General features: G+C 65.5%; 106 protein-coding genes, 9 tRNA genes and 3 riboswitches (1 of these 118 cut by a window edge). Of the genes, 47 read left to right on the forward strand and 68 right to left on the reverse strand.

From position 1 onward, the window contains the following. The 5 genes from pdhA to L0976_RS18620 form a co-directional block, all read right to left on the reverse strand. Nucleotides 1–377, reverse strand: the beginning of a protein-coding gene (pdhA, locus tag L0976_RS18600) for a pyruvate dehydrogenase (acetyl-transferring) E1 component subunit alpha (RefSeq protein ID WP_203318823.1). 670 nt of this gene lie to the left of the window's left edge; 377 of the gene's 1,047 nt are visible here — the first part of the coding sequence; the start codon lies at nt 375–377; its stop codon lies off the left edge, out of view. Between the two features lie 148 nt (nt 378–525). Further along, on the reverse strand, nt 526–834 hold the full coding sequence (locus L0976_RS18605) for a septum formation initiator family protein (protein ID WP_119256283.1): 309 nt from the start codon (nt 832–834) through the stop codon (nt 526–528). Nucleotides 835–1,014: 180 nt separating this feature from the next. Further along, a complete protein-coding gene (eno, locus tag L0976_RS18610; RefSeq protein ID WP_234188763.1) occupies nt 1,015–2,289 on the reverse strand; it encodes a phosphopyruvate hydratase in 1,275 nt (424 codons plus the stop codon). A gap of 129 nt (nt 2,290–2,418) precedes the next feature. Next, nucleotides 2,419–3,258 carry a 3-deoxy-8-phosphooctulonate synthase gene (gene kdsA / locus L0976_RS18615; RefSeq protein ID WP_234188764.1) on the reverse strand — a complete coding sequence of 280 codons (840 nt, stop codon included), beginning with the start codon at nt 3,256–3,258 and terminating at the stop codon, nt 2,419–2,421. A gap of 1 nt (nt 3,259) precedes the next feature. Beyond that, a complete protein-coding gene (locus L0976_RS18620; protein WP_234188765.1) occupies nt 3,260–4,153 on the reverse strand; it encodes a VOC family protein in 894 nt (297 codons plus the stop codon). A 144-nt stretch (nt 4,154–4,297) separates the two neighbouring features. On the opposite strand from L0976_RS18620, the gene L0976_RS18625 reads away from it, so the two are divergent. The 3 genes from L0976_RS18625 to L0976_RS18635 all read left to right on the forward strand — a co-directional run bounded on the left by L0976_RS18625 (nt 4,298) and on the right by L0976_RS18635 (nt 7,784). Continuing rightward, on the forward strand, nt 4,298–5,539 hold the full coding sequence (locus L0976_RS18625; protein ID WP_234188873.1) for an FAD-binding oxidoreductase: 1,242 nt from the start codon (nt 4,298–4,300) through the stop codon (nt 5,537–5,539). Nucleotides 5,540–5,639: 100 nt separating this feature from the next. Beyond that, nucleotides 5,640–6,380, forward strand: coding sequence for a metallophosphoesterase (locus L0976_RS18630; protein ID WP_234188874.1), 741 nt, complete (start codon nt 5,640–5,642; stop codon nt 6,378–6,380). Next, nucleotides 6,381–7,784, forward strand: a complete 1,404-nt coding sequence (locus L0976_RS18635) for a bifunctional serine/threonine-protein kinase/universal stress protein (RefSeq protein ID WP_234188766.1) — start codon at nt 6,381–6,383, stop codon at nt 7,782–7,784. A gap of 6 nt (nt 7,785–7,790) precedes the next feature. On the opposite strand, the gene L0976_RS18640 is transcribed toward L0976_RS18635, so the two are convergent. Further along, nucleotides 7,791–8,750, reverse strand: a complete 960-nt coding sequence (locus tag L0976_RS18640; protein ID WP_234188767.1) for a GlxA family transcriptional regulator — start codon at nt 8,748–8,750, stop codon at nt 7,791–7,793. A gap of 100 nt (nt 8,751–8,850) precedes the next feature. On the opposite strand from L0976_RS18640, the gene L0976_RS18645 reads away from it, so the two are divergent. Together L0976_RS18645 and L0976_RS18650 are read left to right on the forward strand one after the other, a co-directional pair. Continuing rightward, the gene (locus L0976_RS18645; RefSeq protein ID WP_234188768.1) at nt 8,851–9,396 is read left to right on the forward strand and encodes a cysteine hydrolase family protein; all 546 of its coding nucleotides are present in this window, start codon (nt 8,851–8,853) and stop codon (nt 9,394–9,396) included. A gap of 193 nt (nt 9,397–9,589) precedes the next feature. After that, entirely contained in the window at nt 9,590–10,735 is a 1,146-nt protein-coding gene (locus L0976_RS18650; protein WP_370643737.1) for a ceramide glucosyltransferase, read from the forward strand. Nucleotides 10,736–11,035: 300 nt separating this feature from the next. On the opposite strand, the gene L0976_RS18655 is transcribed toward L0976_RS18650, so the two are convergent. The 5 genes from L0976_RS18655 to L0976_RS18675 all read right to left on the reverse strand — a co-directional run bounded on the left by L0976_RS18655 (nt 11,036) and on the right by L0976_RS18675 (nt 12,807). Further along, nucleotides 11,036–11,112 (reverse strand) — tRNA-Arg (locus L0976_RS18655). Between the two features lie 9 nt (nt 11,113–11,121). Further along, a complete protein-coding gene (locus L0976_RS18660) occupies nt 11,122–11,427 on the reverse strand; it encodes an ETC complex I subunit (protein WP_234188772.1) in 306 nt (101 codons plus the stop codon). Nucleotides 11,428–11,557: 130 nt separating this feature from the next. Continuing rightward, nucleotides 11,558–11,634: transfer RNA gene (locus L0976_RS18665), tRNA-Pro, on the reverse strand. 94 nt (nt 11,635–11,728) lie between these two features. Next, nucleotides 11,729–12,229, reverse strand: coding sequence for a DUF192 domain-containing protein (locus L0976_RS18670; protein WP_234188773.1), 501 nt, complete (start codon nt 12,227–12,229; stop codon nt 11,729–11,731). Further along, nucleotides 12,229–12,807, reverse strand: a complete 579-nt coding sequence (locus tag L0976_RS18675; protein WP_234188774.1) for a cold-shock protein — start codon at nt 12,805–12,807, stop codon at nt 12,229–12,231. Before L0976_RS18675 ends, L0976_RS18670 begins: the two co-directional genes overlap by 1 nt. Nucleotides 12,808–13,001: 194 nt before the next feature. Here L0976_RS18675 and L0976_RS18680 point away from each other — a divergent pair, with 194 nt between their 5' ends. From L0976_RS18680 to L0976_RS18700, 5 genes are all read left to right on the forward strand, one after another. Further along, nucleotides 13,002–13,442 carry a VOC family protein gene (locus tag L0976_RS18680; protein WP_234188775.1) on the forward strand — a complete coding sequence of 147 codons (441 nt, stop codon included), beginning with the start codon at nt 13,002–13,004 and terminating at the stop codon, nt 13,440–13,442. A 340-nt stretch (nt 13,443–13,782) separates the two neighbouring features. After that, nucleotides 13,783–15,054, forward strand: coding sequence for a YcbK family protein (locus tag L0976_RS18685; protein ID WP_234188776.1), 1,272 nt, complete (start codon nt 13,783–13,785; stop codon nt 15,052–15,054). A gap of 140 nt (nt 15,055–15,194) precedes the next feature. Further along, a tRNA-Glu gene (locus L0976_RS18690) sits at nt 15,195–15,269 on the forward strand. Nucleotides 15,270–15,401: 132 nt separating this feature from the next. Further along, nucleotides 15,402–15,476: transfer RNA gene (locus L0976_RS18695), tRNA-Glu, on the forward strand. Nucleotides 15,477–15,616: 140 nt separating this feature from the next. Further along, nucleotides 15,617–15,691 (forward strand) — tRNA-Glu (locus tag L0976_RS18700). 105 nt (nt 15,692–15,796) lie between these two features. On the opposite strand, the gene L0976_RS18705 is transcribed toward L0976_RS18700, so the two are convergent. From L0976_RS18705 to L0976_RS18770, 14 genes are all read right to left on the reverse strand, one after another. Then, a complete protein-coding gene (locus L0976_RS18705) occupies nt 15,797–17,401 on the reverse strand; it encodes a copper resistance protein CopC (RefSeq protein ID WP_234188777.1) in 1,605 nt (534 codons plus the stop codon). A 57-nt stretch (nt 17,402–17,458) separates the two neighbouring features. Then, entirely contained in the window at nt 17,459–17,989 is a 531-nt protein-coding gene (locus tag L0976_RS18710) for a YcnI family protein (RefSeq protein ID WP_234188778.1), read from the reverse strand. A 242-nt stretch (nt 17,990–18,231) separates the two neighbouring features. Then, nucleotides 18,232–18,591 (reverse strand): hypothetical protein, encoded by a 360-nt coding sequence (locus tag L0976_RS18715; protein ID WP_234188779.1) that lies wholly within the window; start codon nt 18,589–18,591, stop codon nt 18,232–18,234. Nucleotides 18,592–18,686: 95 nt separating this feature from the next. Beyond that, nucleotides 18,687–19,295, reverse strand: a complete 609-nt coding sequence (locus L0976_RS18720) for a hypothetical protein (RefSeq protein ID WP_234188780.1) — start codon at nt 19,293–19,295, stop codon at nt 18,687–18,689. A gap of 58 nt (nt 19,296–19,353) precedes the next feature. Next, a complete protein-coding gene (locus L0976_RS18725; protein WP_203318806.1) occupies nt 19,354–20,106 on the reverse strand; it encodes a CbtA family protein in 753 nt (250 codons plus the stop codon). Nucleotides 20,107–20,115: 9 nt separating this feature from the next. Further along, nucleotides 20,116–20,325, reverse strand: coding sequence for a CbtB-domain containing protein (locus tag L0976_RS18730; protein WP_203318805.1), 210 nt, complete (start codon nt 20,323–20,325; stop codon nt 20,116–20,118). 51 nt (nt 20,326–20,376) lie between these two features. Continuing rightward, nucleotides 20,377–20,439, reverse strand: a riboswitch (cobalamin riboswitch). Between the two features lie 91 nt (nt 20,440–20,530). Continuing rightward, nucleotides 20,531–21,613: a hypothetical protein gene (locus L0976_RS18735; RefSeq protein WP_234188781.1), complete on the reverse strand. Its 1,083-nt coding sequence runs from the start codon at nt 21,611–21,613 to the stop codon at nt 20,531–20,533. 159 nt (nt 21,614–21,772) lie between these two features. After that, nucleotides 21,773–21,972, reverse strand: a riboswitch (cobalamin riboswitch). Nucleotides 21,973–22,047: 75 nt separating this feature from the next. Continuing rightward, entirely contained in the window at nt 22,048–22,860 is an 813-nt protein-coding gene (locus L0976_RS18740) for an acyl-CoA thioesterase (RefSeq protein ID WP_233290746.1), read from the reverse strand. Beyond that, nucleotides 22,857–25,190: a 5-methyltetrahydropteroyltriglutamate--homocysteine S-methyltransferase gene (gene metE / locus L0976_RS18745; RefSeq protein ID WP_234188782.1), complete on the reverse strand. Its 2,334-nt coding sequence runs from the start codon at nt 25,188–25,190 to the stop codon at nt 22,857–22,859. Before metE ends, L0976_RS18740 begins: the two co-directional genes overlap by 4 nt. A 99-nt stretch (nt 25,191–25,289) precedes the next feature. Further along, nucleotides 25,290–25,505: riboswitch (cobalamin riboswitch) on the reverse strand. A gap of 80 nt (nt 25,506–25,585) precedes the next feature. Then, nucleotides 25,586–26,815 (reverse strand): aromatic ring-hydroxylating dioxygenase subunit alpha, encoded by a 1,230-nt coding sequence (locus L0976_RS18750; protein WP_370643716.1) that lies wholly within the window; start codon nt 26,813–26,815, stop codon nt 25,586–25,588. Nucleotides 26,816–27,121: 306 nt separating this feature from the next. Beyond that, a complete protein-coding gene (gene recJ / locus L0976_RS18755) occupies nt 27,122–28,930 on the reverse strand; it encodes a single-stranded-DNA-specific exonuclease RecJ (RefSeq protein WP_234188784.1) in 1,809 nt (602 codons plus the stop codon). A gap of 187 nt (nt 28,931–29,117) precedes the next feature. Then, nucleotides 29,118–30,440, reverse strand: coding sequence for a homoserine dehydrogenase (locus tag L0976_RS18760; RefSeq protein WP_203318800.1), 1,323 nt, complete (start codon nt 30,438–30,440; stop codon nt 29,118–29,120). A gap of 57 nt (nt 30,441–30,497) precedes the next feature. Continuing rightward, the gene (locus tag L0976_RS18765; protein WP_203318799.1) at nt 30,498–31,715 is read right to left on the reverse strand and encodes an LL-diaminopimelate aminotransferase; all 1,218 of its coding nucleotides are present in this window, start codon (nt 31,713–31,715) and stop codon (nt 30,498–30,500) included. A 174-nt stretch (nt 31,716–31,889) separates the two neighbouring features. Beyond that, the gene (locus tag L0976_RS18770; RefSeq protein ID WP_203318798.1) at nt 31,890–32,228 is read right to left on the reverse strand and encodes an SHOCT domain-containing protein; all 339 of its coding nucleotides are present in this window, start codon (nt 32,226–32,228) and stop codon (nt 31,890–31,892) included. 125 nt (nt 32,229–32,353) lie between these two features. On the opposite strand from L0976_RS18770, the gene L0976_RS18775 reads away from it, so the two are divergent. The 5 genes from L0976_RS18775 (at nt 32,354) to sthA (ending at nt 38,183) form a co-directional block, all read left to right on the forward strand. Beyond that, nucleotides 32,354–34,210, forward strand: coding sequence for an alpha/beta hydrolase (locus L0976_RS18775; protein WP_234188785.1), 1,857 nt, complete (start codon nt 32,354–32,356; stop codon nt 34,208–34,210). A 6-nt stretch (nt 34,211–34,216) separates the two neighbouring features. After that, nucleotides 34,217–34,936: a DNA/RNA nuclease SfsA gene (sfsA, locus tag L0976_RS18780; RefSeq protein ID WP_234188787.1), complete on the forward strand. Its 720-nt coding sequence runs from the start codon at nt 34,217–34,219 to the stop codon at nt 34,934–34,936. Nucleotides 34,937–34,967: 31 nt separating this feature from the next. After that, nucleotides 34,968–35,795: a type I methionyl aminopeptidase gene (map, locus tag L0976_RS18785; RefSeq protein ID WP_203318795.1), complete on the forward strand. Its 828-nt coding sequence runs from the start codon at nt 34,968–34,970 to the stop codon at nt 35,793–35,795. Between the two features lie 7 nt (nt 35,796–35,802). Next, a complete protein-coding gene (gene radC / locus L0976_RS18790; protein ID WP_234188788.1) occupies nt 35,803–36,642 on the forward strand; it encodes a DNA repair protein RadC in 840 nt (279 codons plus the stop codon). Between the two features lie 134 nt (nt 36,643–36,776). After that, complete coding sequence (sthA, locus tag L0976_RS18795; RefSeq protein WP_203318793.1) at nt 36,777–38,183, forward strand: Si-specific NAD(P)(+) transhydrogenase; 1,407 nt, start codon at nt 36,777–36,779, stop codon at nt 38,181–38,183. An 84-nt stretch (nt 38,184–38,267) separates the two neighbouring features. Here the strand turns inward: sthA and tig are convergent, their stop codons facing one another. From tig to L0976_RS18815, 4 genes are all read right to left on the reverse strand, one after another. Beyond that, nucleotides 38,268–39,743, reverse strand: coding sequence for a trigger factor (tig, locus tag L0976_RS18800; protein WP_234188790.1), 1,476 nt, complete (start codon nt 39,741–39,743; stop codon nt 38,268–38,270). A 178-nt stretch (nt 39,744–39,921) separates the two neighbouring features. Then, nucleotides 39,922–40,006 (reverse strand) — tRNA-Leu (locus tag L0976_RS18805). A gap of 125 nt (nt 40,007–40,131) precedes the next feature. After that, nucleotides 40,132–40,722 carry a GDYXXLXY domain-containing protein gene (locus L0976_RS18810; protein ID WP_234188791.1) on the reverse strand — a complete coding sequence of 197 codons (591 nt, stop codon included), beginning with the start codon at nt 40,720–40,722 and terminating at the stop codon, nt 40,132–40,134. A 3-nt stretch (nt 40,723–40,725) separates the two neighbouring features. Next, nucleotides 40,726–41,829 carry a DUF2157 domain-containing protein gene (locus L0976_RS18815; RefSeq protein ID WP_234188793.1) on the reverse strand — a complete coding sequence of 368 codons (1,104 nt, stop codon included), beginning with the start codon at nt 41,827–41,829 and terminating at the stop codon, nt 40,726–40,728. A 186-nt stretch (nt 41,830–42,015) separates the two neighbouring features. On the opposite strand from L0976_RS18815, the gene L0976_RS18820 reads away from it, so the two are divergent. The 4 genes from L0976_RS18820 to trmFO all read left to right on the forward strand — a co-directional run bounded on the left by L0976_RS18820 (nt 42,016) and on the right by trmFO (nt 45,126). Further along, nucleotides 42,016–42,180, forward strand: coding sequence for a hypothetical protein (locus tag L0976_RS18820; protein ID WP_234188794.1), 165 nt, complete (start codon nt 42,016–42,018; stop codon nt 42,178–42,180). A gap of 745 nt (nt 42,181–42,925) precedes the next feature. Next, complete coding sequence (locus L0976_RS18825; protein WP_203318789.1) at nt 42,926–43,069, forward strand: DUF1127 domain-containing protein; 144 nt, start codon at nt 42,926–42,928, stop codon at nt 43,067–43,069. Between the two features lie 346 nt (nt 43,070–43,415). Next, on the forward strand, nt 43,416–43,559 hold the full coding sequence (locus tag L0976_RS18830) for a DUF1127 domain-containing protein (protein WP_119258352.1): 144 nt from the start codon (nt 43,416–43,418) through the stop codon (nt 43,557–43,559). A gap of 157 nt (nt 43,560–43,716) precedes the next feature. Next, entirely contained in the window at nt 43,717–45,126 is a 1,410-nt protein-coding gene (trmFO, locus tag L0976_RS18835) for a methylenetetrahydrofolate--tRNA-(uracil(54)-C(5))-methyltransferase (FADH(2)-oxidizing) TrmFO (RefSeq protein WP_234188795.1), read from the forward strand. A gap of 3 nt (nt 45,127–45,129) precedes the next feature. Here trmFO and L0976_RS18840 read toward each other — a convergent pair whose 3' ends face one another. The 5 genes from L0976_RS18840 to yajC form a co-directional block, all read right to left on the reverse strand. Then, nucleotides 45,130–45,582: a hypothetical protein gene (locus L0976_RS18840; RefSeq protein ID WP_234188796.1), complete on the reverse strand. Its 453-nt coding sequence runs from the start codon at nt 45,580–45,582 to the stop codon at nt 45,130–45,132. A gap of 78 nt (nt 45,583–45,660) precedes the next feature. Next, entirely contained in the window at nt 45,661–46,515 is an 855-nt protein-coding gene (locus L0976_RS18845; protein WP_234188797.1) for a phytoene/squalene synthase family protein, read from the reverse strand. Between the two features lie 21 nt (nt 46,516–46,536). Further along, nucleotides 46,537–46,923, reverse strand: coding sequence for an Mth938-like domain-containing protein (locus tag L0976_RS18850; RefSeq protein WP_234188798.1), 387 nt, complete (start codon nt 46,921–46,923; stop codon nt 46,537–46,539). Then, the gene (gene secD, locus L0976_RS18855) at nt 46,916–49,393 is read right to left on the reverse strand and encodes a protein translocase subunit SecD (RefSeq protein ID WP_234188799.1); all 2,478 of its coding nucleotides are present in this window, start codon (nt 49,391–49,393) and stop codon (nt 46,916–46,918) included. The genes L0976_RS18850 and secD overlap by 8 nt, the downstream gene beginning before the upstream one ends. A 121-nt stretch (nt 49,394–49,514) precedes the next feature. Continuing rightward, on the reverse strand, nt 49,515–49,853 hold the full coding sequence (yajC, locus tag L0976_RS18860) for a preprotein translocase subunit YajC (protein WP_203318784.1): 339 nt from the start codon (nt 49,851–49,853) through the stop codon (nt 49,515–49,517). A gap of 182 nt (nt 49,854–50,035) precedes the next feature. Between yajC and L0976_RS18865 the strand changes: the two genes are divergently transcribed. Then, nucleotides 50,036–50,905 carry an ATP-binding protein gene (locus L0976_RS18865; protein ID WP_234188800.1) on the forward strand — a complete coding sequence of 290 codons (870 nt, stop codon included), beginning with the start codon at nt 50,036–50,038 and terminating at the stop codon, nt 50,903–50,905. Between the two features lie 48 nt (nt 50,906–50,953). Here L0976_RS18865 and L0976_RS18870 read toward each other — a convergent pair whose 3' ends face one another. From L0976_RS18870 to L0976_RS18935, 14 genes are all read right to left on the reverse strand, one after another. Continuing rightward, complete coding sequence (locus L0976_RS18870) at nt 50,954–52,507, reverse strand: peptidoglycan DD-metalloendopeptidase family protein (protein WP_234188802.1); 1,554 nt, start codon at nt 52,505–52,507, stop codon at nt 50,954–50,956. Nucleotides 52,508–52,656: 149 nt separating this feature from the next. Continuing rightward, nucleotides 52,657–53,283: a biotin biosynthesis protein BioC gene (locus tag L0976_RS18875; protein ID WP_234188804.1), complete on the reverse strand. Its 627-nt coding sequence runs from the start codon at nt 53,281–53,283 to the stop codon at nt 52,657–52,659. Nucleotides 53,284–53,544: 261 nt separating this feature from the next. Beyond that, complete coding sequence (locus tag L0976_RS18880; protein WP_203318780.1) at nt 53,545–54,201, reverse strand: protein-L-isoaspartate(D-aspartate) O-methyltransferase; 657 nt, start codon at nt 54,199–54,201, stop codon at nt 53,545–53,547. Next, entirely contained in the window at nt 54,198–54,968 is a 771-nt protein-coding gene (gene surE / locus L0976_RS18885) for a 5'/3'-nucleotidase SurE (protein ID WP_234188805.1), read from the reverse strand. Before surE ends, L0976_RS18880 begins: the two co-directional genes overlap by 4 nt. A gap of 14 nt (nt 54,969–54,982) precedes the next feature. Continuing rightward, nucleotides 54,983–56,266, reverse strand: coding sequence for a serine--tRNA ligase (gene serS / locus L0976_RS18890; protein WP_203318778.1), 1,284 nt, complete (start codon nt 56,264–56,266; stop codon nt 54,983–54,985). A 77-nt stretch (nt 56,267–56,343) separates the two neighbouring features. Beyond that, nucleotides 56,344–57,174, reverse strand: coding sequence for a twin-arginine translocase subunit TatC (tatC, locus tag L0976_RS18895; RefSeq protein ID WP_203318777.1), 831 nt, complete (start codon nt 57,172–57,174; stop codon nt 56,344–56,346). After that, nucleotides 57,171–57,770, reverse strand: coding sequence for a Sec-independent protein translocase protein TatB (gene tatB / locus L0976_RS18900; protein ID WP_234188807.1), 600 nt, complete (start codon nt 57,768–57,770; stop codon nt 57,171–57,173). The genes tatC and tatB overlap by 4 nt, the downstream gene beginning before the upstream one ends. A gap of 50 nt (nt 57,771–57,820) precedes the next feature. Continuing rightward, a complete protein-coding gene (locus L0976_RS18905) occupies nt 57,821–58,018 on the reverse strand; it encodes a twin-arginine translocase TatA/TatE family subunit (RefSeq protein ID WP_234188809.1) in 198 nt (65 codons plus the stop codon). A gap of 310 nt (nt 58,019–58,328) precedes the next feature. Next, entirely contained in the window at nt 58,329–59,063 is a 735-nt protein-coding gene (gene scpB, locus L0976_RS18910) for an SMC-Scp complex subunit ScpB (RefSeq protein ID WP_370643718.1), read from the reverse strand. Next, entirely contained in the window at nt 59,038–59,856 is an 819-nt protein-coding gene (locus L0976_RS18915; RefSeq protein ID WP_234188812.1) for a ScpA family protein, read from the reverse strand. Before L0976_RS18915 ends, scpB begins: the two co-directional genes overlap by 26 nt. 83 nt (nt 59,857–59,939) lie before the next feature. After that, complete coding sequence (nagZ, locus tag L0976_RS18920; protein ID WP_234188814.1) at nt 59,940–60,959, reverse strand: beta-N-acetylhexosaminidase; 1,020 nt, start codon at nt 60,957–60,959, stop codon at nt 59,940–59,942. Nucleotides 60,960–61,058: 99 nt separating this feature from the next. Next, nucleotides 61,059–64,232: an SPOR domain-containing protein gene (locus L0976_RS18925; RefSeq protein ID WP_234188816.1), complete on the reverse strand. Its 3,174-nt coding sequence runs from the start codon at nt 64,230–64,232 to the stop codon at nt 61,059–61,061. A gap of 63 nt (nt 64,233–64,295) precedes the next feature. After that, nucleotides 64,296–66,056 carry an arginine--tRNA ligase gene (argS, locus tag L0976_RS18930; protein WP_234188818.1) on the reverse strand — a complete coding sequence of 587 codons (1,761 nt, stop codon included), beginning with the start codon at nt 66,054–66,056 and terminating at the stop codon, nt 64,296–64,298. Nucleotides 66,057–66,123: 67 nt separating this feature from the next. Continuing rightward, nucleotides 66,124–67,344: a deoxyguanosinetriphosphate triphosphohydrolase gene (locus L0976_RS18935; RefSeq protein ID WP_234188819.1), complete on the reverse strand. Its 1,221-nt coding sequence runs from the start codon at nt 67,342–67,344 to the stop codon at nt 66,124–66,126. 218 nt (nt 67,345–67,562) lie between these two features. On the opposite strand from L0976_RS18935, the gene erpA reads away from it, so the two are divergent. Both erpA and xth read left to right on the forward strand, forming a co-directional pair. Then, nucleotides 67,563–67,895 (forward strand): iron-sulfur cluster insertion protein ErpA, encoded by a 333-nt coding sequence (gene erpA, locus L0976_RS18940; protein WP_234188820.1) that lies wholly within the window; start codon nt 67,563–67,565, stop codon nt 67,893–67,895. Between the two features lie 27 nt (nt 67,896–67,922). After that, the gene (gene xth / locus L0976_RS18945; RefSeq protein WP_234188877.1) at nt 67,923–68,714 is read left to right on the forward strand and encodes an exodeoxyribonuclease III; all 792 of its coding nucleotides are present in this window, start codon (nt 67,923–67,925) and stop codon (nt 68,712–68,714) included. 34 nt (nt 68,715–68,748) lie between these two features. On the opposite strand, the gene exoR is transcribed toward xth, so the two are convergent. The 5 genes from exoR to L0976_RS18970 all read right to left on the reverse strand — a co-directional run bounded on the left by exoR (nt 68,749) and on the right by L0976_RS18970 (nt 76,045). Continuing rightward, complete coding sequence (gene exoR / locus L0976_RS18950) at nt 68,749–69,552, reverse strand: exopolysaccharide production regulator ExoR (protein WP_203319719.1); 804 nt, start codon at nt 69,550–69,552, stop codon at nt 68,749–68,751. A gap of 364 nt (nt 69,553–69,916) precedes the next feature. Beyond that, nucleotides 69,917–71,077 (reverse strand): OmpP1/FadL family transporter, encoded by a 1,161-nt coding sequence (locus tag L0976_RS18955; protein WP_234188821.1) that lies wholly within the window; start codon nt 71,075–71,077, stop codon nt 69,917–69,919. 344 nt (nt 71,078–71,421) lie between these two features. After that, on the reverse strand, nt 71,422–74,262 hold the full coding sequence (locus L0976_RS18960) for a valine--tRNA ligase (RefSeq protein WP_234188822.1): 2,841 nt from the start codon (nt 74,260–74,262) through the stop codon (nt 71,422–71,424). A 137-nt stretch (nt 74,263–74,399) separates the two neighbouring features. Beyond that, nucleotides 74,400–75,161, reverse strand: a complete 762-nt coding sequence (locus L0976_RS18965; protein WP_234188823.1) for a PopZ family protein — start codon at nt 75,159–75,161, stop codon at nt 74,400–74,402. A 233-nt stretch (nt 75,162–75,394) separates the two neighbouring features. Then, nucleotides 75,395–76,045 carry a protein-L-isoaspartate O-methyltransferase gene (locus L0976_RS18970; RefSeq protein WP_234188879.1) on the reverse strand — a complete coding sequence of 217 codons (651 nt, stop codon included), beginning with the start codon at nt 76,043–76,045 and terminating at the stop codon, nt 75,395–75,397. A 292-nt stretch (nt 76,046–76,337) separates the two neighbouring features. On the opposite strand from L0976_RS18970, the gene exbB reads away from it, so the two are divergent. The 3 genes from exbB to L0976_RS18985 all read left to right on the forward strand — a co-directional run bounded on the left by exbB (nt 76,338) and on the right by L0976_RS18985 (nt 78,051). Next, nucleotides 76,338–77,411, forward strand: coding sequence for a tonB-system energizer ExbB (gene exbB / locus L0976_RS18975; protein WP_234188825.1), 1,074 nt, complete (start codon nt 76,338–76,340; stop codon nt 77,409–77,411). Nucleotides 77,412–77,415: 4 nt separating this feature from the next. Beyond that, nucleotides 77,416–77,844, forward strand: a complete 429-nt coding sequence (gene exbD / locus L0976_RS18980) for a TonB system transport protein ExbD (RefSeq protein WP_234188827.1) — start codon at nt 77,416–77,418, stop codon at nt 77,842–77,844. A gap of 133 nt (nt 77,845–77,977) precedes the next feature. Next, nucleotides 77,978–78,051: transfer RNA gene (locus L0976_RS18985), tRNA-Cys, on the forward strand. A gap of 38 nt (nt 78,052–78,089) precedes the next feature. Here L0976_RS18985 and L0976_RS18990 read toward each other — a convergent pair. Then, entirely contained in the window at nt 78,090–78,347 is a 258-nt protein-coding gene (locus tag L0976_RS18990) for a hypothetical protein (protein WP_203318763.1), read from the reverse strand. Between the two features lie 353 nt (nt 78,348–78,700). Here L0976_RS18990 and L0976_RS18995 point away from each other — a divergent pair, with 353 nt between their 5' ends. Continuing rightward, the gene (locus L0976_RS18995) at nt 78,701–79,027 is read left to right on the forward strand and encodes an RcnB family protein (protein ID WP_203318762.1); all 327 of its coding nucleotides are present in this window, start codon (nt 78,701–78,703) and stop codon (nt 79,025–79,027) included. Between the two features lie 52 nt (nt 79,028–79,079). Here L0976_RS18995 and L0976_RS19000 read toward each other — a convergent pair whose 3' ends face one another. Together L0976_RS19000 and L0976_RS19005 are read right to left on the reverse strand one after the other, a co-directional pair. After that, nucleotides 79,080–79,556: a DUF2938 domain-containing protein gene (locus L0976_RS19000; RefSeq protein ID WP_234188829.1), complete on the reverse strand. Its 477-nt coding sequence runs from the start codon at nt 79,554–79,556 to the stop codon at nt 79,080–79,082. Between the two features lie 64 nt (nt 79,557–79,620). After that, the gene (locus L0976_RS19005) at nt 79,621–79,905 is read right to left on the reverse strand and encodes a hypothetical protein (RefSeq protein ID WP_203318760.1); all 285 of its coding nucleotides are present in this window, start codon (nt 79,903–79,905) and stop codon (nt 79,621–79,623) included. Between the two features lie 164 nt (nt 79,906–80,069). Here L0976_RS19005 and L0976_RS19010 point away from each other — a divergent pair. Continuing rightward, nucleotides 80,070–80,144 (forward strand) — tRNA-Asn (locus L0976_RS19010). 115 nt (nt 80,145–80,259) lie between these two features. Here the strand turns inward: L0976_RS19010 and L0976_RS19015 are convergent. Together L0976_RS19015 and L0976_RS19020 are read right to left on the reverse strand one after the other, a co-directional pair. Then, nucleotides 80,260–80,451 carry a hypothetical protein gene (locus L0976_RS19015; protein WP_234188831.1) on the reverse strand — a complete coding sequence of 64 codons (192 nt, stop codon included), beginning with the start codon at nt 80,449–80,451 and terminating at the stop codon, nt 80,260–80,262. Nucleotides 80,452–80,518: 67 nt separating this feature from the next. Beyond that, complete coding sequence (locus L0976_RS19020) at nt 80,519–80,728, reverse strand: hypothetical protein (RefSeq protein ID WP_234188833.1); 210 nt, start codon at nt 80,726–80,728, stop codon at nt 80,519–80,521. 266 nt (nt 80,729–80,994) lie between these two features. Here L0976_RS19020 and L0976_RS19025 point away from each other — a divergent pair, with 266 nt between their 5' ends. The 6 genes from L0976_RS19025 to L0976_RS19050 all read left to right on the forward strand — a co-directional run bounded on the left by L0976_RS19025 (nt 80,995) and on the right by L0976_RS19050 (nt 85,508). After that, nucleotides 80,995–82,035, forward strand: a complete 1,041-nt coding sequence (locus L0976_RS19025; protein WP_234188834.1) for a cysteine synthase A — start codon at nt 80,995–80,997, stop codon at nt 82,033–82,035. A 5-nt stretch (nt 82,036–82,040) separates the two neighbouring features. Next, complete coding sequence (locus L0976_RS19030; protein ID WP_234188836.1) at nt 82,041–82,784, forward strand: alanyl-tRNA editing protein; 744 nt, start codon at nt 82,041–82,043, stop codon at nt 82,782–82,784. A 13-nt stretch (nt 82,785–82,797) separates the two neighbouring features. Continuing rightward, nucleotides 82,798–83,652: a 3-mercaptopyruvate sulfurtransferase gene (gene sseA / locus L0976_RS19035; protein WP_234188838.1), complete on the forward strand. Its 855-nt coding sequence runs from the start codon at nt 82,798–82,800 to the stop codon at nt 83,650–83,652. Between the two features lie 3 nt (nt 83,653–83,655). Next, on the forward strand, nt 83,656–84,246 hold the full coding sequence (locus L0976_RS19040) for a GNAT family N-acetyltransferase (RefSeq protein ID WP_203318754.1): 591 nt from the start codon (nt 83,656–83,658) through the stop codon (nt 84,244–84,246). Nucleotides 84,247–84,361: 115 nt separating this feature from the next. Then, nucleotides 84,362–84,922 carry an OmpA family protein gene (locus L0976_RS19045; RefSeq protein WP_234188840.1) on the forward strand — a complete coding sequence of 187 codons (561 nt, stop codon included), beginning with the start codon at nt 84,362–84,364 and terminating at the stop codon, nt 84,920–84,922. Nucleotides 84,923–85,040: 118 nt separating this feature from the next. Continuing rightward, complete coding sequence (locus tag L0976_RS19050; RefSeq protein ID WP_234188842.1) at nt 85,041–85,508, forward strand: DUF1203 domain-containing protein; 468 nt, start codon at nt 85,041–85,043, stop codon at nt 85,506–85,508. A 167-nt stretch (nt 85,509–85,675) separates the two neighbouring features. On the opposite strand, the gene ald is transcribed toward L0976_RS19050, so the two are convergent. Then, entirely contained in the window at nt 85,676–86,794 is a 1,119-nt protein-coding gene (ald, locus tag L0976_RS19055) for an alanine dehydrogenase (protein WP_234188844.1), read from the reverse strand. 162 nt (nt 86,795–86,956) lie between these two features. Between ald and L0976_RS19060 the strand changes: the two genes are divergently transcribed. Next, entirely contained in the window at nt 86,957–87,418 is a 462-nt protein-coding gene (locus L0976_RS19060; RefSeq protein WP_234188846.1) for an Lrp/AsnC family transcriptional regulator, read from the forward strand. Nucleotides 87,419–87,448: 30 nt separating this feature from the next. Here L0976_RS19060 and L0976_RS19065 read toward each other — a convergent pair whose 3' ends face one another. From L0976_RS19065 to ilvA, 5 genes are all read right to left on the reverse strand, one after another. Then, the gene (locus tag L0976_RS19065; RefSeq protein ID WP_234188848.1) at nt 87,449–88,426 is read right to left on the reverse strand and encodes a CorA family divalent cation transporter; all 978 of its coding nucleotides are present in this window, start codon (nt 88,424–88,426) and stop codon (nt 87,449–87,451) included. Between the two features lie 45 nt (nt 88,427–88,471). Then, on the reverse strand, nt 88,472–89,380 hold the full coding sequence (ppk2, locus tag L0976_RS19070; protein WP_203318748.1) for a polyphosphate kinase 2: 909 nt from the start codon (nt 89,378–89,380) through the stop codon (nt 88,472–88,474). A 155-nt stretch (nt 89,381–89,535) separates the two neighbouring features. Beyond that, nucleotides 89,536–90,783: a diguanylate cyclase gene (locus L0976_RS19075; RefSeq protein WP_234188850.1), complete on the reverse strand. Its 1,248-nt coding sequence runs from the start codon at nt 90,781–90,783 to the stop codon at nt 89,536–89,538. 151 nt (nt 90,784–90,934) lie between these two features. Continuing rightward, nucleotides 90,935–91,249, reverse strand: a complete 315-nt coding sequence (locus tag L0976_RS19080) for an HlyU family transcriptional regulator (protein WP_234188852.1) — start codon at nt 91,247–91,249, stop codon at nt 90,935–90,937. A gap of 63 nt (nt 91,250–91,312) precedes the next feature. Beyond that, on the reverse strand, nt 91,313–92,560 hold the full coding sequence (ilvA, locus tag L0976_RS19085; RefSeq protein WP_234188853.1) for a threonine ammonia-lyase: 1,248 nt from the start codon (nt 92,558–92,560) through the stop codon (nt 91,313–91,315). Between the two features lie 194 nt (nt 92,561–92,754). Between ilvA and L0976_RS19090 the strand changes: the two genes are divergently transcribed. The 5 genes from L0976_RS19090 to L0976_RS19110 all read left to right on the forward strand — a co-directional run bounded on the left by L0976_RS19090 (nt 92,755) and on the right by L0976_RS19110 (nt 96,819). Then, a complete protein-coding gene (locus L0976_RS19090; protein WP_203318744.1) occupies nt 92,755–94,209 on the forward strand; it encodes a TrkH family potassium uptake protein in 1,455 nt (484 codons plus the stop codon). A 96-nt stretch (nt 94,210–94,305) separates the two neighbouring features. Beyond that, nucleotides 94,306–94,863 (forward strand): hypothetical protein, encoded by a 558-nt coding sequence (locus L0976_RS19095; RefSeq protein ID WP_234188855.1) that lies wholly within the window; start codon nt 94,306–94,308, stop codon nt 94,861–94,863. A 122-nt stretch (nt 94,864–94,985) separates the two neighbouring features. Continuing rightward, nucleotides 94,986–95,630, forward strand: a complete 645-nt coding sequence (locus tag L0976_RS19100; RefSeq protein ID WP_203318742.1) for a DUF47 domain-containing protein — start codon at nt 94,986–94,988, stop codon at nt 95,628–95,630. Continuing rightward, entirely contained in the window at nt 95,630–96,637 is a 1,008-nt protein-coding gene (locus tag L0976_RS19105) for an inorganic phosphate transporter (protein ID WP_234188857.1), read from the forward strand. Before L0976_RS19100 ends, L0976_RS19105 begins: the two co-directional genes overlap by 1 nt. 97 nt (nt 96,638–96,734) lie before the next feature. Continuing rightward, nucleotides 96,735–96,819: transfer RNA gene (locus L0976_RS19110), tRNA-Leu, on the forward strand. An 83-nt stretch (nt 96,820–96,902) separates the two neighbouring features. On the opposite strand, the gene wrbA is transcribed toward L0976_RS19110, so the two are convergent. Then, the gene (wrbA, locus tag L0976_RS19115) at nt 96,903–97,502 is read right to left on the reverse strand and encodes an NAD(P)H:quinone oxidoreductase type IV (protein WP_234188858.1); all 600 of its coding nucleotides are present in this window, start codon (nt 97,500–97,502) and stop codon (nt 96,903–96,905) included. 168 nt (nt 97,503–97,670) lie between these two features. Here wrbA and L0976_RS19120 point away from each other — a divergent pair, with 168 nt between their 5' ends. The 4 genes from L0976_RS19120 to L0976_RS19135 all read left to right on the forward strand — a co-directional run bounded on the left by L0976_RS19120 (nt 97,671) and on the right by L0976_RS19135 (nt 104,569). Continuing rightward, nucleotides 97,671–98,426, forward strand: a complete 756-nt coding sequence (locus L0976_RS19120; protein WP_234188859.1) for a competence/damage-inducible protein A — start codon at nt 97,671–97,673, stop codon at nt 98,424–98,426. A gap of 64 nt (nt 98,427–98,490) precedes the next feature. After that, nucleotides 98,491–99,333: a universal stress protein gene (locus L0976_RS19125; protein WP_203318727.1), complete on the forward strand. Its 843-nt coding sequence runs from the start codon at nt 98,491–98,493 to the stop codon at nt 99,331–99,333. A gap of 112 nt (nt 99,334–99,445) precedes the next feature. Continuing rightward, the gene (gene gpt / locus L0976_RS19130) at nt 99,446–99,943 is read left to right on the forward strand and encodes a xanthine phosphoribosyltransferase (RefSeq protein ID WP_203318726.1); all 498 of its coding nucleotides are present in this window, start codon (nt 99,446–99,448) and stop codon (nt 99,941–99,943) included. An 807-nt stretch (nt 99,944–100,750) separates the two neighbouring features. Then, nucleotides 100,751–104,569 (forward strand): vitamin B12-dependent ribonucleotide reductase, encoded by a 3,819-nt coding sequence (locus tag L0976_RS19135; protein ID WP_234188860.1) that lies wholly within the window; start codon nt 100,751–100,753, stop codon nt 104,567–104,569. 59 nt (nt 104,570–104,628) lie between these two features. Here the strand turns inward: L0976_RS19135 and L0976_RS19140 are convergent, their stop codons facing one another. Further along, nucleotides 104,629–105,087, reverse strand: a complete 459-nt coding sequence (locus L0976_RS19140; RefSeq protein WP_234188861.1) for a hypothetical protein — start codon at nt 105,085–105,087, stop codon at nt 104,629–104,631. Nucleotides 105,088–105,379: 292 nt separating this feature from the next. Here L0976_RS19140 and L0976_RS19145 point away from each other — a divergent pair, with 292 nt between their 5' ends. The 4 genes from L0976_RS19145 (at nt 105,380) to L0976_RS19160 (ending at nt 108,016) form a co-directional block, all read left to right on the forward strand. Then, nucleotides 105,380–106,372 (forward strand): endonuclease/exonuclease/phosphatase family protein, encoded by a 993-nt coding sequence (locus L0976_RS19145; RefSeq protein WP_234188862.1) that lies wholly within the window; start codon nt 105,380–105,382, stop codon nt 106,370–106,372. Between the two features lie 59 nt (nt 106,373–106,431). Then, nucleotides 106,432–106,602 carry a hypothetical protein gene (locus L0976_RS19150; protein ID WP_203318723.1) on the forward strand — a complete coding sequence of 57 codons (171 nt, stop codon included), beginning with the start codon at nt 106,432–106,434 and terminating at the stop codon, nt 106,600–106,602. Between the two features lie 9 nt (nt 106,603–106,611). Then, nucleotides 106,612–107,247: an alpha/beta family hydrolase gene (locus L0976_RS19155; protein ID WP_234188863.1), complete on the forward strand. Its 636-nt coding sequence runs from the start codon at nt 106,612–106,614 to the stop codon at nt 107,245–107,247. Nucleotides 107,248–107,701: 454 nt separating this feature from the next. Then, a complete protein-coding gene (locus L0976_RS19160; RefSeq protein WP_234188864.1) occupies nt 107,702–108,016 on the forward strand; it encodes a DUF1883 domain-containing protein in 315 nt (104 codons plus the stop codon). Nucleotides 108,017–108,148: 132 nt separating this feature from the next. Here the strand turns inward: L0976_RS19160 and L0976_RS19165 are convergent, their stop codons facing one another. Then, a complete protein-coding gene (locus L0976_RS19165) occupies nt 108,149–109,465 on the reverse strand; it encodes a replication-associated recombination protein A (RefSeq protein WP_234188866.1) in 1,317 nt (438 codons plus the stop codon). Then, nucleotides 109,462–110,826 (reverse strand): DegQ family serine endoprotease, encoded by a 1,365-nt coding sequence (locus L0976_RS19170; protein WP_233290794.1) that lies wholly within the window; start codon nt 110,824–110,826, stop codon nt 109,462–109,464. The genes L0976_RS19165 and L0976_RS19170 overlap by 4 nt, the downstream gene beginning before the upstream one ends. Nucleotides 110,827–111,037: the final 211 nt, after the last annotated feature.

A 111,037-nucleotide genomic window follows, 5' to 3' on the forward strand; every position in this document is an offset into this window, starting at 1 on the left:
CCGCCCTTGCCCTTGGAAAGGCCGCCGCGGCGTCCGGTCAGTTCCGCCATCACGCCCCGGGCGCTCATGCCGCAGGCCAGCATGTGGCCGTGGTCACGGTAGCCGGTGATGACCTGGTCGCCGTCCTTCAGCGCCATCTGCATGCCGACGACGACGGCTTCCTGGCCGATATAGAGGTGACAGAAGCCGCCGATGAAGCCCATGCCATAGAGCTGGCCGGCCTTTTCCTCGAAACGCCGGATCAGCAGCATCTCGCGATAGGCCTTCAGGTCGTCTTCCTTGGAGAAGTCGGCGATGGTGCCGCCGTTGAAATCTTTCTTTGCAGGCTTTGCCGCAGTCTTGCGGCTGGACGTGGACGCGGTCTTACGCGGAGCCATTCGTTCCTCCCTATGTTTGCCTTTGACGGAAACCATAGGGGAGAAATTCCGCCTCAGCAATGCCATAAATGCATGGCTTATATTCTCGACAATCCATTGAATAATAACAAGGATTTACGATTAACCTGATTTCGGTTAATCGACAATCTCAGTGGAAAATCACGATTTCGTCGGCGCGCGACATATTGAGATACGAGCGCGCCTTTTCATCCAGCATGTCGCGTTCCAGCGAGCCGTCGCTCATCAGGGCGACCTCTTTTTCCAGGATCTGGCGCTGCCGCACGAGCACGTCGAGCCGCGCCTGGCGCTCCACCCTTTGCCGCTCGAACTCCTCCATTCCCCTGAGGCCGAGATCGCCATGGACGGAATGGTAACCGAAATAGGAAAGGAATGCGACCGTAATCACCGGCAGTGTCAGCCGGCCGAACTTCCGCTTCTTGTGATGTTTGGTCCACATGCAAGTGCCCTGATACGCAATACGGATTTCACACTAGCACCAAGGGGTTAACCGATCATTGACCATGACGGGCCGAAGCCGGCGATCGAGGCTGGAAGCCGGTGGTCCTGCCCGGCCGAAAAAAACAAAACCCGCGTCCTGCGACGCGGGTTTCGTCATTTCGGAGAAACTGTTTTTCGATCAGCCGCGCAGGATGCCGCGGCCGGCGTAGCGGGCCTGTGTGCCAAGCTGCTCTTCGATGCGGATGAGCTGGTTGTACTTGGCGGTACGGTCGGAGCGGGCGAGCGAGCCGGTCTTGATCTGGCCGCAGTTGGTGGCGACGGCGAGATCCGCGATGGTGGAGTCTTCCGTTTCGCCAGAGCGGTGCGACATGACGGCGGTGTAGCTCGCCTTGTGTGCGGTCTCGACGGCGTCGAGCGTCTCGGAGAGCGAGCCGATCTGGTTGACCTTGACGAGGATCGAGTTGGCGACCCCCATCTTGATGCCATCGCGCAGGCGCGCGGAATTGGTGACGAAGAGGTCGTCGCCGACGAGTTGAACCTTCTTGCCGATCTTGTCGGTCAGCGCCTTCCAGCCATCCCAGTCGTCTTCCGCCATGCCGTCCTCGACCGAGAAGATCGGGTACCTGGCGGTGAGTTCCGCAAGGTAGTCGGCCATGGCGCCCGGCTCCAGCGTGCGGCCCTCGCCTTCGAGCACGTACTTGCCGTCCTTGAAGAATTCCGTCGAGGCGCAGTCGAGCGCGATGAACATGTCCTCGCCCGGACGGTAGCCGGCCTTCTCGATGGACTTCATGATGAAGTCGAGGGCGGCGGGCGCCGAAGCCAGACCCGGCGCGAAGCCGCCTTCGTCGCCGACATTGGTATTGTGGCCGTCGGCAGCGAGCTGCTTCTTCAGCGTGTGGAAGACTTCCGAGCCCATGCGCACGGCGTCGCGCACGGTTTCCGCGCCGACCGGCACGATCATGAATTCCTGGAAGTCGATCGGGTTGTCGGCATGCGCGCCGCCATTGATGATGTTCATCATCGGCACCGGCAGGACGCGGGCGTTCGGGCCGCCGACATAGCGGTGGAGCGGCAGGTTGGCGGCTTCCGCGGCGGCCTTGGCGACGGCGAGCGAGACGCCGAGGATGGCGTTGGCGCCGAGGCGCGCCTTGTTCGGCGTGCCGTCGAGCTCGATCATCGTCTGGTCGATCTGGATCTGGTCTTCGGCATCGAGGCCGCCGATGGCTTCGAAGATCTCGCCGTTGACGGCGGCGACGGCGTTCTCGACGCCCTTGCCGAGGTAGCGCTTGCCGCCGTCGCGCAGTTCGACGGCTTCATGCGCACCGGTTGAGGCGCCGGAGGGAACGGCCGCGCGGCCGAAGCTGCCATCTTCGAGGTGCACGTCCACTTCGACGGTGGGGTTGCCGCGGCTGTCGAGAATCTCGCGGCCGATGATATCGATGATAGCAGTCATGGAAATCGTCCTGGTTCGGGGTTTATTAATCGATTAAAATCCACTTTTAATCGACCATGCGGAAATTACAATGGCGTGAGGGCGCCAGAAAAAACGGATGGCACGTCTTCGTGTCATCCGTTTGAAGTCTCAGCCCTTGGCGATGGCGTCAAAGGCGAGCAGCTTTTCGAGAAGCCGCGGCATGTCCTTGAGATGCACCATGTTCGGCCCGTCAGAGGGCGCATGGTCCGGGTCCTCGTGCGTCTCGATGAAGAGGCCGGCAACGCCGACGGCAACCGCCGCCCGGGCCAGCGTCTCGACGAATTCACGCTGCCCGCCGGACGAACCGCCCTGCCCGCCCGGCTGCTGCACCGAATGGGTGGCATCGAACACGACGGGCGCGCCGAGCGCGGCCATGATCGGCAGCGCGCGCATATCCGAGACGAGCGTGTTGTAGCCGAAGGAGGCGCCGCGCTCGCACAGCAGCACGTTCGGATTGCCGCTCTCGGTGAACTTCGCCAGCACATTCTTCATGTCCCAGGGCGCGAGGAACTGGCCCTTCTTGACGTTGATCGTGCGCCCGGTATTGGCGGCGGCGACGAGAAGGTCCGTCTGGCGCGACAGGAAGGCCGGGATCTGCAGGATGTCGACCGTCCCGGCGACGAGGGCGCATTGCTCTTCCGTGTGGATGTCGGTCAGAACCGGGAAGCCGAAATCCTTCTTGAGGTCGGCGAAGATCTCCATCGCCTTGTCAAGCCCGATGCCGCGCTTGCCGGAAAGCGAGGTGCGGTTCGCCTTGTCGAAGGACGACTTGTAGACGAGACCGATGTCGAGCTTTTCGCAGAGCTCGGCGAGCGTGCCGGCGATCATGTAGGCATGGTCGCGGCTTTCCATCTGGCAGGGGCCGGCGATCAGCGAGAAGCGCTCCGTCTGCGCGAAGGTGACCTTCCTGGCGCCTTCGCCGACGATGACGGTGGAATTGGTTTTCATCTCATTCTCCAAAGACGAAGAGGACACCCTGCCCCGGCGCCGGCGGCACCAGAAGGCGGTTGTCCCGCTCGCGGAAGGCGACGCCGCGCTGCTCCAGCAGGCGGCGACAATCGGACAGGCTGGAAACCCTGAAGACGACCGCCTGCCCCTTGAGGCCGCGATCCGTGCCGGCGACCGGCGCAATGCCGTAGAAGCCTTCGAGGCCGGCATCGTTCAGCACGGTGATGCGGCCGCGCGGCGTCTCGACCGACATGCCGAAGGACATGGCCTCGATCTCGCGCTCGTCGGCGGCTTCCTGCACGAGATACTGGAAGTCCGTCGGGTTCTGTTCGGACAGCACGACCTCGGCGAGCGCCACGACGCCGTTGTCATGCGCCTCCAGCGCCTTGCGGTCCGAGGGCAGCGGCAGGATGCGCTGCGAGGCGAAGAAGAAGAAATCGGGGCTGCGCAGGTCGGCGGCGAAGGCAAGGCGGAAGCTGCCGGTCGCCGTCGAGCCGTCAGGCAGCAGCATGTCGCGGGAAAACTCCAGGATCTCGCCGCCGGAAATCCCCGCGGCACGGTAGCGCCGGTCGTCTTCCCAGGCATCGCTCGCCGCCATGGCGATGCCAGAAAAGCCTTCCAGCCCCCGGCGGAAACGGAAAGCCTGGTCGCGCGCGACGAAGACGTTGCCCGTCCGCGCGGCTTCCTCGCATTCCTCGCGGTTGGCGATGCCGAGCGGCTCCAGGTAGCTGCCGTCGGAGAGGAAGACGCAACAGTTTTCCGTGCCGAACGGATGGCGCGCATCCTTGGCGACGGTGAAGCCGAGCTGCGTCAGGCGCTCGCGGGCTATGGCCAGCTCGGACACCGGCAGCACCAGATGGTCGATCGGGCGGGGCGTTCTCGAACGCACGGTCATGGCAAAATCCGGTCGTGTTTCAGGCGCCCCGTGCTTTGCATGCTTTCGGCCCGCAATGCAAGCATCGGCACCACGCGCGGCGGCCGTGCGGAACTTTTCCGCATGTCCGCCATTAGAGACGACCTTCCCGCACGGAGCAGTCCCATTCCGACATCCCGAGAGATCACCCGCCAGCGCGACCTGCACGAATCCCGGCCACTGTGGGCCGACTCGCCGCGCATTTCGCTGCGCACGCGGCGCAGCCCCCAGCGGCAGGACTACGATTGCATCATCGTCGGCGCCGGCATTTCGGGCGCCCTCGCGGCCCATGCGCTCGCCGACGGCAAGCGTTCCGTGCTCGTCGTGGACCGCCGGGAGCCCGTTCATGGCAGCACGCTCGCCAGCACGGCGATGATCCAGCACGAGATCGACGTTCCCCTGCACAGGCTCGCCGGCATGATCGGCGTGGATAAGGCGCAGCGCGCCTGGCAGCGTTCCGCCCGCGCCGTCGAGCAATTGACGCGCATCGTCGCGGATGCAGGCCTTTCCTGCGGCTTCGAGCGCAAGAAGACCCTCTTCCTTGCCGGCGACGCCTATGGCCGGCGGGCCTTGCAGGCCGAATTGGAGGCGCGCCAGGCGGCGGGCATCGAAGCGGAACTCGTCGATGCCGCACAGCTCGCCGAGCGCTTTTCCATCGACCGCACCGGCGCCCTTCTCAGCGACATCTCGGCCTCCGCCAACCCGGCGCAGATGGCCGCCGGCATCCTGCGGGCGGCGGCGGCGCGCGGCGTCGAGATCGTCAGCCCCCTGGAGATCACCGACATGCGGGCGACGACCGACTGCGTGTTCCTCGCCACGGCCGAGGGCAACATCGTCTCCGCCAGGCATGTCGTGTTCTGCTCCGGCTACGAGTTCCTCGAAGCGGTCGCCGACCGGGATCACGCCATCGTCTCCACCTGGGCGCTCTCGACGCCGCCCGACACGGCGCTGCCGGACTGGCTGAAGGACTGCATCGTCTGGGAGGGCGCCGATCCCTATCTCTACCTTCGCCGCTCCCGCGACGGCCGGCTGATCGCGGGCGGGGAAGACGAGGAGAGCGAGAACGCCTATGCCTCGCCGCAGAAGCTTCGGCGGAAGGCGAAGACCATCCATCGCAAGGTCGAGGCCCTGCTCGGCCTTTCCCTGCCTGAGCCGGATCATGTCTGGGCCGCCCCCTTCGGCACCACCCGCACCGGCCTGCCGCTCATCGGCCGCGTTCCCGGCCTGCCGAACGTCTTCGCCGTGATGGGTTTCGGCGGCAACGGCATCACCTTCAGCCAGATCGCAGCCGAGATCGTCGCGGCCGATATTGCAGGCCATGGCGATGCGGATGCCGATCTTTTCGCCTTCCGCGCCCGCGATTCCTGACGAAACGCCAGTCCGCGCGGGCGATATTCCCCTTCCGTCGAATGGTTGCGGCCGGCAAGGCGCGTTATGGTGGGTGCAGACCCTGAAAGACCGGACCGCCATGCTGCTTGCCATCCTCTCCGACATCCACGCCAACCGCGAGGCCTTCGAGGCCGTGCTGGCGGCGGCGGACGCGGCCGGGGCGGAGCGCTTCGTGCTGCTGGGCGACATCGTCGGCTATGGGGCGGATCCGGAATGGTGCGCCGAGCGGGCGATGCAGCTTGCCGCAGGCGGTGCCGTCGTGCTGCGCGGCAACCATGACGAGGCGGTCGGCACTCCCTCCGTCTCGATGAACGCGACGGCAACCGTCGCGCTCGAGTGGACGCGCCGCCAGCTCGGCAGCGCCACCCGCGCCTTCCTTGCCGATCTACCCCTCGAGGTGCGCGAGGGCGACTGCCTCTTCGTCCATGCCGATGCCAGCGCGCCCGCCGACTGGAACTACGTGCTCGACGCCAGCGATGCCGGCCGGCACCTTGCCGCCTGCGAGGCGCGCGTCAGCTTCTGCGGCCATGTACACAAGCCGGCGCTCTACTGCACCGCGCCGGGCGGCAAGGTCACGCATTTCCGCCCCGTCGCCGCGACGCCGGTGCCGCTCCTGCCGCAGCGCCGCTGGCTCGCCGTCATCGGCGCGGTCGGCCAGCCGCGCGACGGCAATCCGGCCGCCGCCTTCGCGCTCTACGATACCGAGAGCGCCGACCTCAGCTTCATGCGCGCCGCCTACGACGTCGACAAGGCCGCCGACAAGATCCGCGCGGCGGGCCTGCCGGCCTCGCTCGCCGACCGCCTGTTCCGGGGACGCTAGATGGTCAAGGCAAGGCTGAAACCCGGCGATGTGATCGACGGTTTCGTCATCGAGGACATCGCCCACAATGGCGGCATGGCGCGCATCTGGACGGTCAGCCGGCCCGACATCGACTTCCCGATCCTGATGAAGGTGCCGGTCATCGGCGAGGGCGACGACCCGGCGGCGATCGTCGGCTTCGAGATGGAGCAGATGATCCTGCCGCGCCTTTCCGGCCCGCATGTGCCCCGCTTCGTCGCCGACGGCGATTTCGCAACGCTCCCCTATATCGTCATGGAGCGACTGCCCGGCACCTCGCTCTATCCGCTGCTCGAACGCCTGCCATTGCCGCCCGAAGAGGTGGCCGCCATCGGCGCCAAGGTGGCGGTGGCGCTCGATTCGCTGCATCGCCAGCATGTCGTCCATCTCGACCTCAAGCCCTCCAACGTCATGTTCCGCGAGACCGGCGAGGCCGTGCTGATCGACTATGGCCTCGCCCGCCACGTCCACCTGCCCGACCTGATGGACGAGCAGTTCCGCCTGCCCTACGGCACCGCGCCCTACATGGCGCCCGAGCAGGTGCTCGGTGCGCGCAGCGATTTCCGCAGCGATCTCTTCGCGCTCGGCGTCATGCTCTATTTCTTCTCGACCGGCGAACGCCCTTTCGGCGATCCGCAGCGCCTGAACGGCCTGAAACGCCGGCTCTGGCGCGACCCGCTGCCGCCGCGCGCGCGCAATGCCGCCATTCCGCCCGCCCTCCAGGAAATCATCCTGCGCTGCCTGGAGGTGAACCCCGCCTGGCGCTATCCGAGCGCCGCGCAGCTCGCCCTCGACCTTCAGGACCTCTCGTCCGTCAAGCTGACGGCGCGGGCGGAGAAGATGAAACGCGATCCGCTCGGCATGGTGCTGCGCCGCCGGTTCAATCCCGTGCCCATCGAGACCGTGAAGCCGCAGGCCGCGGAAGCACAGCTTGCCGGCGCGCCGATCGTCGCCGTGGCGATCGACCTTGCCGGCGGCGCGCCGGACCTTGCCGAGGCAATCCACAAGACCGTCGCCCGCATCGTCGAGAACACGCCCGACGCCCGCATCGCCTGCATCAACGTCCTGAAGATCAACCGCATCGCCATCGACACCTCGCTGGACGAGGAAGGCCGCAACAAGCATGTGCTGCGGCTCGTGGAACTGCGCAACTGGTCGACAGGCCTGCCCGCGCCCGGCGGCGGCATCACCTTCCATGTGCTGGAGGCGGTCTCGCCCGCCGACGCGATCCTCGAATATGCCCGCGAGAACCATGTCGACCATATCGTCATGGGCGCGCGCGCCGAATCGGCCATGCGTTCCATGCTCGGCAGCGTTTCCGGCGAGATCGCCGCGCACGCCCCCTGCACGGTGACGGTCGTGCGCAACCGCACCCGACCGGACTAGATCGCCTCAGGACCGGAAGCGCTTGCGGTATTCCCCAGGCGTCAGCCCGACGATGCGCGCAAAGACCCTCCGGAAGGCGCCGGGGTCGTTGTAGCCGACGTCCACGGCCACGAGATCGACGGAACGCGTGCTGAACTGCAGCATTTCCTGCGCCTTCGCCACCCGCAGCCGCTGGCAATAATCCGTCGTCGTCAGCCCCGTCGCCTTGCGGAAACGCCGAAGGAACGTGCGCGCCTCCAGCCCCGCCTGCGCGGCCAGCATATCGAGGCCCGTCTCCTTTGCCGCGGTGGCCTGCAGCCAGTGCTGCACCTTCAGGATCGCCGCGTCGCCATGCAGCAGGCGCGGCGAGAAGGAGCTGTAATAGCGCTGCTCGCGGCCGGGCGGGTCGATCACGAACCGGCGCGCGATCTCCAGCATGACCGTCGGCCCGAGAAAGCGGTCGATCAGCTTCAGCCCGAGATCCACCCAGGCCATCACGCCGCCCGCCGTGACGATATCGCCGTCGTCGCTGAGGAGCCGGTCCGTATCGACCCGGACATCGGGAAAACGCAATTCGAACGTTTCCGCGACCACCCAGTTGGTGGTGATCGTGCGGCCGGTCAGCAATCCCGTCTCGCCGAGCAGGAAGGCGCCGGCGCAGATCGAGGCGAGCTGGATGCCGGACGCATGGCATTGCCGCAGCCAGGCCGCAAACGGCGCCGCATCCTCCCGCCGGATCGGATCGCCCAGCGCCGGCGGCAGCACGAGAACAGAGGGCCGCGCCGCCTCCTCCCCGAAGCCGCTCGCCGCGATCCGCACCGGCCGACCTTCCTCCAGCCGCCAGTGGCTGACCGAAAGCCTCGGCCCCGCCCGTCCGTTCCGCCCGGCAAGCGCCGTCGCCGCGTTGAAAAGGTCGGTCATGCCGAGAACGGCCGCCATCTGCACGCCCGGATAGAGCACCAGTCCGATTTCCGCCGAGGCCGCCATGTCACTTCCAACCCGGATTATGTCGATATCGCCAATGGCCAGAGATGGCAGGCCGGAGGCACAATGTCCATCACGTCAACTGCACGCGGAAGGAAAGCCTATGAGCAAGCGCGCCGTCATCATCGTCGATCTCCAGAAGGATTATCTCGGCTCCGGCAGTTTTCCGCTGTCCGGCATCGAGGCGGCCGCGGCAAACGCGGCGCGGGTCATCGAGGCCGGCCGCAACCGGGGAGACCGGATCGTCCATGTCCACCATGTCTCGAAGGAGGCGGACTCCCCGCTCTTCGCGCCGGATACGGACGGCATCCGCGCGATCCCGGCGGTCGCGCCGGAAAGGGACGACACGGTGATCATCAAGAATTACCCCAACTCCTTCCGCCAGACCCCGCTGCACGACACGCTGCAGGCCGCCGGGATCGAGGAGGTCGTGGTGGTGGGCGCGATGAGCGACGTGTGCATCGACGCGACGGCCCGCGCGGCCGCCGACCTCGGTTACGGCCTCACCGTCGTGCACGATGCCTGCGCGACCCGCGACAAGGCCTTCGGTGATTCGGTCGTGCCGGCGGCGCAGGTCCACGCCACGATCATGTCGGCGCTCGAATTCGGCTACGGCAAGGTCACGACGACCGCCGAATTCCTCTCGTAAGCTGCGCGGACCTCAGGAAATGCGCCATCTCCGCCGCCCGCGGGGATGGCGGCCTGACGCCTCCAGCCGCTTGCCCATTCCGCCGGGCCGGCCGTCATTCCCCTGTCATGTGACAATGGTGTCTCTTGCCGCGTGAATGCACCCGGCAGCCGCCATGAAGGGCCGGCGCCCATCGGAGTACGCATGAATGGACATGGCTCAGGCCCTCGCCCTTGCCTCGGGCGCTCTTGTCGCGACCAACCTTGCCAGCATCCTCATCGCCGCAAGGCGGCTGAGCCCCGCCGGTGCCACACCCCCCGATGTCAGGAAGAAGCCCCCCGTCTCCATCGTCGTCCCCCTGCGCGGCATCGAGAACTTTTCCGCCGAGACACTGGACCGCGCCTTCCGCCTCGACTGGCCGAAATACGAGCTGCTCTTCTGCGTCGCCCACGGCAAGGATCCGATCATCGCGAAGGTCGAGAAGGCGGCGCTCGCCCATCCGCATGTCGAGGCCCGCATCCTCGTCGGCGACGACCGCATCAGCGCCAATCCGAAGCTCAACAATTGCGTCAAGGGCTGGCAGGCCGCCCGTCACGACTGGGTGATCCTCGCCGATTCCAACGTGCTCATGCCGCCGGATTACATCCAGCATCTCATGGCCGGCTGGCGAAGCGATTCGGGCGTCGTCTGCTCCACGCCGCTCGGCTCCCGGCCGGACGGCTTCTGGGCCGAGGTGGAATGCATGTTCCTCAACACGCAGCAGGCGCGCTGGCAATATGCCGGCGAGGCCGTCGGCCTCGGCTTCGCGCAGGGCAAGAGCATGCTCTGGTCCAGGCCGATGCTGGAGGCCAACGGCGGCATCCAGGCCCTGAACGCGGAAATCGCCGAGGACGCCGCCTCGACGAAGCTGGTGAACCGCCTCGGCCTCAAGGTCCATCTGGTTTCCGCGCCCTTCGAGCAGCCCCTGGGGCGTCGCACCGGCCAGGATATCTGGTCGCGCCAGAGCCGCTGGTCGCGCCTGCGCCGCGTCACCTTCCCGGGCTTCTTCGCACCGGAAATCCTGCTCGGCGCGCTGCCGCCGCTGTTGCTCGCGCTGGCCGCCGCGCTCCTCGGCAAGATGGCGCTTTTGCCTGCCGCCCTCCTGGTGCTCGCCGGCATCTACCTGCCGGAGGTGGCCCTTGCCCTTGCCAAGGGCTGGCGCCTTTCCCTCTGGTCGGTACCCGCCATGATCGTCCGCGACTGCATGATGCCGGCCATCTGGCTGCGCGCCTGGCTCGGCGGCACCATCGACTGGCGCGGCAACACGATGACGATCGGCACCACGGCCAGCGAACTCAAGGAAGCGCCGGCCGGCTCCTAGGCGGTGAACCCGAGCGGTCAGCCGCGACAATCGAGCAAAAGACGAAAGACCGGCCTCGGCGCGCGGTAATTAACTCGAAAGGGTTAGTGCATCGCAGGAATTCTATACTTGTGCCGCAATAGTTCCGCGCCGTTCCTCACCTTATCAGGAGTTGCTAATTTGCAAGAAGCGGAAGCGGAGAGAGATATTAGTTTCTTTTCGGGGAAGTCAGGGGCGACAGCCGGCAAGCGGCCGGCACGATAATGTTCGACGCTATACTCATGACGCCATGACGAAACGTGATTTCACGGGCAATATTATTGGCGACCCCTGCAGGGCTCGAACCTGCGACATTCTGCTTAGAAGGCAGATGCTCTATCCAGCTGAGCTAAGGGGCCGGCGGGACCTCAGTGGGTCCAGGGCTGCATGCGGTTGAAACGGAAGTTGTCCGGATAGGCGACGCGCTTGCGGGTCGATTCCTTCGGCTCGATCACGCGATATTCGATGCCGTTGCGCTCGGCATAGGCGACGGCTTCCTCGCAGGTCTCGAAGTTCAGCCGGACCTGCTGGTACATGTCGCCAGAGCTGGTGTAGCCCATGATAGGGTCGATCGTCCGCGGCTTTTCGGCATCGAATTCCAGAACCCAAACATGGGTCTTGGCCTTGCCGGACTGCATGGCGGTCTTTGCGGGACGATAGATCTTGGCGGTCATCGAAGCGGCTCCAGAATTCTCGCATAAACGGCGCACCGTTTCGCCGGCGCGCGTCCGAATATGCATAGCCCGGATTCCGTAAAGGGGAAATGACCGGAAGCGCATTTGGCATCGAGACGCCCGCCGGACGTGGTCGGAGTGGAGAGATTCGAACTCCCGACCCTCTGGTCCCAAACCAGATGCGCTACCAGACTGCGCTACACTCCGTCCGTCCCGGCGATGGGGAGATACACGCATCCGGGCTTCGCCGCAACAGAAAACGGGCGTTTTCAGGCGCTTGTGGAGAGAAAGGCGGAGGGCGTCACTGGCCTTTGCGCAGGGTGTCGATCAACGCGTTCTCGACGCGGTTGCCGGTGCGGATGCCGAGGCGCCGGGTGGTGCCGGCGTTGAGCTCCAGCACGTAGTCGATCGGGCCTTTCGAATCGATGATCGATTCGGAGAGCGGCTCGGCGTTTTCCTTGATCGCGCGGATCCTGCCGTCCTTGCCGATGAACAGCATGTCGAGGGCGAGGTAGGTGTTCTTCATCCACATGAAGACCTGCCGCGTCTCGCCGAAGGCGAAGAGCATGCCGTGGTCGGGCGCCATTTCGCGGCGGTACATCAGCCCCTGCTCGCGCTGGCGGGGCGTGACGGCGAGTTCCACCGTGAAGGCGTGGCTCTTGCCGTTCCTGGTGACGATCGTCAGCGGCTGGGTGTCGAATTTCTCGCCTGCGGCGGCGGTAAACGCCAGGCACAGAAAAAGCGCCATGACGGCGCTTGTCAGACGCGCGAGGCCGAAGGACCGCGCCGCAACAACGGCCATCAGTGTGCCCTGTTGCCGGCGACCGGCATGTCCGGATGGATCTCCGCGGCCATGAGGCCCTTTTCGCCGTCGCCGAAACGCACCAGCACGACCTGGCCCGGGCGCAACTCGGTAAGGCCGAAGCGACGCAGCGTCTCCATATGGATGAAGATGTCTTCCGTACCCTCGCCGCGGGTCAGGAAGCCGAAGCCCTTGGTGCGGTTGAACCACTTGACCAGCACGCGCTCCAGCCCGCTCGAGGGCGTGACCTGCACATGGGTCTTGACCGGTGGCATCTGCGAGGGATGCACCGCCGTCGTCTGGTCCATGGAAAGGATGCGAAAGGCCTGATAGCCGCGGTCGCGCTTCTGGATGAGCGCCACGACGCGCGTGCCTTCGAGGACCGTCTGGTAACCGTCGCGGCGCAGGCAGGTGACGTGCAGCAGCACATCCTGCATGCCGTTGTCGGGCACGATGAAACCGAAGCCCTTGGCGACGTCGAACCACTTGATGACGCCGGTGATCTCGATCAGATCGACGGAGTCGCTGGCCTGGTCATCACTGTTCGTGATTTCCTTAGAAGACACCCTGTCCACCATGACCTGCCAGCCCCTCGTTTACGCGTCACATGAGTTACGGTTAACTGATTCTTGAGAAACAGAATAACATTGTCCCGATGCGAATGCGCAAGCCCCCTTGAAAGTTTTGCCGGTCGCATTGGTAGGCCGCAAGGCTTGCCTGAAGCTGACAAGAACCGAACCTTTCGGGCAGAGCCCAATCAGAGGATATTACAATGCGTTATCTCCACACGATGGTCCGCGTCAAAGACGTCGATGCGTCCCTGCATTTCTATTGTACGCTCTTCGGCCTCCAGGAAGTTCGTCGCCATGAAAACGAGAAGGGCCGCTTCACGCTGATCTTCCTGGCTGCACCCGGGGATGTCGCGGCCGCGCGGGAGAACGCGGCACCCTGCCTTGAACTCACCTACAACTGGGATAGCGAGGACTATGCGGGCGGGCGCAATTTCGGCCACCTCGCCTACGAGGTCGACGACATCTATGCCATCTGCCGCAAGCTCATGGACAAGGGCGTCACCATCAATCGCCCGCCGCGCGACGGCCACATGGCCTTCGTCCGCTCGCCTGATGGCATTTCCATCGAGATCCTGCAGAAGGGCGAAAGCCTCGCCCCGGCCGAGCCCTGGGCCTCGATGGGCAATACCGGCGCCTGGTAGAAACGGCCCGGACGCAAGCTCCAGGCAAAGCTTGCGGCCTATACGTTCGGGGACGAACCATCGTTTCGCCGTATTCGACCGGAAATTTCTGCCATTCCGGTCGATTCGCCAGCGTGAGGAGGCGTTCGCCCGTTTTCGGGCCGGATTTGCTTTCCGTTCTGCGCTTCATGCGCTTTGCGCCCCTCGGCCTTGGCAAAGGCCGAAACGGTAACATCGCGGCAACCGCAGCCTGGCCCTTCGGCTTTTCTCGCTTGCGGTTGCGACTGTTTGAAGAAAGTCGTCCACCGGTGGCAGGACCGGTGACACGAACGTCGAAAGCGGGGGAAAGCCTTTGCAGGACATGCAGGGAAAGTGGCCGGGCCTGAAGACGCTGCGGTATGGATTGCTGCTCGCCGTCTCGCTCGCCACGCTCTCGGGCTGCGTTTCCGCAGTCTCCACGGATCTGCGCGCAGACGGCAACGCGGCGCAGGAAAAGGAAGAGGCCGTCGCGGAAGGCGGCGCGGACGAGACCACCACGCCGGTGATCGCCGGGCAGGACGGGGCGCAGGAGCCCTACGCCACCGCCGAAGCGGCGGGCGCTGCCAACGGGCAAGGCGCGGGCGAAGCCGCCGGCCGCGACATGGCAGGCCTCGTCATGCAGCCGGCCACGCTGGATGCAGGCCGGGCCAGCATCTATTCCAATGGCGGCCAGGCACCGACAGGCGCGGCCTATGCGACGCAGACGACGGGGGCGAACGCGTCCTCTGCCGGCCTTTATGCGAACCCGGGCGCAGCGCAGGCCGGCCGCCTGCCGGTCGAGGACATGCCGCAGCTCGATTCGCCGGGACAGCAGGCCGCCGCCATGGCGGGCGACGGTCAGAACGCGGCGCTGCCGGAAAACATCCCGATCCCCAAGTCTGCACGCACCGCGCTGGTTGCCGAGGCCGCGGCCGGCAATGCCGCCGACAGGGCCCTTGCCGTGCCGGCAACGGACGAGACGGCCGGCGCGCCGGCGCAGGGCGGCCAGGAGAAGCGGGTAACGGTCGCCTCCCTCTTCGCCGACAAGCGCGAGGCAGCGGAAGAATTCGACGGCGACCGGTTCGCGCAGCAGCCGCGCCGCGTGCTGAACCGCGACAGCGCGAGCGCCACGCGAAAAGCCTCGCTCGGCGCAATGCCCGGCGTCTCCACCGCCAATGCACTCTTCTCGACGAACCATTCCGAAGCCGAGGAGGTCGAGGACGACGCGCCGCAGTTCAAGGAAGTGGCCTCCATCGCCGGGCTGGCGCGCCTCGCGCCGAACGGCCTCTGGCTCCAGACGGAGAAGGTGAAGACCGGCTGCTTCAAGCCGGAACTCCTGCAGGTGCTGAAGACGATCGAGAAACATTACGACAAGCCGATCATCGTCACCTCGGGCCTGCGCGACGTGAAGCTCAATCGCGAGAAGCAGTCGCTGCACACACGCTGCGAGGCGGCCGACATCCAGATCGCCGGCGTCAGCAAATGGGAACTCGCGGAATATCTGCGCAGCATGCCCGGCCGCGGCGGCGTCGGCACCTATTGCCATACCGAATCCGTGCATATCGATGTCGGCCCGGAGCGCGACTGGAACTGGCGCTGCCGCGCACGGAAATAGGATTTTCCGATAAACCGTTGGAATCAATTCATTTTCCGACGATAAAGGCCGCCCTCCGGGGCGGTTTTCATTTTTTTGTCGCAAGCGCTTTTTCCCGCTTGCGGAAGGCAAATCGCCCTTCTATAAGACGCCCACCGCACGCGCCCTTCGTCTATCGGTTAGGACGCCAGATTTTCATTCTGGAAAGAGGGGTTCGACTCCCCTAGGGCGTGCCACGGTTTTCTCCCTTGAAATCACCCGCTTTTCGTCGCCGGAAACCATGCGTTCCGGCTGGTGAAAAAGTTACGCGGATGCCATTTTCCGTCTTGCGCATCCGCCGTGTCCCGACTAGAAGACGGCCACCGCACGCGCCCTTCGTCTATCGGTTAGGACGCCAGATTTTCATTCTGGAAAGAGGGGTTCGACTCCCCTAGGGCGTGCCACTCCTTCCCTTCCTGCCGTCACGCATTCCGCTTTTCCAGCGCAGAACGGAGCCTGTTTTGCGGGCCCGGAAAAAACTGGAATTTCCTGCATTTAGGGCTTGCGCGAATCCAAGCTCCCGACTAGAAGACGCCCACCGCACGCGCCCTTCGTCTATCGGTTAGGACGCCAGATTTTCATTCTGGAAAGAGGGGTTCGACTCCCCTAGGGCGTGCCACCTTCCCACGAAAAGCTGAACGACGATCGGGGCTCACCAAAGCCTCGTGCGACGCTGTTCGTTCACCGTCGCCCCGATCTGCGTTTCATTGGCAGAGAGCGCCGGCTATGGCGCGATCCTCACCTCGTCCTGCAACCGCACGAGTTCGAAGTCGCTGATCAGCACGTCGATCCTCAGCCGCCATAGGCCGGCCTGCGGCAGGACGACGCCTTCCGCGCGCCATCTCCCCTCGCCGTCCAGAAGCGCCTTGCGCCGCATGGGCTCGATGCCGGCAGCCGGATTGGAGAAGACGAACTGCACGTCCTTCGGCGTCATGGGGGTAAAATCGGGGGAAAGGATGATCGCGGAGACGTCGACCGGGCCAGCCCGGCCGGGGCTGACCGTGACCTCCGCCATCGCCTTGTCCGCATGGATGTGGATCTCGACCGGCTGGGCGGCGGCGACCGCGAGGGCGCGCGGCGGCGGCGTGAACCGCCAGGTCGCCGCAGTCGCGAGTATCGCAAGCATGACGATGCTCTCGATCGCGATGACGCGCACCAGACGGTTTCTTGCCTGCGCCGCGCCCGCATGCGCCGGCCCGGTCAGCGCCCAGCGGTTGACGGCGACAAGGACGAAAAGGACCAGAAGCAGGGCGAGTTTTGCCAGAAGCACGTTGCCGTAGGCGGTGGAGAGCAGCGCTGCGGGATGCTCGACCTGAACGACGGCGAGCAACACGCCCGCGACGGCCAGCACGCCGACGGCCAGCGGAATGAGCCGCGAGAACCGGTCCAGCCCCGCGCGGCCGGCATCCGCGTTACGCCGCAGCGCATAGGCGAGCGGCACGAGGGCCCCGATCCAGATCGCGATCGTCACGGCATGGAAGAAGACGGCGGGCCGCATCAGCCATTGCGGCATCGCCGCGCTCGCATGGCCGCTGAGCGCCAGCGCGAGGCTGCCGGCGATGAGCGCACCCGCTGATGCGGTTCGCCCGACAAGGATCGAGCGCGCCTTCAGTGCGAACGCTGCCGCAAGGAACGTACATGCCAGAACAGCGACGGTCGAACCGAAGCTCGTTGCAAGCCCGGCTTTCCAGACCGACTGGTCGATGAGGCGCGGAATGGGCAGGCCAAGCGCGTCAAGCCCCTGCAACCCGGCCGACACGACCGTCGCCACGAGGCCGAGCACAAGGGCCGGGCCCACGATCCGCGCCGCGCCGTCGCCGCCCGGGATCAGCCAGCGGATTGCGAAGACGCCGCCGATACCGAAGAAAAGCCCCGCATAGAGCCCGACCCTCGCAAGCCAGAGCGCGGCGCGTACGGACCGGTCGACATCACCGGCCACCGCCGGCGCAGACGCGCTCGGCGCCCCGATCGAAAAGACCGTCGATCCCGCAACGGGGTGCCCGTCTTCGGAGACGACGCGCCAGGTCAGCACATAGGTGCCGTTCGGAAGCTGGTCGGGCGGCACGATCTCCAGGGTGCGGTCGCGCAGGACGAAGTTCTCCAGCGGGGCGACGTCGCCGTCCGGCTGCACGAGCTTGAGCACCAGCGGCGACACCGGCTCGCTGAACGACAGCGAGAGGGCCTTCGGGGGTCCCGCGAGTACGGACTGGTCCGAGGGTACCGCTGCCGTCAGCGAGGCGTGCGCCATGGCGGCGACGGCAAGGCAACACCATACAATGCCCGCAAGCAGCGCCAGAACACCCGACCGGCCGAGACTGGATTTTCGCACGAGCACCTCCGAACCCTTGAAAAAGGCCGGCGCCGCAGGGGCGCCGGCCTGCACGGCTCAATGGCCGCCGGCGGCTTCCAGCAGTTTGACGCCCGGAGCCGGCAGTTCGAGGTCATCCACGGACTGGCCGGCCGCGGGGATTTCGATCCACCGCTCGGCAAGGCCGTCTGCGCATTCCTGCACGACCGGGAAATAAAGCGTCTCGCCGGCCTTCAGGTCCTTCGTCAGGTAAACGCGCAGGACGAATTCGTCGTATTCGTCGTCGCCGAGGCTTCCGCCGCTCCAGACGATTTCCTTCACGCCCTCGCTGGTCGGCGTGCCGTAATAATCGTAGGACTTGGCGTAGGCGCCCTTGATCTTCTCAAGCGTCCATCCGGCCTTCGGCTGCGGCTTCACCGCGATGACGCCTTCCGGCACCTGCACGCGAAGAACATTGGTGGCCTTGCCTTCGCAACCGTGCGGCACCTGCAGGATGGCGCGGTAGCTCCCGCCGACCGGCGCCTCCTTCAACTGCAGCGAGACATGCGCAAAGGCAGTCGAGGTGCCGAGCGCGAGGACGGCGATGGCGGTAAGGGTACGTTTCAACATGTCATTCTCCACTATGCCGGTCATCCTGCCGGCGAAATCCGGGAATTGGTCGTGAACTTTGCGGGAGATCGCGAGGCATCGCCGCCGGGTCGACGGCATGACGGATCGGCGCCGGCCGCGTGCGCAGCACGAGGCACTGACTTGCGCGGAAGGGCCTGCCTGGCTCCCTCCTCCGGTCTGCGAGCATCGTCGCGCCGGATTCAATCCATCATGCAAAGTCGGGGCGGGCGAAGGCCCGGCAATCAGGCGGCGACGGGCGGCGCTCGCGGATTGCCCGGAAGATCGTCCAGGACAGACCGGATCTGGTCCGCATACCGCACGCGCACGCGCGGCAACGGCTGGACAAGCGGGGTGAAGAGGATCGCGACAGCCCTGTCCGTCGGGACGAAGGCAAATGACATGCTGCACGCCAGCGTGCAGCATTCCGGCATCAGCGCGTGATCCTTGCCCGGCGCAGAGGCCGGCTCGTGCCCTTCCATGCCCGCGATGCAAAGCGGGTTTCCGAAGGCGTCGAGCATGGGCGAAGCCGCGCCGGCCGCCATGGCGAACGGGCCGAGAAGGCTTTGAAACGCCATGAGGATGGCGACGGCTACCGCCACCATTCCATACCTGCCGTGTTGCCGCCGTTTCGTCATCGAACCCTCTCGCCGCAACTCTTATCAATCGGCCGACAGCGTGAACAGGCCCTTCCCCTCGCCTAATTGTCGCATCGCCCCGCCCCGGCACGACGGCTTTTCCGCCGCAGGACCGCGAAGGCGAGCATAACGGGAACGGGCGAGAGGGCCGCCGCCAGGGTGGGACCGTGATCCGCCACCTTTTCCCAATGGGGCGTGACGAACCCGCCCGTATGGAAGGGCTCGGCGGAATATTCGCACTGGATCAGGCTGCTGCCGCGGCGCACCATCTCGACGTCGACGGTGGAGATCATCTCGCCCGCAGCGGCCTCAACACTCGGCATGTCCCTCATATGCAGCAGCAGCATCCGCGCGGCGGAGAGATAGGCATGGGAGCATTCGTTGAAGGGGCTCGCTTCATCGGCGATCGCACGCGGAGCCAGCCCCCACAGGCAGTAATAGTTCTGAATGCGGGCATAGTTCCGAAGCTTGCGGAAGACAGGGTCCGATTCCCTCGCCCGGTCGGCGAGACGGAGAATGGGGCCATAGTATTCGTCGAGCACCAGCAGGGCGCCGTGCGACAGGCTCGGAATGGCAAGGCCGGTGGCGTTGTAGGATGCGGCACGGCTGCCGTGCGCCTCGGCCTGGCCGGCCGCCAGGGCAAGGCCGATGAGGAGGAAGAGCAAACGCAACGCGGTTCTCCTGCCGCAAGGGGAATGCCGCCCGACGGCGGCACTCCATCTCGCCGCGTCAGATTCCCGCGGGAACCGCGCGATAGTTGCCCGAGCGCCGGAGGCTCCTCTCGGCCAGATAGCCGAAGACGAGGGAGAGAACCGTCCAGAGCGTGAGTTGCAGCCCGATCGTCGCCAGACGGAAATCGTAGAGCGCCGTCGCCGGGAAGTTCTCCGGTACCTCGTTGATACCGGGAAGCAGCCGGAAGACGATCGCCAGGAACACGACATAGGCGATGCCGGCGACGATCGCGCCGTTCCAGCGGCCGAGGTGCTCGCCGAGGCGGCGGGCGAAGGCGACGGCGAGCGCCAGCGCGAAGATCGAGGCGGCGAGCGTCACGAAGAACAGCCCGGTTCGCACGCCGATCGTCTCGGGATCGCCCACGGCGGGCGGGTTCGGCGGGTACTTCAGGTCCGGAACCGCGACGAGCGCCACGAAGGTGGCGGCGCCGAGCACCAGCGCCAGGGCGCGGGGGCTCAGTCGGCCGACGCGGCCATAGAGACCGGCGAAGACGAGCGAGAAGATGCCGCCCATCGCCACGCTGTAGGTGACGACGCCGGTGAAGAGGCCGAGGCCGGCCTGGGTTTCACGGCTGACGGCTTCCGGCTCCTCGGCCGCGCCGTCCGCCGGTGCCTCGGCCGCCGCCATCAGCTCTTCGAACGCGATCGCCCGATCGACCTGGGGCTCGCCGTAGACGCGCGCGAAACCGAACGCGACAAGGCCCGCGACGAGGCCTGCTATCATGCCTCTCAGCAAAAGATGACCAGTCATGTCCGTTCCTCAGTGGCAGGGGAAGCCGAGCAGATGCCGGCCGTCGTGCACGAATTCGTGGACTTCGAGGCCGGACAGGACGCGCGCGGCGCCCTCTTCCGTGCTGACGAAATAAAGGGCGAGCAGCATCAGCAGGCCGCCGAAAAGCGCCCACGGAAACAACTGGCTTGCGGGAATGGGTGTGACTGTGGTGCCGTGACTCAAGGTAATGTCGGACATGGATCCCTCTCTGAATGCGCGTTCGCTATGGGCCGATATTCATGCACCCGAGGTCTGGCTTTCGCAGGATGCGATTACAGTGGCGCGACCGCTCCAGAATTTCACTGGCTTCCCGAGGTGGTGCGCCTATCTATCAACGGCGTTTCCGGCGTGTCAACGCGGCGGGGCGACCGCCGCTTGTTCTTTTACGGCACTCTCGACGGTTTCAGCCGGTCGCCGCCAGCGCCAGGCCGGTTTCGGCCGCTTCGAGGACCCCGTGGCCGGGCGCGTCGTCGTCCATCGCCGCAGCATCCGCCGTGCCGTCGAGCGCGTTGCGCCACCTGGAGACCAGTTCGAGATAGGAGCCGCCGCCGAACCGCTCGGCGAGCCTGTATTGCTGGCGCAGCGTGATGCGCACCGTGGCCCGGCTGAAGCGGTCGGACGGCGTCGGGAACTGGTCCGGTTCCAGGCGCCTTGCGAGCCCGTCGAGCACCGCCTTGCGCACGATGGGCAGGTCCGGGCGGGCGAAGCGCTCGAAGAGCGCCTGGAACCGGGCATGATCCTCGATGTCGAAATTCCGATCGCGCCCCATGCCGTCCATGACGGGATTGGCGGGGTGAAGATAGCCGAGCGGCATGTGGTATCGCGGGATCGGCGTGTTGGCCGAATGGGTGCGACGCGATTTCAGCAGTTGCGGAAGAAGATGCGTGTGCGGCCCCGCGGGCGAGACGCCGCCCGTATCCGGCCCGCCGATCTTCTGGAACACCTCGATGCGGCCGATCCGGGTCAGCGCGACGCGGTGCGGATGCGCCTTCAGCACGGCCGCGGCCGCCGGGTTTCCGGTCTCGAACAGGCTGCGCCCGGCACCGGCGCGCAGGATCGCCAGCAGCGCCGGATCGCCGGTGCGAATGCAGAAATCGCACTGCGGAAGGTTGAGGCCGACGTCGAAGAGAATCGCCCGCCTGTCCGCCGGGCGCACCGCGTCCCCGTCCGGGCCTAGCTCGGTCAGGACCTTGCGCCGCTTCATCGCTGCATCCTTTTCCGGCAGGCACAGCGCGATACCATGGCTCCAGCGGTGCGGCCGGGGGCTGAGGGCCTCATAGGCGACAGGAACGATCTGCTCGACCACCTCGGAATCGAGCCGGATGGCGCCCCGCGGGGTGGCGCGCACCAGCATGGCCGGGGCATCGGCTTCCAGATATTCCCCCTTGTCCTGATGGAACTCGGCGACCGCGCCGAAGGAGCCCATGCTCCACCCTGCCCTCTGGTCCACGAGGTGGCTCTTCAAGACGTCCCAGAGATCTGCCATGTGCTTGTCCTTCATCGTGGCCGCCGCGCCGGTTGCCGTGTCGCAAATGCGAATCGGCGGGTGGCTTGCGAAATGGTTCCGGACGAGGATGGAAAGGGGAAGGAACGGGGCGGCCCCGAGAGGGAACGCCGTTCGCCTCCCGATCGCCCACCGCAATCGGCCGAGTCATCAATTCATGGCTGGTTTCCGGGCTTCGGAACCGTCCTGAAGGACGCTCTCGACGCCTTCCCGGCCGGAGCCAGTGGCATTCGTCGAGATTTTGTTCCGCTACCGTTGCGGGGGCAGCACCGGCCTTGGACCGGTTTCCCAATTATCCATCCCGACCAGGCCGGGATGGCACCCTGAATGCATCCAGCAAACCACCCGGCGGGCAAAAGGACCATCGGGAATGCGACATCCGCGGTGCCCGTAACGACACAGGCGAAAAGCCCCGCCTATGCCGGACCGCCATCGTGGCGGACAACCGGAACCGGGCGGTCCCTTTCATCGACCGCGACCATGACGAAGCGGCCGGTCGCGGTCAGGGCGCGGCTTCCGCTCATCAGGTCCTCCGACCAGAGCTCGACCGCCACGGTCATCGAGCTGCGCCCGACGCGCACCACCGTCGCGACCGTGTCGACGATCGATCCCACGGCCACCGGCGCACGGAAATCGACCCGCTCGGACGCGGCGAGCACCGTGATTTTCCGGCCGTGCCGCGTGGCGGCGATGAAGGCCGCCTTGGTCATGGCGGCAAGCGCCTCGCCGCCGAACATGCGGCCGAAGCTGTTCGCCTGGTCGGCAAAGACGATGTCGCTCGCGCGCAGGCCGGGAGCCAACTCCTCATACGCCGCGGAAAGGGGCGGCAGATGCCAGTCCGGCGCCTTGCCTTCGGGAACGGCCACCATGCTGAAGCTGCCGCGGGTGCACAGCCGCCGTTCGCCGCTGACGAGGCCTTCGGCGATCATCTCCACCTCCACCGTCATGGACTTGCGTCCGACGCGCGTCACGCGCGCCAGGAACTCGACCAGTTCCCCGACGCGGGCCGGCGCCTGGAAATCGACGCGGTCGCAGGACGCCGTCACGAAGGGGACGCGCCCATGGCGGGTCGCGGCGATGAAGGCGATGCGGTCCATCAGCGCGAGCCCCGCCCCGCCGAAAAGCGTGCCGTGGTGGTTGGTGTCGCCGGGAAAGACGAGGTCCAGCAGGCGGCTCGACGGCGCCGGGATTTCTCCCGGCGCCGCGAAGGTCTGTTCGCCCGCGCTCACTGCGCTACCTTGCGCAGTTCGCCGGCCGCGGCCACCATGTTGACGAGCGCCGGCCGGACCTCGTCCCACTTGCGGGTCTTCAGGCCGCAATCGGGATTGACCCAGAGCTGGCGATCGTGAAGGCGCTTGCGGGCGAGCGACAGGAGGCCGGTCATCTCACCCACGTCGGGCACGCGCGGCGAGTGGATGTCGTAGACGCCGGGACCGATCTCATTCGGATAGTCGAAATCGCGGAACGCATCGAGCAGTTCCATCTTCGAGCGCGACGTCTCGATGGAGATGACGTCGGCATCCATGGCGGCGATGGCCGAGATGATGTCGTTGAACTCCGAGTAGCACATGTGGGTGTGGATCTGCGTTACGTCCGCGACACCGCTGGCGCACAGGCGGAAGCATTCGACCGCCCAGCCGAGGTAGTGCTGCCAGTCCCGGTGGCGGAGCGGCAGGCCCTCGCGCAGCGCCGCCTCGTCGATCTGGATCATCTTAGCGCCGGCCTTTTCAAGGTCGACCACCTCGTCGCGGATGGCGAGCGCGATCTGCCGGCAGGTCTCGCTGCGCGGAATGTCGTCGCGAACGAACGACCAGTTGAGGATCGTCACCGGGCCGGTCAGCATGCCCTTGACCGGCTTTCCGGTCAGCGACTGCGCATATTGCCACCAGCGCACCGTCATCGGGTTCGGCCGCGAGACGTCGCCGAAGATGATCGGCGGGCGGACATAGCGCGAACCGTAGCTCTGCACCCAGGCATGCTGCGTGAAGGCGAAGCCCGCGAGCTGCTCGCCGAAATACTGCACCATGTCGTTGCGCTCGAATTCGCCGTGCACCAGCACGTCGAGGCCGATCTCCTCCTGCCAGCGGATCGCCGCTTCCGTTTCCTTCTGCAGGAACGCCTCGTAGTCCTTGTAGCTGAGCGCGCCCTTGGCATGGGCGGAACGGGCCTTGCGGACGTCGCCCGTCTGCGGGAAGGAGCCGATCGTCGTCGTCGGGAAGAGCGGCAGCCGGATCGCCGCCGCCTGGACCTTGCGGCGCGTTTCGAATGCGCTGCCGCGCGCCTTCATGCCCTCGTCGATGCCGGCGATGCGGCCCTGGACGAGCGGGTCGGTCACCTTCAGCGAGGCGGCGCGGGCGGCGATGGCCCTCGATGCACCATCGACAGCCTGCCTCACCGCGTCCTCCCCTTCGGCGAGCCCCCTGCCGATCGCCGAAAGCTCGCCCAGCTTCTGCGTGGCAAAGGAAAGCCAGGACTTGAGGTCCGCATCGAGCGCCGTTTCCAGTTCGAGGTCGATCGGCACATGCAGCAGCGGGCATGAGGCGGCAACCTCGACCGCACCCGCGGCGCGCGCGGAAACGACCGGCGCCAGCCGGCCAAGGATCGCCGCAAGGTCCGCCTTCCAGATGTTGCGCCCGTCGATGACGCCGAGCGACAGGACCCGATCGGCCCCCATCGCCTTTGCGACGGGTTCGAGTTGCTCCGGCGCTCGCACCAGATCGACGTGGAGACCGGCGACGGGGAGCGCGGCGACCGCTTCCAGATTGTCGGCCAGCGCGCCGAAATAGGTCGCCAGCATCACCTTCAGGCCCGGCGCGGACCTGGCAAGCGCCTCATAGGCGAGCTTGAAGGCATGGCGCTCGCCTTCCGTCAGGTCGAGCGCCAGGACGGGTTCGTCGACCTGCACCCAGTCGGCGCCGGCGGCCTCCAGCCGGCGGAAGAGCTCCTCGTAGACCGGCAGCAGCCTTGCCAGGAGATCGAGCGGCTTGAAGGTCGAGGGCCGGGCCTTCGAGAGCTTGAGGAAGGTCACCGGACCGAGCACGACCGGGCGCGTATGAATGCCGAGCGCCTTGGCCTCCAGGAAATGATCGACCGGCTTCTGCGCGGTGAGCGTGAAGGCCTGATCCTCGCCGACCTCAGGGACCATGTAGTGATAGTTCGTGTCGAACCACTTGGTCATTTCGAGCGCCGGCACGCCCTGCGCGTGGTGCGCATGGCCGCAGTCGGCGCGGCCGTCGCCCTGACTGCCGCGCGCCATCGCGAAGTAGATCGACAGCGGCACCTCGCCGCCCGTCCAGCCGTAGGCGGCCGGGATTGCGCCGACCATCACGGCCGTGTCGAGCACATGGTCGTAGAGGGAGAAATCGTTGGAGGGAATCTTCGTGATGCCCTGGTCGCGCTGGAGCGCCCAGTTTTCGGCGCGCAGCCTGCGGGCCGTTTCGAGAAGGTCGCTTTCGGCGATCCTGCCGGCCCAGTGGCCTTCGAGAGCGAATTTCAGCTCGCGGTGGCGACCGATGCGCGGGAAGCCGAGGGAGGCGACCGGGAGAGTTTGCTTGGACATTGACATACCCCATAGGTTTCAGGGGGCATGGGTAAAGCGGACGCGAGCAGGCATCGCCGTTTCAGGCGAACTGCAGCAACCACCGGGACACCCCGCCCGTGGACGTTATTTCGTCTTGGCAGGTCTCCTGGCTCACGGGTCGTCACCCTGTCCGTCTTCCCAAGGCCTTGGCCTCAGTGACATCGGTGGACAGCGGCTCGCCGTTTACAGTTGCGGGGGCAGCCCCGGCATTGCCGACGGATCGACGCACCGGATTCCCTCTTAGCCCTGGGACGGATAATGCCGCTCCAGGGAACCATGACGGGGCACAGTTCTGATCATAACGGAGGGATTGTCAACAGATATAAAGAAATCTTTATGTCTTTATTTATTTTACTGATCGCGGAGCACCGCTCTCACGCGCGGCCGATCTCGTCGAGATACCACTCGATGTAGCGCAGTTCGTTGTGCTCCATCGGCGCGATGGGGCCGGGCACGAAATAGTGCGACTGCACGCCGCGGGCGGTGTGCTCGATGATCGCCTTGTCCTCCGCCGTCGTGACCTTCCAGAGCCAGGTGAGCTTCCCGAGATCGTAGTCCCTGCCCTCCTGCGCATTGCCGTCGACCAGCCAGATCAGTTCCATCTCGCAGCTTTCCGCCGTCTTCGGGATGAAGCGATAGATCATGCCGTGGTCGGGATAGCAGACGAGGAATGTCGTGCCGCCAAGATGGATGGAGGTGACCCCGCCGTCGAAATCGGTGAATCGGCCCATCAATGGCGCGACCGCCCTGCCGTCCTCGCTGCCGCTCTGCACGCCGTCATAGAGCGCATAGCGGAAGGCATGGATCGCCTCGCGGCCCTCGCGCGAGGTCTGCCAGTGATTGCCGGAGCCGACCTCGATGCCGAGCGCGCAGGTGCGCGCCTCCATCGCCTCGTTCAGCGCCTCGATCATGTGCAATGGCTGTTCCAGCGCATGGGTCTGCGAATATTCCGGATGCGCGGGGCCGCAATGGTAGCATTCCACATAGTTCTCCACCGCCAGCTTCCAGTTGGCGGCGACCGGATAGGTCTCGCGATGCGCGACCCTGGCACCCGCCCAGCCGTATTGGCCGCAGGTCGCGTGCAGCAGGTTCTCCACCTCGGAAAAGTCGAGCGGCTCTTCGGCGAAGGAGATGAAGACGAGCCCTTCGACGACGCGGACATGCAGCGTCTTCAGCCCGTGGTCCTCGCGCCTGAAATCCTTCGGCATCAGCCGGGCCGCCTTGAGGCTGCCATCGTTGCCGTAGGTCCAGGCATGGTACGGACAGACGAAGACCCGCGCATTGCCCTTCTGTTTCGTGCAGACCTCCGCGCCGCGGTGGCGACAGACGTTGAGCATCGCATGAACCGACCCATCCGGCGCGCGCGTGAGAATCACCTGCTCGGTATCGATGCGGAAGACCTCGAAGTCATTGACCTCTGGAATGACGCTCTCATGGGCGAGACAGTGCCAGTGGCGGCGAAAGACCCGCTCCATATCGCGCCGGTATATCTCCGGATCCTGGTAGAACGGCCGGGCAAGGCCATGCCCCTTGCGGTGCTCGACGATCAAGCGGGCGATTCCATCATTTGCACTATCGATTAGAGCGTCCGCAGCCTGCGCCATGCTTCTTCAACCGTAAAACGTTTTCGATGCAGCGCAGTATCAGCAGCGGCCCGGCGGCCGGCAAGGTGCCGTAATCGGGATAATTAATCGATAAAATCAATCACATGAAAATCCGGAAAACCGTTTGCATGTCGCGATCGGATATTGTCGTTCATGCGGGCCCGTGCACCGGGAATAGCGGATGCGCGATGAAATCGGCAACCGGATCGCGGGGTTGCGCCGCGGCCCGCCGTCAGGCGGCAGGCCTGCCGGGCCGGAAACCGCCCTCACCCGTTTTCCTGAATGCGTCATCGACCGGCAAGCCGGTCAGAACGCCTTGGCGGCGTCGATCACGCGGAACTGGATGCGCCGGTTGCCCTGCCAGCTATCGGCGGAAAGCGTGCCGGCCAGATGCACCGCCTGCCCGCGCTCCTTCATCAGGAAGAGGCCGAGATCGGCTTCCGCGGCGCGGAAGGCCATGGCGTCGAGCCGTCCGCCGTCGGGGCCTTCGAGGCTGACGCGCAGATGATTGACGCCGACGGGGCGCACGTCGCGCACGCGATGCGCCGGCAGCGCGAAGATCGGCTGCGGATGGCCGGAGCCATAGGGGCCAGCCTGTTCGAGCTGGTCGGCGAGCGCGAGCGTTGCGCCGCTGGCGCTGAGCGCACCGTCGATCTTCAGCGTCTCCACGGCCACCAGTTCGCGCACGGCACGCTCCGCGCGCTCCTCGAAGAAGCTGCGCAGCCGGCCGAGATTGCTCCGCTCCACCGTCAGGCCCGCCGCCATGGCATGGCCGCCGCCCTTGACGAGGATGCCCTCCTCCACGGCAGCGCGCACCATGCGGCCGAGATCGAAGCCGCTGATCGAGCGGCCGGAGCCGGTGCCCTTGCCCGAGGGGTCGAAGGCGATGGCGAAGGCCGGGCGGCGGAAGCGGTCCTTCAGCCGCGAGGCGAGCAGGCCGACGACGCCGGGATGCCAGCCCTCGCGGGCCGTCAGGATCACCGCGGCGCTTTCGCCGGTACCGTATTCCGCCTGCGCCTCGGCCTCGGCCTCGGCGAGCATGGCGACTTCCATGGCCTGCCGCTCGCGGTTGAGCTCGTCGAGCTGCTTTGCGATTCGCTCGGCCTCGCCCGGCTCGTCGATGGTCAGGAGGCGGCTGCCAAGGGCGGCATCGCCGATGCGTCCGCCGGCATTGATGCGCGGGCCGACGAGGAAGCCGAGATGATAGGGCGTCACCGGCCCGCCGATGCCGGCCTGCTTGAGCAGCGCCGTCAGGCCGGCATTGCCGAGATGGCGCGCGGCGACGAGGCCCTTGACCACATAGGCGCGGTTCAGCCCCTTCAGCGGAACGACGTCGCAGACCGTCGAGAGCGCAACGAGATCGAGCATGGAGAGCAGATCGAAGCTTCCCGCGCGCGTGTCGCCGCGCTGGCGCAGCAGCCGCTGGAGCGCCACCAGAACAAGGAAGACGACGCCGGCGGCGGACAGATGCCCCTGCCCCGACAGGTCATCCTCGCGATTGGGATTGACCAGCGCCACGGCAGGCGGCAGGTCCACACCGACCTGGTGGTGGTCGATGACGACGACGTCGATGCCGCGCTCGCGCGCGACGGCGAGCGATTCGTGGCTCGTCGAGCCGCAGTCGACCGTGACGATCAGTTGCGCGCCGCGGTCGATAAGCTGGCCGATGGCGTTCGGGTTCGGGCCGTAGCCCTCGAAGATGCGGTCGGGAATGTAGATTTCCGCCGGCACGCCGAAATGCGCGAGGAACCGGTAGAGCAGCGCCGAGGAGGCCGCACCGTCGACGTCGTAGTCGCCGAAGATCGCCACGCGCTCGCCACGCTCGACCGCGCGCGCCAGCCGTTCCGTCGCCGCCTCGCAATCCATCAGGCCGTAGGGTTCCGGCATCAGCCGGCGGAGCGTCGGATCGAGGAACTCCAGCGCGCTCTCGAAGGCGACGCCGCGTCCCGACAGGACGCGGCAGATGAGGTCCGGCAGGCCATGGGTCTGGCTCATCGCCAGCGCGCGGTTTTCCCCCGCCTGGTCGAGCCGCGCCACCCAGCGCTGCCCGGTCGCCGAGCGCTCGACGCCGAGGAAGGCCCGGCTGACGGGATCTGCGTTTTCCAACATGCTCATGGCGGCTCCGGCAACCAAACTGCAGGCAAAGTCGCGTCAACCTCTCCTTCGTCATGCTCTGGCCTGACCCGAGCATCCACCCGCCTTCCCGGAGGATGGATCCTCGGCTCAAGGCCGAGGATGACGACAGTGGGTGTGGCGAGGTTCATCAACGACCCGATACCACGCCTTGCCGAAGACGCGAAAATCAGGCCGCCTTCGGCCGCTCGATGCGGATCACCTGCGGCTCGCCGACAAGATAGCCCTCGCTCTTGATGGAGGCGACGGCCTTGCGGACGGAATCCTCCATCGTCGCGTGAGTGACGAGAATGATCGTCTTCGGATCGGTCGATTCGGCCGTCGACTGCGCGCGCTGGACGATGGATTCCAGCGAGATGCCGTTCTCCGCCATGTGCCGCGCGATGCTGGCGAAGACGCCCGTGCGGTCCTCCACCGAGAGACGGATGAAGTAGCCGCCGTGGTGCTTGCGGATCTGCGCGCGCTTGTAGGGGGCGAGCGCCGCCGCCGGGCGGCCGAGCGCCGGCACGGTCTGCGCGCCGGGGCGGCTCTTGGCGATGTCGGCGATGTCGCCGAGCACGGCCGAGGCCGTGGCATTGCCGCCCGCGCCGGGGCCGACCATCAGCAGCTCGCCGAGAATGTCCGATTCGATGGCGACGGCGTTCGTCACGCCATCCACCTGCGCGATGACGCTGTCGAGCGGCACCATGGTCGGATGCACGCGCTGTTCGACGCCCGTATCGGTTTTCTGCGCGACGCCGAGCAGCTTGATGCGATAGCCGAGATCGGCGGCGGCGCGGATATCGTCGATGGAGATGTTGGTGATGCCTTCGAGATAGATGTCGTCGGCCGAAATCCTCGTGCCGAAGGCGAGCGTCGTCAGGATCGACAGCTTGTGCGCCGTGTCGTTGCCCTCGATGTCGAAGGCGGGGTCGGCTTCGGCATAGCCGAGACGCTGGGCTTCCTTGAGGCATGCCTCGAAGGAAAGCCCCTCCTTCTCCATCTTGGTCAGGATGTAGTTGCAGGTGCCGTTCATGATCCCGTAGACGCGGGAAATGGTGTTGCCCGTCAGGGATTCGCGCAGCGCCTTGATGACCGGGATGCCGCCGGCGACCGCCGCCTCGTAGTTGAGGAGCGAGCCGTGCTTCTCGGCGATGCCGGCAAGCTCGACGCCGTGCGCGGCGAGCAGCGCCTTGTTGGCCGTCACGACATGGACGCCGCGCGACAGCGCCGCCTTGACGGCGGCAAGGGCCGGATCACCCGCCCCGCCCATCAGTTCCACGAAGACGTCGATCTTCGCCTCGCGGGCGAGCGCGACCGGATCGTCGAACCATTCGGCAGCGGAGAGATCGACGCCGCGATCGCGGCCCTTGCTGCGTGCGGTGACGGCGACGATCTCGATCGGCCGGCCGCACGTCGTCTCAAGCATGTCCCTGCGTTCGACGAGAATCTTCGCGAGCGAGGCACCAACGGTCCCCAAGCCCGCAATGCCGATCTTCAGGGCATCAGCCATGGTCATGTCCTATGAGTTCTGGAAAAGCCCTCCGCTGAACGCGGAGGGCGGATTTCATTAGCGATGGGCGTTCAGCGAGATGACGTTGTGCATCGTCTCGTCGGCCGTGGAAAGGAACTTCTTAATATTGCGCGCAGCCTGGCGGATGCGGTGCTCGTTCTCGACCAGCGCGAGGCGGACGTAATCGTCGCCGAGCTCCCCGAAGCCGACGCCGGGAGCGACGGCGACATCCGCCTTCTCGACGAGCAGCTTGGAGAATTCCAGCGAGCCGAGATGGCGGAACTTTTCCGGGATCTTCGCCCAGGCGAACATGGTCGCCGCCGGCGGCGGCACTTCGAAGCCGGCCTTGCCGAAGGTCTCGACCATCACGTCGCGGCGGCGCTTGTAGACGTTGCGCACTTCCGCGATATCCGAGCCGTCGCCGTTCAGCGCATGGGTCGCGGCCACCTGGATCGGCGTGAAGGCGCCGTAATCGAGGTAGGACTTCACGCGGGTCAGCGCGGCGATCAGGCGCTCGTTGCCGACGGCAAAGCCCATGCGCCAGCCGGGCATGGAGAAGGTCTTCGACATGGAGGTGAATTCGACGGTGATGTCCATCGCGCCCGGCACTTCCAGCACGGACGGCGGCGGCGTGTCGTCGAAGTAGATTTCCGAATAGGCAAGGTCGGAGAGCACGATGATGTCGTGCTTCTTCGCAAAGGCGATGACGTCTTTGTAGAAATCGAGCGTGGCGACCTGGGCCGTCGGGTTCGACGGATAGTTGAGGATCAGCGCGAGCGGCTTCGGGATCGAGTGGCGCACGGCGCGCTCGAGCGGCGGGAAGAAGCTCTCGTCCGGCTCGACCGGGATGGAGCGGATGACCCCGCCGGTCATCAGGAAGCCGAAGGCGTGGATCGGATAGGTCGGGTTCGGGCAGAGGATGACGTCGCCCGGCGCGGTGATCGCCTGCGCCATGTTGGCGAAGCCTTCCTTGGAGCCCAGCGTCGCGACGACCTGCGTCTCCGGGTTCAGCTTCACACCGAAGCGGCGGGCGTAATAGGCGGCCTGCGCGCGGCGAAGGCCCGGAATGCCCTTGGAGGAGGAATAACGGTGCGTGCGCGGATCCTGGACCACCTCGCAGAGCTTGTCGACGATGGCCTTCGGCGTCGGCAGGTCGGGGTTGCCCATGCCAAGGTCGATGATGTCGGCGCCGCCCGCTCGCGCGCTTGCTTTCAAACGGTTGACCTGTTCGAAAACATATGGCGGCAGACGCCGGACCTTGTGAAACTCTTCCATCTTTTACCCCGTTGAGCGCGGAGCCCCTCCGGCGGCCTTGCCGGACGACGCAAAACTCCGCGCGTTTCAAGTACCGAGTAAGGGCGAAAGCGTTCGAAATGAAGGCGCTCCGCCCGCGCCGGCGGCCAAATGGCCGTCTTTCGCTTTGCTGCCAAACGGCAAGAAAGGCAAGCGCTATTTCTTGCCTTCAATCTCGGCGAGCGTCGCCTTGCCGTGGCTGTCGCGCAGCGCCTGCAATTCGGCAAGCTGCCGGCGATATTCGGCTTCCGAGATCGTCCCCGCCCTGCGGCGATTGGTCAGCGCGGTCAGGCTGGCGCTGTAGCTGGCCGCCTCCTCGTCGCTCATCTGCTGCGTCTCGGCGCTGACGATGGCGGTGATGTCGGGATAGACGGCCGCGCGGTTCGCACCGGCATTGACCGTGGAGGGCGCTTCCGACGAGGCGCAGGCGGCCAGAGCCGCCGGCACGGCGGCCAAGAGAAGAACGGCGCGGAAGCGCCTGAATTCGAAAGCCATGTGGCTGTATGCTCCTGTCGAAACGACGGGTTCCCGATCTTGCGGCGAAAGGCTGTCAGGCCCTTGTAATCTGTTTCGCAGAGAATGTAAAAATACAAAAGTAACAATACAATCGGGAGGAAGCCATGGCCGAGGACAGCAAAGCGGGCGAACGCGATGCGGCTGGCGACAAGCCCGGTTTCCAGCCCTTCGACCCCGCCGCGATCGAGCCCTACATCGTCAAGGATCCCGAGGCGCTGACGGTCAATCTCGCCCGAACCGTCGAACAGCTCGGCAAGGCCGCCTCCGCCTGGCTTGCCCCGCGCGAGACCGGCGAGAAGGTCGACACCGTCGCCGAGCCGATGGTCGACATGGTCAAGACGCTCTCCAGGGTCTCCGAATACTGGCTGGCGGACCCGCGCCGCACGCTCGAAGCGCAGACCATGCTGCTCGGCAGCTACTTCAACATCTGGTCGCGCACGCTCAGCAAGCTCGGCGGCAACGAGGTCGAGGACGCGCCCGATCCGCACGGCAAGGACAAGCGCTTCTCCGACGAGGACTGGGTGAAGAACCCGTTCTTCGATTTCCTGCGGCAGGTCTATTTCGTGACGTCCGACTGGGCGGAGAAGCTGGTGACCGATGCCGAGGGGCTCGACGAGCACACCCGCCACAAGGCCGGCTTCTATGTGAAGCAGATCGCCAGCGCCATCTCACCCTCCAACTTCATCACCACCAATCCGCAGCTCTACCGCGAGACGGTCGCCACCAACGGGGCGAACCTCGTGCGCGGCATGAAGATGCTGGCCGAGGATATCGCCGCCGGCCGGGGCGATCTCAAGCTGCGCCAGACGGATACCAGCAAGTTCGCCATCGGCGAGAACATGGCACTGACGCCGGGCAAGGTGCTGGCGCAGAGCGACGTCTGCCAGGTCATCCAGTACGACGCGACGACGGACAAGGTGCTGAAGCGCCCGCTCCTCATCTGCCCGCCCTGGATCAACAAGTTCTACATCCTCGACCTCAACCCGGCGAAATCCTTCATCAAATGGGCGGTCGACCAGGGCCATACGGTCTTCGTCATCTCCTGGGTGAACCCGGACGAGCGCCATGCGGACAAAGGCTGGGAAGCCTATGCCCGCGAAGGCGTCGGCTTCGCGCTGGACACGATCAAGCAGGCGACCGGCGAGGACGAGGTCAACGCCATCGGCTACTGCGTCGGCGGCACGCTGCTCGCCGCGACGCTGGCGCTGCATGCGAGGGAAGGCGACAGACGCATCCGCACCGCGACGCTCTTCACTACCCAGGTCGATTTCACCTTTGCCGGCGACCTCAAGGTCTTCGCCGACGAGGACCAGATCGATGCCATCGAGCGCGGCATGAAGGCGACGGGCTATCTCGACGGCTCCAAGATGGCGACCGCCTTCAACATGCTGCGCGCCTCCGAGCTGATCTGGCCCTATTTCGTCAACAACTACCTGAAGGGCCAGGAGCCGATGCCCTTCGACCTTCTCTATTGGAATTCAGATTCCACGCGAATGCCCGCCGCCAACCATTCGTTCTACCTGAGGAATTGTTATCTCAACAACACCCTCTCCAAGGGCGAAATGGTGCTGGCCGGCGAGAAGGTTTCGCTGAAGGACGTAAAGATCCCCATCTATAACCTCGCCACCAGGGAGGACCATATCGCCCCGGCGAAATCGGTCTTCGTGGGTAGCAAGTATTTCGGCGGCAAGGTCACCTATGTGATGGCCGGCTCCGGCCATATCGCCGGCGTCGTCAATCCGCCCGACAAGATGAAATACCAGTTCTGGACCGGCGGCCCGGTCAAGGGCGAATTCGAGGACTGGGTGAAGAAGGCCGACGAGACCCCCGGCTCCTGGTGGCCGCACTGGCACGAATGGATCAAGGCCGAGGACGACCGCCTGGTGCCGGCCCGCAAGACCGGCGGCACCATGAACTCCATCGAGGAAGCCCCCGGTTCCTATGTGCGCGTGCGTGCCTGACGTCCCATGAAGTTCGATCCGCCGCTCGTTTCCGGCACGCTCGTGCAACGCTACAAGCGCTTCCTCTTCGACGCCATCCTCGACGACGGGACGGCGATCACCGGCTCCTGCCCCAATACCGGCTCGATGCGCGGGCTGACCGCGCCCGGCTCGCGCATCTGGATGTCGGAAAGCGACAGCCCGACGCGCAAGCACCGCCACCGCCTCGAACTGGTGGAAGCGGACGACACCGTCGTCGGCATCAATACGGGCCTGCCGAATCGGCTGGCGGAGGAAGCGATCCTTGCCGGCCTCGTCGCCGATCTCGGCAGCTATCCGGTGCTGGAGCGGGAAAGGAAATACGGCCGCAATTCCCGCATCGACATCCTGCTTTCCGGCGATGCCCGCCCACCGGCCTATGTCGAGGTGAAGAACGTGCATTTCCGCCGTACGCCCGGCCTTGCCGAGTTTCCCGATACGGTGACGGCGCGCGGCGCAAAGCATCTCGAAGAGCTGGGCGACATGGCCGAGGCCGGCTTCCGCGCCGTCATGCTCTATCTCATCCAGCGCGAGGACTGCGATCTCTTCCGCATCTGCGCCGACCTCGACCCCATCTATGCCGGCGGCTTCCGCCGCGCGCTTTCGCGCGGCGTCGAGGCCTATGCGGTCAAATGTGCCGTTACACCCGGGCAAATCCGGCCTGTGGCATCGATCGCCATGGACGAACCCGGTGTCGCTGTTTTATGACGGTACGACAAAGACGAGTGAAAGTTCGACCATGGTGACGTATATCGACGCGACCTCCGCGCCGCTGAAGAACACGGGCGTGATCCGCCTCTACGATGCGGACGCCTTTGCCGGCATGCGCAAGGCCTGCCAGCTTACGGCCCGCTGCCTCGACGAGCTCTATCCGCTGGTCAAGCCGGGCGTCGCCACTGACGTCATCGACCGCTTCGTCTTCGAATTCGGCATGGATCACGGCGCCCTGCCCGCGACGCTGAACTACCGCGGCTATACGCGGTCCACCTGCACCTCGATCAACCACGTCGTCTGCCACGGCATCCCGAACGACAAGCCGCTGCGCGAGGGCGACATCGTCAATATCGACGTCACCTATATCCTCGACGGCTGGCACGGCGATTCGAGCCGCATGTATCCGGTCGGCGAGATCAAGCGCGCCGCCGAACGGCTGCTCGAAGTCACCCATGAATGCCTGATGCGCGGCATCGCCGCCGTCAGGCCCGGTGCGCGCACCGGCGCCATCGGCGAGGCGATCCAGGCCTATGCGGAAGCCGAGCGCTGCTCCGTCGTGCGCGACTTCTGCGGCCACGGCGTCGGCCGGCTCTTCCACGACGCCCCGAACATCCTGCATTACGGCCGCGCCAATGAAGGCCCGGAAATGAAGGAGGGCATGATCTTCACCATCGAGCCGATGATCAATCTTGGCCGCCCGCATGTGAAGGTGCTGTCCGACGGCTGGACGGCGGTCACGCGCGACCGTTCCCTCTCCGCCCAATACGAGCATACCGTCGGCGTCACCGCCGACGGCTGCGAGATCTTCACGCTGTCGCCCGGCGGCCTCGACCGCCCCGGCCTTCCCGCATAGGCTCCCCATGACAGGATCGCGCGGACGCTCGGACACCTCATCCACCGCCTCACCGGTGGATGACCCGGCGACTTCCGGCGACCTTTTCGGCGTAGAAGACGAGCGCGGCCACTTCTTCGAGCAGCCCGCGCGCACGGCTCCGGCCGCTCCCGCCGTTCCCGCAACGGCGGCGGAGGACAAGCACTATCACGGCCACCGCGAGCGCCTGCGCACCCGCTTCCGCGACAATGGCGACACGGCGCTCGCCGATTACGAGATCCTCGAACTGCTGCTCTTCCGCCTCATTCCCCGCCGCGACACCAAGCCGGTGGCCAAGGCCCTGCTCGACCGCTTCGGCACGCTGTCGGGCGTCTTCGGCGCAACGCCCGCGCTGCTGCAGGAGGTCAAGGGCATTGGCGAGGCCGTGGCGCTCGACCTCAAGCTCGTCTCCGCCGTCGCGCAGCGCACGCTGAAGAGCGAGATCCGCAACAAGACGGTGCTCGCCTCCTGGTCGTCGGTCATCCAGTATTGCCACGCGGCCATGGCGCACGAGCCGCGCGAGCAGTTCCGCATCCTCTTCCTCGACAAGCGCAACACGCTGATCGCCGACGAAGTCCAGGGCCGCGGCACGGTCGATCACACGCCCGTCTATCCGCGCGAAGTGGTGCGCCGTGCGCTGGAACTCTCGTCGACGGCCATCATCCTCGTCCACAACCATCCCTCCGGCGACCCGACCCCGTCGCGGGCAGACATCGACATGACGAAGACGATCGTGGAAACTGCCCGTCCGCTTGGTATCACGGTGCACGACCACATCATCATCGGCAAGGACGGGCACGCCAGTCTCAAGGGCTTGAGACTGATGTAAACCGCGAGATGGAGTGGGCGATCCTTCATCCGTTTGAAACGGTTTGCTGCCACTTTCCGTTGACGAAAACTGACCGGCGAAGACAATTGCTGCAACGCAATACGATTCTGGCCGGACAAGACTGGGACACACGCATGCAGGAATTCGATCTCGTCGTCGTGGGCAGCGGCCCCGCAGGCCGCCGCGGCGCCATCCAGGCGGCAAAGCTCGGGCGCAAGGTTCTCGTCATCGAGCAGGGAAAGCGCGTCGGCGGCGTGTCCGTGCATACCGGCACGATCCCGTCCAAGACGCTGCGCGAAACCGCGCTCAACCTCTCCGGCTGGCGCGAGCGCGGCTTCTACGGCCGCGCCTATCGCGTGAAGCAGGAGATCAGCGCCGACGACCTGCGCCGCCGCCTGCTCATCACGCTGGACCACGAGGTGGAGGTGCTGGAGCACCAGTTCGCCCGCAACCGCGTGCAGCACATACGCGGCAAGGCGAAGTTCCTGACGCCCGAGACGATGGAGATCGTCAAGGAAGACGGCGAGACCATCCAGGTCGGCGCCAAGAGCATCATGCTCGCCGTCGGCACGAAGCCCTACCGCCCGGACAGCATCCCCTTCGACGGCGAAAGCGTGCTCGACAGCGACGAGCTGCTCGACATCAAGGAACTGCCGCGCTCCATGGCCGTCATCGGCGCGGGCGTCATCGGCATCGAATATGCCACCATCTTCTCCGCGCTCGACACGCAGGTGACGGTGATCGACCCGAAGCCGACGATCCTCGACTTCATCGACCGCGAGATCGTCGAAGACTTCATCTACGAGCTGCGCGACCGCAACATGAAGCTCATCCTCGGCCAGAAGGCCGACAAGGTGGTGAAGCTCCCCAATGGCAAATGCGAGATCACGCTGGACAACGGCCGCCATGTCACCTGCGAGATGGTGCTCTATGCCGCCGGCCGCGTCGGCGCGACGGACAGCCTCAATCTTGCCGCCGCGGGCCTCACCGCCGATCCACGCGGCCGCCTCAGCGTCAACCCGGAGACGTTCCAGACCGAAGTGCCGCATATCTACGCCGCGGGCGACGTCGTCGGTTTCCCGAGCCTTGCCTCGACCTCCATGGAGCAGGGCCGCATCGCCGCCCGGGTAGCCGTCGGCGCGATCGCCAAGGAACCTCCGAAATACTTCCCCTACGGCATCTACGCCGTGCCGGAGATTTCCACCTGCGGCCTGACCGAGGAAGAGGTGAAGGAGCGCGGCATTCCCTATGAATGCGGCATGGCCCGTTTCCGCGAAACCTCGCGCGGCCACATCATGGGCCTCAATTCCGGCCTGCTGAAGATGATCTTCTCGCTGAAGACGCGCCGCCTGCTCGGCGTGCATATCGTCGGCGAAGGCGCGACCGAGCTCGTCCATATCGGCCAGGCCGTGCTGAACCTGAAGGGCACCGTCGAATATTTCGTCGAGAACACCTTCAACTACCCGACGCTCGCCGAAGCCTACAAGATCGCCGGCCTCGATGCCTGGAACCGCATGGGTGACCTTTCGCAAAAGGAATAGGCCGCCGCGCCGGCGCTTCCCGTTGCCCGAATGCAAAAAGGCCGCCCGGTGGGCGGCCTTTCCGTATGCGATGTGAAGAACCGATTACTCGGCGTCGCCTTCGGCGGCCTTCTTCTTGGCCGGGGCCTTCTTCTTCGGAGCGGCTTCCTCGCCTTCAGCAGCTTCGGCCTTGGCGGCAGCCTTCTTCTTCGGCGCGGCCTTCTTGGCTTCCTTCTCGGAACCCTCTTCGTCGTCAGCCATCAGCTCGTCCTTGGAAACGGTCTTGTCCGTTACCTTGATCTCGCCGAGCAGGTGATCGACGACCTTCTCTTCGAAGATCGGGGCGCGCAGCGAAGCGGCGGCGCCGGGAGTCTTCTGGAAGTATTCGAGGATCTGCTTTTCCTGGCCCGGGAACTGGCGGAGCTGCTGGAAGAGCGACTGCTGCATTTCCTCGTCCGACACCTGGACGGCGGCCTTCTCGCCGATTTCCGAGAGGACGAGGCCGAGGCGGACGCGGCGTTCGGCGAGCTTGCGATATTCCTCGCGAGCGGCCTCTTCCGTCGTGTCTTCGTCGGCGAAGGTCTTGCCGGACTGGGCGAGGTCCGTGTTGATCTGGCGCCAGATGTTCTCGAACTCGGCGTCGACCAGGCGTTCCGGCGTGTCGAACTTGTACATCTCGTCGAGCTGGTCGAGGATCTGACGCTTGACCTTCTGGCGGGTGACCGAGCCGTACTGGCTTTCGATCTGGCCGCGGACGATCTCGCGCAGCTTGTCGGCCGATTCGAGGCCGAGCTTGGAAGCGAGCTCGTCGTTGATCTCGATGTCGGTGGCGGCGGCGACTTCCTTGACGTTGATGTCGAAGGTGGCTTCCTTGCCGGCGAGGTTCGCAGCCGGGTAATCGGCCGGGAAGGTAACGGTGATGACCTTCTCGTCACCGGCCTTCAGGCCGACGAGCTGCTCTTCGAAGCCCGGGATGAAGCGGTTGGAACCGATGACGAGCTCGGCGTCCTCGTCCTTGCCGCCGTCGAAGGCAACGCCGTCGACCTTGCCGAGATAGTCGATGGTGACGCGGTCGCCGTCGGCGGCCTTGCCCTTCTTCGTCTCGTAGGAGCGGGCGCTTTCGGCGATCTTGAGGATCTGCTCGTCGACTTCCTTGGCGTCGACCTCGACGACTTCGCGCGTGACGGCGATGCCGGAGTTATCCTTCAGCTCGATGGCCGGGATGACTTCGTAGGACAGCGTGAACTCGAAATCAGCTTCGCCGTTGAGGATCTTTTCCGCTTCGGCCTGGTCCTCGGTCATCGCGACTTCCGGCTGCGTTGCGGACTTTTCGCCGCGCTCGGAGAGAATCGCGGACGGACGGTCGCGAACGATCTCGTTGACCAGTTCGGCCATCACGGACTTGCCGTACATCTTCTTGAGATGGGCGAACGGCACCTTGCCCGGACGGAAGCCGTTGATGCGGACACGGCCCTTCACGTCTTCAAGACGCTCGTTCATCTGAGCTTCCATGTCCTTGGCCGGGATGACGACCTTGATTTCGCGCTTCAGCCCTTCAGCGAGCGTTTCGATAACCTGCATGTTCAAACCTTCATTTCGAGTTGGCGGTGCTCAAACCGGCCTTCCGGTTATGGCGAGCACCCCGCCGGTCCATTTGCCGGCAGTGGCTTTACTGAATTCGGTGGCCTTTTGGCAAGCAAAATGGCGCTCTCAATGCTCCACAGGACGCGGAAACCTCCATTTCCACGTCTGGTGGCTCTGGTGCGGGTAGAGAGACTTGAACTCCCACGCCTTGCGGCACCAGAACCTAAATCTGGCGTGTCTACCAATTTCACCATACCCGCGTCTCAGAAACCGATTTGCCACAGGGGGCAAGGCCGCTCCCGTGGCGCCTTCCGAGCGCGGCGTCTCTATATCACCCGTTTTCCGCGGATCAAAGGAAAAATGCCGCCATCCCGGTGTTCGCGCCTCAATAAAGCGGTTCATCGTAGACCGGCTCGCCCCTCAGAATCAGCCGGGCGATCTGCGGCGTGCCGTCCGTGGCAACGCGCGCCTCCACCTCCAGTTCCTCCTGGTTGCGGGCATCCTCCAGCACCCTGCCCTCGCCCTCCGGTACATAATAGCGCTCGATGCCGTACTGCACGAAGAGCGTTTCGGGGAGGCCGTCGGCGGCAGAGGTATAGAGAGTGAGCGGCAGCGTGCGCAGGATGACGCTGCCCTCCTCCGGCGCAAGGGGAGCGAAACTCGCCTGCGTCGCCGTCCACAGGCCGTCCGCACTGGGCTTCACGCGGACGAAAAGGCGCTGGCGCGTGCCGGCCTGCGGTACCCCGCCGGTGACGATCGACTTCGGGATGGCGGAGATGGGATAGGAGAGCGTCACGAAATCGCCGCGCAGCAGGTCGCGCGGATCGACGGGCATCGTCCTGAGACGGATGTCCGTGCCGTTGCGCAGGATCGAAGCACGGCTCTCGACCATGTAGCCGATCACGGCCGTCTGGAGCGCGGCCGCGACAATGGCGGCGACGAGCGGCGGGAGACGGAAGAAGCTGGATGCGGTCATGGTTCAGGCCTCCACCTTCGTTGCGGCCTTGGAAAGGCGCTGTTCCAGCTTGATGACCGCCCAGGCGATCAGCGCAACCACCAGGCCTGCGACAAGGAAGAAGCCCGACGTGCCGATGATCGAGCCGATCGTTTCGGAGGCAAGATAGAGCGTCTCGGCGGCGAAGGCGGCATAGCCGAGATAGCGAACCGCGCCGTTCTCCTTGCCTGACAGTGCGATGCCGGCGATGGCGGCGCCAAGCGTGACGATACCGACGAAGAGCCGGTCCGCCACGCCGCCGAACTCGGAATGCAGGACGAAGAGGCCGAGCAGCAGCACGAGGTAGGAATAGAAGGCCGGGGCCGCGCCGGCGCTGCGGGCGAGCACATGAAGCGGTGACTGCGGCAGCGTGGCGGCAAGATAGGCGATCGCGCCGAAAGCGGTGATGGCCATGGCGACGACGGCCGCTTCGCTTTCGCCGTAGAGATAGCCCAGCCAGACGACGAGCAGCAGATAGGCAAGATGGCGGACGCGGTCGGCGCCCGTATAGCGCACGAGCAGGATGACGATCACCGCCATGAGCGGCATCAGCCACAGCAGCACCGTATCGTCGACGCTGTAGGATTGCGTCCAGTCGGCGCCCGCCACGACGAAGGCGAGGAAGCCGGCGACCGCGGTGACCGCGCCGGAGCGGAAGAGCGCGGCGGCCGTCACCGCGCCGGCGAACCACACGAGCGCCGCCTGGAACGCATCGCCGGACAGGTGATACATCTGCCCGACCAGCGCAATGGCACCGCCGAAGGCGAGCGTGCCGAGCACGAGGAAGGCCGCGGCGAGCCGCTCCGCCCCGCGCAGGATCAGCACGCCGCCCGCAAGATAAGAACCCCATATCAGCGCCGCGATGCCGAGAAGGCGGGCGAGGCGCGGAATGATCTCCCAGTTGGCGGCGACGAGCAGGAGCACGGCGGCCGAGACGAGGAGGGCGGCGATGATCATCAGCACGCGGCCGAGGCTGAAGGCGCTTTCGCGGGAATCGTATTCGTCGAGCAGCCTTCCGGCCGTCCCGGTGTCGATCAGGCCCTGCGCCGTCCAGAGTTTGAGATCGCGCTCAAGCCTGCCCCTGTACATCTGTTCCCTCTCCGTTCGCCTTCCACCACGCCGAACGGGACGATTCCCGCCGTGTCAATGGCGACGATACAGAGACGGCAGAAATTCGCAATCGGAGCAAAATTCCGAATTTTGGGCAATTATTCACCGCGATACGCTTGAAACGACGCCGCCGACCGCCAAGATTAACGGGAAATAAAGAAATCCATGATAAATCTGACCATGAAACGGCCGATCGGCCACCCGATTGAGGACATGCAGCGCACGCATATCATCCATGCCCATATTGCACTGCACAAAATCGGGAAGCGCGGCTATAGTGCAGACATCGGATCAGAAATGATCCAGCCCGGAAATCGAGGCGCCGCGTAAAGTAGGGCGACCGAGGAACGGGAGGGCGGATTGGTCGAACGCCCGGCATGATGCCTCAGACCCGATGTTCCGGAAACGGGCTCGACAGGAATTCGGAGCGACGCACTCCTCCTCCCAGCGTCTCTCCGATGCGATTGGCAACACTCCTCCTCCCAGTTGCCAATCATCATTATGACGCCCGCTGGATCTCCTCCCCCAGCGGGCGTTATTCTTTGCGCCAGACGCATGGCGAAACGACCCCCACACACAGAATGCCGCCGATTTCCGGCTTTTCCGCCTAATCCCCGAGCAGACGCATCCGAGCCGCGCGCGCCACATGCATCGTTTGCATGGGTGCCATTCCAATCGAGCGCTACCGCTGTCCGCCACCGCCGGCTAGAAAGAACCCGTCAGCCGGCGACGCACTCCTCCTCCCAGCGTCCCCGGCGGGATTGGCAGCCCCTCCTCCTCCCAAGCTGCCAATCGAGATCAGCAACGCCCGCCGGACCTCCTCCCCCGGCGGGCGTTGCTTTTTGCGCTGCATTCAAGCGCTGACGCATAGCGGCATTAACCTTTGTGGCGAAATGCACGGAATTCAGCCAGAATTTTGCCGAAATTTCCGCTTGACATGCATGAAACGCATAGGTGCCGTGCCATTCGAGCGCTGTTCATTTCGCCAGCGCAGCGTATATTCCAAATCAACAGATCGGGGCGGCGCCAAGGACGAGCGGCCGCCCAGCAGGAAGCCCAAGAAAGGGGTAAAGACATGAACCTGGCACGCTCTTTCAACAACTGGCGCAAGTACCGTCAGACCGTCAACGAACTCGGCCGCATGACGGACCGTGAACTTCGCGACCTCGGCATCGGCCGCAGCGATATTCCCTACATCGCCCGCAAGGCCACCAACTAAGCCGGACGATCCCTCGGGATCCTCATTCGAACGCCCTTCGGCCTCCCGCCGGAGGGCGTTTTCGTTTTCTCTCTTTTTTGCGGTGCACAATGTCACAGATCGTCATCTGCGACAAAAAGACCAGCCTTCCCTTCCTTACGGGCGGAATTGCTATTTGTCTGAAACTTCGGCGCTTTCCGCCTCTTCTGCATGCAGCCGGCGCAACTGCCTCATCCGTGGTCGTCTTATTGCACAAATGCATAGCAGATGCATTTTCTTTGCACTGCACATAGACAAGGATGTCGATTATATAAGCCTCAAGAGCCGGTGGGAGAGACCTTTCGGCCAACACTTCGAGGATAGAACCATGAACCCGATCCGCATCGCCAAGAACTGGATTTCCTACCGCCGCACCCTGAACGAACTCGGCAACCTGTCGAACCACACGCTCTCGGACATCGGCCTGACCCGCTACGACATCCGCGACATCGCTTCGCGCTCGTTCCGCTAAGACATCGCCGGTTTCCGCCGCTGCGGCCGGAAACGGCGACGCGCGGGGAACGCTTCAAACGGCACCATCCGGTGCCGTTTTTGATTCCGGGATGCCACCCACGCGCACAGCGCGCTTTTCCTTGGAATGCGGCGGGCTCCATGGTAACCAACCGCCCATGACACAGCCCTCTTCCACTGCTCCCATCCATGTCGTCGGCGGCGGCCTTGCCGGCTCGGAAGCCGCCTGGCAGATCGCCGAAACCGGCATTCCCGTCGTCCTGCATGAAATGCGCGGCGTGCGCGGCACGGATGCCCACAAGACGGACGGCCTTGCCGAGCTCGTCTGCTCCAACTCCTTCCGCTCGGACGATGCCGCCAGCAATGCCGTCGGCGTGCTGCACGCCGAAATGCGCCTTGCCGGCTCGCTGATCATGCGCTCGGCCGACGCCAACCAGGTGCCGGCCGGCGGGGCGCTCGCCGTCGACCGCGAGGGCTTTTCCGCCGCCGTGACGGCCGCGCTCGAAAGCCACCCGCTGATCACGATCCTGCGCGAGGAAGTCACGGGCCTTCCGCCGGAGGAATGGGACCAGGCGATCATCGCCACCGGCCCGCTCACCGCGCCCGTGCTGGCCGAAGCCATCCAGGCGCGCACCGGCGCCGATTCGCTCGCCTTCTTCGATGCGATCGCGCCGATCCTGCACACGCACAGCATCGACATGGACATCTGCTGGTACCAGTCGCGCTACGACAAGGTCGGCCCCGGCGGCACGGGCAAGGACTATATCAACTGCCCGTTGGACGAGGCGCAGTACAACGCCTTCATCGACGCGCTGATCGCCGGCGACACGACCGGCTTCAAGGAATGGGAAGGCACGCCCTATTTCGACGGCTGCCTGCCGATCGAGGTGATGGCGGAGCGCGGCCGCGAGACGCTGCGCCACGGTCCGATGAAGCCCATGGGCCTCACCAATGCGCATAACCCGACGGTCAAGCCCTACGCTGTCGTGCAGCTGCGCCAGGACAATGCGCTCGGCACGCTCTACAACATGGTCGGCTTCCAGACGAAGCTGAAATACGGCGCACAGGCCGAGATCTTCCGCCTCATTCCCGGCCTGGAGAACGCGGAATTCGCCCGCCTCGGCGGCCTCCACCGCAACACCTACATCAATTCGCCGACGCTGCTCGACCGGTCGCTTGCGCTGAAAGGGCGGCCGGGCCTGCGCTTTGCCGGCCAGATCACCGGCTGCGAGGGCTATGTGGAGAGCGCCAGCATCGGCCTGCTTGCCGGCCGGTTCGCCGCCGCCGAGCGTCGCGGGGAGACGCCGTCCCTGCCGCCGGAGACGACGGCCTTCGGCGCGCTGCTGAACCACATAACGGGCGGGCACATCGTTTCCGACGACGAGCCCGGAAAGCGCTCGTTCCAGCCTATGAACATCAATTTCGGCCTTTTCCCGCCGCTGGAGCCGGGCGCGGTGACGAGGCCGGAGGGCATGAAGCGGTTCCGCGGCAAGGACAAGGCGCTCGCCAAGAAACAGGCGACCGCCGCCCGCGCGCTGGACGACTGCGCCCGCTGGCTTGCGGGCTGAAAATCAGCCCGGCTGGCCGACGATCCGCGGGTTCTGCCCGGCAAGGCCGGGCATGAAGCTGCCGAGCAGCCAGAGCGAGACCTCGGCGGCCTCCTTCTCGTCCCGGAACTCGAACATGCCGCCCTCGAAGGCGGCATTGGAGAACTTGACGTTCAGCCGTTTCGGACCGGCGCTGGTGACGTGCACCATGCCGGGCTCGATGAGGTGGCAGGAATAGTGGTGGCCATGCGCGTTCATGCAGCCCGCCTTGCCGTCATGCAGGCGCAGGAAGACCGTGCGGCCGTTCGCCGTGCTGATGACGGCGCGAATCGCCTCCTCCGGGAAGGCGCGGCCGAACTCCAGGATGGCGAGCCCGGCATCGCCCGCCATCTCGATCTCCTCGTTGCGCTTGCGGAAGCTCTGCCGGAAGATCAGGCCGGCCAGCAGCAGGCAGGCGATTGTGATGGTCCAGAGCATCGACTCCACTCCTCCACGAAAACTATCCCGTCGCTGTAGCGTACAAGGCTTGCGCCAGTTTTGCGCTTCCTCGGCTTTTCAGAAGGGACCGCGCCGCAGCGCCCGCCACATCCGCCATTGCCGCCGCCACTGGGGCGGCTGAAGAACGCGCTCGAGCGTCGCCGCGCCTGCCTTTTCCGCCGCCGCCAGTATAGGCGGAACGAGGGCGGCTGGCAAAAAGGCCGGCCGATTCGCCACCGAAACGCCGTTTGCGGCGCGCGCCTTGGCAAAATGCTCGCGTCCCAAGCCGACGAAAGCCGCGATGGCACGGCCGGCGGCGGCCTTGTCGCTGCCGTCGAGAAGGGTCTCAGGGGTCAGGCCGGTGGCGGCCAGAAGGTCGGCCGGCAGGTAGACCTGACCGCGCCGCCGGTGGATCGGCAGCATGAGCAGGATACCGGCAACCGTCTGCGCGACGCCGGCATGGCCGGCCGCCTCCGCCGAACCCGGCGCGCCTTGCGGATCGAGGATCAGGCTCGCGAGCTGGATCAGCGCCGAGGCCGTTTCGCCGGCATAGCCTTCCAGCGACGCGCGGCTCTCCATCGGGTCGTTGTAGAGGTCGAAGATGCGCGCCTCGATCATGTCCGTCAGCACGGCGACGGGCAGCCTGTGCTCCTCGACGCAGGCCATGAGCCCGGCAGCAAGCGGATTGGCGATTGCATCGCCCCCCGGCGCGCCCTCCAGCAGATCGCGCCACCATTGCAGGCGGATCTCGCCGGGCAGCGGCTCGCGCACGACGTCGCGCACGCGGGCGATCTCCGCATTGAAGGCATAGAGCGCGGCGAGAGCGCCGCGCTTTTCCTCCGGGGCCAGCAAGCAGGCAAGGTAGCGGTCGCGATCGGTGTCGCGCAGCACCGTCAGGCAGTGCGCATAGGTCTCTTGTCTCTTGTCGGTCACGTCGAAAGAACCGCCTTCCGGTCACACGGCGATGAGCGCGGCGGCAACCGCGCGGTTTTCGGCCAGCATGACGTTGAACGTGCGCACGGCGGCGCCCGTGCTCATCGGATCGGAGCTGATCCTGCGCTCGCGCAGCGCTGCCTTGATTTCCGCCGGGAGCGGACGGATTTCCTTGCCGGTGCCGACGAGCAGGACCTCGATCCCGTCCGCCTCGTCCAGCACGCGCTGCAGGTCGGCCAAAGTCAGCGGTGTCTCTTCCGTCTTATCCCAGCCGTGGACGCCGGACGGCAGGCAGAGGATGGAGCCGCGATGCGACATGTCGGCAAAGCGGAAACCGCCATTGCCATATGCGTCGATCGGCGCACGCCCGGGGAAATGCGCCTCCCGGATTTCGATGCCTTTAGCCATTGGCTCCCGTCGCCTCCGCGACCGATCCCTTGCCGCCCTTGCCCGGGCGATAGCGCTCCGGCCGCAGACGGAACAGGATGAGGATCGGTCCGGCAATGTAGATAGAGGAGATCGTGCCGATCGCCACCCCGAAAAGCAGCGTCAGCGCGAAGGTGCGGATCGCCTCTCCGCCGAAGAACGCGAGCGCGGCAAGCGCGATCAGCGTCGTCGCCGAGGTGAGCAAGGTGCGCGAGAGCGTGCGGTTGATCGCGTCGTCGATGAGGATGGGCAGCGGCATGCGCTTGAAATGCCGGAGATTCTCGCGGATCCGGTCGTAGACGACAATCGTGTCGTTCAGCGAATAGCCGGCGACCGTCAAGAGCGCGGCGACGGCGCTGATGTTGAACTCGATATTGGCTATGGCCAGGAAGCCGAGCGTGAAGAACACGTCATGGGCAAGCGCGATCACCGCGCCGATGGCGAAATGCCATTCGAATCGGATCCAGATATAGGCGACGAGCGCGAGGAGCCCCGCGACGAAGCCGAGCGTCGCCGTATCGATCAGCTCGCCGGAAATGGCCGGGCCGACCACTTCGACACGGCGGAAGTCATAGGCATCCTCCAGCTCGCCGCGCGCGATCAGCACCGAGGTCTGCTCGGCGTTCTCGCCCCCGCCCTGCGAACTCAGACGCACCAGCGCCCGGCGGGCGCTGCCGTGGGTGTCGACGCTCTGGACATTAATGCCGGCGTCGGCAAGACGCGCCGAAATATCGAAAAGATCGACGGTGCCGGACTTGGCCTGGATTTCCACCGCCGCGCCGCCGGTGAAATCGATGCCGAGCCTCAACTCGCCGACGACCAGCAGGCCGGCAATGACGAGGGAGAGCGCGGCCGTCGCCAGGAACACCACGTTGCGGACTGCCATGAAGCGCAGGTTGAGCCGGTCGAAAATGCCGGTGCGCACGCCCTTCGGCAGATGCGTGGGCTTGCTGCGGCGAAGCCAGGCGCGCACGAGGCGCCGGGTGACCGTGAACGTCGTGAAGATGGTCGCGAGAAGGCCGATACCGACGGCGAGCGCGAAGGCGCGCACCGGCGTTGCCGAGAGCAGGAAGAGCACGGCAACCGCGATCAGCATCGTCGCGGACGAATCGTAGACGGTCGCCCGCGCCCGGCCGAAACCGACGGTGACGGCATCGCGCAGCGCCCGGCCGTTCTTCGTCTCCTCCCGCATGCGTTCGAAAATCAGCACACTGGCATCGACCGCAAGCCCGACGGTGAGGACCACGCCCGCGATCATCGACAGCGAGATCGGCAGGCCGATGAGTGCGAGGATAGCGAAGGTCAGCAGGACGTTGAAGAACAGCGACAGCGACGCGATGACGCCGAGGATGCCGTAGAAGAACGTCATGAAGGCGACCACCGCCGCCACGGCGACCACGAGCGCGAGCACCACCGTTGCGACCGAGGTGGTGCCGAGAGCGGGCTCGATGGAGCGCTCCTCGATGATGGTGAGCGGCGCGGGCAGCGGGCCGCTGGCGACGATGCGCGCGATATTCGCCGCGCCCTGCGCGTCGAAATCGCCGGAAAGCCGGCCGACGCCGTCGGTGATGGCGCCCTGGATCTGCGAGGTGGAGATGACCTGGTCGTCGAGCAGGATGGCGATGGTGCGGCCGGCATTGTCGCGGGTGAAAGCGGCAAGGCGGTCGGCCGCCTCGCCCTTGAGGACGAACTCGACCACGGGCTCGCCGTCGGCGGCCGGCTGCGCCGACGCCACGTCCACGGCGGTAAAGAGGTCTTCCTGCCTGACAAGATAGCCTTCCGGCGGCTCTTCGGCCGAGTACAGCACTTCCGAGCCCGCCGGCGGGCCGTTCTCGATGGCCGTGCTGACCGGCATGCTGTCGTCGACGATCCGGGCTGAAAGCCGCCCGACGGTCGCCAGCATGTCCTTGACGCGTTGCGGATCGGTCAGGCCCGGCATCGAGACGACGATGCGGTCGTGCTCGCCGCGAGCGACGAGCAGGGACGGGATGCCGAGGCTCTCGACACGGCGGCGCACCGCATCGACGGCGCCGAGCGAGGCTTCGCTGATGAATTCGTCGACCGCCGCAGCCGGCAGCAAGATGCGGAACCGGCCGCCTTCCGGCTCGCCGAGCGCACCGAGGCCAAGGCCCGAGAGGGTCTGGCGTGCCGCATCGATCCGGTCGGGCGCCGTCACGGTCACTTCGATCGTGCCATCCGCACCGTTGAGGTCGCTGTAGGGAACGCGCGCGGCGCGAAGGGCGTTGCCGATCGTGTCCACGGCTGCGCGCAGCCGATCGGCGGCGATGTCGGTGCGGGAGACCTCCAGGACAAGGCGCGAGCCGCCCGTAAGGTCGAGGCCGGGGACGAGGCGATGGGCGGCCAGCCAGCCCGGGAGCCCGGCGGCCATGCGTGCCGGCAGGAGGCTCGGCAAGACGAGAAGAAGGCTCGCCACGAGGACGAGCCAGAGCAAGAAAGTCTTCCAGCGGGCGGATTGCAGCATCGCGGTCTCGGCTAAGGTTCGGCGGCAATGCCGGCTGAAAACCAGTCGGGCCGCCGGCCGAGCCTATCCCCGACCGGCCGGCAGGCCAAGCTTATTCCTTGACGGGTTCGCCCTTGACGCGGACTTCGCTGATGCCGCTGCGAACGACGCGCACCTTCACACCCTCGGCGACCTCCACTTCGAGCTCGTTGTCGTCGACCACCTTGGTGACCTTGCCGACGATGCCGCCGCCGGTCACGACCTGATCGCCGCGGCGGATGTTCTTCAGGAGCTCTGCCCGGCGCTTCATGGTCGCGCGCTGCGGGCGGATGATGAGGAAGTACATCACCACGAAGATCAGCAGGAACGGCAGGATCGACATGAGAATGTCTGCGCCGCCCCCTGCCGCGCCGGGTGCCGCCGTCTGTGCGAAGGCCTCGGTAATGAACATCAGCTACTCCTTGAAATCTTGGTTTTGCGCGGCCGGAGGGGCCATTTCGGTTGCCGGAATATAGGCAAGCCCACCTTTAATGCAACACACGAGACTGAGAAGCGCTCGGTTTTCAAGCACTTTCCCCCTTTTCGGCCCCCGCCGGCGCATGCTACCCGGCAGGGCGCACAAGGAGAGAGACATTGCAGGAAGATCACGTCAAGCTTCTGCTGGCCGAAATCGGCCGCATCACCGCCGCACTGGAACGCCTCGCCGGCCCGGCCGCCGCCGTCAACGACTGGGACGCCGCCGACGTCTTCGTCTGGGCGCCCGCACGCCTTCAGGTGCAGCCCGTCAAGCGGCCGAACCGCATCGACATCGAGCTCATCCGCGGCGTGGAGCATGTGCGCGACATCCTCGTCGACAACACCGTCCGCTTCGCCAGGGGCCTGCCGGCCAACAACGTGCTCCTGTGGGGCGCGCGCGGCATGGGCAAGTCGTCGCTCGTCAAGTCCGTGCATGCGCTTGCCGCGAAGGAAACGGGGGCCAAGCTGAAGCTCGTGGAGGTGCACCGCGAGGACATCGCGACCCTGCCGGCGCTTCTCGACATCCTCAAGGAAGTGCCCTTCCCCGTCATCCTCTTCTGCGACGACCTGTCCTTCGACCACGACGACACGTCCTACAAGTCGCTGAAGGCGGCGCTCGACGGCGGCGTGGAAGGCAGGCCGGACAACGTGCTGCTCTATGCGACGTCAAACCGCCGGCATCTCCTGCCGCGCAACATGATCGAGAACGAGCAGTCGACGGCGATCAACCCGTCCGAGGCGGTGGAGGAAAAGGTCTCGCTCTCCGACCGATTCGGCCTCTGGCTCGGCTTCTACAAGTGCAGCCAGGCGGAGTATATCGAGATGATCGACGGCTATGCCAGCCATTTCGGGCTCGACCTGCCGCAGGAGCAACTGCACGCCGAGGCCCTCGAATGGGCCACCACCCGCGGCTCGCGCTCCGGCCGCGTCGCCTGGCAATATGTGCAGGACCTCGCCGGCCGCCTCGGCAAGTCGCTGGCAAAATGAAAAGGCCCGGCAAGCCGGGCCTCTCAACCGTGGCCTGCCGGACCGATCCTATTCCAGGAAGGTCATCGGGTTGACCGGGGTCGCGTTCTTGCGCACCTCGAAATGCACCTTCGGGCGGGTGGCATTGCCGCTCATGCCCGAGGAGGCGACCGTCTGGCCGCGCTGGATCTTCTGGCCGCGCTGCACGTTCAGTTCGCCGGCATGGCCGTAGACCGTGACCGTGCCGTCGTCGTGGCGGACGAGAACCGCGTTGCCGAGTTCCTTCAGGCTGCTGCCGGCATAGATGACGACGCCGTTCTCGGCGGCCTTGATGGGCGTGCCCTCGGGAACGGAGATGTCGATGCCGTCGTTGCGGTTGCCGTCGACATTGGCGCCGTAGCCGGCGATGACCGCGCCGCGCACCGGCCAGCGATACTTGCCGATGCCGGTGGCTTCCGGCGCGGCGTCCGTCACGTCGGACTTTTCCGTGGCTTCCTTCACCGAGACCGTCTTGACCGGCGCCTTGTAGGCTTCCGGCTTCTTTTCGGCCGCATCGAGCTTCTTGCTGACGGGCACAGATGCGGTCACGGTCCTGTCGGTCGCGGCTTCGCCGGCGGCCGGGATGACCAGCTTCTGGCCGATGCGGATCGACGCGGTCTGCATGCCGTTCGCCTTCTTCAGCGCCTCGACCGAAACACCGTTGCTGCGGGCGATCTTGGCGAGCGAATCGCCCGGCTGCACCTCGTAGCCGCCCTTGCCCTTGCCCTCGCCGGCATCGGCGAGGTTGGAATTCGCATGGCCGCTTTCCGACTTCACCTTGTCACGGGTGGAGGTGCCGGGCAGGATCGCGACCTTCTGCTCGCCGCTGCGCTCGGGCGCCGGCAGCCTGTTGTCAACCTTCAGCGTGCTGTCGGTGGAGGCCTTGGCCGCGCTTGCCGTCGTGCTGAAGGTGGGAATGACGATCTTCTGGCCCGGCTCGGCGTCCGAGGCGCGCTTCAGGCCGTTGGCGGCGAGGATTTCCTTCTCCGGCACGCCGTAGCGCTTGGCGAGCGTCGTGACGCTCTCGCCCTGGCGAAGCATGACGACCGGCGCGTTGTTCGTCGACCAGCCGGCCTTGCTCTTGACGGTCCCCGTCGTGAGCGTGTCCTCGACGATCGGCTTTGCCTTGCGCGGCGGCATCTCCTGCCCGAGCGAGGCCTGGCGTTCGGCCGCACGGCTGGCGGTGGGATCGGCCAGTTCGCCGCGCTGGACGCTCATCGGTGTGGTCGCCAGGCGCGTGCCGGAACCGGTGGTCGTCGAGGTGTTGATCGGATCGTAGGAGACGTTGCCCTGACCGGGGAACGGCTGGTTCAGCGCCTCGCTGCGGGAGCCCATCTGGCCGCCGGAGGCATATTGCTGCCCGCCGTTGCCGATATCGCCGCGCGGAACAGGATTGGCGTTGCCGCCGAAAAGCGTGCGGCGGGGGACCGAGCTCGTGGTCATGTTATCCTGACCGGAGCTGGAAAAAAGGCCGCCGAAGCGGCTTGCGTCCGAGCTGCACCCGGTCGCGACGCTTGCCAGCAGGGCTGCCGCCATAAGGCGGGTCGCGGTCCTACCAAAACTCGGCGATACACTCTTACGCATGAAACTACCCAATCGGTACGCTACTTGATTTAGACCGATTAAAGCGCGTTAGAGTTACTGCCCGGTTAAAGCCGGACGTTTCGCAATTTTTTTTGATGAATTGATAACCATGGCGCCTTCGCGCCGTGGCTCGATGACGGCGGACGGGGTCAGAAACCGGTCGCGTACATGGCGTCGGCGCGCGAGATCCGGCCGGCGACACGGGCGGCGTTCTCGAAGTCGCCCTGCCCCGGCTGGAAGATCGCCGAAATGGGCGTGGCGCGCCGGGCCGTCCGTTCGCCGGCGCTCGTCGCATTCTCCAGGGCGCTGCCGGGCACCGTCATGTCGAGCGCGCTTTCGTTGTAGGCGATGGCGCGCAGGGCGGCGATCGCCGGCTCGCGGGTTCCGGCATAGCGGGCGCTGCCCTGGTCCTGCGGCGGCATGCTGTCGTAATATTCGATATAGGCGCGATAGTAGGCCTTGCGGTCGCCCTCGTCGAGGAAATGACCGTAGGCGGCATATTCGCGCTTTTCGAGTTCCGTCGTTTCGAGATTGTCGCGCTCGGCCGCGGTCAGCGCGGGCTGATTGTAAGCGATCTCTTCCTTCGCAACGCTCAGCACCAGCAGCGCGTCCACCGACAGGCCGACATGGGCCGAGGGATCGTAGCTGCCGCCTGCAAGTTGCGCGCTCGAACCGGCCTCGGCATTCTCCTCGACGGCCGCGCCGGCAGCCCTCGTCGCCAGATAAGCGAGGCTGTCGCCGGTAGAACCGCTTGCGATCCTGTTCGAGACGTACATTTCCCTCTCCATCGGAACGGCCGAACCCGCTGGGAAACCGGCGTTCCACGCGGAACCTTCTGCTTCGCTTTCCGGCCTACGCCCCGAAGCTTGCGCGAGGCTTGCGCAAATTAACAAAAGGTTAACGCGCTGTATTCGTGCGGAGAATCCGTGCCCTGCGTGCAGCGACTGGAGGAGGATGCGTGGATTTGCGCAAAAAAAGCCGCGGACTCAGCGGGCGAATGCCTGCCGAGCCGGGCAAATCGACGATGGGAAACGAATCTAGAGGGCCTGCGCCATCTGGGAGACGATGGGCAGGTAGGGTACCGCGAAAAGGTCTTCGCGGTCGAAGCGGCTGCCGGTCTTCACCAGCTTCAGCATGCGGCACTCGGTATCGCTCACCATGACCGGCGCGATCAGCATGCCGCCGGACACGAGCTGCTCGGCGAAGAAGCGGGGCAAGGCGGGAAAGGCGGCGGTGACGAGGATGCGGTCGAAGGTGCCCTCGCCCGGCATGCCGTTGCTGCCGTCGGCCTGGCGCACGATGACGTTGCGGATGCCCGCCTTCTCGATGGACTGCTGCGCATTGGTGACGAGCGTGCGGTAGCGGTCGATCGTCAGCACCCGTTCCGTCAGCCGCCCCATGACGGCGGCGGTGAAGCCGCTGCCGGTGCCGACCTCCAGCACGCGCTGGCCGGCCTTGAGGCTGAGGAGATTGAGCAGGCGGACCGCAAGGTCGATGCCCTCGATGAAAGAGCCGCAATCGAGCGGCAGGAGACGTCTGGAATAGGCCTCGCCCGCGAACTGCGGCGGCACGAAGAGCGTGCGCGGCGTCTGTTCGACAGCCGTCAGAAGGTCGAGATTGTTGATGCCCTCGCCGCGCAGGCGCAAGGCCAGCGCGGCAAAACCTTCCTTCTCGATCACCCGGCCCGTGCTCAATCGTCGCCCTTTCCGCTGAGTGCGCGCTTCACGCGATCCAGCACGGTATAGTCCGTGAGGTCGAGCTTGAGCGGCGTGACCGAGATCTTGTGGTTCTTCACGGCATGGATGTCGGTGCCCGAGCGGAAGTCGCCCTTGCGCTCGCCGAAACGCAGCCAGTAATAGGGAAAGCCGCGGCCGTCGGCGCGCTCTTCGATCGTCAGGCCGAAATCGAGCTTGCCCTGGCTCGTCACCTCGACGCCCTGCAACTCCTTGGGAGGGCAGTTCGGGAAGTTCAGGTTGAAGAACGTCCAGTCCGGCAGTTCCACGTCCATCAACTGGCGGATGAGGTTCGGGGCAAAGCTCTCCGCCACTTCCCACGGCACGACGCGGCCGCCGGCATGGTTGTAGGCCTGGCTCAGCGCCATCGACTTGATGCCCTGCAGCGTCCCCTCGATGGCGCCGGCGATGGTGCCGGAATAGGTGACGTCGTCGGCCATGTTGGCGCCGGCATTGACGCCCGAAAGAACGAGGTCCGGCTTCCTGTCGAGCACCTCGCGCACGCCCATGATGACGCAGTCCGTCGGCGTGCCGCGCAGTGCGAAGCGCTTGTCGTCGATCCTGCGCAGGCGCAGCGGCTCGGAGAGGGTCAGCGAATGCGCAAGGCCGCTCTGGTCCGTCTCCGGCGCCACGACCCAGACGTCGTCAGTGAGTTCACGCGCGATCCGTTCGAGGACCGCCAGGCCCTCGGCGTGGATTCCGTCGTCGTTGGTCAGAAGGATGCGCATTCCGTTCCCCCGCCTCAGGCGGCCTTCTCGATCTTCGTGAGCCCGCCCATATAGGGAAGCAGGACCTCCGGCACAGTCACCGAACCGTCGGCATTGAGGTAATTCTCCACCACCGCGATCAGCGCGCGACCGACCGCCGTGCCCGAGCCGTTCAGCGTATGGACGAAGCGCGTCGCCTTCTCGTCCTTGCCGCGATAGCGCGCATTCATGCGGCGCGCCTGGAAATCGCCGCAGACCGAGCAGGAGGAGATTTCGCGGAACGTGTCCTGTCCCGGCAGCCAGACTTCGAGGTCGTAGGTCTTGCGGGCGCCGAAGCCCATGTCGCCGGTGCAGAGCGTCATGACGCGGTAGTGCAGGCCGAGGCGCTTCAGCACCTCCTCCGCGCAGGCCGTCATGCGCTCCAGCTCGTCGATCGAGCTGTCCGCATCGGTGATCGAGACCATCTCGCACTTCATGAACTGGTGCTGGCGCAGCATGCCGCGCGTGTCGCGGCCCGACGAGCCGGCTTCCGAACGGAAGCACGGCGTCAGCGCGGTGAAGCGCAGCGGCAGCTTCTCCTGGTCGAGGATTTCCTCGCGCACGAGATTGGTGAGCGAGACTTCCGCGGTCGGGATCAGCCAGCGGCCGTCCGTGGTGCGGAAGAGGTCTTCGGAAAATTTCGGGAGCTGGCCGGTGCCGTACATGGCGTCGTCACGCACGAGGAGCGGCGCGTGGACTTCCGTATAGCCGTGCTCCTGCGTGTGCATGTCGATCATGAACTGGCCGAGCGCGCGTTCGAGGCGCGCGAGCTGGCCCTTCAGCACCGTGAAGCGCGAGCCGGCGATCCTTGCGGCCGCCTCGAAATCCATCCACCCAAGCGCCTCGCCGATGTCGAAGTGCTCCAGCGCCTTGTGGTTCCAGCCGGGCTTGTTGCCCCATTTGCGCGTCTCGACATTGCCCGCCTCGTCCGAGCCGACCGGCACGTCGTCGAGGGGGATGTTCGGGATGCGCGACAGGGCGTCATTGAGCTCGGCCGTCACCTGGCGCTCCTCCTCCTCGGCGGCTGGGAGCTGGTCCTTGATCGCCGACACCTCGGCCTTCAGCTTCTCGGCGAGCTCGGTATTCTTGCCGGCCATCGCCGCGCCGATCTCCTTGGAGGCGGCGTTGCGGCGCGACTGCATGTCCTGCGCCTTCTGGATGACGCTGCGGCGCCTCTCGTCGAGGTCGATCAGCGTCCGGGCGAGAGGGCTCGCACCGCGCTTGGCGAGAGCGGCATCGAGGGCGTCGGCGTTGTCGCGGATCCATTTTATATCAAGCATCGTCGTTCCAGGCGTTTTCCGTGGATGAAACCCGACGGCGCCCGGCAGCGACCTGCGGCAACGCCGCCGGCAAGACCTCAGTCGGCCTCGCCCGGCGTTGCAACGACCTCGTTTTCCGCATCCTGCGCTTCCGAGGCGCGCGCCCGCTGCCGTTCGATGAGTCGGGCCGTGTAGATGGAAATCTCGTAGAGAAGGATGGCCGGCAGCGCAAGACCGATCTGGGAGACCGGATCGGGGGGCGTCAGCACCGCGGCCACGATGAAGGCGATGACGATGGCGTATTTGCGCTTGCTGACCAGCGCCTGCGTATCGATGAAGCCCGCGCGCACCAGGAGCGAGGAGACAACCGGAAGCTGGAAGACGAGGCCGAAGGCGAAGATCAGCGACATGATCAGGCTGAGATATTCGGAAACCTTCGGCAGGAGCTGGATCGAGACCTGCCCCTCGCCGCCGCCCTGCTCCATGGCCAGGAAGAACCACATGACCATGGGCGTGAAGAAGAAATAGACCAGCGCCGCGCCGATGAGGAAGAGGATGGGCGACGCGATCAGGAACGGCAGGAAGGCCGCCCGCTCGTTCTTGTAGAGGCCCGGCGCGACGAACTTGTAGATCTGCTGGGCGATCACCGGGAAGGCGATGACCAGCGCGCCGAACATGGCGACCTTGATCTGCGTGAAGAAGAATTCCTGCGGCGCCGTGTAGATCAATTCGACATGGCGATGGGAAAGGCCCGCCCAGCTCACCGCCCACTTGAAGGGCAGGACGAGCAGGTTGAAGAGCTGCTTGGCGAAATAGAAGCAGACCAGGAAGGCAATGAAGAACGCGCCGACGGCCCACAGCAAGCGCCGGCGAAGCTCTATCAGATGCTCGATCAGCGGCTGGGGCTTGTCTTCGATATCGCCGCTCATGCGTCGCCCTTCTTGGTCTTCGTCGTCTTCGGCTTGGTGGCGGCGGTTTTCCTGGCCGCGGGCGCCCTGGCCGCAGCGGCCTTCGGCTCGCCCTCAGGCTTAGCGGCGGCCTTGCGTGGCTTTGCGGCTTTGGCGGCGGTCCCGGCCGGCTTCTTCTTCGCCGTCGCGCTGGTCGGGCCGGCCTTCAGCGGCACGGCGGCGACAGGTTCTGCCGATGCCTGCTTTGCAGCCTCCGAGGGCACGGCGACCGGGGCGCTCGAAACGCTCTCTGCCGGGCTGGAAGCCGGAGAGACGCTGGTCGACTTCTGCAGATCGGCCTTGATCTCGTCGCCCATCTGGCGCAGCGGATTGACCGCGTCCCGGATGGTGTTCAACGGATTGAGCTTCTGGGCCTCGCCGATCGTCTTGCGCACGTCTTCGAGATCGGCCTCGCGCAGCGCCTCGTCGAACTGCTGGCGGAAGTCGCTCGCCACGCCGCGCATCTTGCTCATCATGCGGCCGAAGGTCCTCAGCATCTGCGGCAGGTCCTTCGGACCCACCACGACGATCAGGACGATGGCGATGACGAGTATTTCGGTCCAGCCGACATCAAGCATGGGATACTGTCCTTAGAGGCCGCAGGCCGTTGCCCGCAGCCGAACGCCGGTTACTTGGCTTCGTCAGCCTTGTGATCGACCGTCTTCGACTGGTCGGCGGCGCTGCTTTCCTCGTCGGACATGCCCTTCTTGAAACTCTTGATGCCCTTGGCGACGTCACCCATCAGTTCCGGAATCTTGCCGCGGCCGAACAGCAGCAGCACCACCACCAGAACGATCAGCCAATGCCAGATGCTGAAAGAACCCATTCCCTTAACTCCCGTTGAAATCTGAACCCGATGTAAGCCGTTCAGCCGTCTTTTTCAAATACCACTATGTCGCGGTGGTTAGCCGAAAGCATGACATTACGCAATCCGGGCGATGATTGTCGAGCCGGCCGTGTGTGATGGACACGTCCCGGCAGGGCCGTGTCTCCCGAAGGCGAGCGCCCCGCGAAGGCCGCCGCCGAAACCCGTCTCGTCTCGATGCCGGTGGAACCGGACGGGTCCGAAGCCATTTTCGAAGTCTTTCCCTGCCGCCGGCCATCTGCCGACGCAACGGCCGTTCACAAGCCTCGGCCTATTCGTCCTCTTTTCCGCCCGGTGTCAAGAGACCGAGCTCCTCAAGGTCGAACTGGGTGATCGGATCCTCGTCCTCCGCCATTTCCTCCTCGCCGAGCGGCAGGGGCACCTGGAAATTGGAGGGAATCCGGCCGGAAAGCAGGCCGGCGCCCTTCAGTTCCTCCAGGCCCGGCAGGTCGCGCACGTCCTCGAAGCCGAAATGGTCGAGGAAATCCCTTGTCGTGCCGAAGGTTACGGGGCGACCCGGTGAGCGCCGGCGACCGCGAAGGCGCACCCAGCCGGCCTCCATCAGCACGTCGAGCGTACCCTTGGACGTCTGCACGCCGCGGATGTCCTCGATCTCGGCGCGGGTGACCGGCTGGTGATAGGCGATGATCGACAGCACCTCGAGCGCGGCGCGCGACAATTTGCGCACCTCGGTCTCGTCCGTGCGGATGACGAAAGACAGATCCGGCGCGGTGCGGAAGGCCCAGGCATCGCCCACCTGCACGAGATTGACGCCGCGGCCGGCGTAGAGCGCCTTCAACTCGCGCAGGACATGCGCCACGTCCACGCCGCGCGGCAGGCGCTCGGCGATATAGGCCTCGGAAACCGGACCGGCGGAGGCGAAGACCAGCGCTTCGGCGATTCGCGCGGCTTCGTGCAGCCGGCGCGGATCGACCACCATGCCGCCTTCCGCCCCGTGCGGTGCGCCGTCCTCATCCTCTTCAATCACGCCCGGCGCTCCCGTCATCGTCCTCGGGCTCGCCGGCCTTCGGACCGCGGCGAAGGTAGAGCGGCTGGAACGCGCCGTCCTGCCGCAGTTCCAGGCGCCCTTCCCTGACGAGTTCCAGCGTCGCGGCGAAGGCGCTGGCGATGGCCGTCGTGCGCTCGGCGGGATCGCTGAGGTAGCGCAGCATGAAATGATCGAGCGCCGTCCAGTCGTCGTCCACGTCACCGACGAGCAGGGAGAGGATCTCGCGCGCGTCGGCGAGCGACCAGACGGTGCGCTTCTCGATGGTGACCTGGGTGACGGCATGGCGCTGGCGCAGCGATGCATAGGCGTTGAGCAGGTCGTAGAGCGAGGCCTCGAAGGCGGAGCGCCGCTCGGTGGGGATATGTTCCGGCATGCCGCGCGCGAAGACGTCGCGGCCGAGGCGGTTGCGGTTGACGAGCCGGGTGGCGGCATCGCGCATCGCCTCCAGACGCTTCAGGCGGAAGGCGAGGCTTGCCGCCATCTCCTCGCCCGAGGGTCCGTCATCCTTCGCCTGCTTGGGGATCAGCAGGCGGGACTTCAGATAGGCGAGCCAGGCGGCCATGACGAGATAGTCGGCGGCAAGCTCGATGCGGATCTTCCGCGCCCTGTCGATGAAGACGAGATACTGCTCGGCGAGCGCCAGCACGGAAATGCGGGTGAGGTCCACCTTCTGCGTGCGCGCGAGATGTAGGAGAAGGTCGAGCGGGCCTTCGAAGCCGGCAAGATCGACGACGAGGCTCTCTTCCGAAAGCCCCCGCTCCCCGGCGTCGTCCTGCCACAGGTCGGCCATCGGCGCCTGCGCGCCGCGTCCCTTCCCCGGTGGCTTCGAGCCCGTTGCCTGCACGTCGCTCCCCGCTGCCCCTGCCGCGGCCGTCAGGCGACCGCGATCATGGCGTTGAATTCCTCGCGCAGCGCCTCCTCGTCCGCACCGTCGGGCGCCGGGAAGCCTGCGCACACCGCATTCGCCCGCCGCAGGCTCTCGCCGGCCAATGCGGGAACGTTTTCGGTCACCGCAACCATTTCGTCCATGATGCCATGGCAATGCAACACCATGTCGAGCCCGGCAGCGATGATTCCCCGGCTTCTTTCGGCAATATCGCCGCGAAGGGCGTTCATGGACACGTCGTCTGACATCAGGAGCCCGTCGAAACCGATATGGCCGCGGATGACCTCCTCGACCACCTTCGCCGAGGTGGTCGCCGGATTGTCGGCATCGATGGCGGTGAAGACGATATGGGCGGACATCGCCATCAATTCGTCCTTCATGCGCCGGAAGGGCACGAAGTCGCAGGCTTCCAGCTCCTTGCGGCTTGCGTGGACGACCGGCAGGTCGTGGTGCGAATCGACCATGGTGCGGCCATGGCCCGGCATGTGCTTCATGATCGGCAGCAGGCCGCCGGCCTTGAGGCCGTCCGACGCTGCCTTGCCCATGGCCGAGACGATCTCCGGCTCCTGCCCGTAGGCACGGTTGCCGATGACGTCGTGCACGCCCGGAACGGCGACGTCGAGCACCGGCAGGCAGTCGACATTGATGCCGAGGCGCAGCAGATCGAAGGCGTGCAGGCGCGACATCAGCCAGGCGGCGCGCAGGCCCCGCTCCTCGTCCGCACGGTAGATGGCGCCGAGCGCGGCGGCGTTCGGATACTGCTGGACATGCGGCGGCTTGATGCGCTGGACGCGACCGCCCTCCTGGTCGATCAGCACCGGAATGTCCGCGCCGCCGCCGATGCACGCGCGCATCTCGGCCGTCAGGTCCGCGACCTGTGCCGGCTCGCCGATATTGCGGCCGAAGAGGATGAAACCCCAGGGACGCTCGTTGCGGAAGAAGGCCTTTTCGTCGTCGGTGAGGCTCAGGCCCTTGCAGCCCGAAATGAAGGATTTCGATTCGCTCATGTCCGCAATCTTGGGGGTTCGGGGAAGACGAAGGGCGCATGGCCCGGGAATCGAAGAGGCGCGGACCGTGCCGCGCCTCGTCAGGAATCGGGGTCAGCCTCAGCGGGTGACGAGGCAGCTTCCGCCCGCGCTCTTGTAGCGGCTGCAAAGGGTATTGGCCTCTTCGCGCGAGCCGGCCGGAATGCGGACGCGGAAGAAGGTGCCCTTGTTGGGGATTTCCGCCTTCTTGATGTCCACGCCGCGGCCGCCGATCACGTTGCCGAACTTGGAGGACAGCGAGTTGTAGGTCTTCTGCGCTTCGGCCTCCGAGGGGAGCGAGGCGATCTGGATGACGTAGCCGCCCGGCGCGACCTGGGCCTGCTCGGCGCTCGCCTGCGGGACCTGGGTCGCCGAGGCGGTCTCGGTGGCCGAAACCCTGCCGTTCTCGGTGACCGTGCCGACGACGTTCACCGGCTGGTCGGCGGGGCGGGCTGCCGGAACGGGCGCGTTGTCGCCGGCCGTGGCCGTTGCCGCGGAACCGATCGTCGTCGTCTTCACGGTGCGCACCGGCGCCGTGCCGTCGACCTGGGTTTCGGCGACTTCCGCAAGCGCCGAACGGGGCTTTGCTTCCGCCGCTGTCTGCTCGGCGCGCAGCGAGGCGTCCGCATCGAGCGCCGCGTTTGCCGTCGCAGCCGCCTCGCCGGAGGCGCCGCCGGTCGTGGCGGTGGCCTTGGCGTCGAGCTGCGCGGTTTCGGTGACCGTGTCCTCGCGGGCGACGAGCGTGCCGTCCGGCTTGACGATCATCGTCTTGACCTTGCGCGGGGAAACGACCGGCTTGTCGCTGGCCGCGGCCGCGGCTGCTGCCGTCTCCGGTTCGTCGACGCCCGGCAGGAGGCGGTTGTCCTCTTCGGATGCCGCGAGATCGGGGCCGTCTTCCGGACCGTCGAACGGCAGGGTCTCGGGCGTCAGCGTGCGCTGCACGACATCGACCGGCTCCTCCGTGGAGGTGACGAGCTGTTCCTGCTGCGGCCGGCTGGTGGTGTCGCCCGCGACGCGGTCGTAAACGGCCTTGTCCTGGTTCGGAACGGTCTTGCCGCCCTTTTCCTCGGGCACGATCTTGATCGGCTCCTTGTCGGCAAGGATGACGCGCGGCTCGCCGGAACCGCCGACCGAGCCGCCGGTGAAGGCCGACCAGGCGTAGACGGCGCCCCCGCCGATCAACAGCAGGCCCGCGACGGAGGCGGCGATCAGCATGCCGCGGCGCGGGCGGGCCGTCTCGTCATCGTAGCCGTCGCCGGAATAGAGCGTCGTCGCCTGGCCCGGATCGACCGGGATCGCCATGCGCTCCGGCTGGTTCAGCGAGCGACGGAAGTCCTCTTCCAGCGCACGCTCGAAATCGTCCACATCGTTGATCTGCGTTACCGGCTGGGCGGCGGCGGTAGCCGCGCTGGCGGCGGCGCCTCTCTGCAGGTCCTCATTGCGCGGCCTGGCGGCAGGCTCGGTGAAGAGCTGCGCCATCTCAGCGTCGATGTCGAGATCGTAGTCGGGCTGATAGGCCGGCGGCTTCTCCTTCTCGACGAGGGGAAGGTGCGGCACGTCGAGTTCGGTGACCGGCGAGACGCCCTCGTCCGTATCGGCGATCATCGCCGGGTCGAACGGCAGGACGCCGTCATTGGCCTCGGCGGCGACCGGCTGCGGCCTGGTATAGGTGGAAACGGGGATGGCGACGGCCGGCTCGCGCCGGACGGGCGTCTCTGCCGCTACCGGCGGTGCGACTTCCGGCTTCACCTCGACGGGCCTGGCCTCCTGCTTCACCGGCTCGTCGTCCAGCGAGAAATCGGAGAGGTCGAGGTCTATGTCCGAAAGGTCGAACTCCAGGCTCTCGAAATCGAGCTCGGGCTCGGAAACGGCCGGCGCAGGCGTGGCGACGGGTTCGCGCCGGGCCTCGACGACAGGAGGTTCAATGGGCTGGACGGGCGCCGCCGCCGGTTCGACGAACGGCGTTGCGGCCTTCTCGACGACGGGTTCGCGGTGCGCGGTCGGCGTCGCGCGGCCGAAGATGGCGGAGATATTGGCCGGCGTATTGCTGCGCGCGGCGGCTGCGGCAACGACGGCGGCCGCCGCGGCGGCCGTTTCGGCGGACAGCGGCGAACGGGGTTCCGGCACGGGGAACCGCTCGACCTCGGCCAGCAGCGCGTCGCGATCGTAATTGCCGCCGGTCTCGACGGACTCCACCTGATAGGCGGGCTCCGCATCGAAGACGGGCTCGGTCGCCTCGGCCTGCCACTGCGCCTCGATCCGGGCGGCGGCGCGGGCGCGGTCTTCCCGCGTCTCGAGCGGCATCTGCGCCACGAATTGCGGCTCCTCGCCGGCATAGGCGGGTTCGGCGTGGAACGGCTCGGCATGCTCGACGCCGGAATCGACCGGCATCCAGCCGTCGAAGCTCGGCTCGATATTGGTTGCGACGGCCTCGACAGCAACCGGAACCGGCGCGACGAACGCGGCTTCCGCGCCATCGTCCGGGCGGCCATCCGCCACGCGCTCGTCGGCAAAGCCGTCGCCGATCGAAAGTTCCAGCTCGTGCTCCAGATCGAGGCCGATGTCGCCGGCGGCAGCGTCGTCGCCGGACAGCGGCTGAAGCCCCAGGAAAACGGGCTGCTCCTCGACATGGGGCGCTTCCTCGAAACGCGGCTCGGCAACCGGCTCGTGGCGCGCCGGCTCCTCGAAGCGGGGCTCGAACCGGTAGGCAAAGAGATGGCCCGCATGAAGGTCCGGCCCGGCATCGACCGGCGGCACGTCGCTGACGGACGTCTCCAGTTCGTCGGCGAGAAGCAGGGCCGGATCGGCCTGCGGGCCGGGCTCCACGAACGACTGCCCGGCGAAAGCGGGCTCGACGGCCTCGTGGAAGGACGGCTCCTGGTGCACCGGCCCGCCGGGGGCAACGCCCCGCGTCGGGATCTCGTCGATGAAGGACGCACGGTCTTCCTCGACCGGCGCCGGCTCCTCGAAAACGGGCTCGACATGGCGGGCCGCCGCCGGCTGGGCGACGACCGGGTCCACGGCGGGCGCCGGGGCATCGTACTGCTCGAAGGCGCGCAGGAGCTCGTCCTCGAGAGCGAAGACGGGATTTTCATGCCGCGGCGCCGCCTGGACGGCGTCGGAGAAGGACCTGTCGATATCCTGAACAGGACGCGGCTCGAGACTGACGAGGCGGGCAAGCTCGCTCAACGGGTCATCTTCTGCCAAGAGACCCCTGTCGGCGGTTCCGCTTCGCGCGAAGTTCTTGTCTGCCATACTGCTTCCCACTCGTAAGCTACAAAGACGCGTTTGCCAGCTTATTGTGGGCAAATGGTGACGTTATCGCATTTCGTCCGGTGCTGCGGTGCCTGTAATGGACAGGCCCGACTTAAGAACAGACGCGACAGCGTGCACCAGCCCAAGTCTGGCGATGCTCAATTCTCTATTCTTATCGTTAACAAACCGTAATTCCGGCTGTTCCTTACCTTTGTTCCAGTGCGCATGGAACGCGCTGGCAAGATCATAGAGGTAAAACGCGATGCGATGAGGCTCCTGCGCCAGTGCAGCGGCCTCGATCACACGGGGATATTCTGCCAGTTTTGCAAGAAGCTGCAACTCGCTCGGATCGGCGATATTTCCATCGATCGCGCCGGCCAGATCGAGCGCGGCGACATCGAGCCCCGGGAAGGCCTCGGCGGCCTGCCGGAACACCGACATGCAGCGCGCATGGGCATACTGCACGTAGAAGACCGGATTGTCCTTGGACTGCTCGGTCACCTTGGCGAAGTCGAAGTCGAGCGGCTCGCTGTTCTTGCGGTACAGCATCATGAAGCGCACCGGATCGCGGCCGACCTCGTCGACGACGTCGCGCAGCGTGACGAAATCGCCCGAACGCTTCGACATCTTCACCGGCTCGCCGTTGCGGTAAAGCTTGACGAGCTGGCAGAGGAGGACCGTCAGCTTGGCCTTGCCCTCGGAGACGGCGCGCGCGACGGCCTCCAGGCGCTTGACGTAGCCGCCATGGTCGGCGCCGAGCACGTAGATCATCTCGTCGAAGCCGCGGTCGAACTTGTCCTTGAAGTAGGCGACGTCGGCGGCGAAGTAGGTATAGGAGCCGTCCGACTTGATCAGCGGACGGTCGATGTCGTCGCCGACTTCCGTCGAGCGGAAGAGCGTCTGCTCGCGATCCTCCCAGTCTTCCGGCACCTGGCCTTTCGGCGGCGGCAGCACGCCCTTGTAGACATGGCCCTTGAAGGTGAGGTCGTTGATCGCGGTGCGGATCGGCGCGCCGTTGCCGGCGTGCAGCGAGCGCTCGGAGAAGAACACGTCATGCGTGACGTTTAGGGCGGCGAGGTCCTCGCGGATCATCGCCATCATCGCGGCGATGGTCTTCTCCTTGACGATCGGCATCCACTGGTATTCGGGCATGGCGCGCAGGGTCGTGCCGAATTCCTCGGCGAGCGCCTCGCCGACCGGCACGAGATAGTCGCCCGGATAAAGGCCGGAGGGAATCTCGCCGATCGTCTCGCCCAGCGCCTCGCGATAGCGCAGGAAGGCGGAGCGGGCCAGCACGTCGATCTGCGAGCCGGCGTCGTTGATGTAGTATTCCTTGGTCACGTCATAGCCGGCAAAGGCGAGCAGGTTGGCGAGCGCATCGCCCACCACGGCGCCGCGGCAATGGCCGACATGCATCGGGCCGGTCGGGTTGGCCGAGACATATTCGACATTGACCTTGCGGCCGGCGCCCAGCGCGCCGCGGCCGTAATCCGTGCCGGCCGTGACCACGGCGGCAAGCAGCTTCTGCCAGTAGGGAACGGAAAGGCGCACGTTGATGAAGCCCGGGCCGGCGACGCTGACATCGGCGACCTCGGGGTCGTTCTTCAGCTCGGCGACGATGAGGTCGGCAAGCGCCCGCGGATTGAGGCCGAGCGGCTTGGCCAGAACCATCGCCGCATTGGTCGCGACGTCGCCATGGCTCTGGTCGCGCGGCGGCTCGACGCTGACGCGGCCGAAATCGAGTTCGGAGCGCTTTTCACGGACGATCTCAAGTCCTTCGAGTACGTTTTTGATTCTGCTGTCGAAGTCTGTAAAAAGGTTCATCTCATCCATCCGCGCGCAGCGGCCTCCCGGAGGGCCAGGCCTGCGAAGAAGTTCAGGTGGCGGCTGACTATCGTAATTCGGGGGTATGGTCAAACAGACGGCGATGCGTGTTGATCGCGTAATTGTCGGTCATTCCGGCGAGATAATCGCCGACATGGCGGGCGCGCGCCGATTCCGGCATGGTCGCGATGCGGTCCACCCAGTAGTGCCCCTGCATCAATTGCGGGTCGTCCATATAGGCGTGATAGAGGTCCGTCAGGATGGAGGCGGCGTTCGCCCGCACCCGCATCACGTCCGGATGGCGGTAGATGCGGGAGAACAGCAGCTTCTTGATCTGCCTGTCCGTCACCGCCATCTCCTCGGAGAACGTCGCCAGGCACCGGTGAGCCTTGCGCACGTCGTCGGCGCTTTCCGGCCGCTCGTCGCGGATCGCCTGCTGGGCATAGCTGATCACGTCCTCGACCATGGCGGTGATCTGGCGGCGCATGATCTCGTGGGTGAAGCGCGGCGCTTCCAGGCCGGGGTAGCGGTCGTGCACTTCCTTCATCAGCCGCGCGAGAAACGGCACCTCCTCCAGCATCTCGAAGTCGAGGTAGCCGGAGCGCAGGCCGTCGTCGATGTCATGGGTGTTGTAGGCGATGTCGTCGGCGATCGCCGCCACCTGCGCTTCCAGGCTGGCGAAGCTGCCGAGCTCCAGGTCGTGCACGGCGCAGTATTCGAGGATCGGGCGCGGCACGTCGTCACCGTGCGTGCACTCGCCGGTCGGGCCGATCAGCGGACCATTGTGCTTGACGAGGCCCTCCAGGCTCTCCCAGGTGAGGTTCAGCCCGTCGAAATCGGCATAGCGCCGTTCGAGCTTGGTGACGATGCGGAGCGACTGGGCATTGTGGTCGAAGCCGCCGAAGGGCTCCAGCACCGCATGCAGCGCGTCCTCGCCGGTATGGCCGAACGGGGTGTGGCCGAAATCGTGCACCAGCGCGACGCCCTCGGCGAGGTCCTCGTCGAGCTTGAGGGCACGGGCGAGCGCGCGGGCGATCTGCGCGACCTCGATCGTGTGGGTGAGCCGGGTGCGATAGTGATCGCCGTCGGCGGCGATGAAGACCTGGGTCTTGTGCTTGAGGCGACGGAAGGCCGTCGTGTGGACGATACGGTCGCGGTCGCGCTGGAAATCCGAGCGCGTCGGGCTTTCCGGCTCGGGAAAGAGCCGCCCGCGCGTTGACCACGGGTCGGAAGCGTAGATGGCGCGCTGTCCCGCGCCGAAACCCAGCGCATGTCTGTCAAACGTCATTCGTCACCTGCATTCACGCCGCCCATTGACGCGGCCTCAATGCCTTCATACCTATAGTGTGCATAGCGGCAAGTCCGGCTGCAAGGCGCGCTTGAAAGACAAGTCTTTTCAAAGGCTTGTTTCACACGGTGCGCGGTAGTCCGAACGTTCCGGCGACAAAATCGCCGTCCGTACACGAAGCGATTCTCTCCGGATCTTGACCCCGGCAGGAGGCAGACATGACCGACAAGTCCGTAACCATCTCCGACGCGGCCGCACGGCGCATCGCCTCGATCCTCGGCTCGGCGCCGGAAAAGCAGGCGCTGCGCGTTTCGGTCGAAGGCGGCGGCTGTTCCGGTTTTTCCTACAAGTTCGACCTCGTCGAGGACCAGCAGGACGACGACCTCGTGCTCGAAAAGGACGATGCAAGGGTGTTGATCGACCAGCTCTCCCTCGTCTACATGGACGGGTCCGAGATCGACTTCGTCGACAACCTGCTCGGCCAGTCCTTCCAGATCAAGAACCCGAACGCCGTGGCAAGCTGCGGCTGCGGCACCAGCTTCTCGGTCTGAACCAACCCGACAGGAACCCGCATGCCGATCAAGATTGCCACCTGGAACATCAATGGGGTGCGGGCGCGCATCGACAATCTGGTCGCCTGGCTCAAGGAGTCGGCGCCCGACATCGTCGCCCTGCAGGAGATCAAGACGGTCGACGAAGGTTTTCCGCGCGGCGAGATCGAGGCCCTTGGCTATCACATCGAGACGCACGGCCAGAAGGGTTTCAACGGCGTCGCCCTCCTCTCGAAGATCCGCCCCGACGAGGTGAGCCGCGGCCTTCCCGGCGGCGACGGCGACGAGCAGGCGCGCTTCATCGAGGGCGTGTTCTCCATCGACGGCGGCGCGATCCGCGTCTGCTCGATCTACCTGCCGAACGGCAACCCGGCCGACGACCCGGTGAAATATCCCTACAAGCTCGCTTGGATGGACCGGCTCGTCGCCTTTGCCGAGGACCGGCTGGCGCTCGAGGAACCGCTGGTGATGGCGGGGGACTACAATGTCATCCCCGAGCCGCACGATTGCTGGGACGTGAAGGTCTGGGAACGGGACGCCCTCTACCTGCCCCCGACGCGGCAGGCCTTCCGCCGCCTCGAAAACCTCGGCCTCACGGATGCCGTGCGCGCCACCTCGGACGGCGTGCCGCTCTATACGTTCTGGGATTACCAGGGGGGATGCTGGCCGAAGAACTTCGGGATCCGCATCGACCACCTGATGCTGTCGGCGGAAGCCGCGGACCGTCTCGTGTCGACCGGCGTCGAAAAGCATGTCCGCAACTGGGAAAAGCCGTCGGACCACGTTCCCGTCGTCGCAGTGCTCGATTTCGCCGCCTAGCTCTGCCGCGCAGCGGGGCGCACGGGCCGGTGGATTATTCGTTGGGATTGAAGCGGATGCTCTGTGCGAGCGCGACGCCCTTGCGGCGGTCCTCCTCGCTGGCGACGGAGAAGGCTTCTTCCTGCGTTGCCTGGAGCCAGGCACAGTCCTTCGGCGGGCAATGATCGAGCGCGGCTGTCATCATCGCAAGGCCCCGCGTCGTGTCGCCCTCCTGGAAGAGGATGTTGCCGAATAGCCCCATGGCGCCGGCATGGCCGTTGTTGCGCGCGCGGTTCAGCCACTTCTTGGCCTGGTGCACGCTGACAGAACCGCCCTCGCCCGTCAGCATCATGCGACCGAGCTGGAACTGCGCTTCGGGGATCCCGAATGCGGACGCCGCCTGGAAATAGAGCTGGCGCGCCTGCGAAAGGTCGATCTTCACCGGACTGTCGGGAATGCCGCGGCGGTAGTAGCTGGCAAGCGCGATCAGCGCATTGGCGAAGTAACCCGTGTCCTCCGAGCCGGGCTCGACGCCGGCCTGGGCGATCTCGCTGTAGATCTTGAAGGCTTCGAGGTCGTTTTCCGGCACGCCGTCGCCGTCGGCATACATGTTGGCGAGCGCCCAGCGCGAACCGGTATGGCCCTTTTCCGCCGCATAGCGGTAGGCCTCGACGGCATCGCTCTTGCGGCCTTCCTTGTAGGAGAAGAAACCGAACTTGAAGAGGTCGAAGGGGCCGCTTTCCTTGCTGACGCCGGCCTGGGGATCGAATGCGAGAGCCTGCGGCGCCATCCAGGAGGACAGCGAAAGGCAAAGGCCCATTACCACTACTTTCATCGGTAACAACTCGGACTTGGGCATCACTTTTACAATTCCGCGCCAAGGCTTCCTGCCTGTGCCGAACCGGACATGCACGGGCTTCGTGCAGGTTTCCGGCATTTCCGGCGACAATGACATCGGCTGGCTCATCGTTTCCCTTGGGCGCGGTTCCACGCGTCTACATGCCCCTATCGCTGCGCCCCGTTTGTGGCGGGAAATGGACATTTCGTCGCTTCCCAATGGGTGTAGCAAACTCTGGAAAAAAATGTGTTGCGATTCCGTCACATATTTTCAGACGTCGTTGTGATTTCCCCATGCAAGGGGCCTGAAGGCAAGGAAACGTTAACCAAGAAAAACGGCCTGGCGATGACGCCAGACCCGATTTTTTCCGAAAGCCATCTTGGGCTTAGAACGAGATCTTGTAGGAACCCGTCACGCCATAAGCCCAGCCGCCGCCGCCGGTGGCGTCGAAGGTCGCGCCCTTGGCAACGGACTGGCTGCCGGTCGACATGTGAGTAATGCCGGCGCCGAAGCGCAGATCGCCCGGGCCAAGCTTGGCGAGAACGCCTGCTCCAAGCGTAACCGAAGCCTCATGGATATCAGCACCGGTGCTGACGCCGCTGTCCCAGGTCAGGTTGACCGTGCCGGTCAGCTTTTCATTGAAGACGTGGGCGACGCCTGCCTGGATGGTCCAGCCGTCCTTCCAGTTGTAGATATCCTTGCCCGGACCACCACCAGCCATCGGCGGAGCAGCGATATTATAATTCAGAGAATCTAGTACGCTCCAATCGGTCCATTTGACCGAACCATAAACCAACCAGCCAGGTGCAACGCCCGACTGGACGGCGAGCTTAAGAGACTGAGGCAGCGTACCATACCCGGTCGCCGAAGCCCGACCGCCACCCAGAGCGGTCATATCCAGGTATCCCTCGTCCGCCTCGTGCTTTACCTTCGAACGATACATCAAAGATACCCGAAGAGCATACTCGGTTATCTCGTATGCCACGCCGATCCGGTAACCGAACGCGGAATCATCCTGGAGGTGGAACTTGCCCTGCAACGGAGAAAACGCCGGCTGAACTACAGCATCGTAAGTGAAGTCCTGCAGGAAGATACCACCCAGAAGATGAATTTTACCCGCCCCTGCGTCGAACTTGACGTCGCAAGTCGCACCATATTCATTCGTCTCAAAACCCTTGTCACTGTAGGGCTTCACCTGAAGACCACGCACGTCATTTCCGTACGTCGCATCCGCACCGAATGGCTGAGTATAGGTCAATGCGCACGCAAAATTCTCGGAAACGCTGATCTTCGCGGCAACGCTCGGGATCCAGTAATCGTTCGTGTAGACGCCGTCGTTATTCGCAGCACCCGCCGCGCCCGTCGTCTTGAACGTACGGCGCGGGGAAACATACGTCGCACCCGCGCGGAAGATGAAATCGCCGCTTTCGAACAGAATGTCCGTGTCGGCCTCGCCGCGGCTGTAGCCGCCGGCCTGGGCGGTGGTGGCAAGGGCCGCAAAGGCCGCTGCCGTCAGAATTCCATTCTTGAAGATCGTGTTGATCATTCATACTCCCCCAATATCACTGAGCGGCCTCCACCGCCTATTCCGAGGCCGACTATCGAAGAGGAGCACCGGCTTGGCAAACCCCACTTCTCATCAGGGAATCCTGCGTGCGGTTCGCAAGATTGCGTAAGTTTTTTCTGAAGCCCCTCAGCATTCGAGACGTACGAAATAATCTTCCAAACACTCCTTAAAATTCTCTAAAATATAGATCGCCATTTCAATTGGGCGGGGCCGTGTCACATTTGGGACACAGCCGGATTTTTGCGACCCGGGCCTTGAATACAAAACCGCGCCGGGGCTTCCGGCGCGGTTTTGCGGTTCCTGCAACGATTGCGGTGGCAGAATCAGCCGGCTTCGCTGACGCGCGCAAGCGCGACGGAGAGGCTTGCGAGCTGCTGCTCCAGTTCGGCGGCACGCTCGCGCTCGGCCTCCACGACCTCCGGCTTGGCATTGGCGACGAACTTCTCGTTCGACAGCTTGCCCTCGATGCGGGCGGCCTCCGCCTTCGCCTTGTCGATCGCCTTTTCAAGGCGCGCCTTCTCGGCCGCAAGATCGATCAGGCTGCCGAGCGGCAGGCAGGCCGTCGCCTCGCCGACGACGATCTGCGCCGCCCCCTTCGGGGCCGCGTCCGCAAGGCGGATGTCCTCCACGCGGGCAAGCCGGCGGATGGCCTGGTCGTGCGTGACGAGCCGCTTCTGCGTGAGGGCGTTGGCGCCCACCACGACGAGCGGCGCCGTCGCGCCCGGCGGCACGTTCATCTCGGCGCGCACCGAGCGGATGCCCGAAACGAGTTCGACCAGCCAGTTGATCTCGTCGGCGGCCGCATCGTCACCGTAGGCCGGCGTCGGCCATTCCGCGTGGCAGATGAGGCTGTCGCGCGTTACGCCCTCGCCCGCCGTGTGCGCCCAGAGCTCTTCCGTCATGAAGGGCATGAACGGGTGGAGGAGCTTGTAGGTCTCCTCCAGCACGTAGGCGGCGCAGGCCTGCGATTCCGCCTTGGCGGCCTCGTCCTCGCCGCTGAAGACGGGCTTCAGCAATTCCAGGTACCAGTCGCAGAACTGGTTCCAGATGAAGCGGTAGAGGGAGCCTGCCGCATCGTTGAAGCGGTAGGTCTCGATCGCCTCCGTGACGTCGCGCGCCGTGCGGGCAAGCTCCGTCAGGATCCAGCGATTGATCGTCAGCGAGGCGGTCTCCGGCACGAATTTCGGATCGCTCTTGACGCCGTTCATCTCGGCAAAGCGCGTGGCGTTCCAAAGCTTGGTGCCGAAGTTGCGGTAGCCGGCGATGCGGGCCGGGTCGAGCTTCACGTCGCGGCCCTGCGCCGCCATGATCGCCAGCGTGAAGCGCAGCGCGTCCGCGCCGTATTCGTCGATCAGGTCGAGCGGGTCGATGACGTTGCCCTTCGACTTCGACATCTTCTGCCCGTTCTTGTCACGCACCAGAGCGTGGACATAGACGGTGTGGAACGGCTCGACGGGATTGCCGGACTCGTCCTTCATGAAGTGCAGGCCCATCATCATCATGCGGGCGACCCAGAAGAAGATGATGTCGAAGCCGGTGACCAGCACGTCGGTCTGGTAATACTTCTCCAGTTCCTTCGTCTGTTCCGGCCAGCCGAGCGTGGAGAAGGGCCACAGCGCGGAGGAGAACCAGGTGTCGAGCACGTCCTCGTCGCGCGTCAGGATCTCGCCCGGCGCGAAGTTCTCGATCTTCTCCTCGACCCAGGCCTTCCACGGGCCTTCATGGGCGATGTAGTGCTGGATGGCGGCGTGCAGCGCCTCCTCCTCGGTCTTCTCGACGAAGACCTGGCCGTCCGGGCCGTACCAGGCCGGGATCTGGTGTCCCCACCAGAGCTGGCGGGAGACGCACCACGGCTGGATGTTCTCCATCCACTCGAAATAGGTCTTTTCCCAGTTCTTCGGCACGAATTTGGTGCGACCCTCGCGCACGGAGGCGATCGCCGGCTGGGCGAGCGTCCTGGCATCGACATACCACTGCTCGGTCAGGCGTGGCTCGATCGGCACGCCGCCGCGATCGCCATGGGGGACCATGTGCTTGTGCGGCTCGATCCTGTCGAGCAGGCCGGCCTCCTCGAAGATGGAGACGATGATCCTGCGCGCCTCGAAGCGGTCCTTGCCTTCCAGTTCGTCCCAGGCGCCGTGCAGCGCGGCGGGATTGTCGAGGCCTTCCAGGAAGTCCTCGTTCTCCTTGATGGTGATCCTGCCGTCGACGGTCAGCACGTTGACCTGGCGCAGGTCGTGGCGCTTGCCGACGTCGAAGTCGTTGAAGTCGTGCGCCGGCGTCATCTTCACGGCGCCCGTGCCGGCGGTCGGATCCGGGTATTCGTCCGCGACGATCGGGATCTTGCGGCCGACGATCGGCAGGATGACATGCTTGCCGACGATGGACTTGTAGCGCTCGTCCTCGGGGTTCACGGCAATGCCGGTGTCGCCGAGCATCGTCTCGGGGCGGGTCGTCGCGACGACGAGATAGTCGCGCGTCTCGAATTCCGTCGGCCTGCCGTCCTCGTCGAAGGCGACGGGGTGCTGGTAGGTGACGCCCGGCTCCAGCGGATAGCGCAGGTGCCAGAGATTGCCGTTGACCTCGACCTGCTCGACCTCGAGGTCGGAGATCGCCGTCAGCAGCTTGGGATCCCAATTGACGAGGCGCTTGTCCTTGTAGATCAGGCCTTCCTTGTAGAGCGAGACGAACACCTCGCGAACGGCTTCGGAAAGCCCTTCGTCCATGGTGAAGCGCTCGCGCGACCAGTCGCAGGACGCGCCGAGGCGCTTCAACTGGTTGAAGATCAGGCCGCCCGATTCCGCCTTCCACTCCCAGACCTTCTCCACGAAGGCCTCGCGGCCCATCTGGCGGCGGTGCTGCTGGGTTTCCATCAGCTTGCGCTCGACGACCATCTGGGTCGCGATGCCGGCATGGTCCATGCCCGGCTGCCACAGCACGTCCTTGCCGCGCATGCGCTCGAAGCGGACCATGATGTCCTGCAGCGTGTTGTTGAGCGCGTGGCCCATATGCAGCGAACCCGTCACGTTCGGCGGCGGGATGACGATGGCGAAGGTCTCGGCGCCGGGCTTTGCGCCCTCGCCTGCGCGGAAGGCGTCCGCATCTTCCCACGTCTTGGCAATTCGCGGCTCGACCGCTGCGGAATCATAGTTCTTTTCAAGCATTTTCGTGCATGGCCTGCTGTTTGTCGTGGGGTTTTGTAAACCGGATGGCCGGGATGGAGTCAACATATCAGAAGAAAAGCCGCGCCGGGGCATCCGGCGCGGCTCTACTGCTGTTTTTTCGGGAACCGGCGGAAAGGTCAGCGGCGCGGGCCGCGCGCCACACGCTCGATCTCCTCGCGCACCAGCCGTTCCACCAGCGTCGGCAGGTTGTCGTCGAGCCATTCCTGCAGCATCGGGCGCAGCATGTCCTCGGCGATCTCGTCGAAGGAACGGCGCGGGCCGGAATCGAGCGCCTCGGCCAGCGCGCCGAAGGACTGGGCGACCCGCTCGCCGACCGCAGGCGATACAATCGCGGCGATGTCGCGGCCGCCGATCGCCTCCGCGGGGGCGCGGGCATCCGAGGCCCTCACGGGCTCGGCGACCTGGAACGCCTCGGCGACCGGTTCGATCCGCTCGACGGGCGCAGGCGAAAGGCGTCCCGCCCCGGCCGCCATGCGGCTCGTCACCAGCGGGCTTTCCTCGCGAACGGCCTGCACCGGCTCGATGTCCACCGGCTCGCGCTCGGCCGCCTCCCGGTTCGCGGCGACATGGCGCTCGGATGCGGCGCGGACGCGGGCGGCGACATCGGCCAGCGACATGGCCGGCTGGGCGCCCTGCCCCGGCTCGGCGCGCGGCAGCGGCTGCACGACCGAAGAGCGGCGCTCCTCCGCATGGAACTCTTGCGCCATGACGGGACGGTCCAGAAGGCTGGAATGGCTCTCGGTGGTGATGTCGAAGCCCTCGTCGTCCGCAGCGTCGGCGGCCAGATCCGGCTGTGCTTCGTTGTTCTCGATGATCTTGCGGATGGACGCCAGGATTTCATCCATGGACGGTTCACGCGCTACATTCGGCTGAGCCATTTCTATCCCCGTTCTCTGCGGCGTCCATGGCCTGCCGCAGAAGGCGTACCGGACGTGCCGAAGACCCTAGGCGAGTTCGGCGGCGAACTAAATCGCTGCGAATCATGTGTTATAAGTGATGCACAGATTTGTTTGGCCTGCCAAGAGCAAGGCCCGCGGGGCGCCCGTGACGGAAAAGGCCCGCCGCGATATGCGGGCGGGCCTTTCGGGTCAGGAGCGGCGCCCGGGCACCGTCAGAAAACGAATTCCTTCGCCTTGCGGAAGCCGGGCAGCGGCTTGACGGCGGTGTTGAAGACGTTGCGCTCGGCAACGCGACCGCCTTCCTTGATGTAGAGGCGCGCCTGCGAGGCGTTGCCGTATCCCTCGACGACGACGAGGCGGCCGCCGTCGCGCAGTTGCGAGAACAGCGCACCCGGCAGGACCTCGACTGCGCCGTGCACGAAGATCACGTCGTAGGGCGCTTCCGGCGCATAGCCGGCTTCGAGGTCGCCTGTCACCACGGCGACATTGTCGTAGCCGAGGCGGGCGAGCGTTTCCGTCGCGGTCGCGGCAAGCGCCGCGTCGCTCTCAAGGGCGACGACCGAACTGCCGAGCTTCGAAAGGACCGCGGAGGCGTAGCCGGTGCCGCAGCCAACCTCCAGCACCACGTCGCCCGGGGCGATCTCGCCAAGCTGGACCAGCTTGGCGAGCGGCGACGGCTCCATGAGGTAGCGGCCGGGGGCGATCTGCACATCGTTGTCGATATAGGCGAGCGGCCGGGCGGCCGCGGGCACGAATTCTTCCCGCGGCACGGTCAGGAACGCGTCGAGCACCTCGCGCGACGTCACATCCGTCGTGCGGATCTGGTTATCCACCATCTTCGTGCGCGCTGCTTTGTAGTCAATCATCTCTGGCCCTTAGATAAAACGGCGAAGACCGGCGCAAAGGCCCGGGCGGTGCCGGGTGCGTCGGCAATTCTCTTAGTGCGGTTTCGGGCCGGGTGTCCATAGGCGGCGGGCGATTGCGCGCAAAAACCGCGCCCTGAAATCCCCGCCGTTATTATGAATAATTTACTCAACATATTATTGCCTGCCATATGCATAATGTCGTATTGAGCACTCAGGTCCCGGCGGCCTGGCCGCACTGCCCCGTCTACGCGGGCTTCACTTGAATTGAGACATGCAAGAGGAATACGCCGTGCTCAAACGGTCTCGACTGTACTTCGCGATGATCCTGATGGCGCTTGCCGTTCCGCACGCCGTTTCGGCGCAGGCCCAGGAGACGCCGGCCGCCCAGACGGATACCGGACAGCCCGCGGGCGGAAGCGCCGCGCCGGCGGCGGGCACCACCTCCCGGCCGGCGGCCGCCGAGAGCCAGGCGACGGAAGCCCCGGCAACGCCGGGCCAAGCGACCCAGAGCCAGGCGACCCAGGGCCAGACGGGGCAGGATCAGGCAACGGACGCCGAAGTGCAGGACGACGGGGACGCGACCGAACTCGACGTCATCGATGACGCCGAAGGCGCACGCCAGGCCGGCCTGCCGCACGACCTTTCGCCCTGGGGCATGTTCATGGCGGCCGACATCGTCGTCAAGGGCGTGATGATCGGCCTTGCCTTCGCCTCCGTCGTCACCTGGACGGTGCTGCTCGTCAAGCTGGCCGAGCTCGGCGCGGCCCAGCGTTCCGCCGGCCATGCCGTGCGCCAGCTCACCGCAGCCCGCGGCCTCGATGATGGCGAGCAGGCGCTCAGCCGCAACCGGGGCGTCGCCGCCCACATGACCCGCGCCGCCCGCGAGGAGATGGACGCCTCCGAAGCCGTGCTCGACCATGTGTCGGACGGCGGCGTGAAGGAGCGCATCGCCTCCCGCCTCGCCCGCATGGAAGTACGCGCCGGCCGCCGCATCGCCAAGGGCACGGGCCTGCTTGCGACGATCGGCTCGACCGCGCCCTTCGTCGGCCTGTTCGGCACGGTCTGGGGCATCATGAACTCGTTCATCGGCATCTCGAAGGCCCAGACCACGAACCTTGCCATCGTCGCGCCCGGCATCGCCGAAGCCTTGCTGGCGACCGCCATCGGCCTCGTCGCCGCCATCCCGGCCGTGGTGATCTACAACTTCCTCGCCCGCGCCATCACGGGCTATCGCCAGCAGCTTGCCGATGCCTCGGCGGCCATCGAGCGCCTTGCGAGCCGCGACCTGGACATGCGCCGCGCGCAGCGCCACCCCGCGCAGCGCGCCGAACGTGCCGGCGGGTCCTTCGTGAAGGTCGGGTGACGCCATGGCCAGCAAGATCAGGGAAGGCGGCGGCGACGACCTGGAGGAGAACAGCGAAATCAACGTGACGCCGTTCATCGACGTCATGCTGGTGCTGCTCATCATCTTCATGGTGGCCGCCCCGCTCGCGACGGTCGACATCAATGTCGACCTGCCCTCCTCCGTCGCCCAGCCGGCGCCGCGCGAGGACAAGCCGGTCTTCATGACGCTGAAGAAGGACCTCACCGTCTCCATCGGCAACGGCGAGATCGCGCGCGACAATTTCGGCCCGGAGCTCGACGTCGTGACGGAAGGCAAGAAGGATACGCGCATCCTGCTGCGCGCGGACAAGTCCGTCGACTACGGCAGCGTCATGGACGTCATGAACCTGCTGCGCGGCGCCGGCTATGCCAAGATCGCGCTTGTCGGCCTCGAAGGCGCGCCTGCCCAATAGGTTCGAACGGCGCGCTTGCGGGCGCGCCTTCCGTCGCCGCCAAAAAAAGCTTGGCATTCGGCATGAATGCCTCTTGCACCCTTTCTGAATTCGTTCTAAACGCCCGGCACCACTCGCTTTATAGCAAACGGACGGCCTCGTGGCGGAGTGGTTACGCAGAGGACTGCAAATCCTTGCACCCCGGTTCGATTCCGGGCGAGGCCTCCACTCTTTTCTCATTCCCCCCAAGCCGTTGAATTGACTGCTCAGGTCTCACCGCCGCGGCGTCGGCTGAAGTCGACCCGGACGACGTTGCACGCCGGCTTTCGCTCCGGCAGCGGCGGATGGGTGGCAGGCGCATCGCCGGCCGTGGTTTCATCGGCCTTTCGCGGCTGCGCGCCATCGGCGCCCGCCTGCATGGTCTTCAGCTTCCGGTACATCTGCACCACGAGCTTCTTGTAGAAGGCGACGATCTGCTGGTGCTCGCAGCGCCGGATATAGAGTTCGTCGAACCGTTGATTCATCTTCCTCGGGCCTCCGCTGTGCGAGGACGAATTCCCGAGAATTTCATCTGTTCCTAAAGCACTGGCCGTATGGCTAACGATTCCCGACCGGGAGCGCCATGAGGGGCAACACCTGCCGACGCTTCAGGCAAGCGCCGGGCCGTTTCGCCGGGTCCGATGGCGCTTGCCGATCCGATGCATGTGGCACGCCGCGCCTTCGTCAACCCGCGCGGATTTCATCCGTCACGGCAGTCGCCCTGAAATCGCCATAGATGCTAACGGATTGTTTTCATTACAGCATTGTAATGTTTCATTCAGTTTTCGTTCATCGGCCGGGTCCTAGGGTCCTTGCATCAACAACGAGGAACCGAACGATGAAACTCTTCACCCGCACGCTTCTGGCCGCCGTCGCCCTCTCCTTCGCCGCCGCCCCGATGGCGCAGGCCCAGACCTACGGCCATGGCCACGACCGCAAGCCCGGCTATGCCTCGTCCTGGGACAAGCACAATGCCAAGAAGCGGCATCACTGGCGCAAGGGCGAGCGTTATTCCGACTGGAAGCGCCGTCCGCCGGTCCGCGACTACCATCGCCATGGCCTGCGCAAGCCCGGCCGCGGCCAGCAGTGGGTGAAGGTGGACAACAGCTATCTCCTGATGAGCGTCGCCACCGGCCTCATCCTCGGCATCGCCGCCGCCCGCTAAGATACGGATGCCACCGCCGCTTCGGCCGCGGTGGCATCTTCATGCGTGACGGTCAGCGCAGAAGGAGCGCCGTGCCGTAAAGCCCGAGGGCGAAGATGGTGTGCGCGACGAGATTGAGCATGCGCACCGTGTTGGCATTCGGCAGCCTCGATGCGGCGATACCGATCCCCAGGCCGGGCTGCAGCAGGAACCAGCCGGCCCCGACGGTGACGATGCCGAAAATCCAGGCGGGCAGGAAGGTGGGCGCCGCGAACCACCCCTTACCGACGATCAGCGCCAGCACGACGCCGTAGAGAATGCCGACCGCATAATGGCCGATCCAGCCGAGCGCCTGCTCGTTCGCATAGGGCTTGGCCCTGCCGATATCGTCATGAAACACCGTGCCGTCCTTGAGGTGCCAGAACCAGCGCCCGACCGGCGCCCAGTTCGGCCGCGGCTGCACGGACATCTTCCAGAGAAGAACCGCCCACGCATCCATCAGCACCGTCGCGCCGAACCCGATCGCGGCGCCTTTCACCAGCAGTTCCATGCAACACTCCTCACCTGACAATGGTCAAGGGTTAGAGCAGGTCCGCTCTTGCGGCGCAACGGGCTCAGCGTGTGCCGCGCTTCGTCCTGCGGGTGGCCCACCACACGGCGAGGCGGCGGCGCTGGCGGCGCACGAAATGGGAATCGTGGGAGAGCACGAGCAGGCCGAGCGGGATCATCCAGAAACCGAGGACCGGCAGGAAGCCGAGGATGCCGCCGCAGACCAGCAGCACGCCGATCACCGTGCGCAGCCAGCGCGATTCCGGCAGCTTCATGCGGAAGGAGCCGACCACGATCTGCCGCGTGCGGGGATCGATCCCGAAATGCATCTTGGTCTTTCGCGCCGCCATTCATTGTCCAGTCTGCTGCATTGCCCGGATTTCCGAGACTCTTCCCCCTCCCAATTGGAGAGTTCTCCACAATCAATCAAGCCCGGTGCATTTTTTTGTCAAAAAGCGCTTGGCAAATCGATCAGGCATTTGTATTACGCGCTCACTCCGCAGCGAGCGGATGATCCCTGGTAGCTCAGCGGTAGAGCATTCGACTGTTAATCGACAGGTCGCCGGTTCGAATCCGGCCCGGGGAGCCAGTTTCTGGAAGGGTCGTGCCTGATGGTGCGGCCCTTCTGCTTTTCGGCCATGCGCACAGTTGAAGGGCCGCCTTCACGGCAGCCCTCCTGTTTTCGATTTCCGGGTCGGATGTTTCTATCGGGCCTTCGGCGGCGGGCGCCTGGTGTTCATCTGCAATTCATGGCGGCTGGCGAAGCGGCCGAAGAGACGAAGGAGTTTGCGCTCTTCCGCCTTGTCCAACCCGTTCTTGCGGCAATGCTCGACGACATCGAACACATTGCGGGTCTGCCGCGGACTGAACTGGCGATTGTCTATGTGATGGGTCATCGGGGCTCCTCCGTTCGCACGGCAGGAAAACACGCCGGGCCGCGCTTTGTTCCCGGCGAGCCGCCGCTCAGGGCACCATCCCGAAACCCGCCTGGCGCACCGTCCTCGCCGCGCCGTAGTCGCGCTCGTGCGCGTTGCGGCGGAAGGTCTGGCCGCGCTCGCGGGGACGGGCGGAAGGATCGCCCAGCGGCGTTCCGATCACCCCGTCCGCATAGGTGCCGGTGGCGATGTCATCCTCGTCGGTTTCGGTGATCTTCAAAAATCCGAAAAGCATCATGGTCCTCCAGTTTCCACCCAAACGAGCCGGCGGGATTTCCGTTCCCTCGGCGCATCGGATAGACGCAAAATTAACCATGTTTGCTAACAGTACGTTAAAGCCCGGCACTTTTGCGACCACCCTCGTGAGCTTCCGGCCGCCCGACATGGCGCGTGGAAAAAATCCCTAGCGAAGCCAGCTCCCGGGAAACACGATTGCTTGCAAAGCGCCGCGCGCCGGCCGAAAAGACGCTTTCCTTGATACATAACGCGCGAGGCTCGTGTCCCATGTCCATTCTTCCGTCCGTTCTGGATGCTATCGGCAACACGCCGCTGATCCGGCTCAAAGGGGCCTCGGAGGCGACGGGCTGCGAAATCCTCGGCAAGGCGGAATTCCTGAATCCCGGCCAATCGGTGAAGGACCGCGCGGCGCTCTCCATCATCCGGGCGGCGGAGCGCTCGGGCGCGCTGCGCCCCGGCGGCGTCATCGTCGAGGGCACGGCCGGCAACACGGGCATCGGCCTTGCGCTGGTCGCGCGGGCGCTCGGCTACCGCACGGTCATCGTCATCCCCGAGACGCAGAGCCAGGAAAAGAAGGACGCGCTGCGCCTGCTCGGCGCCGAACTCGTGGAAGTGCCGGCCGCTCCCTACAGGAACCCGAACAATTACGTGAAGCTTTCCGGCCGCCTCGCCGAACAGCTTGCAAGGACCGAGCCGAACGGCGCGATCTGGGCCAACCAGTTCGACAACGTCGCCAACCGCGACGCCCATATCGAGACGACGGCGCCGGAAATCTGGCGCGACACGAACGGCAAGGTCGATGGCTTCGTTTCCGCCGTCGGCTCGGGCGGCACGCTCGCCGGCGTCGCCGCCGGCCTGCGCGCGAAGAACCCGGACATCAAGATCGCCCTTGCCGACCCGGATGGCGCCGCGCTCCACAACTATTATACCCATGGCGAACTGAAGGCCGAGGGCAGCTCGATCACCGAGGGCATCGGCCAGGGCCGCATCACCGCCAATCTGGAGGGCTTCACGCCGGACTTTTCCTACAACATCCCGGATTCCGAGGCCGTCGCGCTGGTCTTCGACCTCATCGAGAAGGAAGGCATCGCCGTCGGCGGCTCCTCGGGCATCAATATTGCCGGCGCCATCCGCCTTGCAAAGGACCTCGGCCCGGGCCACACGATCGTGACGATCCTCTGCGACTATGCTAACCGCTATCAGTCCAAACTTTTCAACCCGGACTTCCTTGATTCGAAGGGCCTGCCGGTTCCAGGCTGGCTGAAGGCGAAATCGGGGATCAAGGTCCCCTATCAGCCGGTCGAATAGGTCTCATGTCCCTTCCCACCACTGCCCTCTTTCGCGACGATTTCTATCTTTCGACAAACGAGGCGGTGGTGACAACGGTGCACGAGGACGGCGGCATCGAGCTCGACCAGACCTGTTTCTACGCGACGTCGGGCGGCCAGCCCGGCGATACCGGCTTCCTGGAGCGCGCCGACGGCAGCCGCATTGCGCTCGGCCAGGCGGTGACGGGCGCGACCAAGGACATCATCGTCCACCGGCCGCTCGAAGGCGAGGGCCTGCCCATCGTCGGCGAGACGGTCGTCGCCCATATCGACTGGGCGCGCCGCTACCGGCTGATGCGCATGCACACGGCCTGCCATCTTCTCTCCGTCATCTGCCCTTACCCCATCACCGGCGCGGCCGTCGGCGAGGAGGACAGCCGCGTCGACTTCGACATGACCGATACCATCGACAAGGACGAGGTGACGGAAAGGCTGATGAAGCTCGTCACGGAGAATCATCCGGTCTTCGTCCAATGGATCACCGACGAGGAGCTGGCGTCCAATCCCGGCATCGTGAAATCCAAGAACGTGCGCCCGCCGATGGGCCTCGGCCGCGTCAGCCTCGTGTGCATCGGCGAGAATTCGTCCGTCGACAGCCAGCCTTGCGGCGGCACGCATGTTTCCGAAACGCAGGAAGTCGGCGCTATACACATCGCCAAGATCGAAAAGAAGGGCAAGGAGAACCGCCGGTTCCGCATCCGTTTCGGTGCGCCGGGTCCTCAGGCCTAAGGGAGAGATCATCATGTCCAGCGAAAAGAGCAGGTTCGTCGTCTCGGCGGATTGGGTGGAAAAGCAGCTCGGCGCGCCCGAGTTCCGCATCGTTGACGCCTCCTGGTATCTTCCCGCGCAGAACCGCAACGGCGCGGCCGAATATGCCGAAGGGCACATTCCCGGCGCCGTCTTCTTCGACCAGGACGTGATCAGCGACCAGTCCAGCAGGCTGCCGCATACGGTGCCTCCGGCGGATTTCTTCGCCACCGAGGTCGGCAAGCTCGGCATCTCGGATACGGATACGATCGTCGTCCATGACGGGCCCGGCATCTTCACCGCGCCGCGTGTCTGGTGGCTGTTCCGCACCATGGGCGCGAAGAACGTCTTCGTCATGGACGGCGGCATCGACGGCTGGAAGAAGGAAGGCAGGCCACTCGAAACCGACCTGCCGGAACCGGCCCCCGCCGTCTTCCACACCAATTTCAATCCCTATGCCGTGACCTCCTTCGAGGAGATGCGCGGCATCGTCTCGACTGGCTCGAAGCAGATCGCCGATGCGCGCGGCGCCGGCCGCTTCACCGGCGAGGAAGCCGAGCCGCGCGCCGGCATGCGCTCCGGCCGCATGCCGGGCGCGAAAAGCATGCCCTCCGGCACCTTCTCCGAGGGCGGCAGGTTCAAGGACCTCGACGCGCTTCGCCGGCATTTCGAGGCATCGGGCATCGACCTTTCGAAGCCGGTCGTCACGAGCTGCGGTTCGGGCATCACGGCCGCGATCATCACGCTCGCGCTCCATTCGCTCGGGCACGAGGACAACACGCTCTATGACGGGTCTTGGTCCGAATGGGGCAGCCGCGAGGATACGCCCGTCGTAACAGGCAAGGATTGAACCATGGCGAAGAAGGCCCAGCCCGCACCGATCGCCGTACATATCACCGCGCTCGAAATGACCGCGCCGCCCAAGCAGAGCCTGCCGGTGCCGGTGAACGTGCACACGGCGATCCTCGGCGCACCGGACATCCCGCTCGCCTTCTACCGCTTCCTCTACCGGCAGGTCGGCAGCCGCTGGCACTGGGTCGACCGGCTGCGCATGGACGACGAGACGCTGGCGGCGACGATCCACGACAAGCGCAACAGCGTGACGGTGCTCTATGTCAACGGCGCGCCGGCCGGGTTCTTCGAACTGCTGAAGATCGACGAGGACACGATCGAGCTTTCCCATTTCGGCCTCTTCGAGCGGGCGCTGGGGCTCGGTATCGGCAAGTGGTTCCTGCTGCAGACGCTCTATGCCGCCTGGGCGTCCGGGCCGACATGCGTGACCGTCACCACCAACAGCCTCGACCATCCGCGTGCGCTCCAGCTTTACCAGATGTTCGGCTTCTCGCCGGTCGGCACGCGCGATACGGAAATCGTTCCGCTCTCCGAGGCCGAAATGCTGGCGCTCGCCAGGCGTGACTGTCCTATGCCCGCCGAGCGGCGTTAAACACCCTGAACGGCGCCCAACGGCCGGTTCATCTTTCCTTCAGGCCGCCCGTGGCACGTTCCGCCCCGAAAGACGAAACAAGCCCGATAGACGAAACAAGAAGGAGACACCGTCCATGCAACGCCGCGCCTTTCTGACCGCGTTTGCCGCCACCCTCGCCGTCCCCGCCTTTTCCGGCCTTGCGCTTGCGCAGGAAACGCCCTCGGAGGAGATGATCCTGCGCCGGCTCGACGCCGCGCCCGCCCGCCGCATGCGCGACGACGAACGGGTGACCGTGCGCGAGTTCAAGCGCCGCTCGGACCTGCGCCGCGCCGCACCTTCCATCGACATCCAGTCGATCAACTTCGCCTTCGCCTCGGCCGAGATTCCGCGTTCGGAATACCGCAAGGTGCGCCAGATCGCCCGCGCCATGGAGCAGATCCTGCGCCGCCGCCGCCGCGCCGTCTTCCTGATCGAGGGTCACACCGATGCCGTCGGCTCGGCCGCTTCCAACCAGATCCTTTCCGAGCGCCGCGCCGATTCGCTAAAATGGGTTCTGGTGCAGGAATTCGGCATCCCTTCCCGCGCGCTGGAGACTGTCGGCTACGGCGAGGAATACCTGCTGGTGCCGACCGAGCGCGAGGAATGGCGCAACCGCCGCGTCACGCTGCGCCGCATCGACGAATTCGTGCGCTGATCGCTTAAGCTTCATTCTCACCGCCGGCCTCGCGCCGGCGGTTTTGATTCCAGGCAGGAAACGGGTGTCGGGCGGGTGGGATTGCGTGGATGCTCTCCGCATCAAACGGAGCACCGCCATGACCATCCGCTTCCTGCCCATGCCCACCGAAACCGCGGCCGCCTACTGGAGCGGCGGCCCGGATGCCCATGGCATGGCGCCCGAGCGCCATGTCTCCGACGGCGATGGCGTGCCCTGTCGGCATTGCCTGCGGTTCGTCGATGCCGGAGAGCCCTATCTCATCCTCGCCCACCGCCCGTTTCCGGCGCTCCAGCCCTATGCCGAAACCGGGCCGATCTTCATCCACGCCGCGCCCTGCAAGGCCCACCAACCGTCAGATGCGATGCCGCCGATGTTCACGAGCCGCGACTATATCGTGCGCGGCTATTCGGCGGAAAACCGCATCCTCTACGGCACCGGAGCGGTGGTGCCGAATGCCGAGATTCCGGCCTATGCGGAAACTTTGCTTGCGCGCGAGGATGTCGCCTATCTGCATATCCGTTCGGCGCGCAACAATTGCTACCAGTGCCGCGTGGAGCGCGCATGAGAAAGGCCCGGATCGCTCCGGGCCTCACAAGCGGCTGACATGCCCTCACCTCTCCTTCGTCATGGCCGGGTTCGACCCGGCCGTCCATGCTCCGGGCGACGTGGCGTGCGGGGCGGGTATCCCGGCAGATCGAGCCCGGGCCTTTCCGGGCTCTTCCGCTGCCACTCTCAAGCCACGTTCAGCACCGCCTCGGGCGCGAAGGATTCGTAGCCGAGCGCTTCGGCCACCGGGCCGTTGGTGACGCGGCCCCGGTGCACATTGAGGCCGGCGCGCAGATGCCGGTCCTCGGCGATCGCCTTCAGGCCCTTGTCGGCAAGCTGGAGGCCGTAGTGCAGCGTCGCGTTGTTGAGCGCATGGGCCGAGGTGACGGGCACGGCGCCGGGCATGTTGGCGACGCAGTAGTGCACCACGCCGTCGACCTCGTAGGTCGGGTCGGAATGGGTCGTCGCATGGGAGGTCTCGAAGCAGCCGCCCTGGTCGATGGCGACGTCGACGATGACCGCACCCTTCTTCATGCCCGAGAGCATTTCGCGGGTGACGAGCTTCGGGGCGGCGGCACCGGGAATGAGCACGGCGCCGATGACGAGGTCGGCGGAGAAGACCTCTTCCTCCAGCGCGTCGATGGTCGAGTAGCGCGTGTGGACGCGGCCGCCGAAGAGATCGTCGAGCTGGCGCAGGCGCGGGATCGAGCGGTCGAGGATCGACACGTCCGCGCCGAGGCCGGCCGCCATCTTCGCCGCATGCAGGCCGACGACGCCGCCGCCGATGATCGCCACCTTGGCCGGGAGCACGCCCGGCACGCCGCCGAGCAGGATGCCGCGCCCGCCATTGGCCTTCTGCAGCGCCGTGGCGCCGGCCTGGATGGACAGACGCCCGGCGACTTCCGACATCGGCGCGAGCAGCGGCAGGCCGCTGCGGTCGTCCGTCACCGTCTCGTAGGCGATGGCGGTGACGCCGGAGGCGAGAAGCCCCTTGGTCTGTTCCGGATCGGGGGCGAGGTGGAGGTAGGTGTAGAGAATCTGTCCGTCGCGGAGCTGCGCCCATTCGGCGGGCTGCGGTTCCTTGACCTTCACCACCATGTCGGACTTCTGGAAGATGTCCGCGGCGGTGGGTACGATCTTCGCGCCGGCGGCGCGATAGGCGTCGTCGTCTGCGCCGATGCCGGCGCCGGCCTTGGTCTCGACGATGACCTCGTGGCCGTGGGCTACATATTCGCGCACGGCACCGGGCGTCAGACCGACCCGATATTCATGATTCTTGATTTCCTTCGGACAACCGACACGCATGCGCGTTCCTTTCCCAGTGGTGTGTTCCCGTTCTTGCCGCCGCTTCGGCGGAGACACCATGGAAGCAGAGGACGCGTGCAATGTCCTTGCAAAGCCCGTTTGCCGAAGGGGCCCTTTTCGAATATTCTTCGAATATCGGCGGGATTTCCGGAGAAAATTCGAATGGCGCACCTGGATGCAATCGATGCTGCGATCCTGAAAGCGGTCCAGCAGAACGGCCGGATCTCCAATGCCGTGCTTGCCGAACGCGTCGGGTTGTCGCCGTCGGCCTGCTCGCGCCGGCTCGACATCCTGGAAAAATCCGGCGTCATCAACGGCTACCACGCCCGCGTCTCGCCCAAGGCGCTCGACTACAAGATGATCGCCATCGTGCATATCTCGCTTTCCGGCCAGTTCGCCAAGACGCTGGCGGAGTTCGAGGCGGCGGTGAAACTGTGTCCCAATGTGCTGGTCTGCTACCTGATGTCCGGCGAATACGACTATATCCTGCGCGTCGCCGCCAAGGACCTGGAGGACTACGAGCGCATCCACCGCGACTGGCTCTCGGCCCTGCCCCATGTGGTGAAGATCAATTCGAGCTTCGCGCTACGCGAGATCATCGACCGGCCGAATGTCGGGGTCTGACGGCGGGCGGCGACGTCTCGGGTTTCCCCCTCAAAACCGCAGGCTGATTCCCGCGCGGCGCAGCAGCCAGTAGAACAGCGCCGTGGCACCGACACCCAGCATCATCGCCCAGAAGAAGCCGGAGCTGCCTTCGCTGAGCGGAAGGCCGGCCGTGTTCATGCCGAAGACCCCGACCACCAGCGTGCCGGGCAGCAGGAGCGCGCTCATGACGGCCATCGCCCTCAGGCTGCGGTTTGATTCGTCCGCGAGCTCTGCCGCCATCTCCTCCTGGAGCAGGCGGGCGCGGTCGTTGACCATGACGATCTCGCGGTCAAGCCGCTCCAGCCGCAGGGAAAGGCGCCTGAGGACGGCATGGGCGTGCTCGGAGAGCGTCCAGTCCTCCCGGTCCTCCTCCTCGAACAGCGCGACCATGCCCGCGACGGGCCGGTGCAGCGACACCGCGAGGCGCCGCACCTCCTTGAGGCCGCGCCGTTCGTCGCTCAACCGCTCGGTGACGAGGCGGTCCTCCACCGCGTCGAGAAGCCCCGCGGCCTCCTTGAGCCTGATGGCGGTGTTCTTGCAGAAGGCCGTGACGATGGCTTCGAAGAGCTCGTAGGCGGTTGCCGGGCAGAAGCCGTCGGCAAAGGCCCGCCGCACCCGGTTCACCGCTTCCACGGGATGGCGCCGGCCGGTGACGAGCAGGCGTTCCGTGAGGGCGAAATGCAGCCTGCCGATGGTGGTGGAGGTCCGCTCCATGTCCTGCTGGAGGTCGGCGACGACACCGTGGACCATGCCCGCCTCGCAGCCGAGGACGAGGCTTTCGTCATGTCCTTCGAGGATGGCCCGCGCGGCAAGGGGCAGTTGGCAGCGGGCCGCGAGCCAGCCCGGCATGCGCTGGTCGACGAGATCGACATGCAGCCAGACCCAGCCGTCCCCGGCGGCAAGCGCCGCGTCGATGTCCTGCGGCGCCAGGGGCGCAACCGGCCCGCCGGGGCACGCCCGGTAGGCGCCGACGAGGCCCGGCGCCATGCCCCTTTCCCTCTGGTCCAGCAGGTTCAAGTGCGCTGACCGGCGTCAATAGGCTTCCGGGACGTACATCTCGGCCGGCGGCTCGTTGCGGATATAGTCGTCGTGGCGGACACGCTCCGGCAGATCGATGGCGGATTTCGGCACGTCCTCGTAGGGAACCTGCGCCAGGAGGTGGGCGATGCAGTTGAGGCGCGCCCTCTTCTTGTCCACGGCCTCGACGATCCACCAGGGCGCCTCGGGAATATGCGTGCGCTCCAGCATCTCCTCCTTCGCCTTGGTGTAGTCTTCCCAGTGGACGCGGCTTTCCAGGTCCATCGGGGAGAGCTTCCACTGCTTCAGCGGGTCGTGGATACGCATGCGGAAGCGGAACTCCTGCTCCTCGTCGGTGATCGAGAACCAGTACTTGATGAGCACGATGCCGGAGCGCACCAGCATGCGCTCGAATTCCGGCACCGAGCGGAAGAACTCCTCCAGCTCGTCCTCCGAGCAGAAGCCCATGACGCGCTCGACGCCCGCGCGGTTGTACCAGGAGCGGTCGAAGAGGACCATTTCGCCCGCCGTCGGCAGGTGCGGCACATAGCGCTGGAAGTACCATTGATTGCGCTCTCGCTCCGTGGGCGCCGGCAGGGCGACGACGCGGCAGACGCGTGGGTTGAGGCGCTGGGTCACGCGCTTGATCGCGCCGCCCTTGCCGGCCGAATCGCGACCCTCGAACAGCACGACCATCTTGAGCTTCTTGTGCTGCACCCAGTCCTGCAGCTTGACCAGTTCGTGCTGGAGGCGGAACAGCTCGCGGAAATAGACGCGGCGCTCCAGCGTCTGGGCAGGCACTTCGGACATGCCCTCGGCGATGAGGTCGTCCAGCCGCTCCTCCTCGATCTGCATTTCCAGCTCCTCGTCGAAGCTGTCGGCAATTTCCGCCTTGATGCGGTTCAGGTGATGGTCGTCGAACATGAGCGCTATCCGTCGATTGGGGAGGTGGGAGGCCTGCCGGCGCAAGGCCGCGCGCACTATATGAGCAGCACGACGCCGCCTGCCCGTATAGGCAGGGCGCATGACCCTTTTGTGACAGCCATGCGGCCGTGAAGCCGCGCTGAAAGGGCCCTGCCCTAACCGGAAACCACGCGGTTGCGGCCCGCGCTCTTGGCGGCGTAGAGCCGCGCGTCGGCGGCCGAAAGCAGCGCGTTCAGCGTCGTGCCGTCTTCATAGCTGTTGGCGACGCCGATGCTGACGGTGACCGGCATGCCGTCCGGCCGGCGGATCTGCGCCTCCACGGTGCGCCGCAGCGCCTCGGCCCGCTCGGCGCCGGCCTTCGGCCCGATGTCCTCGCAGATCACCACGAATTCCTCGCCGCCGAAGCGGAAGACCCGGTCGTTGCCGCGCGACGCCCGTTGCAGGCAGGCGGCGGCATCCTTCAACACGCCGTCGCCGGCGAGATGGCCGAAGCGGTCGTTGACGTCCTTGAAATGGTCGGCGTCGATGATCATCAGCGCCAGCGGCCTGCCATCCGCCAGCATGGCCGAGAGTATGCGCGGCGCTTCGAATTCCATGCGGCTGCGGTCGTAGACGCCCGTCAGCGCGTCGCGGCCGGAGCGGTCGAGCAGGTCTTCGTAGCGCTCGCGGAAGGTGAGGTCGGCGAAGATGTCGGAGATCGGCCGGGGCGATACGGGAATGGCGGAGATGCGCGAATAGTGCAGGTAGACGGTGATGAGCACCGCATAGGCGCAGGCCGCCATCATCTTGGCGATCCAGCCGCCCCAGAAGACCTCCGTGGGCGCGCCGTTGAGGAAGTGCAGCGCCGCGAAGAAACCGACCTGGTCGAAGGTCAGCACGACGACGCCCGAGACGAAGAAGCGCATGGCCATGCTTCGCTTGAAGACCCGTCCGAGCCGTTCGTACATCAGGATGATGGCGAGCGAATCGACGTAGAGCAGCATCGTGCCCCACAGCATCAGCCAGCCCATCTCGTCGATGAAGGCGAGGTCCGCGACACGTCCCGGCACCGCGCCGATCGTCTGGTGGTGCCGCAGGAAGAAGCCGAGGCCGACGGTCAGGAAGTTGCCGGCCAGCAGCCCGTAGATCGGCGCGCGCACAACCGCGGCGTCCTCCTTCACGTAAAGGAGGAGGATCATCATCAGCTTGCCGGAAAACAGCACGGAAGAGCCGGGCGAGATCACGCCGAAGGGCAGCTCGATGTAGAAGACCGCCGCAAGATAGGTCTCGAGGAAATGCATCACGCCGAGCGCGGCGATGAACACGCCGATGCCGACCTGATGGCGCAGGTGCAGGAGGCCAACCATGAAGACGAAATAGAACCCGGCCTCGATGAGAAGCAGGATCAGGTTTTCAGTTCCCATGAGCGGTCCGCAGATTCTCGACGCCCCCACTTAATAAGATGAGGATGGTCGCGACAAGTCGTTTTCCTGCGGATACAGGCAATCGCGCCGGTTCTCCAGCGTCTTCGCGCCGTCCGGCAGCGTTAATTTCAGGAGAAGGCCGGAATTGCCGTCAGACCTGCCGGCTGTCCTCGCCGTCGCCGAAGAGCGAGGCGCCGTGCTGGTCGGCGATCTGCCTTGCCTTGCGGAAGGTCGAGGCGACCGTGTCGTCCCGCGAGGAAAACAGGTCGGCGCGGATGAAGGTGCGGATCAGCACCCGGTCGCCGTCGCGCTTCTCGATACGCCCGGCAAGACGGTACTGGCCGCCCTCCGCTATGGGAGCCGCCACGAGGAGAAGGTCGTTATAGGCCTCGGTTTCCTCGGCGACCTTTGCCGGAGTTGCCGAGCCGCCGCCGCGACCGAAGAGTTTTGAAAAGAACGATGCCATGGCCGATTGCTAGCACAGGCGGCGGCGCGCTCCAAGGGGAACGCGCCATCCGGCCCCATGTCCCTAGATGATGAGGTTTGCGAGAATCTCGTTCTCGGTGATGTCCTGGTAGCGCATGCCCGCGGCATCGAAGGCCTTCTTGAGCGCGGTGAAGTTCTCCGGCGCCTTCGTCTCGATGCCGATGAGGATCGAGCCGAAGTTGCGGGCGGACTTCTTCAGGTACTCGAAGCGGGCGATGTCGTCGTCCGGCCCCAGCATGTTGAGGAAGTCGCGCAGCGCGCCCGGGCGCTGGGCAAGGCGCAGGATGAAGTATTTCTTCAGCCCCGCATGGCGCATGGCGCGCTCCTTGACGTCGGGCAGGCGCTCGAAGTCGAAATTGCCGCCGGAAACGACGGCGACGACCGTCTTGCCTTCCAGCGCCGCGCGGCCGAGCGCGTCCAGCGCCGTCAGCGACAGCGCGCCGGCGGGCTCCAGCACGACGCCCTCGACGTTCAGCATGTCGATCATCGTCACGCAGATCGCGTTTTCCGAAAGCAGCATGACCTGGTCGGCGGAAAAGCGGCTGAGCGCGGCGAAGTTGAGCGTGCCGATCCGGCCGACCGCGGCGCCGTCGACGAAATTGTCGACCTGATCGAGCGTGACGACCGCGCCGCTTTCCAGGCTGCGCTTGAGGCTCGGGGCGCCCGAGGGTTCGCAGAACAGGAAGCTCGACGGGCCGACCATGCCCTCCATGTAGCCGGTGACGCCGGAGGCGAGGCCCCCGCCGCCGACCGGCAGCACGACGAGATCCGGCAGCCTGCCCTCCCCGAGCTGCGCGACGATCTCCGCCGCTACGGTCGCCTGCCCCTCGATGATGTCCGCATGGTCGAAGGGCGGCACCATCAGCGCGCCGGTCGCCTCCGCATGGTCGCGGGCCGCCTTGTAGCACTGGTCGAAGAAGTCGCCGACCAGCCTGATGGTGACGAACTCGCCGCCGAAGATGCGCGTCTTGTCGATCTTCTGCTGCGGCGTCGTCACCGGCATGAAGACCACGCCCGGCACGCCGAAATGGCGGCAGACGAAGGCAAAGCCCTGGGCATGGTTGCCGGCCGAGGCGCAGACGAAGCTGCGCGCGCCGTCGGGCCTTGCCAGCACCTTGCGGAAGAAGTTGAAGGCGCCCCGGATCTTGTAGGAGCGCACCGGCGAGAGGTCCTCGCGCTTCAGGTAGATCTCCGCGCCGTAGCGGGCGGACAGGTGCTCGTTGAGCTGGAGCGGTGTTTCTGGAAAGAGCCCGCGCAAAGCGTCGCAGGCTGCGTCGACGTCCGGTTTCATGCCGTTCGATGCCATCCTTGAGTTTGGACAATGCAAAGGCTATAGCATCGTGCCGGAGGGTGGGCAGCGGTTTTCGGCAAAAAACGACGCGAAAAACAAAAAGTTGCCCATCGCAGCGATGGACACCGACCGTCCCGGCCGCGCGGCCCTTCGCGACGGGACCATGAGCGCAGCCGGCACGCAGGACGACTTCCTTGAACGCCACGATCTTCCGGTCCGCCATCAACATCGCCGCCATCAGCGGCCTCTATCTCTCCGTGGCGATGCTGATCCCGGCGTTCATCGACATCTATTACGGGCATCCCGACTGGGAAATCTTCCTGCTCTCGGCCTTCATGACCGGCGGCCTCTCGCTCGCGACGGCGGCGGCGACACGCGCCGGCCCGCCGCCCTTCAACAAGCGCATGGGCTTCCTCGTCGTCAACATGCTGTGGATCTCGGGCTGCGTCATCGGCGCGATCCCGCTGTGGCTCTCCTCGATGAAGCTCACCTTCGCGCAGGCACTCTTCGAATCGGTCTCGGCGATCAGCACGACCGGCTCCACGGTCATCGTCGGGCTCGACAACGCGCCGCCCGGCATCCTGATGTGGCGCTCGCTGCTGCACTGGCTCGGCGGCGTCGGGATCCTCGCGCTCGGCCTCTTCATCATGCCGTATCTGCGCGTCGGCGGCATGTCGTTCTTCAAGCTCGAATCGTCCGACACGGCCGACAAGCCGTTTGCCCGCATCGCCAGCTACACGCGCGCCTTCCTCGCCATCTACGTGGCGATCACGCTCATCTGCGCCGTCACCTATGCGGCGCTCGGCATGAGCCGGTTCGACGCGCTGAACCATGCCATGTCCACCGTCGCCACCGGCGGACTTTCCACCCACGACGCCTCCTTCGGCTATTATAAGAGCCTGCCGCTGCTGTGGGCCGGCACCTTCTTCATGACGCTGAGCAGCCTGCCCTTCTCGGTGCTGATCCTCTTCGTCGTGCGCCAGCGGCTCGATGCCTGGCGTGATCCGCAGATCCGCGTCTTCCTCGGCTATCTCGTGCTCTTTTCCGTGGCGGCCAGCATCTACCTGCGCCTGCACAAGGGCGTCGACTTCCACGAGGCGCTGGCGCATTCCTTCTTCACCGTCTCGTCGATCATCTCGACGACGGGCTTTGCCAGCGACGACTATACACGCTGGGGGCACTTCATCGTCGCGCTCGCCTTCGTCGCCACCTTTCTCGGCGGCTGCTCGGGCTCGACGGCCGGCGGCCTCAAGGCCTACCGCCTCATCATCCTCTTCAACTCCATCCGCACCGGCCTCTACCGCCTGATCTACCCCGACGGCATCCACGCGGTGCGCTACGGGCCGATGACGGTCGATGCGGACCTCCAGCGCAACGTGTTCCTGTTCTTCATCACCTATGTCGCGATCTCCGCGATCGGCGCGATCCTGCTGGGCCTGATGGGCTACGACGTGCTGACGGCGGTCTCGGCGGCGGCGACGTCCCTCTCCAATGTCGGCCCCGGCGTCACGCCGGAGATCGGCCCGGCCGGCTCCTTCGCGGTGTTCCACGACGCCGCGCTCTACGTGCTTTCCTTCCTCATGCTGCTCGGGCGCCTGGAAATCCTCACCGTGCTGGTGATCCTGACGCCGCTCTTCTGGAAGAGCTGACAAAGCTCGCGGGCATCCTTGACTGTTGTCACGCTTCTCCGCATCTTGACCGGCATCGGGCTGGAGGAAGACTGAATGTTCGCGTGGAAGTCCCTGATGCGTCTGACCTTTGTCGCCGCGCTCACACCGGCATTCGCGCTTGCCGGCCCGCTCGCCGATGCCGCGAAGAAGGCGGAGGAACAGGCCGCCGCCGGCGACACGGTCGGCGCGCACAACACGATCCGCGATGCCTACGGCGCCTTCGCCGCGACGCTTCCCTTCTCGATCGGCAAGGCCGTCTTCGTCTCCGCGCCGCCGGAAGGCTACGGCATGTACGCTGCCCGCCCGGATTCCAGCTTCAAGGCCGGCGAAGCGCTCATCTCCTATGTCGAGCCGGTCGGCCTCACCTGGCGTGCGGCCGATGGCGGGCCGCTCGAATCGCATTTCACGGTCGACCTCGAACTGCTCGACGCCAAGGGCGCCAAGCTTGCCGAGCAGAAGGCCTTCGGCTCCTTCGACTTCAAGGGCAGCGTGCGGAACCAGGAGGTCTTCGCCAAGCTGACGCTCAACCTGACCAGCCCGCCGGCCGGCGACTACGTGCTGCGCTACCGCTTCCGCGACAGCGCGAGCGGTGCCGTCGCCATCAGCGAGCAGCCCTTCAAGATCGTGCCCTGACCGGTGATGCCCGTTTACCGCAGTGCAAGAGAATTGTGACAAGGCCGAATCAGCGCTTTTCAGCGCGTTTGCGCTCAATTATGACAGCCGCATGACAACCCCAGCCACCTGAAGGGGCACCCATGCTTTCGCTGTTTCGCAAATTCATGCCGCGCGAGGACCGATTCTTCGATCTCTTCGAGCAGCATTCCCGCACCGTCGTCGGCGCCGCCGAGGCCCTCCGCTCGCTCCTGGCCGGCGGCCCGGACATGGAAAAGCATTGCGACCGTATCGTCGAGCTCGAGGACCAGGCCGACGACATCACCCGCGAGGTGCTGCTTGCCGTGCGCCGCAGCTTCATCACCCCCTTCGACCGTGGCGACATCAAGGACCTGATCCAGTCGATGGACGACGCCATCGACATGATGCACAAGACGGTCAAGACCATCCGCCTCTACGAGCAGACGAGCTTCCAGCCGGGCATGCAGGAAATGGGCGAGGCCGTCGTCAAGGCCGCCCACCTCGTGGCCGAGGCCATTCCGCTGCTCGACAAGGTCGGCGTGCATGCCGGCCGCCTCGGCACCATCGCCGAGGAAGTCACCCGTGTCGAAGGCCGTTCCGACGAGCTGCACGACCAGGGCCTCAAAGATCTCTTCAAGCAATACGGCAAGTCCGACCCGATGGCCTATATCATCGGCAGCGAGATCTACGGCGAACTGGAAAAGGTCGTCGACCGCTTCGAGGACGTGGCGAACGAAATCAGCGGTATCGTGATCGAGAACGTCTGATGGAGGCCACACTCGCCCTTCCGCTGCTGGTCGGCCTCGTCGGCATCGCGCTTATCTTCGACTTCCTGAACGGCCTGCACGACGCGGCCAATTCCATCGCCACCATCGTTTCCACGCGCGTCCTGCGCCCGCAATATGCGGTGATGTGGGCGGCCTTCTTCAACTTCATCGCCTTCCTGTTCTTCGGCCTGCATGTCGCCGAGACGCTCGGAAAGGGCATCATCGATCCCGCCATCGTCAGCCCGCTCGTCATCTTCGCGGCGCTGATGGGCGCGATCATCTGGAACGTCGTCACCTGGATCTTCGGCATCCCGTCGAGTTCCTCGCACGCGCTCATCGGCGGCCTCGTCGGGGCCGGCCTTGCCAAGACGGGTTTCGACGCCGTCGTCTGGAGCGGCCTGCTCAAGACCGCGAGCGCCATCTTCCTGTCGCCGGCCTTCGGCTTCTTCCTGGCGCTGGTCCTCGTGCTTATCGTCTCCTGGATCTTCGTGCGCCAGACGCCGTTCGCCGTCGACCGCACCTTCCGCATCATGCAGTTCATCTCGGCCTCGCTCTATTCGCTCGGCCACGGCGGCAACGACGCGCAGAAAACCATGGGCATCATCGCCGTCCTGCTCTATTCGCAGGGCTATCTCGGCGGTGAGTTCTACGTGCCCTTCTGGGTGGTCATCACCTGCCAGACGGCCATGGCGCTCGGCACGCTGATGGGCGGCTGGCGCATCGTGCACACGATGGGCTCGAAGATCACGCGGCTCAACCCGATGCAGGGGTTCTGCGCCGAGACCGGCGGGGCGATCACGCTCTTCGGCGCCACCTGGCTCGGCATCCCGGTCTCGACCACCCACACGATCACCGGCGCCATCATCGGCGTCGGCGCCGCGCGCCGCGTCTCGGCCGTCCGCTGGGGCATCGCCGGCAACATCGTCTGGGCATGGATCATCACCCTGCCCTCGGCAGCGGCGATCTCGGCGCTGTTCTACCTCGTCGCGAACGCCATTTTCGGCTGACCGGCCCGTCCTCCGGCGGCGTGATCGAGGCAGATTTCGCCGCCGCCCCAGGCCACCCCTTGATCCGTCCGGCCGCCTCGGCTACGCACAGGCTGAAGCGGGCGTGGCGAAACTGGTAGACGCAAGAGACTTAAAATCTCTCGGCCTTGGCTGTGCGGGTTCGATCCCCGCCGCCCGCACCAGCTTCCTTCCGTGCGGACAACAAAAAGGGTGCGGCCCCTGACGCTGGCCGCACCCTCTTTTTCAGCGACGTTTCAGGAGAACGTCAGGCCGAAAGCTTGCCCGCGATCTTCGAGACATGGGCGCCCTGGTAGCGGGCGGCATCGAGTTCCACTTCGGAGGGCTGGCGCGAGCCGTCGCCGCCGGTGATGGTGGAGGCGCCGTAGGGCGAGCCGCCCTTGACCTCCTCCACGCCCATCTGGCCCTGGAAGGCGTAGGGCAGGCCTACGACCACGAGGCCGTGGTGGAGCAGCGTCGGGATGAAGCCGAGGATGGTCGATTCCTGGCCGCCGTGCTGGGTGGCGGTGGAGGTGAAGACCGAGCCGACCTTGCCGACCAGCTTGCCCTCGGCCCACAGGCCGCCCGTCTGATCCCAGAAATTGCGCATCTGCGAGGCGACCGTGCCGTAGCGCGTGCCGGCGCCGACGATGATGGCATCGTAGTTCTGCAGCTCGTCGACGGTGGCGATCTCCGCCTTCTGGTCGACCTTGTAGTAGGAGGCCTTGGCGACGTCTTCCGGCACCAGTTCGGGGACGCGCTTGACGGTCACGTCGGCACCGGCCGACTTTGCGCCTTCCGCGACGGCATAGGCCATCGTTTCGATATGGCCGTAGGCCGAATAGTAAAGAACCAGAACTTTCGCCATCGTCGTCTCCTGACTTGGGGTGCCTTTCCGCTTGATCGCGGTATCGCCTTGGATGTAGCACTTCAAGGCGGCGGCGACACGGAGCCGCCCGGTCGACAGACTGTTCACCCGCCATTGACAATGTCGCCGATTCCGGTCGGCATTGCTGCCGAAATCCAGAGAACGCCCATGAGCAACGCTCCCATCGCCACCGCCGCCATGCTCGCCATCGGCGACGAACTCCTGACCGGGCGCACCAAGGACAGGAATATCGGCCAGCTCGCCGACGTGCTCTTCCTCGCCGGCATCGACCTCAAGGAGGTGCGCATCGTCGGCGACGACGAGGATGCCATCGTCGAGGCGCTGAATGCGCTGCGCGCGCGCCACACCTATGTCTTCACGTCCGGCGGGATCGGCCCGACGCATGACGACATCACGGCCGACGCGGTCTCGAAGGCCTTCGGCGTGCCGTGCCTGCACGACCCGCTCGCCATGGAGCTGCTCGGCGCCATGTATGCGCGGCGCGGCGTCGAGTTCAACGAGGCCCGCCAGCGCATGGCGCGCATGCCTGAAGGGGCCGTCCATATCGAGAACGCCGTCTCCACGGCGCCGGGCTTCAACATCGGCAATGTCTATGTCATGGCCGGCGTGCCGCAGGTCTTCACCGCCATGCTGGGCACGGTCGTGCCGAAGCTCAAGGGCGGCCAGCCCATGCTCCAGCGCTCCGTCGCCTCGCCCTTCGGCGAAGGCGACATCGGCAGCGCGCTCGCCGCGATCCAGAAGAACCATCCCGAAACCAGCATCGGCTCCTATCCGCGCTTTACGGAAAACCGCTTCTCGACCGAGATCGTCATCCGCAGCCGGGAGGAACCCCCGGCGCAGGCGGCCGAACGTGATATACTTGCGATGATTGCCGAAATCGCCGCGAGCAAGGCCGCGTCTTGATCGGGATCAAGGTTTGCGCGGCACGGCAGGCGCAGGCTCGCCTTAACGAAGACAGGAGGCCGATATGAGCTACAAGACCATCGTGGCGGTGCTGAGCGCCACCGAGGACACCGGCAAGGTGACGGAGCATGCGCTTGCGCTCGCGCGCCGCACGGGCGGGCACGTCATCGGCATTCACGCGGAATCCCCGGTCGTCGTCACGCTGATCGCGCCCATGGAATATCCCGATCCGAACGCGGTTCTCGACCTCCAGGAGCGGGCGCAGCGCCAGTCGCGCGAGGTCGAGCAGGCCTTCCGGTCGCGCTGCGAACGCGACGACATCTCCTATGAATGGCGCCTCTTCACCGGCACCGCCGGCTATGCGTCGGCCGGGGTCATCGACAGCGCCCGCGGCGCCGACATCGTCATTGCCGGCCAGTTCGACCCGGACCTCGACGGCCCGGCGCGCGAGGACATCGAGGACCTGCTCTACGAGAGCGGCCGCCCGGTCTATCTCGTCTCCAACGCGCCGGCCGGCCCCGCGCCGATCGAGCGCGTGCTGCTCGGCTGGAACGGCTCACGGGAATCGGCCCGCGCCGCCTTCGACGCCCTGCCCTTCCTCACCGGCGCGAAGGAGGTGGAAATCTTCACGGTCGACCCGCCGGAAACCGCCATGCAGTCGCGCGACCTCTGCGGGGCGGAGCTCGCCGCGACCCTTGCGCGGCACGGCATCAAGACCACCGTCGCCTCCGGCACGTCCGGCAGCCATTCGGTGGCCGAGACGCTGAACCGCCGCGCGACGGAAATCGATGCCGGCCTCATCGTCATGGGCGCCTACAGCCATTCGCGGCTGCGCCAGCGCCTCTTCGGCGGCGTCACCAGCGCCATGATGCGCGATGCCCGCGTGCCGGTGCTGATGTCGCGCTGAAGCGGACTTGCCTGTGGATCGCCCGGCCCCTGCGGCCGGGCGACGATTTCCTTGGCCGGCGAACTGCATTAGAGAGAAGGAATCTGCTTTTTCCGCCTATCAGGAGCCCGTCATGTCGCTGCCCGACAAAGCCTTCCCCGTATCCTGGGACCAGTTCCACCGCGACGCGCGCGCGCTCGCCTGGCGGCTGGCGGACGGCGACCGCGAATGGAAGGCGATCGTCTGCATCACCCGCGGCGGCCTCGTTCCGGCGGCCGTCATCTCGCGCGAGCTCAACATCCGCCTGATCGAGACGGTCTGCGTCGCCTCGTATCACGACTATGTCTCGCAGGGCGAGATGCATGTCCTCAAGGGCATATCGCCGGAGCTCACCCAGCAGGGCGGCGAAGGCATCCTCATCGTCGACGACCTCACCGATACCGGCAAGACGGCCGCGCAGGTCCGCGCCATGCTGCCCAAGGCGCATTTCGCCGCCGTCTATGCCAAGCCGAAGGGCCGGCCGCTGGTCGATACCTTCGTTACCGAGGTCAGCCAGGACACCTGGATCTATTTCCCCTGGGACATGGGCTTCACCTACCAGGAGCCGATCGCCAAGGGCGCGCGCGGCTGACAGGCCGCCCCGGCTGGAAACCACGCGAGGTTTCGCGCTACATCCCCTTGATATGGCGTTTTTCCGGACCGGCGGAGGTTTCTTCGCCGGTCCGGCCGTGTTGCTATTCCTGCAGTTTTCCCGGCTGACACGACCGCAGGCGCCTTCCGGTCCGGGATCCCATGACCGGCGCGATCGATCCTGACGTAACGGGAGAGAATCACTTTATCCACGGATCACAACCCGGCGAGGCTGGCTATTCCCCGATGTCGGGGCATCGAAAATCCCTGTCTTTTCACCTGTAATTTTTTCCGCTTTTCCACAGACAAGCTTGTCGCCGGTTCATGTTTTGCCCTGAACCCGCTGATTTTTCAGGACTTGCGCGATGTCCCCATTTTCCACAGCATGGACCCACTAGATATGGGGTTCAAACTTCATTCACAAACCAGCCCTTGACGGGAATCGGCCTGATGAGGTTAATGAAGCCCAAGTTGCGGCGGCGACGGACCGTATTGTTACGAGGTCGGTTCCCATCACGAAATCGCGTTTCCTGCATATGTGGCGGGCGGATGATCCGCTTGCCGCAAGGATGTTTCTGCGTCTGATTTTTGATGCGCCCCAGCGGCCATTGGGTCTGGAATAAAGAAACTGTTAATACTATATTTAGTGTTTGCAGCCAAACTCGACACAAGATACAGGACATCCGAGATCGATCGGGTTTCCCACAAGCACAGGAAGATCGGGGCTGGCTGCAAGGGCATTGCGGCCGGACGGGGATAATTGCGCCCTGTTTTCATGGCAGGATGCGGCAGAAGAGGACAAGGCAAGATGCGCATAGAACGTCGTTTCACCAAACCCGGCCAGTCGGCCTATGCGGAGATCGAGTTCCGCAAGGCCACCAGCGAGATCAAGAATCCGGACGGCTCCATCGTCTTCCGGCTCGCGGATATCGACGTGCCGGCCCAGTTCTCCCAGGTCGCCGCCGACATCCTCGCGCAGAAATATTTCCGCAAGGCCGGCGTGCCGGCGCAGCTGAAGAAGGTGGAGGAGAACGACGTTCCCTCCTTCCTGTGGCGCTCCGTGCCGGATACTGAAGCCTTGAAGGCGCTCCCCGAGGGTGAGCGCTTCGGTTCGGAAACCGACGCCCGCCAGGTCTTCGACCGCCTCGCCGGCACCTGGACCTACTGGGGCTGGAAGGGCAAGTATTTCGCCTCCGAGGAAGATGCTGCCGCCTTCAAGGACGAACTCGCCTACATGCTCGCCACGCAGCGCGTCGCCCCGAACTCGCCGCAGTGGTTCAACACGGGCCTGCACTGGGCCTATGGCATCGACGGTCCCGGCCAGGGCCATTTCTATGTCGACCCCTTCACCGGCAAGCTGACCAAATCCAAGTCGGCCTACGAGCATCCCCAGCCGCATGCCTGCTTCATCCAGTCCGTCGAGGACGACCTCGTCAACGAGAACGGCATCATGGACCTGTGGGTGCGTGAAGCGCGCCTCTTCAAATACGGCTCCGGCACCGGCTCCAACTTCTCGCACCTGCGCGGCGAAGGCGAAAAGCTTTCGGGCGGCGGACGCTCCTCCGGCCTGATGAGCTTCCTGAAGATCGGCGACCGCGCGGCCGGCGCCATCAAGTCGGGCGGCACGACGCGCCGCGCGGCCAAGATGGTCGTGGTCGACATCGACCATCCGGATATCGAGGACTACATCAACTGGAAGGTCAAGGAAGAGCAGAAGGTGGCGGCGCTCGTCACCGGCTCGAAGATCGTCGCCGGCCACCTCAAGGCCATCATGAAGGCCTGCATCAATTGCTCGGCCGAGGGCGAGCGCTGCTACGACCCCGCCGAGAACCCGGCCCTCAAGCGCGAGATCCGCGCCGCCAAGAAGAGCCAGGTTCCGGAAAACTACATCAAGCGCGTCATCCAGTTCGCCAGGCAGGGCTACAAGGACATCGAGTTCAAGACCTACGACACGGACTGGGATTCGGAAGCCTATCTCACCGTCTCCGGCCAGAACTCCAACAACTCCGTCTCGCTGAAGGACGACTTCCTGCGCGCCGTGGAGAATGACGGCACCTGGAACCTCACCGCCCGCAAGGACGGCAAGGTCATGAAGACGCTGAAGGCGCGCGACCTCTGGGAGCAGATATCCCACGCCGCCTGGGCTTCGGCCGATCCGGGCCTGCACTTCAACACGACGATGAACGACTGGCACACCTGCCCGGCGGCTGGCCCTATCCGCGCGTCGAACCCGTGCTCGGAATACATGTTCCTTGACGACACGGCCTGCAACCTCGCCTCGCTGAACCTTCTCCAGTTCAAGGACGCGGCGACGAAGAAGATCAACATCGCCGACTACGAACACGCCGTGCGCCTGTGGACCATCGTGCTCGAAGTCTCGGTCATGATGGCGCAGTTCCCCTCGCGCCAGATCGCCGAACTCTCCTACGAGTACCGCACGCTCGGCCTCGGCTACGCCAATATCGGCGGCCTGCTGATGTCCTCCGGCATCCCGTACGACTCGGCCGAAGGCCGCGCCATCGCCGGTGCGCTGACCGCCATCATGACGGGCGTCGCCTATGCAACCTCGGCCGAGATGGCCGGCGAACTCGGCCCCTTCCCGAACTTCGCGCCGAACCGCGACAACATGCTGCGCGTCATGCGCAACCATCGCCGCGCCGCCTATGGCGAAGCGGCCGGCTATGAGGCGCTGTCGGTCAACCCGGTTCCGCTCGTCCATGCCGATTGCACGGACGAGGCGCTCGTGGCCCATGCCGTCGCGGCCTGGGACAAGGCCGTCGAGCTTGGCGAGAAGCACGGCTACCGCAACGCCCAGACGACCGTCATCGCGCCGACCGGCACGATCGGCCTCGTCATGGACTGCGACACGACCGGCATCGAGCCCGACTTCGCCCTGGTGAAGTTCAAGAAGCTCGCCGGCGGCGGCTACTTCAAGATCATCAACCGCGCCGTGCCGGAAGCGCTGCGCACGCTCGGCTATTCGGAAGCCCAGATCGCCGAGATCGAGGCCTATGCGGTCGGCCACGGCAACATGAACCAGGCACCGGGCGTCAATCCCGGCTCGCTGAAGGCCAAAGGCTTCACCGACGAGAAGATCGAAGCCGTCAATGCCGGCCTCAAGTCGGCCTTCGACATCAAGTTCGCTTTCAACCAGTGGACGCTCGGCGCCGACTTCCTGAAGGAAGTGCTGAAGGTCTCGGACGAGCAGCTTTCCGACATATCCTTCAACCTCCTGGAGCATGTCGGCTTCACGAAGAAGGAGATCGAGGCCGCCAACATCCATGTCTGCGGCGCGATGACGCTGGAAGGCGCGCCCTTCCTCAAGGCCGAGCACCTGCCGGTCTTCGACTGCGCCAATCCCTGCGGCAAGATCGGCAAGCGCTACCTTTCGGTCGAAAGCCACATCCGCATGATGGCGGCCGCCCAGCCGTTCATCTCGGGCGCCATCTCCAAGACGATCAACATGCCGAACGAGGCGACCGTCGAGGACTGCAAGAACGCCTACATGCTTTCCTGGAAGCTCGCGCTGAAGGCCAATGCCCTCTACCGCGACGGCTCCAAGCTCTCGCAGCCGCTCAATTCCTCGCTGATCGAGGACGAGGAGGACGAGGACGATGCCGTCGAGGCGCTGGTCGCCGCGCCTGCCGCCGCCCAGGCCGTGCAGGTCACGGAGAAGATCGTCGAGCGGATCGTCGAGCGCCTGGTGCGCGACCGCGAGAAGCTGCCGAACCGCCGCCAGGGCTACACCCAGAAGGCCGTCATCGGCGGGCACAAGGTCTACCTGCGCACCGGCGAATTCGGCGACGGCCGCCTCGGCGAGATCTTCATCGACATGCACAAGGAAGGCGCCGCCTTCCGTGCGATGATGAACAACTTCGCCATCGCCATCTCGCTGGGTCTCCAGTACGGCGTGCCGCTTGAGGAATATGTGGAGGCCTTCACCTTCACCAAGTTCGAGCCGGCCGGCATGGTCATCGGCAACGACGCGATCAAGAACGCCACGTCGATCCTCGACTACGTCTTCCGCGAGCTTGCCGTCTCCTATCTCGGCCGCCACGACCTTGCCCATGTCGACACGTCCGACTTCGGCAACACGGCGCTCGGCAAGGGCATCCAGGAAGGCAAGACGAACCTGATCTCGACCGGCTGGACGCGCGGCCACAAGCCGACCCTCGTCCAGGGCGGCCAGAGCGAGCGCCCGCTTTCCGAGCCGAAGGGCGCCGCCACCGCCGCTCCCGCCAAGGCAGCCTCGACCGGCAACGTCACTTCCTTCGCCGGCAACGCCGCCCGCAAGCTGGAACCGGCAATCGCCGCCGCCACGTCCGAAATCGTCGCCTTCAAGCGCGACTATGAGGAACGCGCAGCCGAGCTTGCCAAGGAGATCGCGGACGAAACCGTCGAGGAGGCTGCTCCCGAAGGCGTGACCGCCCTCTTCTCCGACAAGGCCGCCGCCGAAGCCGCCAGCGCCAAGGCCGACGCCAAGAAGCTGGAAGCCGAACGCCGCATGCGCTCCATCGCGCAGGGCTACACGGGCAACATGTGCTCCGAGTGCCAGAACTTCACAATGGTGCGCAACGGCACCTGCGAGAAGTGCGACACCTGCGGCGCAACGAGCGGCTGCAGCTGAGCCTGCACCGATTGACCCGACAAACGAAAACCCGGGGAGCGATCCCCGGGTTTTCCGTTTCAACGTGCCAGCTCGAACTGGATTTCGATCTTCTGATAGGAAGACCCCGGCCCGTGCCAGCAGTGATAGACCTCCCTGCTCTGCCCGGAAAAGACGTGGCGCGACATTTCGATCTCCGCGACCAGTGGCGCATAGCCTTGCGTGAAGAGCGTGCGCAGCGAGCCCTGATGCAGTCGCGAGGCGACGATGGTCGGCGGGACATGGCATAGCTCCAGCGGTCCGTCATAGCCTTCCGGCTCCACCACCGGCCGGCACATCTGCCAGTCGAACGGCGTCTTGCCATCCTTCGGCAGGCCCTCCGCGATGAAAGTCCATGGCCAGGCAACAAGGAGCCCGGCCGCCTCGATCACCCTGTCGATGACCGGCGCGCATTCGGCCGCCGCGTGCTTCACCTGGGGAATTGTGAGGCGGCGCGCCATCCGCAGCACCCACATGTCCGGCGTCTCGATGATGTTCATGGCCTGCTCCTTTGCGGGAGCAGACCTATGACTACAATCATTTGCGGGCAATCTGACGATTGGAAAGTCATGCCAAATCGAGACGCTGCGAAGGGCAAGAGGGGAATTCTATTTCACACCCCACGACATGCTCTCGCTTGCTTGAAAAAGACCTGCGCAATCTTCCTGCCCTGCAGCGCCCTTCTTTCCAAGCCCGCAATGCATTGCAGCATCGGCATGCGCGCGGTACATGCAAACCTCCCGTTACGGGAATCGACCTGACCCGAATCCCGCGATGCAGAAGGAACAGTCGATGCCGATAGAACGCCGCCGGGGACCGGTTGCCCTTGCCTACCGCGTCCTCGTCCTGCCGGGCGTCATTGCCTACCTTTTCGCCGTCAGCGTGGTCGTGCTTGCCGCCGACCGGTTCTGGCTCGTCGATCTCCTCACCTTTGCCTGGCCCTATGTGGTGACCGCCGGTGCCTTCTTCCTCGTCGGCGCCCTCGTGACGCGTCGTCTGAAGGCGATCGCGATCGCGCTTCTCGGCGTCGCCGTCGCGCTCATTCCCGCCTTCGACGTGCCGACCGCCCGCTCCTTCGGCCCCGGCAGCGGGCTGAAGGTGCTCACCGCCAATCTCTACGTCGATAACGAGAAGGACCCCGCCGTCTTCATCGACATCCTGCGCCGGGAAAAGCCCGACATCGTCGTGCTGCAGGAAACGACGGCGACGTGGGAACAGGCGCTGTCCGCCTCCGGGCTCTATCCCCACGAAAGCAGCGCCGAAAGCCGCGCGCGCGACGACCTCAAGGTCTTCTCCAGGCTGCCGATCCGCGCGGAAACCGAGCTGAAGCGCGCCTTCACCGAGGAATATGCCTACAAGCAGCCCCTGCGGCTGGAACTGGCGCTGAACGGCAAGCCGCTCTTCCTCTATGCCTTCCATCCCGAAACGCCGCGCCGGCCGTGGAAGTGGCGCGATCGCAACGCCTATCTTTCCGCCGCCGCCGACGCGGTGAAGGGCGATCTCGAAACGGCGCCGGTCATCGTCGCGGGGGACTGGAACACGCCCACCTGGTCACCCTTCTTCCGCAACTTTCTCCGGCAGGCGGGCCTTGCTTCCACGGCCGGCGGCTGGCTGCAGCCGGTGACCCGCTTCAGCATGAAGCTCGACAGGCTCGCCTATATCGGCGCCTCGATCGACCATATCGTCGTGTCGCCGGACATCGCGGTGCTGGCCCGGCACGTCGGCCCTGCCTTCGGCTCGAACCACCTTCCCGTCATCGCCGAACTTTCCGTGCCGGAGAGCTGAGCCCTCGCCCTCGGGCAAAAACACGCTATCTTAGGAAACAGGATACCGAGGAGACGACCATGGCGACGGAAAAGGACAGCCCCAAGGCATCGCTGGAGAAGGAGCAGGCCCGGCAGAAGGAAAAGAGCCGCAAGGCCGAGCAGGACGACTATCTGGAAGAGGCGCTGGAGGAGACCTTCCCGGCCAGCGACCCGATCGCGCCCGGCGACGTCAAGGACCATGCGAAGTAGGACGGCCGCATGAGCCTGCCCTTCCTCTTCACCGGCCCCGCGGGCGCCCCCGTCACCGTGCTCCTTGCCCATGGCAGCGGCGCGCCGATGGATTCGCCGTCGATGAATGCGGCCTCTCTGGCGCTTGCGGCCGAGGGCTTGCGCGTCGCCCGATTCGAGTTCGCCTACATGGCCGCCCGCCGCACGCAGGGCAGCCGCAGGCCGCCGCCGAAGGCCGAGACGCTGAACCCGGAATTTTGCGCCACCGTCGCCGAGCTCCGCGCGAGCGGCAGGCTCGTCATCGGCGGCAAATCGATGGGCGGGCGCGTCGCCAGCATGGTGGCGGACGGGCTTTACGCCGAAGGGCGCATCGCCGGCCTCCTCTGCCTCGGCTATCCTTTCCACCCGCCGGAAAAGCCGGCCCAACTGCGCACCGCGCACCTGATGACGCTCAAGGTGCCGACGCTGATCTGCCAGGGCACGCGCGATCCCTTCGGCACAAGCGACGAGGTGCCGGCCTATGGCCTGCCGGCGCGCATCGACTTCCTCTGGCTCGAGGACGGCGACCATGACCTCAAGCCGCGCAAGACCATTTCCGGCTTCTCCGCCGCCGACCACCTTGCCACGATGGCCAAGAGGGTGAAGGCCTGGACGGACACGCTCTGAGTTGTTCGGCGTGAAAACGCGCGCCAATGCAGCCCATGCGACATTTCCCCCCTGATGGCTCCTGCCCTCCGCCCGAAACGCATCCACGTCTGCCATTGAGCGACCCTCATACACGACAGGCGGCGAGGCCCGGCCAGCAGGCGCGTTCATGGGCGCGGCGACACTGGATGCATCTCTCCGCATCCGGGCTTCGGCCTTTGCGGAGATTTCATCCACCAATTAGCCGGCGTTTGCGAGCGTGGAAGATCCGCGTTGCAATGATGGCTCTTTGACATCGACATTCTCATCCGATGCGCCTGCGATTTTGAATCAAGTCGCTGCGGAATTGAATCCGCTTTCCAAGGCAACCAATTGAATGTGCGTCACTATTATCAAGCAACCATATCGTCAGCGGGAAGGGAACGTTAACCGGCACATGTGATCATGCCGGCACATGAGACGACCCGGGCAATCCATGGCGCACAGCTTTTCCTATACGCATTACGACCTCGACATGCAGCGCGGCGGCACAATGATCGAGATCACGCTCTCGGCCGTCGCCAATGTGCGCCTGATGAGCCACGGCAATTTCGACCTCTTCAGGAACGCCCGCCAGCACACGTTTCTCGGCGGCGTCGCCAAGCAGTCTCCGATCCGGCTGAAGATACCGAAAAGCGGTCACTGGCATGTCGTGGTGGACATGGAGGGTCATGCCGGAAAGGCGGAATCCTCGATCAGGCTGGTGCCGCAGGCGCCGCGGAAGCCGGTGCCGCACTTCAGCGCGGCCTAGGGTCGATCGACATTCAGTTCCGGCTGAGCCGAAAATGGTGCTTTTCCGGGATCGGGAGGGCAGCGTACGTTCGGTACGTGAGCACTGGAAGCCGGGAAAACTATCGTTTGCAGGGCTGAAGGTCGATCGGTCCTAGCCGTTCCCGCCCTTCTCGCGGCGCAGCTTCGCCCACCATTCCAGCCGCTTGCGCAGTTCCCGCTCGAAGCCGCGTTCCGGCGGATCGTAGAAGGTGCGGCGGCCCATCTTTTCGGGGAAATAGTCCTGGCCGGAAAAGGCCTCCGGCTCGTCATGGTCGTAGCGGTAGCCTTCGCCATAGCCCTCGCCCTTCATCAGCTTGGTCGGGGCGTTGAGGATATGCTTGGGCGGCAGCAGGGAGCCGTTTTCCTTCGCCGCCCGCATGGCGGACTTGTAGGCGGTGTAGACGGCGTTGGATTTCGGGGCGGTGGCGATATAGACGCAAGCCTGCGCCAGCGCCAGCTCGCCTTCCGGCGAGCCGAGGAAATCGTAGGCATCCTTGGCGGCGTTGCAGACGACGAGCGCCTGCGGATCGGCAAGGCCGATATCCTCCACCGCCATGCGCACCATGCGGCGGCAGAGGAACAGCGGGTCCTCGCCGGCGTCCAGCATGCGGGTGAGATAGTAGAGCGCCGCATCGGGGTCCGAGCCGCGCACGGCCTTGTGCAGGGCGGAGATGAGGTTGTAGTGGCCGTCCTGCGACTTGTCGTAGACCGGCGCGCGGCGCTGGACGATGCGGAAGAGATCGTCCTGGCCGAAGGCTTCGCCCGAGCGTGCGGCACGCCACACCTCCTCGGCCAGCGTCAGCACCGCCCGCCCGTCGCCGTCGGCCATGCGCAGCAGCGAGGCGCGCGCCTCCTCGTCGAGCGGCAAGGGCTTTTCCTCGATGGCTTCGGCGCGCTTCAGAAGCTCCTCCAGGCTTTGCTCGTCATGCGGCTTGAAGGTCAGCACGCGGGCGCGCGAGAGAAGAGCGGCATTGAGCTCGAAGGACGGGTTCTCCGTCGTGGCGCCGACGAGCACGATCGTGCCGTCCTCCATGACGGGCAGGAAGCTGTCCTGCTGGGCGCGGTTGAAGCGATGGATCTCGTCGACGAAGAGCAGGGTCTGGCGGCCGCCCATGCGGCGCAGGCGCGCGGCCTCGAAGACCTTCTTGAGGTCGGCGACGCCGGAGAAGATCGCCGAGATCTGCTCGAAGGCAAGGCCGGCCTCGCCGGACAGCAGCCGCGCCACCGTGGTCTTGCCGGTGCCGGGCGGGCCCCAGAAGATCATCGAGCCGAGCGAGCCCGCCTCGATCATGCGCGAGAGCACGCCGTCCGGACCGGTCAGGTGCTCCTGGCCGGAGACCTCGCCCAGCGTGCGGGGGCGCAGGCGGTCGGCCAGGGGCCGCTTTGCCGCCATCTCCTCCGGTTCACGCGGGGCGAAGAGGTCACTCATCGGAAGAACTGGCGGATGCGCTGGCCGTCGCGCTCGATCTCGACGCGCCAGATGGAGGGGTCCTCGTTCACGAGCGCGGCGAGCTTCTCGCTCGTTGTCACCGGCGTGCCGTTCAGCTCAACGACGATGTCGCGCGGCTGGAGGCCGATGCGGGCGGCCGGCGAGCCGCGGTTGACCTCGGTGACGACGACGCCGGTCGTCGTCTTGTTGGTCGGCATGCGCAGCTCTTCCGCGACGCGCGGCGAGAGGTTGGCGACAACGGCGCCGGAGAAGGGATTGCGGCCCTCGATCAGCCGCTCGTCGCGCGGCGTCGTCTCGGGCGCACGGTCGAGGGAAAGCGTCAGCTCCTGTTCCTTGCCGTCGGCGATGACGGTGATGCGCGCCGTGCCGCCGATGCCGACGGTGGTGAGGCGATAGCCGAGCGCATCGGGATGCTCGACCTGGATGCCGTTGACGGCGGTGACGACCTGCCCGGCCTTCATGCCGGCTTTTTCCGCCGGGCTGCCGGGCTGGACCTGCGAGACGAGCGCGCCGCGGGCGCGTTCAAGCCCGAGGGCTTCCGCGACCTCGGAGGTCACCGCGTCGAAGGTCGCGCCGACAAAGGGGCGGTCGAAGGTGGCGTTGCCGTTCTCGGCGCTGGCGACGAAAGTCTTCACGAGATTGGCCGGAATGGCGAAGCCGACGCCGTTCGAACCGCCGCCGCGCGAGAAGATGGCGGTGTTGATGCCGATCAGCTCGCCGTTCATGTTGATGAGGCCGCCGCCGGAATTGCCGGGGTTGATGGATGCGTCCGTCTGGATGAAGAAGCCGAAATCACCCGAGCGCACCTGGTTGCGGGCAAGCGCCGAGACGATGCCGCTCGTCACCGTCTGGCCGACGCCGAACGGGTTGCCGATAGCCAGCACGAGGTCGCCGACCTGGACGGCATCGCTGTCGCCGAGCGGCAGGGTGGCGAAATCGGCATCCGACTTGATCTTCAGCACGGCGAGGTCGACGCGCTCGTCCTTGAGCACGACGGTGCTTTCGAATTCGCGGCCGTCGGCGAGCGCCACCTTGATGTCGCTGGCGCCCTCGATGACGTGGTTGTTCGTCACCACGAACCCCTTGGGGCCGACGATGACGCCCGAGCCGAGCGAGGACTGCTTCTCGCTGCGGTTCGGCATGCGCTGGCCGAAGAACTCCTCGAAGAAGGGATCGCCCTCGAAGATCGAGCGGCGCTCGACGACGCGCTCGGCATAGACGTTGACGACGGCATTCTCGACCTGCTTGACGAGCGGGGCGAAGGAGAGCTGCATCTCCGTGCGCGACTGGGGAACGGTGCGCTCCTGAGCCGTTGCGGGGGTCATGAACGCTAGCGCCATGACAACGGGGGCGGCAAGCAGGATGCGGGCATTCGGCATGGACGAGTCTCCTTCGTTTCCGCGTCACGATGAGATAGGATCTCGCAGGAAAAAAGGCAAACCGCCGCCAAGCATCTTCCGCTCGCGAAGCCTCACGCGGCGTGCACGAAAAAGTGGTCGCGGCCGCCCTGCCCGGCCGTTGAAACGACACGCCGCTCGTTTACGTAGATAG

This window comes from Shinella sp. NM-101, from assembly GCF_021401195.1.
Classification (GTDB): domain Bacteria; phylum Pseudomonadota; class Alphaproteobacteria; order Rhizobiales; family Rhizobiaceae; genus Shinella.

What these genes read in the sequence shown, in the direction of transcription:
- L0976_RS18605 (WP_119256283.1), bottom strand. Translation starts at nt 834, where the DNA reads ATGTGGACCAAACATCACAAGAAGCGGAAGTTCGGCCGGCTGACACTG.
- eno (WP_234188763.1), bottom strand. Translation starts at nt 2,289, where the DNA reads ATGACTGCTATCATCGATATCATCGGCCGCGAGATTCTCGACAGCCGC.
- kdsA (WP_234188764.1), bottom strand. Translation starts at nt 3,258, where the DNA reads ATGAAAACCAATTCCACCGTCATCGTCGGCGAAGGCGCCAGGAAGGTC.
- L0976_RS18620 (WP_234188765.1), bottom strand. Translation starts at nt 4,153, where the DNA reads ATGACCGTGCGTTCGAGAACGCCCCGCCCGATCGACCATCTGGTGCTG.
- L0976_RS18630 (WP_234188874.1), top strand. Translation starts at nt 5,640, where the DNA reads ATGCTGCTTGCCATCCTCTCCGACATCCACGCCAACCGCGAGGCCTTC.
- L0976_RS18635 (WP_234188766.1), top strand. Translation starts at nt 6,381, where the DNA reads ATGGTCAAGGCAAGGCTGAAACCCGGCGATGTGATCGACGGTTTCGTC.
- L0976_RS18640 (WP_234188767.1), bottom strand. Translation starts at nt 8,750, where the DNA reads ATGGCGGCCTCGGCGGAAATCGGACTGGTGCTCTATCCGGGCGTGCAG.
- L0976_RS18645 (WP_234188768.1), top strand. Translation starts at nt 8,851, where the DNA reads ATGAGCAAGCGCGCCGTCATCATCGTCGATCTCCAGAAGGATTATCTC.
- L0976_RS18650 (WP_370643737.1), top strand. Translation starts at nt 9,590, where the DNA reads ATGGCTCAGGCCCTCGCCCTTGCCTCGGGCGCTCTTGTCGCGACCAAC.
- L0976_RS18660 (WP_234188772.1), bottom strand. Translation starts at nt 11,427, where the DNA reads ATGACCGCCAAGATCTATCGTCCCGCAAAGACCGCCATGCAGTCCGGC.
- L0976_RS18670 (WP_234188773.1), bottom strand. Translation starts at nt 12,229, where the DNA reads ATGGCCGTTGTTGCGGCGCGGTCCTTCGGCCTCGCGCGTCTGACAAGC.
- L0976_RS18675 (WP_234188774.1), bottom strand. Translation starts at nt 12,807, where the DNA reads ATGGTGGACAGGGTGTCTTCTAAGGAAATCACGAACAGTGATGACCAG.
- L0976_RS18680 (WP_234188775.1), top strand. Translation starts at nt 13,002, where the DNA reads ATGCGTTATCTCCACACGATGGTCCGCGTCAAAGACGTCGATGCGTCC.
- L0976_RS18685 (WP_234188776.1), top strand. Translation starts at nt 13,783, where the DNA reads ATGCAGGGAAAGTGGCCGGGCCTGAAGACGCTGCGGTATGGATTGCTG.
- L0976_RS18710 (WP_234188778.1), bottom strand. Translation starts at nt 17,989, where the DNA reads ATGTTGAAACGTACCCTTACCGCCATCGCCGTCCTCGCGCTCGGCACC.
- L0976_RS18715 (WP_234188779.1), bottom strand. Translation starts at nt 18,591, where the DNA reads ATGGTGGCGGTAGCCGTCGCCATCCTCATGGCGTTTCAAAGCCTTCTC.
- L0976_RS18725 (WP_203318806.1), bottom strand. Translation starts at nt 20,106, where the DNA reads ATGACTGGTCATCTTTTGCTGAGAGGCATGATAGCAGGCCTCGTCGCG.
- L0976_RS18730 (WP_203318805.1), bottom strand. Translation starts at nt 20,325, where the DNA reads ATGTCCGACATTACCTTGAGTCACGGCACCACAGTCACACCCATTCCC.
- L0976_RS18735 (WP_234188781.1), bottom strand. Translation starts at nt 21,613, where the DNA reads ATGGCAGATCTCTGGGACGTCTTGAAGAGCCACCTCGTGGACCAGAGG.
- metE (WP_234188782.1), bottom strand. Translation starts at nt 25,190, where the DNA reads ATGTCCAAGCAAACTCTCCCGGTCGCCTCCCTCGGCTTCCCGCGCATC.
- L0976_RS18750 (WP_370643716.1), bottom strand. Translation starts at nt 26,815, where the DNA reads ATGGCGCAGGCTGCGGACGCTCTAATCGATAGTGCAAATGATGGAATC.
- recJ (WP_234188784.1), bottom strand. Translation starts at nt 28,930, where the DNA reads ATGAGCATGTTGGAAAACGCAGATCCCGTCAGCCGGGCCTTCCTCGGC.
- L0976_RS18760 (WP_203318800.1), bottom strand. Translation starts at nt 30,440, where the DNA reads ATGGCTGATGCCCTGAAGATCGGCATTGCGGGCTTGGGGACCGTTGGT.
- L0976_RS18765 (WP_203318799.1), bottom strand. Translation starts at nt 31,715, where the DNA reads ATGGAAGAGTTTCACAAGGTCCGGCGTCTGCCGCCATATGTTTTCGAA.
- L0976_RS18770 (WP_203318798.1), bottom strand. Translation starts at nt 32,228, where the DNA reads ATGGCTTTCGAATTCAGGCGCTTCCGCGCCGTTCTTCTCTTGGCCGCC.
- L0976_RS18775 (WP_234188785.1), top strand. Translation starts at nt 32,354, where the DNA reads ATGGCCGAGGACAGCAAAGCGGGCGAACGCGATGCGGCTGGCGACAAG.
- sfsA (WP_234188787.1), top strand. Translation starts at nt 34,217, where the DNA reads ATGAAGTTCGATCCGCCGCTCGTTTCCGGCACGCTCGTGCAACGCTAC.
- map (WP_203318795.1), top strand. Translation starts at nt 34,968, where the DNA reads ATGGTGACGTATATCGACGCGACCTCCGCGCCGCTGAAGAACACGGGC.
- radC (WP_234188788.1), top strand. Translation starts at nt 35,803, where the DNA reads ATGACAGGATCGCGCGGACGCTCGGACACCTCATCCACCGCCTCACCG.
- sthA (WP_203318793.1), top strand. Translation starts at nt 36,777, where the DNA reads ATGCAGGAATTCGATCTCGTCGTCGTGGGCAGCGGCCCCGCAGGCCGC.
- tig (WP_234188790.1), bottom strand. Translation starts at nt 39,743, where the DNA reads ATGCAGGTTATCGAAACGCTCGCTGAAGGGCTGAAGCGCGAAATCAAG.
- L0976_RS18810 (WP_234188791.1), bottom strand. Translation starts at nt 40,722, where the DNA reads ATGACCGCATCCAGCTTCTTCCGTCTCCCGCCGCTCGTCGCCGCCATT.
- L0976_RS18815 (WP_234188793.1), bottom strand. Translation starts at nt 41,829, where the DNA reads ATGTACAGGGGCAGGCTTGAGCGCGATCTCAAACTCTGGACGGCGCAG.
- L0976_RS18820 (WP_234188794.1), top strand. Translation starts at nt 42,016, where the DNA reads ATGATAAATCTGACCATGAAACGGCCGATCGGCCACCCGATTGAGGAC.
- L0976_RS18825 (WP_203318789.1), top strand. Translation starts at nt 42,926, where the DNA reads ATGAACCTGGCACGCTCTTTCAACAACTGGCGCAAGTACCGTCAGACC.
- L0976_RS18830 (WP_119258352.1), top strand. Translation starts at nt 43,416, where the DNA reads ATGAACCCGATCCGCATCGCCAAGAACTGGATTTCCTACCGCCGCACC.
- trmFO (WP_234188795.1), top strand. Translation starts at nt 43,717, where the DNA reads ATGACACAGCCCTCTTCCACTGCTCCCATCCATGTCGTCGGCGGCGGC.
- L0976_RS18840 (WP_234188796.1), bottom strand. Translation starts at nt 45,582, where the DNA reads ATGCTCTGGACCATCACAATCGCCTGCCTGCTGCTGGCCGGCCTGATC.
- L0976_RS18850 (WP_234188798.1), bottom strand. Translation starts at nt 46,923, where the DNA reads ATGGCTAAAGGCATCGAAATCCGGGAGGCGCATTTCCCCGGGCGTGCG.
- yajC (WP_203318784.1), bottom strand. Translation starts at nt 49,853, where the DNA reads ATGTTCATTACCGAGGCCTTCGCACAGACGGCGGCACCCGGCGCGGCA.
- L0976_RS18870 (WP_234188802.1), bottom strand. Translation starts at nt 52,507, where the DNA reads ATGCGTAAGAGTGTATCGCCGAGTTTTGGTAGGACCGCGACCCGCCTT.
- L0976_RS18875 (WP_234188804.1), bottom strand. Translation starts at nt 53,283, where the DNA reads ATGTACGTCTCGAACAGGATCGCAAGCGGTTCTACCGGCGACAGCCTC.
- surE (WP_234188805.1), bottom strand. Translation starts at nt 54,968, where the DNA reads ATGCGCATCCTTCTGACCAACGACGACGGAATCCACGCCGAGGGCCTG.
- serS (WP_203318778.1), bottom strand. Translation starts at nt 56,266, where the DNA reads ATGCTTGATATAAAATGGATCCGCGACAACGCCGACGCCCTCGATGCC.
- tatC (WP_203318777.1), bottom strand. Translation starts at nt 57,174, where the DNA reads ATGAGCGGCGATATCGAAGACAAGCCCCAGCCGCTGATCGAGCATCTG.
- tatB (WP_234188807.1), bottom strand. Translation starts at nt 57,770, where the DNA reads ATGCTTGATGTCGGCTGGACCGAAATACTCGTCATCGCCATCGTCCTG.
- L0976_RS18905 (WP_234188809.1), bottom strand. Translation starts at nt 58,018, where the DNA reads ATGGGTTCTTTCAGCATCTGGCATTGGCTGATCGTTCTGGTGGTGGTG.
- scpB (WP_370643718.1), bottom strand. Translation starts at nt 59,063, where the DNA reads ATGACGGGAGCGCCGGGCGTGATTGAAGAGGATGAGGACGGCGCACCG.
- L0976_RS18915 (WP_234188812.1), bottom strand. Translation starts at nt 59,856, where the DNA reads ATGGCCGACCTGTGGCAGGACGACGCCGGGGAGCGGGGGCTTTCGGAA.
- nagZ (WP_234188814.1), bottom strand. Translation starts at nt 60,959, where the DNA reads ATGAGCGAATCGAAATCCTTCATTTCGGGCTGCAAGGGCCTGAGCCTC.
- L0976_RS18925 (WP_234188816.1), bottom strand. Translation starts at nt 64,232, where the DNA reads ATGGCAGACAAGAACTTCGCGCGAAGCGGAACCGCCGACAGGGGTCTC.
- argS (WP_234188818.1), bottom strand. Translation starts at nt 66,056, where the DNA reads ATGAACCTTTTTACAGACTTCGACAGCAGAATCAAAAACGTACTCGAA.
- L0976_RS18935 (WP_234188819.1), bottom strand. Translation starts at nt 67,344, where the DNA reads ATGACGTTTGACAGACATGCGCTGGGTTTCGGCGCGGGACAGCGCGCC.
- erpA (WP_234188820.1), top strand. Translation starts at nt 67,563, where the DNA reads ATGACCGACAAGTCCGTAACCATCTCCGACGCGGCCGCACGGCGCATC.
- exoR (WP_203319719.1), bottom strand. Translation starts at nt 69,552, where the DNA reads ATGCCCAAGTCCGAGTTGTTACCGATGAAAGTAGTGGTAATGGGCCTT.
- L0976_RS18955 (WP_234188821.1), bottom strand. Translation starts at nt 71,077, where the DNA reads ATGATCAACACGATCTTCAAGAATGGAATTCTGACGGCAGCGGCCTTT.
- L0976_RS18960 (WP_234188822.1), bottom strand. Translation starts at nt 74,262, where the DNA reads ATGCTTGAAAAGAACTATGATTCCGCAGCGGTCGAGCCGCGAATTGCC.
- L0976_RS18965 (WP_234188823.1), bottom strand. Translation starts at nt 75,161, where the DNA reads ATGGCTCAGCCGAATGTAGCGCGTGAACCGTCCATGGATGAAATCCTG.
- exbD (WP_234188827.1), top strand. Translation starts at nt 77,416, where the DNA reads ATGGCCAGCAAGATCAGGGAAGGCGGCGGCGACGACCTGGAGGAGAAC.
- L0976_RS18990 (WP_203318763.1), bottom strand. Translation starts at nt 78,347, where the DNA reads ATGAATCAACGGTTCGACGAACTCTATATCCGGCGCTGCGAGCACCAG.
- L0976_RS18995 (WP_203318762.1), top strand. Translation starts at nt 78,701, where the DNA reads ATGAAACTCTTCACCCGCACGCTTCTGGCCGCCGTCGCCCTCTCCTTC.
- L0976_RS19000 (WP_234188829.1), bottom strand. Translation starts at nt 79,556, where the DNA reads ATGGAACTGCTGGTGAAAGGCGCCGCGATCGGGTTCGGCGCGACGGTG.
- L0976_RS19005 (WP_203318760.1), bottom strand. Translation starts at nt 79,905, where the DNA reads ATGGCGGCGCGAAAGACCAAGATGCATTTCGGGATCGATCCCCGCACG.
- L0976_RS19015 (WP_234188831.1), bottom strand. Translation starts at nt 80,451, where the DNA reads ATGACCCATCACATAGACAATCGCCAGTTCAGTCCGCGGCAGACCCGC.
- L0976_RS19020 (WP_234188833.1), bottom strand. Translation starts at nt 80,728, where the DNA reads ATGATGCTTTTCGGATTTTTGAAGATCACCGAAACCGACGAGGATGAC.
- L0976_RS19025 (WP_234188834.1), top strand. Translation starts at nt 80,995, where the DNA reads ATGTCCATTCTTCCGTCCGTTCTGGATGCTATCGGCAACACGCCGCTG.
- L0976_RS19030 (WP_234188836.1), top strand. Translation starts at nt 82,041, where the DNA reads ATGTCCCTTCCCACCACTGCCCTCTTTCGCGACGATTTCTATCTTTCG.
- sseA (WP_234188838.1), top strand. Translation starts at nt 82,798, where the DNA reads ATGTCCAGCGAAAAGAGCAGGTTCGTCGTCTCGGCGGATTGGGTGGAA.
- L0976_RS19040 (WP_203318754.1), top strand. Translation starts at nt 83,656, where the DNA reads ATGGCGAAGAAGGCCCAGCCCGCACCGATCGCCGTACATATCACCGCG.
- L0976_RS19045 (WP_234188840.1), top strand. Translation starts at nt 84,362, where the DNA reads ATGCAACGCCGCGCCTTTCTGACCGCGTTTGCCGCCACCCTCGCCGTC.
- L0976_RS19050 (WP_234188842.1), top strand. Translation starts at nt 85,041, where the DNA reads ATGACCATCCGCTTCCTGCCCATGCCCACCGAAACCGCGGCCGCCTAC.
- ald (WP_234188844.1), bottom strand. Translation starts at nt 86,794, where the DNA reads ATGCGTGTCGGTTGTCCGAAGGAAATCAAGAATCATGAATATCGGGTC.
- L0976_RS19060 (WP_234188846.1), top strand. Translation starts at nt 86,957, where the DNA reads ATGGCGCACCTGGATGCAATCGATGCTGCGATCCTGAAAGCGGTCCAG.
- L0976_RS19065 (WP_234188848.1), bottom strand. Translation starts at nt 88,426, where the DNA reads ATGGCGCCGGGCCTCGTCGGCGCCTACCGGGCGTGCCCCGGCGGGCCG.
- ppk2 (WP_203318748.1), bottom strand. Translation starts at nt 89,380, where the DNA reads ATGTTCGACGACCATCACCTGAACCGCATCAAGGCGGAAATTGCCGAC.
- L0976_RS19075 (WP_234188850.1), bottom strand. Translation starts at nt 90,783, where the DNA reads ATGGGAACTGAAAACCTGATCCTGCTTCTCATCGAGGCCGGGTTCTAT.
- L0976_RS19080 (WP_234188852.1), bottom strand. Translation starts at nt 91,249, where the DNA reads ATGGCATCGTTCTTTTCAAAACTCTTCGGTCGCGGCGGCGGCTCGGCA.
- ilvA (WP_234188853.1), bottom strand. Translation starts at nt 92,560, where the DNA reads ATGAAACCGGACGTCGACGCAGCCTGCGACGCTTTGCGCGGGCTCTTT.
- L0976_RS19095 (WP_234188855.1), top strand. Translation starts at nt 94,306, where the DNA reads ATGCGTCTGACCTTTGTCGCCGCGCTCACACCGGCATTCGCGCTTGCC.
- L0976_RS19100 (WP_203318742.1), top strand. Translation starts at nt 94,986, where the DNA reads ATGCTTTCGCTGTTTCGCAAATTCATGCCGCGCGAGGACCGATTCTTC.
- L0976_RS19105 (WP_234188857.1), top strand. Translation starts at nt 95,630, where the DNA reads ATGGAGGCCACACTCGCCCTTCCGCTGCTGGTCGGCCTCGTCGGCATC.
- wrbA (WP_234188858.1), bottom strand. Translation starts at nt 97,502, where the DNA reads ATGGCGAAAGTTCTGGTTCTTTACTATTCGGCCTACGGCCATATCGAA.
- L0976_RS19120 (WP_234188859.1), top strand. Translation starts at nt 97,671, where the DNA reads ATGAGCAACGCTCCCATCGCCACCGCCGCCATGCTCGCCATCGGCGAC.
- L0976_RS19125 (WP_203318727.1), top strand. Translation starts at nt 98,491, where the DNA reads ATGAGCTACAAGACCATCGTGGCGGTGCTGAGCGCCACCGAGGACACC.
- gpt (WP_203318726.1), top strand. Translation starts at nt 99,446, where the DNA reads ATGTCGCTGCCCGACAAAGCCTTCCCCGTATCCTGGGACCAGTTCCAC.
- L0976_RS19135 (WP_234188860.1), top strand. Translation starts at nt 100,751, where the DNA reads ATGCGCATAGAACGTCGTTTCACCAAACCCGGCCAGTCGGCCTATGCG.
- L0976_RS19140 (WP_234188861.1), bottom strand. Translation starts at nt 105,087, where the DNA reads ATGAACATCATCGAGACGCCGGACATGTGGGTGCTGCGGATGGCGCGC.
- L0976_RS19145 (WP_234188862.1), top strand. Translation starts at nt 105,380, where the DNA reads ATGCCGATAGAACGCCGCCGGGGACCGGTTGCCCTTGCCTACCGCGTC.
- L0976_RS19150 (WP_203318723.1), top strand. Translation starts at nt 106,432, where the DNA reads ATGGCGACGGAAAAGGACAGCCCCAAGGCATCGCTGGAGAAGGAGCAG.
- L0976_RS19155 (WP_234188863.1), top strand. Translation starts at nt 106,612, where the DNA reads ATGAGCCTGCCCTTCCTCTTCACCGGCCCCGCGGGCGCCCCCGTCACC.
- L0976_RS19160 (WP_234188864.1), top strand. Translation starts at nt 107,702, where the DNA reads ATGGCGCACAGCTTTTCCTATACGCATTACGACCTCGACATGCAGCGC.
- L0976_RS19165 (WP_234188866.1), bottom strand. Translation starts at nt 109,465, where the DNA reads ATGAGTGACCTCTTCGCCCCGCGTGAACCGGAGGAGATGGCGGCAAAG.
- L0976_RS19170 (WP_233290794.1), bottom strand. Translation starts at nt 110,826, where the DNA reads ATGGCGCTAGCGTTCATGACCCCCGCAACGGCTCAGGAGCGCACCGTT.